This is a genomic window from Ancylobacter sp. Lp-2 (assembly GCF_020523795.1).
Taxonomy (GTDB): Bacteria; Pseudomonadota; Alphaproteobacteria; order Rhizobiales; family Xanthobacteraceae; genus Ancylobacter.
Window position 1 is genome coordinate 789,637 of record NZ_JAJALI010000001.1, and the last position, 115,343, is coordinate 904,979.

Annotated in this window: 98 protein-coding genes and 1 pseudogene (2 of these 99 only partly in view); 44 read left to right on the forward strand and 55 right to left on the reverse strand. The window is 68.6% G+C overall.

Annotation, left to right across the window (positions count from 1 at the left end):
- The 3 genes from LGR54_RS03755 to LGR54_RS03765 all read left to right on the forward strand — a co-directional run.
- Positions 1-240: the 3' end of an arylmalonate decarboxylase gene (locus tag LGR54_RS03755; protein WP_230360599.1), read on the forward strand. Its footprint begins 498 nt before the window's first position; the window shows 240 of its 738 coding nt (coding positions 499-738); its start codon lies off the left edge, out of view; its stop codon occupies positions 238-240.
- Complete coding sequence (locus LGR54_RS03760) at positions 241-927, forward strand: GntR family transcriptional regulator (RefSeq protein WP_230360600.1); 687 nt, start codon at positions 241-243, stop codon at positions 925-927.
- A gap of 104 nt (positions 928-1,031) precedes the next feature.
- Complete coding sequence (locus LGR54_RS03765) at positions 1,032-1,250, forward strand: helix-turn-helix domain-containing protein (protein WP_230360601.1); 219 nt, start codon at positions 1,032-1,034, stop codon at positions 1,248-1,250.
- A 54-nt stretch (positions 1,251-1,304) separates the two neighbouring features.
- Here LGR54_RS03765 and LGR54_RS03770 read toward each other — a convergent pair whose 3' ends face one another.
- The 11 genes and pseudogenes from LGR54_RS03770 to LGR54_RS03820 all read right to left on the reverse strand — a co-directional run bounded on the left by LGR54_RS03770 (position 1,305) and on the right by LGR54_RS03820 (position 13,343).
- Positions 1,305-1,631 (reverse strand): DUF736 domain-containing protein, encoded by a 327-nt coding sequence (locus LGR54_RS03770; protein WP_012172357.1) that lies wholly within the window; start codon positions 1,629-1,631, stop codon positions 1,305-1,307.
- A gap of 632 nt (positions 1,632-2,263) precedes the next feature.
- The gene (locus LGR54_RS03775) at positions 2,264-2,704 is read right to left on the reverse strand and encodes a DUF4407 domain-containing protein (RefSeq protein WP_230360602.1); all 441 of its coding nucleotides are present in this window, start codon (positions 2,702-2,704) and stop codon (positions 2,264-2,266) included.
- Positions 2,705-2,832: 128 nt separating this feature from the next.
- Positions 2,833-3,000: a hypothetical protein gene (locus LGR54_RS03780; protein ID WP_214008354.1), complete on the reverse strand. Its 168-nt coding sequence runs from the start codon at positions 2,998-3,000 to the stop codon at positions 2,833-2,835.
- Between the two features lie 238 nt (positions 3,001-3,238).
- Entirely contained in the window at positions 3,239-3,661 is a 423-nt protein-coding gene (locus LGR54_RS03785) for a type II toxin-antitoxin system VapC family toxin (protein WP_214008355.1), read from the reverse strand.
- On the reverse strand, positions 3,658-3,912 hold the full coding sequence (locus tag LGR54_RS03790) for a plasmid stabilization protein (RefSeq protein ID WP_132036189.1): 255 nt from the start codon (positions 3,910-3,912) through the stop codon (positions 3,658-3,660). Before LGR54_RS03790 ends, LGR54_RS03785 begins: the two co-directional genes overlap by 4 nt.
- Positions 3,913-3,996: 84 nt before the next feature.
- On the reverse strand, positions 3,997-4,923 hold the full coding sequence (locus tag LGR54_RS03795) for a DUF2493 domain-containing protein (protein ID WP_230360603.1): 927 nt from the start codon (positions 4,921-4,923) through the stop codon (positions 3,997-3,999).
- 368 nt (positions 4,924-5,291) lie between these two features.
- Positions 5,292-6,326, reverse strand: coding sequence for a toprim domain-containing protein (locus LGR54_RS03800; protein ID WP_230360604.1), 1,035 nt, complete (start codon positions 6,324-6,326; stop codon positions 5,292-5,294).
- Positions 6,327-6,394: 68 nt separating this feature from the next.
- On the reverse strand, positions 6,395-8,452 hold the full coding sequence (locus LGR54_RS03805; protein ID WP_230360605.1) for a ParB/Srx family N-terminal domain-containing protein: 2,058 nt from the start codon (positions 8,450-8,452) through the stop codon (positions 6,395-6,397).
- Between the two features lie 174 nt (positions 8,453-8,626).
- A pseudogene (locus LGR54_RS03810) lies at positions 8,627-9,304 on the reverse strand (DUF932 domain-containing protein); the annotation flags it as partial.
- Between the two features lie 422 nt (positions 9,305-9,726).
- Complete coding sequence (locus LGR54_RS03815; RefSeq protein WP_214008362.1) at positions 9,727-11,037, reverse strand: site-specific integrase; 1,311 nt, start codon at positions 11,035-11,037, stop codon at positions 9,727-9,729.
- Between the two features lie 605 nt (positions 11,038-11,642).
- Positions 11,643-13,343 (reverse strand): autotransporter outer membrane beta-barrel domain-containing protein, encoded by a 1,701-nt coding sequence (locus LGR54_RS03820; protein ID WP_230360606.1) that lies wholly within the window; start codon positions 13,341-13,343, stop codon positions 11,643-11,645.
- A gap of 845 nt (positions 13,344-14,188) precedes the next feature.
- Between LGR54_RS03820 and LGR54_RS03825 the strand changes: the two genes are divergently transcribed.
- Genes LGR54_RS03825 through pcaF form a run of 3 tightly spaced genes read left to right on the forward strand, consistent with a single transcriptional unit; the run spans position 14,189 to position 16,810 of the window.
- Entirely contained in the window at positions 14,189-14,896 is a 708-nt protein-coding gene (locus LGR54_RS03825; protein ID WP_230360607.1) for a 3-oxoacid CoA-transferase subunit A, read from the forward strand.
- Positions 14,893-15,597 carry a 3-oxoacid CoA-transferase subunit B gene (locus LGR54_RS03830; RefSeq protein ID WP_230360608.1) on the forward strand — a complete coding sequence of 235 codons (705 nt, stop codon included), beginning with the start codon at positions 14,893-14,895 and terminating at the stop codon, positions 15,595-15,597. The genes LGR54_RS03825 and LGR54_RS03830 overlap by 4 nt, the downstream gene beginning before the upstream one ends.
- 10 nt (positions 15,598-15,607) lie before the next feature.
- On the forward strand, positions 15,608-16,810 hold the full coding sequence (pcaF, locus tag LGR54_RS03835) for a 3-oxoadipyl-CoA thiolase (RefSeq protein WP_230360609.1): 1,203 nt from the start codon (positions 15,608-15,610) through the stop codon (positions 16,808-16,810).
- Between the two features lie 115 nt (positions 16,811-16,925).
- Here pcaF and LGR54_RS03840 read toward each other — a convergent pair whose 3' ends face one another.
- Positions 16,926-17,954 carry an NAD(P)/FAD-dependent oxidoreductase gene (locus LGR54_RS03840; RefSeq protein ID WP_230360610.1) on the reverse strand — a complete coding sequence of 343 codons (1,029 nt, stop codon included), beginning with the start codon at positions 17,952-17,954 and terminating at the stop codon, positions 16,926-16,928.
- On the reverse strand, positions 17,924-20,422 hold the full coding sequence (locus tag LGR54_RS03845) for a hypothetical protein (protein ID WP_230360611.1): 2,499 nt from the start codon (positions 20,420-20,422) through the stop codon (positions 17,924-17,926). Before LGR54_RS03845 ends, LGR54_RS03840 begins: the two co-directional genes overlap by 31 nt.
- 825 nt (positions 20,423-21,247) lie before the next feature.
- On the opposite strand from LGR54_RS03845, the gene LGR54_RS03850 reads away from it, so the two are divergent.
- Entirely contained in the window at positions 21,248-21,754 is a 507-nt protein-coding gene (locus tag LGR54_RS03850) for a DUF6790 family protein (RefSeq protein WP_370638119.1), read from the forward strand.
- Positions 21,755-21,775: 21 nt separating this feature from the next.
- Here LGR54_RS03850 and LGR54_RS03855 read toward each other — a convergent pair whose 3' ends face one another.
- The 15 genes from LGR54_RS03855 to LGR54_RS03925 form a co-directional block, all read right to left on the reverse strand.
- The gene (locus LGR54_RS03855) at positions 21,776-22,621 is read right to left on the reverse strand and encodes an urease accessory protein UreD (RefSeq protein ID WP_230360613.1); all 846 of its coding nucleotides are present in this window, start codon (positions 22,619-22,621) and stop codon (positions 21,776-21,778) included.
- On the reverse strand, positions 22,618-23,253 hold the full coding sequence (gene ureG / locus LGR54_RS03860; RefSeq protein WP_230360614.1) for an urease accessory protein UreG: 636 nt from the start codon (positions 23,251-23,253) through the stop codon (positions 22,618-22,620). Before ureG ends, LGR54_RS03855 begins: the two co-directional genes overlap by 4 nt.
- Before the next feature lie 13 nt (positions 23,254-23,266).
- On the reverse strand, positions 23,267-24,976 hold the full coding sequence (ureC, locus tag LGR54_RS03865; protein WP_230360615.1) for an urease subunit alpha: 1,710 nt from the start codon (positions 24,974-24,976) through the stop codon (positions 23,267-23,269).
- A 19-nt stretch (positions 24,977-24,995) separates the two neighbouring features.
- Positions 24,996-25,688: an urease subunit beta gene (locus tag LGR54_RS03870; protein ID WP_230360616.1), complete on the reverse strand. Its 693-nt coding sequence runs from the start codon at positions 25,686-25,688 to the stop codon at positions 24,996-24,998.
- A gap of 9 nt (positions 25,689-25,697) precedes the next feature.
- Complete coding sequence (locus tag LGR54_RS03875) at positions 25,698-26,378, reverse strand: urease accessory UreF family protein (protein ID WP_230360617.1); 681 nt, start codon at positions 26,376-26,378, stop codon at positions 25,698-25,700.
- A 3-nt stretch (positions 26,379-26,381) separates the two neighbouring features.
- On the reverse strand, positions 26,382-26,873 hold the full coding sequence (gene ureE / locus LGR54_RS03880) for an urease accessory protein UreE (RefSeq protein ID WP_230360618.1): 492 nt from the start codon (positions 26,871-26,873) through the stop codon (positions 26,382-26,384).
- Between the two features lie 106 nt (positions 26,874-26,979).
- Positions 26,980-28,020: an aliphatic amidase gene (locus tag LGR54_RS03885; protein ID WP_230360619.1), complete on the reverse strand. Its 1,041-nt coding sequence runs from the start codon at positions 28,018-28,020 to the stop codon at positions 26,980-26,982.
- 49 nt (positions 28,021-28,069) lie between these two features.
- Entirely contained in the window at positions 28,070-28,774 is a 705-nt protein-coding gene (gene urtE, locus LGR54_RS03890) for an urea ABC transporter ATP-binding subunit UrtE (protein ID WP_230360620.1), read from the reverse strand.
- A complete protein-coding gene (urtD, locus tag LGR54_RS03895) occupies positions 28,774-29,550 on the reverse strand; it encodes an urea ABC transporter ATP-binding protein UrtD (protein ID WP_230360621.1) in 777 nt (258 codons plus the stop codon). The genes urtE and urtD overlap by 1 nt, the downstream gene beginning before the upstream one ends.
- Positions 29,551-29,552: 2 nt before the next feature.
- Positions 29,553-30,692, reverse strand: coding sequence for an urea ABC transporter permease subunit UrtC (urtC, locus tag LGR54_RS03900; RefSeq protein ID WP_230360622.1), 1,140 nt, complete (start codon positions 30,690-30,692; stop codon positions 29,553-29,555).
- A gap of 1 nt (position 30,693) precedes the next feature.
- Positions 30,694-31,587 (reverse strand): urea ABC transporter permease subunit UrtB, encoded by an 894-nt coding sequence (gene urtB, locus LGR54_RS03905; RefSeq protein WP_230360623.1) that lies wholly within the window; start codon positions 31,585-31,587, stop codon positions 30,694-30,696.
- A gap of 71 nt (positions 31,588-31,658) precedes the next feature.
- Positions 31,659-32,912 (reverse strand): transporter substrate-binding domain-containing protein, encoded by a 1,254-nt coding sequence (locus LGR54_RS03910; RefSeq protein WP_230360624.1) that lies wholly within the window; start codon positions 32,910-32,912, stop codon positions 31,659-31,661.
- A 281-nt stretch (positions 32,913-33,193) separates the two neighbouring features.
- Positions 33,194-33,802, reverse strand: coding sequence for an ANTAR domain-containing response regulator (locus LGR54_RS03915; RefSeq protein ID WP_230360625.1), 609 nt, complete (start codon positions 33,800-33,802; stop codon positions 33,194-33,196).
- A gap of 4 nt (positions 33,803-33,806) precedes the next feature.
- Positions 33,807-34,979: a transporter substrate-binding domain-containing protein gene (locus LGR54_RS03920; RefSeq protein ID WP_230360626.1), complete on the reverse strand. Its 1,173-nt coding sequence runs from the start codon at positions 34,977-34,979 to the stop codon at positions 33,807-33,809.
- A 221-nt stretch (positions 34,980-35,200) separates the two neighbouring features.
- Positions 35,201-36,169, reverse strand: a complete 969-nt coding sequence (locus tag LGR54_RS03925) for a hydrogen peroxide-inducible genes activator (protein WP_230360627.1) — start codon at positions 36,167-36,169, stop codon at positions 35,201-35,203.
- A gap of 240 nt (positions 36,170-36,409) precedes the next feature.
- Between LGR54_RS03925 and katG the strand changes: the two genes are divergently transcribed.
- Complete coding sequence (gene katG / locus LGR54_RS03930; protein ID WP_230360628.1) at positions 36,410-38,587, forward strand: catalase/peroxidase HPI; 2,178 nt, start codon at positions 36,410-36,412, stop codon at positions 38,585-38,587.
- Positions 38,588-38,958: 371 nt separating this feature from the next.
- On the opposite strand, the gene LGR54_RS03935 is transcribed toward katG, so the two are convergent.
- The 3 genes from LGR54_RS03935 to LGR54_RS03945 are packed head-to-tail and all read right to left on the reverse strand — an operon-like array spanning position 38,959 to position 41,672.
- Positions 38,959-40,077 (reverse strand): NADH:flavin oxidoreductase/NADH oxidase, encoded by a 1,119-nt coding sequence (locus LGR54_RS03935; protein WP_230360629.1) that lies wholly within the window; start codon positions 40,075-40,077, stop codon positions 38,959-38,961.
- A 23-nt stretch (positions 40,078-40,100) separates the two neighbouring features.
- The gene (locus tag LGR54_RS03940) at positions 40,101-41,108 is read right to left on the reverse strand and encodes a zinc-binding dehydrogenase (protein WP_230360630.1); all 1,008 of its coding nucleotides are present in this window, start codon (positions 41,106-41,108) and stop codon (positions 40,101-40,103) included.
- A gap of 57 nt (positions 41,109-41,165) precedes the next feature.
- Positions 41,166-41,672 (reverse strand): SRPBCC domain-containing protein, encoded by a 507-nt coding sequence (locus LGR54_RS03945; RefSeq protein ID WP_230360631.1) that lies wholly within the window; start codon positions 41,670-41,672, stop codon positions 41,166-41,168.
- 115 nt (positions 41,673-41,787) lie between these two features.
- Between LGR54_RS03945 and LGR54_RS03950 the strand changes: the two genes are divergently transcribed.
- The 3 genes from LGR54_RS03950 (at position 41,788) to LGR54_RS03960 (ending at position 44,784) form a co-directional block, all read left to right on the forward strand.
- On the forward strand, positions 41,788-42,732 hold the full coding sequence (locus LGR54_RS03950; protein ID WP_230360632.1) for a LysR family transcriptional regulator: 945 nt from the start codon (positions 41,788-41,790) through the stop codon (positions 42,730-42,732).
- 26 nt (positions 42,733-42,758) lie between these two features.
- The gene (locus LGR54_RS03955) at positions 42,759-44,336 is read left to right on the forward strand and encodes a subtype B tannase (protein ID WP_230360633.1); all 1,578 of its coding nucleotides are present in this window, start codon (positions 42,759-42,761) and stop codon (positions 44,334-44,336) included.
- A 145-nt stretch (positions 44,337-44,481) separates the two neighbouring features.
- A complete protein-coding gene (locus LGR54_RS03960) occupies positions 44,482-44,784 on the forward strand; it encodes an antibiotic biosynthesis monooxygenase (protein WP_230360634.1) in 303 nt (100 codons plus the stop codon).
- Positions 44,785-44,872: 88 nt separating this feature from the next.
- Here the strand turns inward: LGR54_RS03960 and LGR54_RS03965 are convergent, their stop codons facing one another.
- The 6 genes from LGR54_RS03965 to LGR54_RS25955 form a co-directional block, all read right to left on the reverse strand.
- Positions 44,873-47,116 (reverse strand): TonB-dependent siderophore receptor, encoded by a 2,244-nt coding sequence (locus LGR54_RS03965; RefSeq protein WP_230360635.1) that lies wholly within the window; start codon positions 47,114-47,116, stop codon positions 44,873-44,875.
- A gap of 798 nt (positions 47,117-47,914) precedes the next feature.
- Positions 47,915-49,393 (reverse strand): L-serine ammonia-lyase, encoded by a 1,479-nt coding sequence (locus tag LGR54_RS03970; RefSeq protein ID WP_255607182.1) that lies wholly within the window; start codon positions 49,391-49,393, stop codon positions 47,915-47,917.
- Positions 49,394-49,583: 190 nt separating this feature from the next.
- On the reverse strand, positions 49,584-52,022 hold the full coding sequence (gene lon / locus LGR54_RS03975) for an endopeptidase La (protein WP_230360637.1): 2,439 nt from the start codon (positions 52,020-52,022) through the stop codon (positions 49,584-49,586).
- 15 nt (positions 52,023-52,037) lie between these two features.
- Positions 52,038-52,451 carry an Hsp20/alpha crystallin family protein gene (locus LGR54_RS03980; RefSeq protein WP_230360638.1) on the reverse strand — a complete coding sequence of 138 codons (414 nt, stop codon included), beginning with the start codon at positions 52,449-52,451 and terminating at the stop codon, positions 52,038-52,040.
- A 155-nt stretch (positions 52,452-52,606) separates the two neighbouring features.
- Entirely contained in the window at positions 52,607-53,992 is a 1,386-nt protein-coding gene (locus tag LGR54_RS03985) for an NAD(P)/FAD-dependent oxidoreductase (RefSeq protein WP_370638120.1), read from the reverse strand.
- A 154-nt stretch (positions 53,993-54,146) separates the two neighbouring features.
- Positions 54,147-54,374: a phage tail protein gene (locus LGR54_RS25955; RefSeq protein WP_370638136.1), complete on the reverse strand. Its 228-nt coding sequence runs from the start codon at positions 54,372-54,374 to the stop codon at positions 54,147-54,149.
- 983 nt (positions 54,375-55,357) lie between these two features.
- Between LGR54_RS25955 and LGR54_RS03995 the strand changes: the two genes are divergently transcribed.
- From LGR54_RS03995 to LGR54_RS04010, 4 genes are all read left to right on the forward strand, one after another.
- Positions 55,358-56,425, forward strand: coding sequence for an HlyD family secretion protein (locus LGR54_RS03995; RefSeq protein ID WP_230360640.1), 1,068 nt, complete (start codon positions 55,358-55,360; stop codon positions 56,423-56,425).
- On the forward strand, positions 56,422-59,256 hold the full coding sequence (rbbA, locus tag LGR54_RS04000) for a ribosome-associated ATPase/putative transporter RbbA (protein ID WP_230360641.1): 2,835 nt from the start codon (positions 56,422-56,424) through the stop codon (positions 59,254-59,256). Before LGR54_RS03995 ends, rbbA begins: the two co-directional genes overlap by 4 nt.
- Before the next feature lie 2 nt (positions 59,257-59,258).
- Positions 59,259-60,371, forward strand: a complete 1,113-nt coding sequence (locus tag LGR54_RS04005) for an ABC transporter permease (RefSeq protein ID WP_230360642.1) — start codon at positions 59,259-59,261, stop codon at positions 60,369-60,371.
- Between the two features lie 126 nt (positions 60,372-60,497).
- Entirely contained in the window at positions 60,498-61,385 is an 888-nt protein-coding gene (locus tag LGR54_RS04010; protein WP_230360643.1) for an RNA polymerase factor sigma-32, read from the forward strand.
- Positions 61,386-61,424: 39 nt separating this feature from the next.
- Here the strand turns inward: LGR54_RS04010 and LGR54_RS04015 are convergent, their stop codons facing one another.
- The 8 genes from LGR54_RS04015 to LGR54_RS04050 all read right to left on the reverse strand — a co-directional run bounded on the left by LGR54_RS04015 (position 61,425) and on the right by LGR54_RS04050 (position 71,224).
- Positions 61,425-62,936 (reverse strand): M48 family metalloprotease, encoded by a 1,512-nt coding sequence (locus tag LGR54_RS04015; protein ID WP_370638121.1) that lies wholly within the window; start codon positions 62,934-62,936, stop codon positions 61,425-61,427.
- Positions 62,937-62,952: 16 nt separating this feature from the next.
- Positions 62,953-63,708 carry a nuclease gene (locus LGR54_RS04020; RefSeq protein ID WP_230360644.1) on the reverse strand — a complete coding sequence of 252 codons (756 nt, stop codon included), beginning with the start codon at positions 63,706-63,708 and terminating at the stop codon, positions 62,953-62,955.
- 177 nt (positions 63,709-63,885) lie between these two features.
- Entirely contained in the window at positions 63,886-64,770 is an 885-nt protein-coding gene (uraD, locus tag LGR54_RS04025) for a 2-oxo-4-hydroxy-4-carboxy-5-ureidoimidazoline decarboxylase (RefSeq protein ID WP_230360645.1), read from the reverse strand.
- An 8-nt stretch (positions 64,771-64,778) separates the two neighbouring features.
- Entirely contained in the window at positions 64,779-66,128 is a 1,350-nt protein-coding gene (gene guaD / locus LGR54_RS04030) for a guanine deaminase (RefSeq protein WP_230360646.1), read from the reverse strand.
- Positions 66,125-68,833, reverse strand: a complete 2,709-nt coding sequence (locus LGR54_RS04035; RefSeq protein ID WP_230360803.1) for a molybdopterin cofactor-binding domain-containing protein — start codon at positions 68,831-68,833, stop codon at positions 66,125-66,127. Before LGR54_RS04035 ends, guaD begins: the two co-directional genes overlap by 4 nt.
- Before the next feature lie 8 nt (positions 68,834-68,841).
- Positions 68,842-69,666, reverse strand: coding sequence for an FAD binding domain-containing protein (locus LGR54_RS04040; protein WP_230360647.1), 825 nt, complete (start codon positions 69,664-69,666; stop codon positions 68,842-68,844).
- 12 nt (positions 69,667-69,678) lie between these two features.
- Positions 69,679-70,518, reverse strand: a complete 840-nt coding sequence (gene pucL, locus LGR54_RS04045; protein ID WP_230360648.1) for a factor-independent urate hydroxylase — start codon at positions 70,516-70,518, stop codon at positions 69,679-69,681.
- A 217-nt stretch (positions 70,519-70,735) separates the two neighbouring features.
- Positions 70,736-71,224 (reverse strand): HPP family protein, encoded by a 489-nt coding sequence (locus tag LGR54_RS04050; protein WP_230360649.1) that lies wholly within the window; start codon positions 71,222-71,224, stop codon positions 70,736-70,738.
- Between the two features lie 305 nt (positions 71,225-71,529).
- Here LGR54_RS04050 and LGR54_RS04055 point away from each other — a divergent pair, with 305 nt between their 5' ends.
- From LGR54_RS04055 to LGR54_RS04065, 3 genes are all read left to right on the forward strand, one after another.
- Positions 71,530-72,336, forward strand: coding sequence for an SDR family oxidoreductase (locus LGR54_RS04055; protein WP_230360650.1), 807 nt, complete (start codon positions 71,530-71,532; stop codon positions 72,334-72,336).
- A gap of 74 nt (positions 72,337-72,410) precedes the next feature.
- Complete coding sequence (locus LGR54_RS04060; RefSeq protein WP_230360651.1) at positions 72,411-73,067, forward strand: TenA family protein; 657 nt, start codon at positions 72,411-72,413, stop codon at positions 73,065-73,067.
- 344 nt (positions 73,068-73,411) lie between these two features.
- On the forward strand, positions 73,412-73,879 hold the full coding sequence (locus tag LGR54_RS04065) for a MucR family transcriptional regulator (RefSeq protein WP_230360652.1): 468 nt from the start codon (positions 73,412-73,414) through the stop codon (positions 73,877-73,879).
- A gap of 383 nt (positions 73,880-74,262) precedes the next feature.
- Here the strand turns inward: LGR54_RS04065 and LGR54_RS04070 are convergent, their stop codons facing one another.
- Positions 74,263-75,498 (reverse strand): FAD-dependent oxidoreductase, encoded by a 1,236-nt coding sequence (locus LGR54_RS04070; protein ID WP_230360653.1) that lies wholly within the window; start codon positions 75,496-75,498, stop codon positions 74,263-74,265.
- A gap of 186 nt (positions 75,499-75,684) precedes the next feature.
- Here LGR54_RS04070 and hutC point away from each other — a divergent pair, with 186 nt between their 5' ends.
- Complete coding sequence (hutC, locus tag LGR54_RS04075; protein WP_230360654.1) at positions 75,685-76,425, forward strand: histidine utilization repressor; 741 nt, start codon at positions 75,685-75,687, stop codon at positions 76,423-76,425.
- 24 nt (positions 76,426-76,449) lie between these two features.
- Here hutC and LGR54_RS04080 read toward each other — a convergent pair whose 3' ends face one another.
- Genes LGR54_RS04080 through hutI form a run of 5 tightly spaced genes read right to left on the reverse strand, consistent with a single transcriptional unit; the run spans position 76,450 to position 82,300 of the window.
- Complete coding sequence (locus LGR54_RS04080) at positions 76,450-77,046, reverse strand: HutD family protein (RefSeq protein WP_230360804.1); 597 nt, start codon at positions 77,044-77,046, stop codon at positions 76,450-76,452.
- Positions 77,047-77,068: 22 nt separating this feature from the next.
- Entirely contained in the window at positions 77,069-78,736 is a 1,668-nt protein-coding gene (gene hutU, locus LGR54_RS04085) for a urocanate hydratase (protein ID WP_230360655.1), read from the reverse strand.
- Positions 78,733-79,560 carry an N-formylglutamate deformylase gene (gene hutG / locus LGR54_RS04090; RefSeq protein ID WP_230360656.1) on the reverse strand — a complete coding sequence of 276 codons (828 nt, stop codon included), beginning with the start codon at positions 79,558-79,560 and terminating at the stop codon, positions 78,733-78,735. The genes hutU and hutG overlap by 4 nt, the downstream gene beginning before the upstream one ends.
- A 5-nt stretch (positions 79,561-79,565) precedes the next feature.
- Entirely contained in the window at positions 79,566-81,101 is a 1,536-nt protein-coding gene (gene hutH, locus LGR54_RS04095) for a histidine ammonia-lyase (protein WP_230360657.1), read from the reverse strand.
- Positions 81,098-82,300 carry an imidazolonepropionase gene (hutI, locus tag LGR54_RS04100; protein WP_230360658.1) on the reverse strand — a complete coding sequence of 401 codons (1,203 nt, stop codon included), beginning with the start codon at positions 82,298-82,300 and terminating at the stop codon, positions 81,098-81,100. The genes hutH and hutI overlap by 4 nt, the downstream gene beginning before the upstream one ends.
- A 113-nt stretch (positions 82,301-82,413) precedes the next feature.
- Here hutI and LGR54_RS04105 point away from each other — a divergent pair, with 113 nt between their 5' ends.
- The 12 genes from LGR54_RS04105 (at position 82,414) to LGR54_RS04165 (ending at position 98,422) form a co-directional block, all read left to right on the forward strand.
- Positions 82,414-83,763, forward strand: coding sequence for a formimidoylglutamate deiminase (locus tag LGR54_RS04105; protein ID WP_230360659.1), 1,350 nt, complete (start codon positions 82,414-82,416; stop codon positions 83,761-83,763).
- A gap of 69 nt (positions 83,764-83,832) precedes the next feature.
- Positions 83,833-85,146: a PAS domain S-box protein gene (locus tag LGR54_RS25960; protein WP_370638122.1), complete on the forward strand. Its 1,314-nt coding sequence runs from the start codon at positions 83,833-83,835 to the stop codon at positions 85,144-85,146.
- Between the two features lie 114 nt (positions 85,147-85,260).
- Positions 85,261-85,851, forward strand: coding sequence for an ANTAR domain-containing response regulator (locus LGR54_RS04120; RefSeq protein WP_230360660.1), 591 nt, complete (start codon positions 85,261-85,263; stop codon positions 85,849-85,851).
- A 10-nt stretch (positions 85,852-85,861) separates the two neighbouring features.
- Complete coding sequence (locus LGR54_RS04125) at positions 85,862-87,013, forward strand: CmpA/NrtA family ABC transporter substrate-binding protein (RefSeq protein ID WP_230360661.1); 1,152 nt, start codon at positions 85,862-85,864, stop codon at positions 87,011-87,013.
- A 378-nt stretch (positions 87,014-87,391) separates the two neighbouring features.
- Positions 87,392-88,741, forward strand: a complete 1,350-nt coding sequence (locus LGR54_RS04130; RefSeq protein WP_230360662.1) for a CmpA/NrtA family ABC transporter substrate-binding protein — start codon at positions 87,392-87,394, stop codon at positions 88,739-88,741.
- 73 nt (positions 88,742-88,814) lie between these two features.
- Positions 88,815-89,735: a nitrate ABC transporter permease gene (ntrB, locus tag LGR54_RS04135; RefSeq protein WP_230360663.1), complete on the forward strand. Its 921-nt coding sequence runs from the start codon at positions 88,815-88,817 to the stop codon at positions 89,733-89,735.
- 14 nt (positions 89,736-89,749) lie between these two features.
- Positions 89,750-90,544, forward strand: a complete 795-nt coding sequence (locus LGR54_RS04140) for an ABC transporter ATP-binding protein (RefSeq protein WP_230360664.1) — start codon at positions 89,750-89,752, stop codon at positions 90,542-90,544.
- Positions 90,545-90,554: 10 nt separating this feature from the next.
- Entirely contained in the window at positions 90,555-91,013 is a 459-nt protein-coding gene (locus LGR54_RS04145) for a globin family protein (RefSeq protein WP_230360665.1), read from the forward strand.
- Positions 91,010-92,275 carry an NAD(P)/FAD-dependent oxidoreductase gene (locus LGR54_RS04150; protein ID WP_230360666.1) on the forward strand — a complete coding sequence of 422 codons (1,266 nt, stop codon included), beginning with the start codon at positions 91,010-91,012 and terminating at the stop codon, positions 92,273-92,275. The genes LGR54_RS04145 and LGR54_RS04150 overlap by 4 nt, the downstream gene beginning before the upstream one ends.
- On the forward strand, positions 92,275-94,050 hold the full coding sequence (locus tag LGR54_RS04155) for a NirA family protein (RefSeq protein ID WP_230360667.1): 1,776 nt from the start codon (positions 92,275-92,277) through the stop codon (positions 94,048-94,050). The genes LGR54_RS04150 and LGR54_RS04155 overlap by 1 nt, the downstream gene beginning before the upstream one ends.
- Positions 94,050-95,681 (forward strand): sulfite reductase subunit alpha, encoded by a 1,632-nt coding sequence (locus LGR54_RS04160; protein ID WP_370638123.1) that lies wholly within the window; start codon positions 94,050-94,052, stop codon positions 95,679-95,681. The genes LGR54_RS04155 and LGR54_RS04160 overlap by 1 nt, the downstream gene beginning before the upstream one ends.
- Positions 95,681-98,422, forward strand: coding sequence for a nitrate reductase (locus tag LGR54_RS04165; protein ID WP_230360668.1), 2,742 nt, complete (start codon positions 95,681-95,683; stop codon positions 98,420-98,422). The genes LGR54_RS04160 and LGR54_RS04165 overlap by 1 nt, the downstream gene beginning before the upstream one ends.
- Before the next feature lie 116 nt (positions 98,423-98,538).
- Here LGR54_RS04165 and LGR54_RS04170 read toward each other — a convergent pair whose 3' ends face one another.
- Positions 98,539-99,468, reverse strand: a complete 930-nt coding sequence (locus LGR54_RS04170; RefSeq protein WP_230360669.1) for a glutaminase — start codon at positions 99,466-99,468, stop codon at positions 98,539-98,541.
- Between the two features lie 26 nt (positions 99,469-99,494).
- A complete protein-coding gene (locus LGR54_RS04175) occupies positions 99,495-100,121 on the reverse strand; it encodes a 2-dehydro-3-deoxy-6-phosphogalactonate aldolase (protein ID WP_230360670.1) in 627 nt (208 codons plus the stop codon).
- 147 nt (positions 100,122-100,268) lie between these two features.
- Here LGR54_RS04175 and LGR54_RS04180 point away from each other — a divergent pair, with 147 nt between their 5' ends.
- Positions 100,269-100,595 carry a plasmid stabilization protein gene (locus LGR54_RS04180; protein WP_230360671.1) on the forward strand — a complete coding sequence of 109 codons (327 nt, stop codon included), beginning with the start codon at positions 100,269-100,271 and terminating at the stop codon, positions 100,593-100,595.
- Positions 100,596-100,629: 34 nt separating this feature from the next.
- On the forward strand, positions 100,630-101,064 hold the full coding sequence (locus LGR54_RS04185; RefSeq protein ID WP_230360672.1) for a CBS domain-containing protein: 435 nt from the start codon (positions 100,630-100,632) through the stop codon (positions 101,062-101,064).
- Positions 101,065-101,122: 58 nt separating this feature from the next.
- Here LGR54_RS04185 and LGR54_RS04190 read toward each other — a convergent pair whose 3' ends face one another.
- The gene (locus LGR54_RS04190; protein ID WP_230360673.1) at positions 101,123-102,115 is read right to left on the reverse strand and encodes a DUF4105 domain-containing protein; all 993 of its coding nucleotides are present in this window, start codon (positions 102,113-102,115) and stop codon (positions 101,123-101,125) included.
- A 209-nt stretch (positions 102,116-102,324) separates the two neighbouring features.
- Between LGR54_RS04190 and LGR54_RS04195 the strand changes: the two genes are divergently transcribed.
- From LGR54_RS04195 to glpK, 11 genes are all read left to right on the forward strand, one after another.
- Complete coding sequence (locus LGR54_RS04195) at positions 102,325-102,945, forward strand: LemA family protein (RefSeq protein ID WP_230360674.1); 621 nt, start codon at positions 102,325-102,327, stop codon at positions 102,943-102,945.
- Positions 102,946-102,969: 24 nt separating this feature from the next.
- Positions 102,970-103,779: a YgcG family protein gene (locus LGR54_RS04200; RefSeq protein WP_230360675.1), complete on the forward strand. Its 810-nt coding sequence runs from the start codon at positions 102,970-102,972 to the stop codon at positions 103,777-103,779.
- Positions 103,779-104,414: a TPM domain-containing protein gene (locus LGR54_RS04205; protein WP_230360676.1), complete on the forward strand. Its 636-nt coding sequence runs from the start codon at positions 103,779-103,781 to the stop codon at positions 104,412-104,414. The genes LGR54_RS04200 and LGR54_RS04205 overlap by 1 nt, the downstream gene beginning before the upstream one ends.
- Positions 104,415-104,641: 227 nt before the next feature.
- Complete coding sequence (gene glpD, locus LGR54_RS04210; RefSeq protein WP_230360677.1) at positions 104,642-106,177, forward strand: glycerol-3-phosphate dehydrogenase; 1,536 nt, start codon at positions 104,642-104,644, stop codon at positions 106,175-106,177.
- Positions 106,174-107,292: an ABC transporter ATP-binding protein gene (locus tag LGR54_RS04215; RefSeq protein ID WP_230360678.1), complete on the forward strand. Its 1,119-nt coding sequence runs from the start codon at positions 106,174-106,176 to the stop codon at positions 107,290-107,292. Before glpD ends, LGR54_RS04215 begins: the two co-directional genes overlap by 4 nt.
- 11 nt (positions 107,293-107,303) lie before the next feature.
- Positions 107,304-108,395, forward strand: a complete 1,092-nt coding sequence (locus LGR54_RS04220) for an ABC transporter ATP-binding protein (RefSeq protein WP_230360679.1) — start codon at positions 107,304-107,306, stop codon at positions 108,393-108,395.
- A gap of 80 nt (positions 108,396-108,475) precedes the next feature.
- A complete protein-coding gene (locus LGR54_RS04225; RefSeq protein WP_230360680.1) occupies positions 108,476-109,378 on the forward strand; it encodes a carbohydrate ABC transporter permease in 903 nt (300 codons plus the stop codon).
- The gene (locus LGR54_RS04230; RefSeq protein ID WP_230360681.1) at positions 109,375-110,184 is read left to right on the forward strand and encodes a carbohydrate ABC transporter permease; all 810 of its coding nucleotides are present in this window, start codon (positions 109,375-109,377) and stop codon (positions 110,182-110,184) included. Before LGR54_RS04225 ends, LGR54_RS04230 begins: the two co-directional genes overlap by 4 nt.
- A gap of 10 nt (positions 110,185-110,194) precedes the next feature.
- Positions 110,195-110,500 (forward strand): DUF2160 domain-containing protein, encoded by a 306-nt coding sequence (locus LGR54_RS04235; RefSeq protein ID WP_230360682.1) that lies wholly within the window; start codon positions 110,195-110,197, stop codon positions 110,498-110,500.
- Positions 110,501-110,560: 60 nt separating this feature from the next.
- A complete protein-coding gene (locus LGR54_RS04240; protein ID WP_230360683.1) occupies positions 110,561-112,315 on the forward strand; it encodes an ABC transporter substrate-binding protein in 1,755 nt (584 codons plus the stop codon).
- A 344-nt stretch (positions 112,316-112,659) separates the two neighbouring features.
- Entirely contained in the window at positions 112,660-114,159 is a 1,500-nt protein-coding gene (glpK, locus tag LGR54_RS04245; protein ID WP_230360684.1) for a glycerol kinase GlpK, read from the forward strand.
- An 873-nt stretch (positions 114,160-115,032) separates the two neighbouring features.
- On the opposite strand, the gene LGR54_RS04250 is transcribed toward glpK, so the two are convergent.
- On the reverse strand, positions 115,033-115,343 hold the 3' end of the coding sequence (locus LGR54_RS04250) for a bifunctional helix-turn-helix domain-containing protein/methylated-DNA--[protein]-cysteine S-methyltransferase (RefSeq protein WP_230360807.1). The gene runs 571 nt beyond the window's last position; the window shows 311 of its 882 coding nt (coding positions 572-882); the start codon falls outside the window, past its right edge; its stop codon occupies positions 115,033-115,035.

Consider the following 115,343-nt stretch of genomic DNA (forward strand, 5'->3'; position numbering starts at 1 on the left):
ATGGTGAGGGTCACGCCGGAAGCCATTCTGGATTTTGCCCTCAGCGTCGATCGTCCCGAAGCAGAGGCGCTGTTCATCAGCTGTGGCGCACTGCGCTCCCTCGACGTGATTGAGGAACTTGAACGCAGGCTCGGCAAACCGGTCGTGACCAGCAATCAGGCGATGATGTGGGACTGCCTGCGTCTTGCCGGGATCGCGGACCAGCGGGATGATTATGGCATTCTGCTTCGGGAGCATTGAGTGAACGAGAGCGCGACGAACGAGACCTCAAGGACGCGGGCACCGCGCGGTCAGGTCACGGACATCTACCGGGCCTTGCGCGACCGGATCTGTCTGCTGCGCTATCCCCCGGGGATGCTGCTCGGCGAACACGAGCTTGCTGAGGAGTTCACAGTCAGTCGCACGCCGGTGCGCCAGGCGCTGCAGCGGCTGGAATATGACGGGCTCACCGAGACCCGCAACGGCGTCGGAACCATGGTCACCGGTGTCGACCCCAACGCCTTCCGCGATATCTACGCGTTCCGGCTGCGCCTGAGCGAAATGATGGGCGAGTTCCCAGCGGAAGACGAGGCGCCGCACGCCCTCTCAACGATCCTGCTGCTTCAGGACCGACTGGCGGCCCTGAAAGGCCAGCGAGACATGGAGGCGTTCTGGCAGCTCAATCACGAGCTTCATCACGCCACCAACCGGCTGATCGCCAATCTCGCTTTGCGTGAGACTCATGAACGCTATTACTTCCAGGCCTCTCGCATCTGGTACAGCGTGATCGAAGCCTTCTTCGAGGAGCAGCTCGCCGATCTGGCCAGCGAACTCAGCGAGATCGCGGGCGCGCTTCGGGCCGGCGACATCAGGGCAGTCGGCTATATCCAGCGCAACCACATCGCCTTTGGCCTGCATCGTGTTGCGAGCGCGCGCACCACCGGTTGATTCCGTCAGTTCTGACCGGACGCGGGACAAGTCGTATACGGCCCTCTGCGCTTACATATTATAGTTGATAAACTTGGCATGCTGGAATTGCGATCGGTCTGCGCATGGATATGCGCAAGCTGGTCGGACGAAATTTCGCCCGCCTCCGTCAGGCCAAGGACCTGACGCAGGAACAGGTTGCCGAGCGCTCGGGGCTGAGCCAGCAGTATCTCAGTGGTCTCGAACGCGGCCGACGCAATCCGACGATCATCACGCTTTATGAGCTGGCACGTGCTCTCGATGTTAGCCATGTCGAGTTGGTTTTCCCACCGGACGAGAAGTGAGGGGTGCCGGTGTGACCCCGGCCATGAGGCCGGGGCCCTGATCCAGGAGAGGTCTTAGTCGCTGCGGCGCCCGTTGGGGCGGGACCAGATGAGGGAGAAGTTCTCGCCGTCCTCGTCGTCGAAGAGGTTGGCGTAGATGGCGGCGGTGAAGCTGGGATCGTCGAGCTTGAGGCCCAGATAGTCGCGGCCCTCGGTGGAGCGCTTGGACCAGGCGGCCCCTATCTCGGCGCGACCGACCAGGACCCGGTGGCTGGGTGCGTTCTCGCCGGTGGCGCGGGTGTCGGGGATGATGCGTACGCCCCGGGCCTGTACGCCGAGGGTGACGATGTCGCCGGTGAACTCGTTGGTGCCGGTCTTCTTGAAGGTGCCGATGGTGGCCATGTTCCGTCTCCGTCCTGTCTCCTGAGCCCGCACCATTGCGGCCTCGATGGCGATCGGGAGGCCGGAGGCGAGCGACGCCACATCGCCTCGGGGTTCCCGTCGCGCTCGCGCGATGGGGTGAGGATTGCGACCGCAGCGCAGCGGAGGACGGCGCGAGCGCGACTTTGTTGCTTCGCGAGGAATGATGGCGATCCGGGGTCCCCGCGCAGTGCGCGGGGTGGGCGTCGGCAGGGGAAGAAAGTTGGGACGCGCCGTTGTGGCATAGGCGCTCGAGGCGCAGCCGTCCTTCGGCCAGATCAGGCCATTGAAGAGGCCGCTTGGAGCGGGCACGGGCGGATGGATGAGGGAGATGGTTTGGCCTCGCGCCGGATATAGAGACCCGACCGGCCAGCATCGGCGGGCGATACCCTGAGCTTGGCCAAGCTGCGCATTCCCCGTCCCGCCAATGTCGCGCATGCTCTGCCCCGTGGGGCCTTTCGACTGCGCCACGGCCGCCGTTCACCGCGCTCGCCAACCCTGCCGTACAGCATGGCGAAACGGACGCTCTAGACTTCCGCTCCCTTCCGGCCCAGCCGGTTGAAGCGGACGCTAAGTCATTCGCCGTCTGGTGCAGCCGAGCGGACGTCGCGGTGTCAGGGAGCAGAGCTGTGCCCGTCAGAAGGGCCGAACGCCTTCCTTCCGGTGATGCGCACGAAGGCAACAATGCCAACGGCGGCGGCTCCGAGGATCGAAAACACCATCTGCCACGTCTGGGAGGGCATGGTGTGCTTCACGATGCAATGGGTGGCGTGGAAGCCTGCCGCCACGGCCGGGACGACGAACACGGAGGCGATGAGCAGACGCGCCCAGATCGGACGGACGGTGGCGAGCAGGAACCGGCCCAGACCGAAGGTCAGGGCTGCGGCAGCAAAGCCGACAAGGATAGCGCCGAGCCATCCGGCGCCGGTGCCATAGGCCCAAGTGCCCGCCGTGATGCCCGCAAACAGCGACAACGCAAACACCGCCAGCGTGAAAAGCGGCCAGCAGAGGAATGCAATCGTCGCCATGCCGAGGAGAATGCCGATGAAGATCATGGTGGCGGCTCCATAAGGTCAATGGATGCGCCTCCACCGCCTCAGTCACACCGGCACGATGGGCAGAGTTGGCAGCAGTCTCGGTGTGGAGGCGACCGGCCACCATTCACAGCCGCCTGTTCGGCTGCTCATGATGGGAAGAGGTCGATTTCGCGGACGATGGCGGCTTCGTCGCCGTCATATTCGGCAGCCGGGGCGACGGAGAGCGTGCCGTCGCCGGCGCGGAAGATGACGACGGTGGCCATCAGGGTGGTGGCGAGGCTGAAGTCGAAGGCGTGAGCGATCTGGGCGGACATCGACCTGGCTCCTGCGCGAGCGGAGGTCCATCCCCCGCTGACAGGCGCCCGAAAGGGCCGGCCGTTGGCCGCAATCATCGCGTGAGGCGCAGCCGGAGCGGCGGCACGCGCAGCGTAGTCCGACCCTTCATGGGTTGATGGCGTCAGGCCATCGCTGGACCCAAGGATCAGCGTCGTGAAGCGGGGGTGGTCGTCCGGTCAGGAGACCGTGATGGCGGGTTGCCGCGCTGGTAGGTCGTCAGCGGTACACGTTCCACGGATTGATGACCGCCACACCGGCGGCGTCGAACGCGCTGGTATCGCGCGTGGCCACAGTGAAGCCCCGGGAGGCGGCGATCGCAGCGATATAGCCGTCGGGCGTCGGAAAGCCCTTCCCAGCCGCGCGCGCCTTCACGGCGAGGTCGGCATAGCGTTGCGCGGCAGCGACATCGAAAGGCGAGACGCGGTCGGCGAACAGCTCCATCACCCCGTCCATGGCATCCGTGAGCCGGTCCTTGCGCTTGCCCGCGGGTAGCGCACCGATGCCGAACAACAGCTCGGCGATGGTGACGCTGGAGAGATAGAGCGTCTCGGCCGCCTGTTCGTCGAGCCACGCCCGGACGGTGTCATCGGGCGCGGGCTTCATCGCCTCCGAGATGACATTGGTGTCGAGAAGGATCATTCGAAGCTCATGGGCTCGGCGGGCGTCCGGTCGCGCGCCGGGCTGAGGGCGTCGATGTCCTCATTGGTCAGGCCGAGGCGGCGGCTGCGCTCCGCGAGCGCCGTGCCAAGCCGAAGGCGCGTGTCAGGGCGAACGGCGGTCTCTAGGATGTCGCGCATCTCGGCTTCGGTGCTGCGGCCGTGCTGTGCCGCGCGCACCTTGAGGGCGCGGTGCGTCGCCTCTGAGAGGTTACGGATTGTCACGGCGGGCATGGTGGCGCCTCCAGTAAGGCTGATAGCGTTGATAGCAAAATAGAGGAATTGCCATCGCATTCAAGATGACCGGTTTGGCGGCGCTTATGCGCCACCAGTTCCGAACCGATAGACCGGGATGCCCATCTTGCGGGCCTTGTCGGCCAGATTGTCCTGAATGCCTGTGCCGGGGAAGATCACGACCCCGATCGGCACCACGTTCAGCATCTGGTCGTTGCGCTTGAAGGGAGCGGCCTTGGCGTGCTTCGTCCAGTCGGGTTTGAAGGCCACCTGCGGCACCTTGCGGCTGGCGGCCCAGAGGGACGCGATCTTTTCGGCGCCCTTGGGCGAGCCGCCATGCAGCAGCACCATGTCCGGGTGCTTGGCGTGGATCTGATCGAGCTTGGCCCAGATCTGCCTGTGATCGGCGGTGTCGCCACCCGAGAAGGCGATCTTTGGCCCGGCGGGCACGAGCACCTCGTTATCGGCGCGCCGCCGGGCGGCGAGGAAATCCCGGCTATCGATCAGCGATGCGGTGAGGTGGCGATGGTTGGTCCGTGATCCGGCCCGTGGCGTCCAGGGCGAGCCGGTGACGATACGGTAGCGGTTGGCGGCGGCCTCGCGGAAGGTTTCCATGCTGTCGCGCCGGCCGACCAGGTTCATGCCGATGTCGGTCAGGCGCTCGAGCTCCAGTGACTTCACTTCCGAGCCGTCCTGTTCGCGCTGAAGCTGCTTCTGGGCCTGCTCATTATCGTCAAGCTTCTGTTCGATCCGGTTCACGCCGCGGTGGAACATGTTGACGGTCGACCAGAGGAGATCGGGGAGGTCGGCATCGAGGCTGGTGTCGGTGACCGTGGCGACGAGGGCGTCGAAGATGTCGGCGATGGCGCCTTCGATGAGGCGGTCTTCCGGTAGCGGGCGCGGATCGCGTTCGTCTTCGGAAGGACGATGGCCGTGGAGCTGCAATGCCTGGATCAGGTGGTCGGTCGGGGATGAGACGTGGTGCGGCTCGTGGTCGTCATGCGCGCTCATGGGATGCTCCATCGGTTTGGACCGCTTGCCGTGGCGGCCTTCATGGCGACGAAGCCGTCGGGCGGGACGGACCTGTACTCGGAGCGCGGGCAGGGTCCCTGAAAGTGGGAACCGGTTTCGGGACAAGACCATGCCGGAAAAGCGCACAGGGCCGAAGCGCAGCGGAGGATGGCGACAAGCCGGCGATTTTGCTTCGCGATGGAAAGCGGCCTGAAGGCCGCGCCGGAAAATCTTCGGCGGCAGCCATTGCCGATCCGGCCCGGCTGACGGCCGATCGCCCTCTCGAAGGCGCAAGGCGCGGTCCTTTCCGTGGGCTGACGCATCCTTGCGGGTATGGCAGCCACGTCTCGCGGTTCAGCCCGTTCCGGCTATCGGGGCAGGCTCATGAAGCGCAAGACGTCTTCCGGGGCGAGTTGCAACCGAACGCACGCCCGGAGCGCATCCATACCCAGCCGCTGGAGATCCTCGTTAAAGTTCCCGAGGGTGGGCGATAGGCAAATAGCCTCGATGCCCTCGGCGTTCGCCCGTTCCATCGGCATGTCCCGCGCGGCGTCACCGGCAGGATCGTTGTCGCGGACGATATAAAGCCGCCTCAAGGCAGGCGGGAACAGGATGGCGGCCAGATGCGCGGCCGAAAGCGCCGGTGCCATCGCCATGTTGGGCAGTACCTGCCGGAGCGACAGCATGGTCTCGATGCCTTCGCCTGCCGCCATCACGCTGTCGGGCACGCCGATGCGGACGGTAGACCCAAGCAGATCACCCATCGCCTTGCGCGGCGCGTCGACCGGAGCCTTGTCGGAACCGTCGGGCGCGAGCCAGGTGCGGTGTATGCCGGTGATCCGGCCGGTGAGATCGGTGACGGCGGCGATCATGGCGGGCCAGGTCTCTGACGGGCCGTCGCCAGGCTTGTAGTAGCAGCGTGGATGAAAACGCAGGTTTCCGGTTCCGTGCAAAAGCGTAATGCCGCGTCGGCGCAAATACGTCTCTGCAAGGGTCCCGGCGAGGGGTTGCGACATGGCGAACAGTCGGCGTGCCGCTTCCACGTGCCCTGCTGGAGCTGGTACGACGCGGCGACGTAGTGTTGAGGGCTCCGGTTCGGGATGCCGCAAGTTGAGAAAGGTCCGCGCTTCATTGGCAACGTCAGCGAAGTCGGTGAGACCGCGCGATCCGCGGATGACGTCGAGAAGATCTCCATGCTCGCCGGTGGCGGCATCGGTCCATTTGCCCGCCGGCCCCTTCGCGGATGCCTGGAGCCGGACAAAGAGCGAGCGGCCGGGCGTGTTCCTGATATCGCCGACGAGCCAGTAGCGGCCCTCCCGGCGCCCATTGGAGAGATAGTGACGGCAAACGGCTTCGGCCCGATCGGCGAGCCGGTGCGACAGATCGTGAGCAATCCCGGACATAGCGAGCTTTCAAAAACAAAGGCCCGCCGACAGAGCCGGCGGGCCGAGGTTCAGGATCGTGTTGAGGGTTACTCCGCCGCCACGGCAGGGGGGATGTCCGTGGTGTCTTCAGTATCCTCAAGACTCTCGTCTTCGCCCATGGCCGTTGTGCCGTCCTGCGCCGCCGTTTCTTCGCCTGCCGCCGGTTCGGCTCCGCGCAGCGGTTCCGGCAGCCAGCCGGTATCAGCCAGCAACGTTTCGGCCTCGCGGGCCATGTCGCCCTTCTTCAGGTGCGCGATGCGCTCTGCCGCACGCGGCCCCTTGGCCTCGCTCACCGTCTGCAGAATGCGGGCCTTGGTCACGCGCCCGAGGAAATTGTCTACGGTCGGCCTCCACCCGACGGCCGCCATGTCGAGTTCGACGGCGCGGGCGAGTTGATCGGCATGGTGGAGTGAGCGGGGGCGCCGGCTCCAGGCCTCATGAACAGCATTCACCGACAGGCTCACCACATGGGCGAATAGGCCAGAGCGGCTGTCGCTGTCCCAGTCGTGCAGAGCCTCCCAGAGATTGGCCGAGTCCTTGGGCAGGACCTTCGCCCAGCCTTCATGCCGGGCGTGGATCGCCGCGGCCGAGGCGCTGTCATTCAGCCCCGGCCCCTGCGCGCTGAAGGCGATGCACTTCAGGTCGAGTTCGAGGCAGCTATCCGAGCCGTAGCGGTAGAAGCTCTTCAGCGTCAGGGCATGCAGGGCCGCGAGGAAGGCGACCTCCGGCCGCTCGCCCAGCGCCTGGCGCAGGCCGAGTGTGCGATGCGAGGTCAGTTCGGTCATGAGCCGGTCCGAGAGCGCCGACAGCCCTTCGTCCTCCTCGGGCTCGGGCGCGTCTGCCATGACGGCCTCGCCGGTACGCATGGCCGCAACCGCGCAAACGTGCGCCCCGGCGTCTTCCGCCGCGGCTTCGGGCTCCACCGGCAGTTCGTCCTCAGGCCGGACATAACCACGTTCAATGCGAGCCACACCATCATGGGCGATGCTGACGAAGGCGCCCGCGCGCGCCACCTCCGCCGGATCGAAGGTGATCGGACGCGCCTCGAAGGCTTCGATCGCCGTCTCGATCTCGCCGAGCCGCGCGTCGACCTCCTCCGGAAGATCATCCGCCTCGGCGTATTCCGCGGACAGGCGATCATATTCCGCCTGCAGGGCGTCGCGGCTGGCTTCCTCCTCGGTGGTGAGCGGGATGGTCTCGCCGCGCAGCTGTCGCAGGCCGTAGGTGTGGCCATAGGCGAAGTCAGGGGCCATTTCGACCCATTTCCAGCCCTCCATGGTGACAGCGTCCGCTTCGGCCTTGAGCTTCTCGGCCACCAGCCGGTCGACCAGCGCGACATCCTGCAGCCAGCCGCCATCATCACCTTGGAAGAGATCCCGCAGGATGATGCCGCCAGCCTCGACATAGGCCTCGAGGCCTATGAACTGGGCCCGCTTGTCGCAGGCGCGGACAGCACCCTCGGTCAGCATGCGACGGATGGCATAGGGCTGCTTGTCATAGGAGGTCTTCAGCCGCTCGAAGACCTGCTCCTGACGCACATGGTCGCCGGAGACGGTGAAGGCCATGAGCTGGTCGAGCGTCATGCCGTCCTCGGCATAGACCTCCAGCAGCACCGGCGAGATCGAGGCGAGCTTGAGGCGCTGCTTCACCACGCCGACGGAGATGAAGAAGGCAGCCGCGATCTCTTCTTCCGACTGGCCCTTCTCCCGCAGCGCCAGAAAGGCGCGGAACTGGTCGAGCGGGTGCAGCGGCGCGCGCTGGACATTCTCGGCGAGCGAATCCTCCTCGGCGATGCCGCCCTCCCGGATGACGCAGGGCACCGGCGCGGTCTTGGCAAGGCGCTTCTGCTTCACCAGCAGTTCCAGCGCCCGGTAGCGCCGCCCGCCCGCCGGGATCTCGAACATGCCGGTCTCGATACCGGCGTCGTCGACGACAGGCCGGACGCTGAGGCCCTGCAGCAGGCCACGGCGGGCGATGTCCTCGGCCAGTTCCTCGATCGAGACGCCGGCCTTGATGCGCCGGACGTTCGACTGGCTGAGCAGGAGCTTGTTGAAGGGGATGTCACGCGAGGGGGAGAGCGTGATCTTCTGAACATTGGTCGCCATGGAAGGCACCTCCGCGACGGGCGGCCAAGAGCCTCTCTCTCGGCCTCCAACCCGTCACGCAGCGCTGCGCCGCCCTCTCACTCTGGAGGGCGACGCCGCAGAACCGCAGATCCGCAAAAGCGCAAAGCAGGAAAGCCGGAGACAGGGATGTCCGCGTCTCCGGCTTTCCGGAAATCAGGCGGCCCGATCGAGCAGCTTCTTGGCCCGGCCCTCAAGATCGAGCCGGGCATCCTGGTGAGGTTTGTCGCGTGCGACGGCAGTGATGCCCTGCACGAAGTCGAAGATGCTCTCGGGCTTGCGCCCTTCCTCGGCCAGAACCGTATCGATGATTTTGGCGGCCTCCACCTTGGAGAAGCCCCGGTTGCGCAGGAAGTCGCTGCGGTCCTCGTCGGTGCGCGCGACGATCTTCTCCCGAGCTGCCTTGATGCCGTTGACGAAGGGCCTCGGCGAGGAATTGGCGAAGCGGGTCAGGGCCGGCGCTGCCTCATGGGCGAAGCGCGAGGCCGCGTACTTGGAGTGGCGGATGGTGGTTTCCTGGAAATCCTCGACGCCCCAGAGATTGCGGTTCTGGCACACGGCACGCAGATAGAAACTCGCGATGCCGAGCGTCTTCGCACCAACCTCCGAGTTCCAGCAATAGAAGCCCCGGAAATAGAGGTCCGGCGAGCCGTCGGGCAGTCGCCCGGCCTCGATCGGGTTCAGATCGTCGACCAGGAAGAGGAAGACGTCGCGGTCGGAGGCGTAGAGCGTCGTCGTGTCCTTGGTGATGTCGACACGCGGATTATAGACGCCCGTCGACCAGTCGCAGGCGTTGGGACCTCCACGAGCCAACCGTCCAACAGCCAATCTGAGAGCGGAACGATAGTCCATCGTAGATGGCGTGATGCACGCATCGGCGTGATCGCCAATGGCACTTCGATCCCGCTTCAGGTTCAGCGAGAAAAAGATCAAGGAACTCCAATCGACGAGGCGATTCCGTTCGGTCTTGCGGTCACGATCGATATGCCCGGAGCGGCGCAGATCTACGAGCAGGTTCGTGCGAACATTCAAGTCCAGCCGCGCACTTTCGTGCGGGTGCAGGGCTGAGTCCTCATATTTGCATTGCCTTCCATAATACGGCTGCAGACGATCACTGCAATCTGGACGCGGGGACCCATGAAGATCCCCCTGGGGCCGTATGAACGCTGGTCGCTTGCCTTCGTATCGGAGCAGATCACCTGCAGCCCTACGGCTACACATCGTTACCGTCGTGGAACGCCACACTTGGGCATGCCTCATTCCGATGGCGGAGATATCGCCGCCGGCCGATGCCCCGACCGGGCTTCTCGGACAGCCCGGTCGGGATCATCCAAGATCGCGTCAATCTCGTCGGCAACCCTGTCGGCGGCGAGCCTGAGCGCTTCGTCTATATGGATATAGCGCTGCGTCACGCCCCGAGCTGCATGGCCCAGTAGCGCGGCAATGGTCAGTTCGGAAAAGCCCAGGTCGGCCGCGACGCTGGCAAATGTGTGCCTCAATGTATGCGGGGTTACGTCGTCCAGCTTCGCGCTGGCACACAGCCGATCGAGCACCCGAACGACGCCGATAAAGTGGCCCTCGCCCCAATCCGCCGGGAAGAAGTACGGTGATGCTGTGTTGGGCTGCCCCAATAAAAGGTCCATAGCTGCGCGGCCTATGACCCGTGTCTGGGCTCCGCTTTTGGTATCTGGAAAACGGACCGAGCCTTCATCCGTGTTGAGCCAAAGCCGCTTCACCCCAAGGCCCTCCATTCGCCGAAAACCCGTGAGGAGCAGGAAGCGGATGGCAGCCAGCCCCGTCGGATGCTCTCCAGCCTCTGCAGCGAAACGTATGGCCCTCCCAAGACGAGCGATTTCGCTGCGGCTGAGGCGGCGTTCCCGCGCCTTTCCGGCAAGCCTACGAACGCCACGCGCGGGATTGGCGTCGATCTTTCCAAGGCGGACGGCGTGTTCAAAGATGGCATGCAGCGTCGACATGGTGCGCGCGGCCACCCCTTCCCCGCCGGTGGTCGCTCCGCCTCGACTGCCCGCGCGAGGTTTGGATGTTCTGCCGACGGCAATATCTGCCTGCGCCCCTTCGATATCCCCGAGCTTCAGCGTGGCAATCAGTCGTCGGCCGAGCAATGGCTTGATGTGAACCTCGATCCGGCTCTTATCCATGGCCAGGGTCGATGCCTTGATGGGGCGACGGCTGCGGCCGAGTATGCGGCCGGCCTCGGCCTCGGCCAGATACCAGTCGCATACCTCGGCAACCGTGATGCCCTTCAGCTTGCTGTCCGGGCTATCCAGCGGATCGAGACCCTTGGAGACGGCCACCAGCTTTTCATGGGCGATCCGGCGCGCCTCCTCGACCGTCATCAGCCCGTACCGTCCAATCACGGCGCGACGAGGCCGTCCTTCGGGCGAGCGATACTGGATCACAAAGCTCTTCAGCCCCGAGGGCATGACCTGAACGCCGAAGCCTCGAAGCTCCCGATCCCAGGCAAAACTCTCCCGAACCTTGACCCCAACCTTCGAAGGTTTCGGAACTTCCAGCGCGTCGATAAAACGCTTCGTCAGCTTTTCCATAGTGAGTTCAAAGCCCTATCGAAAATCTGCTTAGATTTTGCGAGGCTAGCCGGATTCTAATCAAATTCCAAGCTCTCAGAAGCGCAAAATAGCGTATGAAGCGTGGCCTTTAGCGCGCACCACTCAAAAAATAATCATTTATTTATAGAAGATTATCGCACTTTAGCAAACTAGGGGATATTGCAGCGAACGGCTCTCGGGCACCTTGCCAAGGTTGGGGTCGTGGGTTCGAATCCCATCGCCCGCTCCAATTTTACCTTTATATTTCAAGAAATTAATAGGCTGCCGCAAGGTGGCCTTTTCGTTTTCGAGGGTGCGTACAACACCCGTGCAACACGGCGCTTGAGAATTCAGCGGCCGCGGGCCGTCATCCAGTGCCGGATCTCACCGCGAAGGTCGGCTGGCCTCGGCTTGCGAGGGACAATCGGCGCCGCGCGGCATCCATCCTTCCTTCGTTGAGGTGTGTCGACGAACCCGCAGCGGGCCAGGGAAGCCACGTTTCGAGCGTCGCGTGGATCGTGACCATCTCGACGGAGCTACACGACGCCCGACAGGTCCGCGACACGGCGGCTCGTATCCGGATCAGCACGTTGTGGGGTCTCTGCCTAAAAGCGGCCCTTCACGCCGATAGAGCCCGCATGGCTCTGCGCATTGCCGCTGATTTCACCGTCATAGCGAACGAAGCCCGTCACCGCTCCTTCGAGCGCCAATCCCAGCCCAATGACGGCGGCGTCGCGATCCGGCGACGGGCCGTAGACGACGAAGGACGCGCTGGGAAGCTGCACGAAGCTCGATTCCACCGATCGGCTCGGGTCCGACACGTCGTGCGCCCATGCCACGCGCAGGTTAGCCACCACGGCGTTCCGTTGCCGGGCAGCTCCCTGCGGGACATCTCCTTGCCCGAGATCGAACCTGTGCCGGACATCCATCCCGGCAAGGCTGCGTGCCGCGGTCATGTCGCGGCCGGCAATGGCGAGATCGAGTTGCTCCGCCCCCTGCTCGGTGAAGGCATCCTGGTGCAGGCTGACCACCTGCAGCCCGACATTGGGGATGATCGACGTGGTCGCCGATACATCGAAGCGGTAGCCGGCCTCGATGGCGCCGATGAAGGCGTCCCCCGCGGTGTCACCGACCGTCGTGCCCTGCTGGCCGACGAAGGCGATGCTGCGGTTGATATCCGTGTCCGAACGGGCATAGCCGGCTACGGCGTCAATATAGGCGAGTCCGAACTGCAGGGATCCGGAGACGGTCGCGTAATAATTGTCCGCGTTGCCGCCGGTCGCGAGGTCATCAACCGAAAACGACGCGCGGGAGTAACCCAGGGCGGCGCCGACCGTAAAGGCGGGCGTCAGTTTGTAATCGATACCGCCGGCGAAGGTGGTGAAGTTGCTGTCGAGCCCGTGCGTGTCGCCATTACCATTGATGTCGGCGGTGCTGGCGCCGACATCCAGCCAGAGATTGATGTCGGCGGACGATCTGCCCGGCTGCTCGTCGGACGACCAGGACGGTCCCGTTCCCCGGAACTGGTTCCGCAGCACGCCGAGGAAGTTATAAGCGCCCTGGAGGCTTACCGAGGCGATGTCAGCATTGCCTTCGCCACTGAGTTGGGCGAGCGCTCCGCGGAAGCCGTCGGCATCCGTGAAGTTCAGCAGGTCCAGGCTGTTGTAGACGCTGTCCATCGGCGTGAACGGCTGCGGGTAGTCCGCATTGTCGAGCGCACTGGCGACGGCCGCGGGGTTTCCGGTACCGGCATTGGGCTCATACGCAAGGGCCTTGGTGCCGAGGGTGGTCAGTGCGATGTAGCTCGTCTCCGGCAGGTTCTCCGGATCGGCGCAGTTTCCTGCCGAGGTCTGCCCGACGATGTAATATTGCGGCACGCCGGCAGCACCCCACGGCCCTGCCGTGGGCACCGCGGGCGGATCGGCCGGGAAGTTGCCCAAAGCCGGATTGCCCGGCCCTCCCAGAACGCAGGTGCCGGCGGGCACCTGGACGATGGCAACCGCGTTGGGCAGGTCCGGCAGGGCGAGAACGTTCTTGATTTCCTCCGCCGTGAGCCCGCGTACCGAATTGGTGGTGGCGATCCACGGCCCGTCCGCCGGGCCGAGCGTGTCATAGTCGTACTGATTGTAGAAACGGACGAACTGGGTAGGCACCGAGGTGCGCACGACGGTCGCCGGTTCCGTCGGAATGAAGCCGCCTTCAATGGCGCCTACATAGATATTGGCGTCCGCGCCGGTGGTGATGGAGGGAAGGCTCGGCCCATCGGTATTGCCGATCGGTCCTATGACCACCTCTCCGGGGGGCATGGGTACGCTCTGCGCATGCCCCGCGAGGGGTATGAGGGCCAGCAACAGCCCTGCCGGCCATACCGAAGAACGGCCTGCCCGTAGGCCGGGGCGCACCCGGTCCAGCCCCATTCGTTGCCGCATACCGCAGTGCCCCAGACGATTCCGGCCCGGAAATCCAAGGTATCCTAGCATGGCGCACGAATGGCCATCAAAGGCCTCGACAGAGGCGCATATCCGCATCTCGTGCACCATCAAGAAGGTGGCCGACTCGCCCGCATTCGCAATCGGCCAACCGCAGTCGCGTTCAGCTCTTTGAGGGCCGCCAGGCTGTTCGCAGAGATCGGCATTGGCGACCACTACCCCGGCGAACTCGACGAGCGGGATATCGGTGGTCGCCAGTCTCAGCACCTTCGACGAGATGCACAGGCTCGTTATTGTCGCGGATGCAGCGGCTCGAAGCGGTTGCAGGCCGCATACTATATGCCCTCAGCCGCACTCCCGCTCCTCGCCATTCTCCGCGACGAAGATCGCGCCGGCGGCTGCTTGGCTAGCCGCACGCCTGGCTGCCTGTGGTTCAGAAATTCGGCCCCTGCCGTTTCGAGAGCGCTCATGACGGCGCGGATCTCGGCGAGGCCACTGGCAAGTATCCGCTCTCCCTGCTTTTCCATCGAACCGAGAGTGGCCGATTCCGCCCGGCGCGCGGCGCGACTCGCCGAGGGCTTCCAGCCGACGATATCCTTTTTTGTGCTATATATGAACAAATATCAATTAACGCACAAATCTCTTGCTCGATTTTTCGCCGACTTCTATTTCTCACCGACGACAGATGCCCCGTCCGACAAGGGGCCGGTGGGAGGACGCGGATGGACAAGACGGTCGGATCCCTGGCCGAGGCGGTCGCGCCGATCGGCGACGGCGCCAGCGTGATGATCGGCGGCTTCGGCGGCGCCGGTGCGCCGATCGAGCTGATCCACGCACTGATCGACAAGCGGCCGAAGGGCCTCACCGTGGTCAACAACAATGCCGGCAACGGGCGCATCGGCATCGCGGCGATGATCGATGCCGGCATGGTCGCCAAGATGATCTGCTCGTTCCCGCGCTCCTCCGATCCGCGCGCTTTCACCGAGCGCTATCTGCGAGGCGAGATCGAGCTGGAGCTGGTGCCGCAGGGCACGCTCGCCGAGCGCATCCGCGCCGGGGGAGCCGGGATCCCGGCCTTCTACACCCCGACCAGCTACGGAACCGAGCTCGCCGAGGGCAAGGCCATCGCCGAATTCGAGGGCCGGCACTATGTGCGGGAGCGCTGGCTGAAGGCCGACTTCGCGCTGGTGAAGGCGCAGCTGGGCGACCCGCAGGGCAACCTCACCTACAACCAGGCGGCGCGCAATTTCAGCCCGCTGATGTGCATGGCGGCGGCCACTACCATCGTCCAGGTCTCGCGAATCGTGCCGCCCGGCGGCATCGACCCGGAGAACGTCATCACCCCCGGCATCTTCGTCGACCGCGTCGTCGAGGTCGCCGATCCCCAGCAGGAAGAAGACCTCATCCGGGCCGGAGCGGTGTACGCATGACCCTCGCACTCTCTCACAACGCCAAGCTTTCCAACGCCAAGCTCTCCAACGCCCAGATCGCCTGGCGGGCGGCGCAGGACATCGCCGACGGCGCCTATGTCAATCTCGGTATCGGCTTTCCCGAAATGGTGGCGAGCTATCAGCCGCCCGGCCGCGAGGCGATCTTCCACACCGAGAACGGCATCCTCAATTTCGGCGAGCCACCCGCGCCGGGCGAGGAGGACTGGGATCTGATCAATGCCGGAAAGAAGGCGGTGACGCTGAAGCCCGGCGCGGCGTTCTTCCACCATGCCGACAGCTTCGCCATGGTGCGCGGCGGCCATCTCGACGTCGCCATCCTCGGCGCCTACCAGGTGTCGCAGGCCGGCGATCTCGCCAATTGGCGGGTCGGCGCCAAGGGCGTGCCGGCGGTGGGCGGCGCCATGGACCTGGTGCATGGCGCCAAGCAGGTCTTCGTCATCACCGAGCACCTGACCAGGACCGGCGAGCCCAAGCTGGTGGAGCGTTGCAGCTTCCCGCTCACCGGCGTCGCCTGCGTCACCCGCGTCTACACCAGCCATGCGGTGGTCGACATCGCCGGCGGCCGCTTCGTGCTGCGCGAGAAGCTGCCGGACCTGCCCTTCGACGCGCTGCAGGCGATGACCGGCGCGACGCTGCATGTCGACGGGCCGGTCGGCGATCTCGTCGCGCCCGAGCTGTGAGGACCGCACCATGACCGACGCCTTCATCTGCGACTATGTCCGCACGCCGATCGGCCGTTTCGGCGGGGCGCTGTCCTCGGTGCGCGCCGACGATCTCGGCGCGGTTCCGCTCAAGGCCCTGATGGCCCGGCACGCGGCCCTCGACTGGGAGGCGGTGGACGAGGTGATCTTCGGCTGCGCCAACCAGGCCGGCGAGGACAACCGCAACGTCGCCCGCATGTCGCTGCTGCTGGCCGGCCTGCCGGTCGCGACCCCCGGCACCACCATCAACCGGTTGTGCGGCTCGGGCATGGATGCGGTGATCACCGCCGCCCGCGCGATCAAGGCGGGCGAGGCGGAGCTCGTCATCGCCGGCGGCGTGGAGAGCATGAGCCGCGCGCCCTTCGTGCTGCCCAAGGCGGAGAGCGCCTTCTCGCGCAGCGCGGAGATCCACGACACCACCATTGGCTGGCGCTTCGTCAACCCGCTGATGAAGGCGCAGTACGGCGTCGATTCCATGCCGGAGACCGGCGAGAACGTCGCCGCCGACTACCATGTCTCGCGCGAGGACCAGGACGCCTTCGCCCTGCTCAGCCAGCAGAAGGCGGCGGCGGCGCAGGCCAATGGCCGGTTGGCCAGGGAGATCGTCCCGGTCATCATCCCCCAGCGCAAGGGCGCGCCGGTGGTGGTCGACAAGGACGAGCACCCGCGCGCCACCACGCTGGAGACGCTGGCCAAGCTGCCGACGCCGTTCCGCGCCGGCGGCAGCGTGACCGCCGGCAACGCCTCCGGCGTGAATGACGGCGCGGCGGCGCTGATCGTCGCCTCGGAAGCGGCGGCGAGGAAGCATGGCCTCACGCCGCTCGCCCGCATCCTCGGCGGGGCCACTGCCGGCGTGCCGCCTCGGGTGATGGGCATCGGCCCGGCGCCGGCGAGCCAGAAGCTGCTGGCTCGCCTCGGCCTCACGGCTGACCAGCTCGACGTCGTCGAGCTCAACGAGGCCTTCGCCTCGCAGGGGCTCGCCACGCTGCGCCAGCTCGGCATCGCCGACGACGACCCGCGGGTGAACCGCAATGGCGGCGCCATCGCGCTCGGCCATCCGCTCGGCATGTCCGGCGCCCGCATCACCGGCACCGCCGCGCTGGAACTCGGCGAGACCCGGGGCCGCCTCGCCCTCGCCACCATGTGCATCGGCGTCGGGCAGGGAATCGCCATCGCGATCGAGCGGGTCTAGCGCTCGGCCCAGGGAGAGCTTCCCTGGGATGGCGAGGCGCGCCGGTCGGACATGCAGGCCGGGCGGCGCGCGAACGTCGTTCGCCGACCGCTGCCCGCAAGGCGGTGGGATCCCCCTAGAAACCCGGCGCGCCGGCTTCGCGATAGAACGTCCGCAACTGGATCGCGTCCGTTTCGAACCAGTCGGCAAGCCATTGGTGATAGGCTTGGGGGAGCGCGGCGCGGGGCGCCTTCCCGGTCAGGCCGGCGGCGGTCAGGTGGCCGGCCATCATGCCGGACATCAGGCCCTTCAGCACGCCGTGGGACGAGGTCGGGTCGAGCGTGGCAGCGGCATCGCCGACCATGAACCAGCCGGGGCCTGCGGTCCGGCTGGCTATCCGCCACGTCACATCCGCTCCCCTCACAGGGCCGAGAGCGGCGAGATTGCGCAGCTCCTCCGGTGGCCCATCGCCGGCCGTCGCGGCGGAGCCGAGGCGAACGCGGGTCCATTGATACACCCCCGGCCGTACGCGAGCCGTCCACGTCCAGCCCAGGGCGTTGCTGACCAGCAGCGGTGCGTCATCCCGCGCAGGACAGGAACCTTCGACATAGCCATAGCGCGCGATCAGCTGCGGCGAGCGGGGCGTGCTGTCGATGTCGAGAGCGCGGGCCAGCCACCGTGCCGCGCCGGTCGCGTCTACGACGACATGGGAGGCGACGTCGCCGTCTTTCGTCCGTACGCCGCCGACATCGTTCCCGTTGGCCAGTAGCCCCGTTGGCGCGCAGCCCAGGCGGACATCGACACCCAGGGCCCTGGCGCGTTCAAGCAGCAGGGCATCGAAATCGGCCCGCCAGACCTGGAAACCCCTCCAGGGGGCCGCCGCGTCGCCGCCGAAGGCCTCGAAGCGCCGGACGCCGTCGGTTTCGATCCAGGTGCCGCAGTGCCGGGCGCCGGTGACCTGCGCGAGCCGATCGGCCACGCCGAGCTGGCCCAACAGGGGCTCGACGCCCGGATGAAGCGTTTCACCCGGCCGATGCCGCTCCTGCGGTTCGCGCTCGTACAGCCGGACCCGAAGGCCGCGCGCCGCGCAGGAGATCGCCGCCGCGCTGCCTGCCGGCCCGCCTCCGACGACGATTACGTCGGCATCGACTGGTCGGCCACCCATGAGGCTCCCTCGCGCTGGATGAGGGCCGTATTGCCGGAAACATAGGCCGTCGCCTGCTCGATGACCTCCACGTGGACGGTGTGCTGGTCATTCGGATCGACCGCCTGCTTGCCCCAGCGATAGACGTGGAACCGGTAGCGGCGCTGGCCGTCCAGCGTCGCTCCGGTGGCCTGCACGGCGTCCTTCAGGCCGGCATCGTCCGCGGCGGTCGCGCGGAAGGAAATGACTGCCCACTTCGCCTTGTCCCGCAGCACGTGGTTCACCGCCTCCTCGGCGCCGAAGCGCTCGACATATTCTGGATCGTGAATGCCGAGGGCCCAGTACATGGCCGCCATGGCGAGGACGCGCGCCTTGTACTCCACAGCGTCGACGCGGGCGGTCAGTGCGGCGGTCATGGTGCCGACCAGATCGATGTAGTCGACGCGGAAGGAGTTGGGGTAGGCGACAACGGGCTTGCCGTCGATGGAGATCAGGCGCGGGCCGCGTACGCCGTCCCACGGCAGGTACCGGCCATCGGCAAGCGGCGCGCTTCCGATTTCCTCGTCGGTGAGCGGCACGATGGTGGGATAGGGATAGGTCTCGCCGCCGATCAGCTTGTCCGGCGCGAAGGTCCGGGTCGAGTCCGGCGCCACTCCCGGCCAGTATGAGCCGAGCGCGGCGCACAGCTTGGCGTCCTCGATGAACGGCGAGCCCAGACCATAGCCGGCCATGAACTTCTGCAGCGGCCGGTTCGGGTCGGAATAGAAAATGTTCTGGCTGGTGTCCCAGCCGGGGTCGAACAGTCCCGGCGAGCCATCCGGCAGGCCGGTCTTGCGAATCTCCCACGGACCGTTGGGCCTCTGCGCCGAACCCTGTCCCTCGCGCGGCTGGGTGACGATCGCGGTGATCGTCGTGTCGTCCAGGCTGAAGCCGGCCGGCAAGGTGACGTTCGCGGCGATGCGCGTCTGCGAAAGCGCGAGCGGATGCAGGGCCCAGAGCGCCTCGCGGATCGGCGCCGGAACCTCGGTACGCCACCAGACCATCAGATCGCGCTGGGTGACATTGGGAAAGAAATCGGGGAGCGCCACCATCGCGTAGGCCGGCTTCACCGCATCGATGCTCTCGGCGAGCTGCGGGCAGCTAGCCTCGATCCAGCCGTCGCCTACCCCGTCATAATAGTGCAGGGCCTCGTAGCCGCCGGCGGCGATGATGTCGTCCATGTCCGGGCGCAGATTGAGATTGTCGATCTGCCCGTTCGGCAGCACGCGATGGCGGATGTTGATGTATTCCGGCGCCGGGCGCTGGGTGTCGCGCGCCGCGTCGGCCATGTAGCGCGGCTCGGGCGGGTTTTCGCCCAGCGGTAGGATCTGCATCGCCGAGAGCTGGAGATTCAGCGGGTCGGACGTGTATTTCCCGTCGACGGGAAACGTCAGCACCCGGCCCTCATATTGCGCCTGCGTGACCAGCGGATTCGCGCGCGGCTCCAGCAGCCCGCTGCCGAAGCCGGCCCGCGTCGACAGCGAGCCAATCATCTCGTCCTTGATCACGAACGGGAAGTTCTCAAGGTGCTCGCCGCGCCAGTTGTTCTTGAGTCCCTCAAGGTCGAGGAAGCGATGAAACTGGGCGAGACCGTCATTGCGCAAGTTGCGGTGCAGCTCGACGTCGAGATCGAGCCCGGAAATGCATTCGCTGCCGCTGAAAAGCTTGTGGACGGGTACCCAGAAGGCAAGCTTCTCGTCGCCCGGCTGGGGATCCTGCGGGCCGAACTCCGGCGTCGCCCCCTCCATTTCGACGGCAATATAGGGCGCGAAGCGTCGTGGCGTGACGCGAAAATCGAATGGCCGGGCCTCGTCGAGCGGGACGAAGCCACGCGCCTTGGCATCGTAGGAAGGCGCGAGCGTGCCGAGGCGGGCAATGCCGGAGCGCGAAAAGCAGAGCTCGGCATGGCGACCATGCACGGACATGGGCGCATTCTGGTACTGCGGCGTGAACACGACGATGCCGAGAGGGCGCCCGCCGGCGCGGTCGCGCAATTCCCGCAGCGTCGGGGGCCGCACGCCGTAGATGTAGTTCTCGACGGCTTCGATCTCCGTCAGGGTCGGGAAGCCGGCAAGTTCCCGTCCGGCGCGGTTGGCCACCACCGTCGGTGAAGCCAGCGCGTGATACAGCAGGCTTCTATCCGGGCTGCCGGGCTCGATCGCCCGTCCGCCCGCCAGTGAAAAGTCGCCGAAACCCGGATAGTCGCGATTGATGTGCGTCAGCGGCTTGGCGAGTTCTGCCGCGAGGTCCTTCGCCCGGATGTCCAGCTCGCCACCCGTCGCCTCCAGGAGGAGGTCGCGCCATCCGAGCTCGTCGAGCCTTTCGACGGTCGCTTCGACGGCAGCGATCAGCGATGGGACCTCATGGGCGAATGCCGGCAAGGCGCGTGAAACGGTGAACGCTCCAATACCCAGCGCGGTATAGCTCAGGAACTCTCTTCTTGTTGTCACGCCTGCCTCCCTTGTTCGATGTATTGTTTTATGACTGTCGGATGCGAGATCCGGCGGGCCGTACTGCGCGTCGAGAGTGCGGGCGTCGGCGGCGGAACGGCTCGGGATCAAGCGAAAGCGGTTCGGCGGGCGGAGCGTCGGCTTCCATGAGCCGCTCGGCAGTGTCTGTCGCTCTGGGCGCCGACATCCTCGCACCGGAACAAGGTAAGGGTCGGCCTGCTCCGGATTGCGCCTTGGATATTACCGGATCGGCGTTCCAAAAGCCATATGTCGGTACCTCTCCGAGGCTGACGACGGGCTTGCCATGGCGGTTGACGGGAGCTGGCATCCCGGATCGCCCTGTTCCAGCCGCCACTGCGCTGGCTCCCCGTGCTGAAATAGAATGCCGGCTTACGCCGCCGCCACGATCGGCGCCGCAGGAAATGATGGTAGCCACGCGACAAAATGAAGATGAGGAGGCGCCTGTTCCGCCAAAGCGGCAGGTTGCTGGATAGAAAGCACAACGTTGAGGATCCGCAAAAACCGTCCGCCATCACATGTAGCTTGGACGATTCATGCCATCATTTTCCCCTGCTCCCTGTCACTCCCCCTAAATAGAGGATGGCACTCCGGTATGGGGTGCTTATCATCTCTGGCCGGGGTGGGAGCGGCGGTTTGGCACCTTGGGAAGCCGCGCCTCATTGGGCGCGTGGCCAGCGGCGAGGTTGCAGACGCGTGTGTTGAGGCAGATTTTACAGTTGATGTTTGGATATTGAGCAAATATCTAAAATATAGATCGATTATTTCTACGGAATTTGTCGTCTAGTTTGATACGGTGAATTTAGTGTGTCAAATATAGTTCACGTATTGCTTGCAAATTACCCGCTTACGTGCCTGGTTGTCGGGATGATGTTTTCTATTGTCGCGATTTTTCGTCATGCCGGGCCCGTCGATGCGTCTTTGATCGTGGATCGGCTCATCGCCTGGCATGTGTTCTGGGCGATCGGCGTCTTCTACTTCGTCAACTTCGTGATGCACGGCCTGCTGGGCGAGATGGCCGCCGCCAATATCGGCTGGGCGGACAGCCCTTTCCAGTTCGAGGTGGCCACGGCAAGCCTGGGGTTCTCCGTCGTCGGCTTCATCGCGGCGTTCCGCAGTTTCGATCTGCGCCTGGCCGCGATCGTCGGGCCCAGTTTCTTCATGTTGGGAGCGGCGGTCGTCCATCTCTCCGACATGGTGACAACCCGGAACTTCGCACCGGGCAATACCGGGGTCTTCTTCTACATGGACATCGTTATCCCGCTCGTCGGTCTCGGTCTGCTCTGGCTCCAGCATCGATCCGGAAAGACGTGACGTGCACGGGGGGCTGGGCCGCTATTTCCGCCGCGGTGCGGGGGCGATACCGAAGCGGGTCGCGAAGACATGGGTGAAGGCGCTCTCCATTGCCCGCTGATAAGCGGCGCCGTCGGTTGCCAGCAGCCGCAGTCCCGCCCCGCAGCCTTCCGGTAGTAGGCTGGCGCCGGCAAGGCAGCCGGGGGCACCGCTGGCATCCTCCCACGCCGCGGCGTCCGCTGTTCCGGACCGCCGCAGCCACAGCGCGCTGCCCGCCACGCGCCGGCCGTGCAGCGGTCCGTCGGACCGGGCGAGATCGGTGCCGTCGACGCTTTGCCGGTCGCTGGCCACCAGAAGGCCGTCGCGCCGCATGTCGACCCGGTTGCGGTAGAAGAGCGGCGCCCCACCGGCGCCTTTTGGGTCATGCAGCAGCAGGGCGTCGGCGATGAGTGCTTCGGCATCGTCGATAAGATTGACCGCGACGCGGCTATCGACGGCGGCGCCGGGGAACAGGATCTGCGGATCCGGCGTATAGGCGAGAAAGCCGCCGTTCTCGACCTCGATTTCCAGGCGTATGCGTGCCGGCCGACCGCGATCGCCCTGCACGATGGTCGAGGCCTGCGTCGTGAGATGCAGCGCCGCGCCGGCGCCGACCCGCACCCGCATGGTGAGATCCTCGCCGGCATAGAGGCCGCCGGAGGAGGACTGCACATAGAGCGTGGCCACCTCCGGCCGCTCGGCGTCGAGCGCGAACAGCCGCGTCAGGTGGAAGGGATAGGTGACGAAGCGCCCGACGAGGCGGCTGGCCGGCCCGCGCCGCTCGACGGCGATGTCGAGTTCGGGCCGCTTGCGGCGGGTGGTCGCCGGAGGGGCAAAGGGAGCGTTCATCGCCGGATCAACACCGCCTCGACGATAGCGTCGGCGACCGCCTCGACTTGGAGACCCGACCGGCAGGCGGTGGCGATGAGCGGCCGGCCGCCACGCACTGCGCGCGCTTCCTCCAGCATGAGGTCGAGATCGACCCCGACATGCGGCGCGAGGTCCACCTTGTTGATCACCAGCAGGTCGCATTGCAGCACGCCCGGCCCGCGCTTGCGCGGAATGTCCCCGCCGCCGGCGACGTCGATGACGAAGATCCACCAGTCGACGAGGTCGAGCGAGAAGGTCGAGGCGAGGTTGTCGCCGCCGGATTCGATGATGACGAGTTCGAGCCCGGGAAAGCGGGCGTCGAGTTCGTCGGCGGCCAGCATGTTGAGGGTCGGGTCCTCGCGGATCACCGTGTGCGGGCAGGCGCCCGCCTCCACCGCCAGCACCCGCGCCGGGTCGATGACGCCGGAGCGACGCAGCCGCTCCGCGTCCTCGGCGGTGACGAGGTCGTTGGTGACGACGGCGATCGAGATGCCGCGGCGCTCCAGCACCGGCAGCAGCGCCTCGATGAGCGCGGTCTTGCCGGAGCCGACCGGGCCGCCGATGCCGATGCGGGCGGCATTGGCCGGCACGGCGTTGAGGATGGGAGACATCAGGCCCATTTCGTCACCTCAGCATGTAGCGCTGCGTCAGCGGCAGCTTCGTCGCGGGTTCGCAGGTGGCCAGCACGCCATCGACATAGACGTCGAAGGTCGCGGGGTTCACCTCGATGGCCGGCAGGGCGTCGTTGCGCAGCATGTCGGCCTTGGCGAGCGAGCGGGTGCCGCGCGCGGGCAGCAGCCGCTTGGTGAGGCCGAGCGTGCCGGCGAGGTTGTCCTCGATGGCGAAGGGATGGACGAAACAGGCCGACAGCGCCTTAGCCGCGCCGGCGAAGGCGCCCCATTGCGGGCGCAGCGCCAGCGGCTCGCAGGTCATCAGCGACGCCGCGCTGTCGCCCATCACCCCCCAGGCGATGAAGCCGCCCTTGATCACCAGCTCCGGCTTGATGCCGAAATAGGCCGGCCGCCACACCACGATGTCGGCCATCTTGCCGTCCTCCAGCGAGCCGACATGGGCGTCGATGCCGAAGGTGCGGGCGGCATTGATGGTGTATTTGGCGATGTAGCGGCGGATGCGCTCATTGTCGCCGAACGTCGCCTCCTCCGGCAGGCGGCCGCGCTGGTCCTTCATCTTGGAGGCCAACTGCCAGGTCCTGCAGATCACCTCGTGGATGCGCCCCATGCCCTGGCTGTCCGAGCCCAGCATGGAGATGGCGCCGATGTCGTGCAGGATGTCCTCGGCGGCGATGGTCTGCGGGCGGATGCGGCTCTCGGCGAAGGCCACGTCCTCCGGGATCGCCGGGTTGAGGTGGTGGCACACCATCGTCATGTCGAGATGTTCGTCGAAGGTGTTGACCGTGTAGGGATTGGTCGGGTTGGTCGACGACGGCAGGCAGTGGGAGTAGCCGGCGACACGGATGATGTCCGGCGCATGGCCGCCGCCGGCGCCTTCCGTGTGGTACATGTGGATGGTGCGGCCGGCGATGGCGGCCATGGTGTCTTCCAGGAAGCCGCTTTCGTTCAGCGTGTCGGTGTGGATCTGCACCTGGAAGTCGAGATCGTCAGCCACCTTCAGGCAGGTGTCGATCGCCGCCGGCATCGAGCCCCAGTCCTCGTGCAGCTTCAGGCCGAGGGCTCCCGTGCGCATTTGCTCGACGAGGGACGCCGGGCGATGCGAGTTGCCGCGGCCGAGGAAGCCGAAATTGATCGGCCAGGCTTCGGAGGCCTGCAGCATCTTGCCGACATTGAACGGTCCGCCGCAGTCGATGCCGACGGTGATCGGGCCGAGCGAGCCGCCGATCATGGTGGTGATGCCCGAGGAGATGGCGTGCTCGCAGAGTTGCGCGCTGTCGAAATGCACGTGGACGTCGATGGCGCCGGCGGTGGCGATCATCCCTTCGCAGTCGCGCACCGTGGTGGCGGCGGAGACCAGCAGGCGCGGGTCGACGCCGTCCATGATCGCCGGGTTGCCGGCCTTGCCGAGGCCGACGATCCGGCCGTCCTTGATGCCGAGGTCGCCCTTGACGATGCCGAGCACCGCGTCGATCACCACGACGTTGCACAGGAGCATGTCGAGCGCGCCCTCGGCGCTGGTCAGGCCGGCGACGGTGCCCATGCCGTCTCGGAGTGTTTTGCCGCCGCCATGCAGGCACTCCTCGCCATAGACGGCGTGGTCCTTCTCGACCACGGCGATCAGCGAGGTGTCGCCGAGGCGCACCCCGTCACCGGTGGTGGGGCCATACATGGCGGCGTAGTCGGCGCGGCTCATTCGGGCCATGATGTCGTCCTTCTTGTGTTCAGGCGCCGCGGAAGCCAGCGGCGCGGGCGCGGGCGAGCGCCGCCGGCGCGGCATCCGCTCCGGTCGGGCCCTCGGCGAGGCGGTTGAGGCCGCTCACTTCGCCGCGGCCGCCAAAGGCCACCAGCGCCACTTCCTTCGATTGGCCGGGCTCGAAGCGCACCGCCGTGCCGGCGGGGATGTCGAGCCGCATGCCGAAGGCGCCGGCGCGATCGAAGTCGAGCGCCTTGTTGGCCTCGAAGAAATGGAAATGGCTGCCGATCTGCACCGGCCGGTCGCCGGTGTTGACGACGGCGAGGCGGCCGGTGCGGCGCCCGGCGTTCAGCTCGATCTCGCCAGGCGCGGCGATGATCTCGCCCGGTACTCGTGCCTCCTCGGGGAGGATGTGGCCGGTGCGGATCGGCTCGTGCACGGTGACGAGCTTGGTGCCGTCGGGAAAGGTCGCCTCGACCTGCAGCATCGGCAGCAGGGCGGCGACGCCCTCCATCACGTCGTCGGTGGTGAGCAGGCTGGCGCCGAGCTCCATCATCTCGGCGACGCTGCGCCCGTCGCGGGCGCCTTCGAGGATCTCGTCGGCGATCAGCGCCGTCGCCTCGGGGGCGTTGAGCTTGCAGCCGCGGGCGCGGCGCTTCCGCGCCAGCTCGGCGGCGGAGAAGATGGTGAGGCGTTCATATTCGGTGGGGGTCAGCAGCATGGCGCAGCCTCAATTGGAGAACAGGCGCAGCGGCAGGCGGACCTGGCGCGCGGCGGCGATCTCGGCGAAGGGGGAGAAGCCGGTGGGGTCCTGATCGTCGGCGACCGGCTCGGCGGCGCAGCGGGCGACCGTGTCGAGCAGCCGCGGCATCAGCGCCTGGGCGCCGAGCGCGCCGACGAGCCCCAGCCGCGTCGCAGCGGCGAGCCCGCCGGCGACCAACTGGTAGCCGGCGAGCGCGGTGGCCGCCGCCTCGTCCAGTCCCGAGGCGCGCCAGAGCAGCCCCTGCACGGCGGCCAGCGTGCCCGGTGCCTCGCCGGACAGGATGCGCCCGCGATAGGCGCCGGCGCCGGGGGTGCCGAGCCGGGCATGGGTGGCGAGCAGCGCCGCGCCGTTGCGGCGGGTTCCGGCCCGCAGCGATTCGCTGAAGGTGGAAAGGTCGAGGTCGCGGTCGAGCGCGGCGACGGCGTCGAGATCGTCGCCGGCCCGATGGCAGCGCGCCAGCGTCACCCGCTCGGCAGGGGCCCAGCGATGGCGGATCTGTTCGTCGAGGAAATCCGCGACGGCCTGCGCGTCTGGCCGGGCATCCCGCACGGCCGCAAGACCTTCCAGCCCCTGCGAGAAGGCGAAGCCGCCGCCGGGAAAGGTGGTGTCGCCGAAGCGCAGCGCCGCGAGCAGCGTGCCGAATTCCACGGCTCAGTGCCCCGCTTCCGCAGCCGGCACCATGACGCGACCTTCGGCGATCAGGTCGCGGATGCGGTCGAGATAGGCCTGGCGCGGTCCCTCCAGCGCGATCTCGACCTCCTCGCCGGCGAAGCGCACCTTCCAGTGCAGGTTGCCGGCGGCATAGCCGAGCTGCAGCGCGTCGGGCAGCGAGGCCGGGCGCAGGCGCAGCCAGGCCTGTTCCTGGGCGCGCAGCACGATGGCGCGGTGCGGCTCCAGCAGCAGGATCGCGCCGTCGAACAATTGCTCGCTGCGCGGCAGGGCGATCAGGCAGGTGGTGCCTCGGTCGGTGGTGACGCGCAGGCGGCGGCGGGTCATGTCGCGGGTTTCGAGCCGCACGGTTTCGACCTCGCCGTCCTCCTCCATATGGTGCAGCCGGTGGCCGAGATCGTGGTCGAGCCGCGATCCGACGATGGCGGCGACGAGAACCGCGTCTTCGGTGGGAACGGGGGCGGGAGCGCTCATCGGGGAACCTCGGATCGGGCCGGCGGGATGGGGCCGGCTGTCGGGAGGGAGCCGGCGCGCCTGCGGGCGCGCCGGAGCGGGGAAGGGCGGCCGTCGGGCCGGTCGCTCAGCGGTGGCCGGTGGCGATCTTGGTGGGGATGCCCTCGATCGGGCAGTCCTCGACGCCGGGAGCGGAGCGGGTGATCGCCTCCACCATGTCGCGCGTCGCCTCCGGGTCGTCGGCCCACTGCTTGTAGAACTGGAAGGGCAGGGCGCAGGTGCCGCGCGGGTCGTCGCCGGAATTGATCATGCCGGTATAGCCGCGGTGCAGCAGCTTGTAGAGGTGGTTCTGCGCCTGCCCCTTGCTGCGCGCCTCGCGGATCAGCGGCACGGAGAGCTGGGCGAACTGGATGCCCATCTCCTCGGTGCCGCATTCGCCGAGGGTGCGTCCGTCGAAGCCGACGATCGCCGAATGGCCGAAATAGGTGTAGACGCCGTCAAAGCCGGCGGCATTGGCCACCGCGACATAGACGTTGTTGGCCCAGGCCATCGCCTTGGCCATGACGATCTGCTGCTCCTTGGCCGGGTACATGTAGCCCTGGCAGCGCACGATCAACTCGGCGCCCTTCATGGCGCAGTCGCGCCAGATCTCCGGGTAATTGCCGTCGTCGCAGATGATCAGGCTGATCTTCAGCCCCTTGGGGCCTTCCGAAACATAGGTGCAGTCGCCGGGATACCAGCCCTCGATCGGCACCCAGGGCATGATCTTGCGGTATTTCTGAACGATCTCGCCCTTGTCGTTCATCAGGATCAGCGTGTTGTAGGGCGCCTTGTTGGGGTGCTCCTCGTGCTGCTCGCCGGTGAGCGAGAACACGCCCCATACGCCGGCGGTGCGGCAGGCCTCGGCGAAGATCTCGGTCTCCTCGCCGGGGATCTGCGAGGCGGTCGCGTACATCTCCTTGGAGTCGTACATGATGCCGTGGGTGGAGTACTCCGGGAAGATCACCAGATCCATGCCGGGCAGACCCTGCTTCATGCCGATCAGCATGTCGGCGATCTTGCGGGCGTTGGCCAGCACCTCCGCCTTGGTGTGCAGGCGCGACATCTTGTAGTTGACCACCGCGACGCCGACCGAATCCCGGCTCGAGGTAATGTCTCCGTGGTGCATGGCTAGTCTCCCTGGATGATCGTCCGATGGGGACGCTGTGGCGTGGCGGTCAGACGGCGATGTGCCGGTGGATGAGGTCGTCGGTCAGCTGGCCGATCGGCCCGGCGGCGACGGCGCGGCCCTTCTCCAGCATGGCGAAGTGGTGGCCGGCGGCGCGGGCGAAGGCGACGTTCTGCTCGACGAGGATGATGGTCAGCCCCTCCTCGGTATTGAGGCGGACGACGATGTTCTGGATCTCCTCGACGATGTTGGGCTGGATGCCTTCGGTGGGTTCGTCGAGCAGCAGCACCGAGGGTTCGGCGGAGAGCGCTCGGGCGATGGCGAGCTGCTGCTGCTGGCCGCCGGACAGCACCCCGCCCGGGCGGTCGAGGTTCTGCATGAGGTAGGGAAACAGCTTCGGTACCAGCGGCGGGATGCCGCCGCGCGCGCGGCCGCGTCCGGTCGTCGCGAAGCCGCCCATCAGGATGTTCTCGCGGATCGAGAAGTCCGGGATGATCTGGCGTCCCTGCGGCACATAGGCGATGCCGGCGCGCGCCCGGCGGAAGGTCGGCTCGGCCGAGAGGTCGTGCCCGTCGAGGCGGATGTGGCCGGCCATCCGGTCGGTCAGCCCCATGATGGTCTTGAGCAGCGTGGTCTTGCCGGTGCCGTTGCGCCCGACGATGGCGGTGATCTGCCCGGTGGGAACCTGAAGGTTCAGTCCGTGCAGGATGTGGCTGCGGCCGTAGAAGCTGTCCACCTGGTCGAGGCTGAGCATCACTGGATCCCCTTCGAGCCGAGATAGGCGGCCTTCACCTCCGCATTGGCCTCGATCTCGGCGACGCTGCCCTCGGCGAGGATGCGGCCGAGATGCATCACCGTGATGCGGGTAGCGATCTCCTTGACGAAGGCCATGTCGTGCTCGACCACGATCAGCGTGTGGCGCCCGCGCATGGCCTTGATGATCGCCGCGGTCTTCATCGTCTCCGCCTCGGTCATGCCGGCGGTGGGCTCGTCGAGCAGGATGAGCTTCGGGTCCTGCGCCATCAGCATGCCGAGCTCCAGCCACTGGGTCTCGCCGTGGCTGAGGCTGCCGGCCTCGACCTCCTGCTTGGCATTGAGGCCGACGAGGTCGAGGATCTCCTCCACCCGCCGGGTCTGCTCCGGCGAGAAGCCGAGGCGCAGATTGGCGAAGACGCTCGGATTGCGGCAGGCCGCCACCTCGATGTTGCGACGCACGCCGAGGTCGCGGAACACGCTGGGGATCTGGAACTTGCGGCCGAGGCCGGCCTGGGCGATGCGGTGTTCCTCCAGCCCGGTGATCTCGGTGTCGCCGAGATAGACATGGCCGGCGGTCGGCCGGGTCTTGCCGGAGACGAGGTCCATCAGCGTGGTCTTTCCGGCGCCGTTGGCGCCGAGCAGCACCCGTAGCTCGCCGGCCTCGACGATGGTGGAGACGGTATCCACTGCGCGGAAGCCGGCGAAGTCGACGGTGAGCCCGTCAAGGGTGAGCGCCGCGCTGACGGCGGGGGTGCCGATCGGGGTCCGGGCCATACTCAGCTCCTCTTCTCGGCAGGTTCGGCAAGCGAGGCTGCCGCCCCGCCGCGGCGGGCGACGATCCAGTCGCGCAGGCCGGTCGCGACCCCGGCGAGACCGCGCGGGAGGAACAGCACGGCGAGGACGAAGGCGAGGCCGATGACCACGCGCCAGGCTTCCATCAGCGCTGGCGTCTCGGAGACCGTGGCCTCGATCATGTTGATGAGAATGGCGCCGATGCAGGCGCCGAGGATGGAGTTGCGCCCGCCGACCGCCGCCCACACCACCATGGTGATGGAGAAGGAGAGGTCCATGAAGGTGGGCGAGGCGAATTCCGAGGCCATCACATAGAGGATGCCGGCATAGCCGGAGATGGCGGCGGAGACGCAGAAGAAGAACGCCTGGTAGCGCGGCACGTCGAAGCCGAGGAAGCGCGCCCGCCGGTCGTCGTCGCGAATGGCCTGCAGGATGAGGCCGGAGCGGGTCTCGACCAGCAGGCGCGTGCCGAGGAGCACCAGCGCGAGGCTGATGGCGATCAGGTAGTAGGTCTGCGGCATGTAGGGGTCGAACTCGACCCCGAGAACGGTGAGATAGCCGAGGTCGGTCAGGCCGTTGAAGCCGTTGGTCAGCGGCTGCGCCTGCACCAGCAGCAGCCGCATCAGCAGCACCACCGAGAGGGTGATGATCGAGATGAACACGCCGGAGATGCGCTTGCGGAACATGATCATGCCGAGCGCGAAGGCCACCAGCACCGGCAGCACGATGCCGGCGGCGATGCCGAACCAGACGCTCTGGAACGGGATCCAGAGGAACGAGCCCGGAGTGATGCAGCACAGGTCGGTGGCGGCCCCGGGCTGGGCATTCCACAGCATGAAGTCAGGGATCGGCGTGTCCGAGCCCTGCGCCAGGCTGGTGGTGCTGGCCAGCTTCAGCGACATCGCGATGCCATAGGCGCCGAGGCCGAAGAACAGTCCCTGGCCGAGATTGAGGATGCCGGCATAGCCCCAGGACAGTGCGATGGCGACGCCGAGCATGCCGAAGACGAGATATTTCGACAGGCGATTCAGCCAGAAGGCGTCGAACACCAGGGGCGCGAGCAGGATGAGGGCGATGAAGACGACATAGGCCGCCGTGTTGAGCCCGGATTTGGTGAGCCGCATCTCAGCGTCCCCTGTAGGAAAACAGGCCCTTGGGCTTCCAGATGATCACCGCGATCACCACGGCGAAGATCACGGCGCGAGCGATGATGTCGTTGCTGACCGCGGCGGCGAGGCCGTTGATCTGGCCGAGTATGGCGGCGGACAGGATCGAGCCCATCAGGCTGCCGACGCCGCCCATCACCACGACGAGGAAGCCGTCGACCACCATCGGCGTGCCCATGTCGGGGAACACCGTCTTGAAGCCAGCCATCAGCACGCCCGCCACCCCGGCGAGGCCGGAGCCATAGGCGAAGGCGAGGGCGTTGATCCGCCGGGTGTCGATGCCGCAGGCCGCCGCCATCTGCGGGTTGCGCATGATGGCGCGCAGCTGCATGCCGATGGAGGTGCGGTACATCAGGAACCAGGTGAGGGCGGCGAGCAGCACCGACACCAGGATGATGAAGGAGCGGTAGACGCTGATCTCGGTGCCGGCCACGCTGAACACGCCGCCCAGCCAGGGTGGCAGGCTCACATTCTGCAGCCCCGGCCCGAGGCCGGCGATGGTGATGCCGAGGAAGGCGAAGCCGAAGGACAGCCGCACCGCCTGCTGGATCAGGATTGCCACGCCCCAGGTGGCGAGCAACGTGTCGAGCAGCCGTCCGTACAGCCGCCGCACCACCAGGCGCTCGATGGCGAGCCCGATCGCCGCGGTGACCAGGAAGGCGATCGGCATTGCGGCGATGAGGCCGAGGCCGAGATAGAGGCTGGCCATGACGGCGGTGTAGGCGCCGATCATCACCATCTCGCCATGCGCCATGTTGATGACGCCCATGGCGCCATAGGTGATGGCGAGGCCGAGCGCCACGAGCAGCAGCACCGAGGCGAGGCTGAGGCCGATGAAGATCGTGTCGACCATGAAGCGGATGCTCCGTGTGCGGAGGAGGCCGGCCCGCGCGGGCCGGCCCGGAAGGGCGGCGAGAGGCGCGATCAGCCCTTCAGCTTCGCGGTGTCGAGGCCGGCGGGGGTGCAGAACAGGTTCTGCTGCGTCTCGCCATAGGCGACATAGGGCAGCGGGAAGACCGGCTCGGGATAGGCGTCGACGATCTTGCCCTGGCCGTCGGCCTGCCATTGGGCGATGCGCGGGGTGAGGGCGGTGTGGAGATTCTCCTTCTCCACCGTCACCTTGCCGCCCGGCGCGTCGAAGCTCTGTCCGCCGACCGCGGCCAGCACCGCTGCCGCGGAGGTGTCCTTGGCCTGCTCCACCGCCTTCTTCCAGAGATAGACCTGGAAATAGGAGGATTCGAGCGCGTGATGCGTCACCGCCTTGGGGTCGTTGACGAATTTGCGGTAGCGCTCGACGAAGGCCTTGTTGGCCGGGGTGTCGATCGCCTGGAAATAGGGGAAGGAGGTGTAGCTGCCCACCGCATATTCCGCGCCCATCGCCGCGATCTCGATCTCCGAGGTGACGGTGGCGCAGATCGGCAGCTTGTCGTGCGACAGGCCCTGGTTCTTGAACTCGCGGTAGAAGGCGATCACCGAGTCGCCCACCACGTTGGAGAGCACGACGTCGCAGCCGGAGCTCTTGATCTTGTTGACCATCGAGCCCCATTCGGAGTGGCCGAGCTCGAGATATTCGTCGGCTACCCACTCGCCGCCGTTCTTCTCGATCAGGATCTTGGAGACCTTCGCCATCTCGCGGGGGTAGATGTAGTTCGAGCCGACGATGAAGAACTTCTTCTTGCCCAGCGTCTTGATGATCCACGGGATGAAGTTCGACAGCTGCTGGTTCGGCACGGCGCCGGTGTAGACGACGTTCTTCGAGCACTCGAAGCCTTCGTAGTAGGTCGGGTAGAACAGCGCCGCCTTGCGCTTCTCGAACACCGGCAGCACCGCCTTGCGGCTCGCCGAGGTGTAGCAGGCGAACACGGTCGGCAGCCGGTCCTGGATGACGAGCTTGGAGGCCTTCTCGTTGAAGGTCTTCGGGTCGGAGGCGCCGTCCTCGATCACGGCCTCGACCTGCTTGCCGAGCACGCCGCCGGCGGCGTTGATCTCGGCGATGGCCATGCGGGTGGCGTCGGTGAGCGAGCGCTCGACGATCGACAGGCCGCCGGTCTGGGAGAACAGCACGCCGACCTTGATGGTATCGGCGGCGGCGGCGCGGGTCAGCAGCGCCGGGGTGGCGACCGCTCCGGCCGCGAGGGCGGCGGAGGTGGAGAGAAACTGGCGACGGTTCATCGACATGGGATTCCTCTGGGAGACGGGCTCGGGGACCGGAAGATTTGTGGGGGCGCGCGTCGTCGTTCGCGCAGCCCGGTAGGGGCGCGGCGTCTGGCGTGCGGCTCGGGGAGCCTCGAAATCTGCTCAGGAAGGGGGATGACGGCCCTGTCAGACCCCGAAAACAAAAAACCCGGGACGCTCCCCTCGGGGAGCGGCTCGGGCTACCTAGCCAATGCGAACCGACAGCACTGTCTGGCTCGCGATGCTGAAAAAATCAGCAAGTTCAAAACTGAACACGAAATGAACTAACCACTGTTCTTCGGGAAATGCAAGAGCTCGTTCGCGTTGATGATCGAGGTGGCGATCTCGTCCATCGAGGCGCGCTTCGACATCGCCTGCTGGCGGATCGTCTCATAGGCGGCTTCCTCGCCGATGCCGTGGATCGACATCAGGATCGCCTTGGCCTTCTGGATGCGCTGCATGCTGGAGAGGCGGCGCTCCAGCTTGTTCAGGCGCTTCTGCTGCTCCAGCCGGTCCTGCCAGAGCCCGCGCGCCAGCAGCAGGTTGGTCAGCACGCCGAAGGGACGGATCGGGCGGTCCATCGCCGCCAGCACGCCGATCTCGAACAGGATCTCCAGCGTGCTGGGATTCTCGTAGTCGACGATGGCGATGATGGCCGGTGGAATGCCGTCCATGCCGCGCGCCAGGCGGATGATGTCGGCGCGATGCTCATGGTCGATGGAGAGGAACAGCGTCGCCGTGCGCGCCGGGATCTCCTTCGGGATCGGCCACGCGGCCTCCGTGTGGCAGCCGATGCGGCGCAGATGGTCGATCAGCGTGCGTCCGTCGGCGTCGGGCGGGTGCACGACGAAGACCGGAAGTCCCTTCAGCGACTTGAGAGGGGGGATGGCCATGGCGTCAGTCGATCTTCGCCGGTTGCGGCACCAGCGACCAGTCGTCGAGCGCCGACGACACGAAATAGGGATCCGGCTTCATCCGCCGATGCGGATCCCAGACGATCTCGAAGCGCTTTTGCGCATCGACGCGGGCGACGCGTGGCCACAGGAAGGTGTGGTTGTTGGTCGGGTCCACGGCGACGCGCCCTTGCGGAGCCTCGAACTGTACCCGTCCGAGCGCCTCCACCACGGCGGCCGGTACCAGGCTGCGCGCCTGGTCGATGGCGGCGGCCACCAGGTGAACCTGGAAATAGGCGGCTTCCGCCGCCGCGGTGATCGGGATGTCCGCCCCGAACATGGCGCGGTAGGCGGCGAGGAAGCGCCGGTTGGGCTCGGTGTCCAGCGTGGCGAAATAGGGCGCGGCGGTGAAGTGGCCCTCGGCGGCGGCGGCGGACATTTCCGCCACCTCGGCCTCGCTGGTGGTCAGGCTGGCGATCGGCATGCGCGCCGGATCGAAGCCGGCCTGGCGATAGGCCTCGTAGAGCATGGCCGTGCCGGAGCCGACGACGTTGGAGAAGATGACGTCCGGTGAGAAGCGGCGGATCTGGCGGATGGTGCGCTCGAAATCTTCGGGCTTGGGGTCGAGCGGCACATAGATCTCGTCGAGGATCTTGCCGCGCGATTCGGTCACCAGATCCGAGAAGATCCGGTTGGATTCGTAGGGGAATATGTAGTTGGACCCCACCAGCAGCATCCGCGAGCCATAATGTTCAAGGATGTGGCGCACTAGCGGCTGGGTGTTCTGGTTCGGCGTGGCGCCGGTATAGATGCAGTTCGGCGAGTATTCGAAGCCTTCGTAGAAGGTCGGGTAGGCGAGCAGCGCGTTGCGGGATTCCACGACCGGCAGCACCGCCTTGCGGGTGCTGGACATGTAGCAGCCGAACAGGATCTTCACCCCGGCTTCGTCCAGCAGGCGGGTAGCCTCCTGTCGGAACGTCTTGGGATTGGCCTGGCAGTCCTGTCCGACCGCGACGATCTCGCGCCCACCGATGCCGCCGGCGGCGTTGATCTCGCTGATGGCGAGGCGCGTCGCGAAGAGCTGGGTCCGCTCGGCCGCGGCGGTGATGCCGGTCTGAGAAAACAGCAGGCCGACGGGAAGGGGGCTGTCGCTCCAGCCAGTATCATCATCCGACATTGCAGACATATCCATGCAAAAAAGCTCCCGCTGCGTTCCCGCAGGCGAGAGCTTCCACGCTCCTTGGCGCCGGCATCGGCACTGATGCTGGCCCTTGTTCGCGAAAAGGCTAGCGCGCGCTGCCGGCCATAGCAAGCCGTGAACTGCGCCCCCGGCGTCGGAGCGGCGCGGTCGCTTCCGCCGCTGCCGGTGCCGAGGGCGCTGCCGCGCGACGGCGGATGTCAGCCGGCGGAGGGCATTGTCGGGGGCGTCGTCGCGGGAGCCGTCGCCGACGGGACCGGGCGCGGTTGGCGTAGCGCGTCGGTCGCGTGGCGGACCGCCTCGGAGATCTGCAACAGCTGCTTGGCCAGCGGGCTGGTCCGGCGCCAGACCATGCCGATGGTGCGCGACGGTTCGGGCTCGCGGAAGCGGGCGATGGAAACGCCGGCCGAGCGCGTCTCCACCGGCACGGCCATTTCCGGTATCAGCGTGACGCCGATGCCGGCATCGACCATCTGCACCAGCGTGGACAGGGAGCTGGCATCGAGGAAGTCGCGCGGCGGCGCGGCGCGCATGTCCACATTGCAGAAAGACAGCGCCTGGTCGCGGAAGCAGTGCCCCTCCTCCAGCAGCAGGAGCCGCATCTCGCGTACCGCCTCGGGATCGGGTACCGGCTTGCCTTCGTCCGCGCCCGGCCGCACCAGCACGAAGCTTTCGGTGAACAGGGTGATCTCGGTCAGCGCGGGTTCGGAGACCGGCAGCGCGACGATGGCGGTGTCGAGCCGTCCCTCTTCCAGCTCCTGCAGCAGCCTCGGCGTCTGCGTCTCGCGCACGTGGATGTCGAGGCCCTTGTGCAGAAGGCTCAGTTTGCCGAGCAGCGTCGGCAGAAGATAGGGCGCCACCGTGGGGATGACGCCGATGCGCAGGCGTCCCACCAGCCGGTCGCGCGAGACGCGGGCGAGGTCGCCCAGCTCGTCGACCGAGCGCAGAATGTCGCGGACGCGCGGCGCGAACTCCTCGCCAAAGCCGGTGAGGCGGACCTGGCGGGCGCCGCGCTCGAACAGCTCGATGCCGACCTCCTCCTCCAATTCCTTGATCTGCATCGACAAAGCCGGCTGCGAGATGCCGCAGGCTTCCGCCGCGCGGCGGAAGTGCCCGTGCCGCGCCAGGGCCTCGAAATAGCGGAGCTGCTTGAAGGTGAGGTTTTTCATAAGGAAATCTTATCACAATAATCAGTAAATCGGAATTAATCTAATGAAGAGGATTTGCTAGAGCCTTGATGGGGACGATCGGGAGCCGGCCTTGTCACGACCGCCGCGTCGCGCGAGCGTCGTTTTGGCCGGCTCACGCCTGTTCACAGAACTGTCCATGACAGGGGATATCCACTCCCGTGCATGCGTCGGTTGGCCCACCGAGTAGCGCAACGCACACAGCCTTGATCGGAGAGAAACATGAGCGAAACCACTGAAGGAAGCACGGGGAAATGCCCGGTCGCTCATGGCAGCGGCGGCACCCAGAATCGCGACTGGTGGCCGAACCAGCTGCGCGTCGACCTGTTGAACCAGCACTCGTCCAAGTCCGATCCGCTGGACGCGGCCTTCGACTACCGTGAGGCGTTCCAGAAGCTCGATTACGAGGCGCTGAAGAACGACCTCCGCAAGCTGATGACGGATTCGCAGCCCTGGTGGCCGGCCGATTTCGGCCATTATGGCCCGCAGTTCATCCGCATGGCCTGGCACAGCGCCGGCACCTACCGCCTCGCCGACGGCCGTGGCGGCGGCGGTCGCGGCCAGCAGCGCTTCGCCCCGCTCAACTCCTGGCCGGACAACGTCAACATCGACAAGTCGCGCCGCCTCCTGTGGCCGATCAAGCAGAAGTACGGCCAGAAGATTTCCTGGGCCGACCTGTTCATCCTCACCGGCAATGTCGCGCTGGAGACCATGGGCTTCCGCACCTTCGGCTTCGCCGGCGGTCGCGCCGACACCTGGGAGCCGGATCAGGACGTGTTCTGGGGCACCGAGACCGGCTGGCTCACCCACCGTCCGCTCGACAAGTTCGACGCCCCGCTCGGCGCCACCGAGATGGGCCTGATCTACGTCAACCCGGAAGGCCCCGGCGCCAATGGCGACCCGCTGTCGGCGGCGGCGTTCATCCGCGAGACCTTCGCCCGCATGGCGATGAACGACGAGGAAACCGTCGCGCTGATCGGCGGCGGCCATACCTTCGGCAAGACCCATGGCGCCTCGGCCGAGTCGCATAAGGGGCCGGATCCGGAAGCCGCCGGGCTGGAGGCACAGGGCCTCGGCTGGCACAGCAATTTCGGCTCGGGCTTCGGCGCCGACGCCATCGGCTCCGGCCTCGAGGTCACCTGGACCCAGACGCCGGCGCAGTGGAGCAACCACTTCTTCGAGAACCTGTTCAAGTATGAATGGGTGCAGACGCGCAGCCCCGCCGGCGCCATCCAGTGGGAAGCCAAGGACGCGGAGTCGGTCATCCCCGACGCGCATGATCCGTCGAAGAAGCATAAGCCGACCATGCTGACGACCGACCTGTCGCTGCGCATCGACCCGGCCTATGAGAAGATCTCGCGCCGGTTCCTGGAGAACCCGCAGGCCTTCGCCGAGGCGTTCGCCCGCGCCTGGTTCAAGCTGACCCATCGCGATCTCGGCCCGCGCTCGCGCTATCTCGGCCCGGAAGTGCCGAAGGAAGTGCTGATCTGGCAGGATCCGGTGCCGCTGGCCAGCCATCCGCTGGTCGACGCCGCCGACATCGCCGCGCTCAAGGCCAAGGTGCTGGCCTCGGGTCTCACCGTCTCCGAACTGGTCGGCACTGCCTGGGCCTCGGCCTCCACCTTCCGCGGCGGCGATAAGCGCGGCGGCGCCAATGGCGCGCGCATCCGCCTCGCCCCCCAGAAGGACTGGGTGGTCAACCAGCCCGTGCAGCTCGCCAAGGTGCTGACGGTGCTGGAGGGCATCCAGTCCGAGTTCAACCTCGCGGCGACCGGCGGCAAGAAGGTGTCGCTCGCCGATCTGATCGTGCTGGCCGGCAATGCCGGCGTCGAGCAGGCGGCGAAGGCCGGTGGCCATGACGTCGCGGTGCCGTTCGCGCCGGGCCGTACCGATGCCGCGCAGGACGAGACCGACATCCATGCCTTCGAGGTGATGGAGCCGGCGGCCGACGGCTTCCGCAACTACCAGAAGCCGGGGGTGAAGGTGCCGGCCGAGGTGGCGCTGATCGACAAGGCGCAGCTGCTGACGCTGACCGCGCCGGAGATGACGGTGCTGATCGGCGGCCTGCGCGCGATCAACATCAACACCGGCGGTACCGACCACGGCGTTCTCACCAAGCGGCCGGGCGCGTTGACCAACGACGTCTTCGTCAACCTGCTGGATATGGGCACGCAGTGGAAGGCGACGGACGAAACCAAGAACGTCTATGAAGGCTACGACCGCGCCAGCGGCGAGCTCGCCTGGACCGGCAGCCGCGTCGATCTGGTGTTCGGCTCCAACTCGGTGCTGCGCGCCCTCGCCGAGGTCTATGCCAGCACGGATGCGCAGGCGAAGTTCGTGAGCGACTTCGTGGCGGCCTGGACCAAGGTGACGAACCTCGACCGCTTCGACCTCGCCTGATCCTCTCCAATACCCTGCCCGCCGCCGAATTCCCGGTGGCGGGCAGGATCGGCTCGGATCCGTTCGGCCCTCGCGGGTGGCGGCCGAGCGGTCTGGCTGCAACGATGCGGCCGACGACAAGCGCATCCATGCGGCGCGCCCTTCGAAGAGAATGGCGGTTATGCCGCTTCGAGGAGGCGTTTGCCGGCGCCGGCATGCGTGCGGGGCCAAGCCGCCAGATCGGCGGCCCACCGACTTCATGTGACATTTTGCGAGTTTGCGGCGCCGCGCCGTCACCGACGCACCGAGCGGCGACAGGCCGGCCAGCGCCAGCACGGCCGCCAGCATTGGAAGCCGGCCGGCCGTTCCGCGCATCGCTCTCGCGACCGCCCTTACTGCGCCGCTCCTTTGCCGGGGCCCCGGTAGCGCGACAGCCAATAGGCATAGGGCGCCGGCAGGGTCGCCCAGGCCGGGCGGTCCTCACCGAGCGTCAGGGCGAGCTGATAGGGGTAGTGCGGATTGGCCAGATGGGCGCGGCCGATCATCACCACGTCCATCTGCCCATCGGCGACGGCGCGCTCGGCGTCCTCGGCGCCGTCGATGCACCAGGACGAGGCGACCGGCAGCTCGGCCTCGCGGCGCACGCGGCCGGCGACCGGCACCAGGAAGCCCGGCCCCCATGGCGTCCTGCCCTCGATGGTCGAGAAGCCGATACTGACATTCAGCAGGTCGAGCCCGCCGTCGCGCATCTGCCGGGTCAGGCCGATCGCCTCCGCCAGCGTCTCCTCGTCGCGGCCGTCATATTCGATGACGCCGAAGCGCGCGGTCAGCGGCCGATTCTCCGGCCACACCGCCCGCACCGCGGCCAGCGTCTCCAGCAGGAACCGGCCGCGCCCGGCGGCATCGCCGCCATACTGGTCTGTGCGCTGGTTGGCGCCGCGCGAGAAGAAGCTCTGCGCCAGGTAGCCATGGGCGAAATGCAGCTCCAGCCACTCGAAGCCGGCGGCCAGGGCCCGGCGCGCGGCGGCGACGAAGTCGGCCTGCACCCGCGCGATGTCGTCGAGCGTCATCGCCCGCGGTACCTTGGACAGCCCGCCGCCGAAGGCGAGGGCCGAGGGCGCGAGGGTCGGCCATCCCAACGGATCGCTGTCGGGAATGTGGTCGTCGCCTTCCCAGGGGCGGTTGGCGCTGGCCTTGCGGCCGGCATGGGCGATCTGGATGCCCGGCACCGCCCCGGCGGCCTTGATGGCGCGGGCGATGCGCGCCATCCCTTCGATCTGCTCGTCGCGCCACAGGCCGGTGCAGCCCGGGGTGATCCGGCCTTCCGGCGACACGCCGGTGGCCTCGACGATCACCAGCCCGGCACCGCCGCGCGCCATGCCCGCATAATGTGCCTCGTGCCAGTCGGTCACGAAACCGTCCTCGGCGCTGTACTGGCACATGGGGGGTACCGCGATGCGGTTGCGCAGGGTGACGTCCTTCAGACGCAGCGGAGTAAATAAAGCCGACATTCCTGGTTCTTTCACCTGATCGTTCATGTGAGACGAAGGATGGGTTTGCCGCTGAAGCGGCGCTGCCTGAGCGCCTCCAGCATCTGGGGCAGGGCATCGAAATCCCCAGCCACCAGAGTTTCGGGCTGAAGCCGGCCCGCCGCCACGTCGCCCAGTATCGACACACCGGCGGCGGTCAGCCGCCGCCAGGCGTCGTCGTCGCCGAACAGGTGCAAGGCGCCGAGCGCCACCTCGTGCATCGACAATGCCGGCCCGAAGGGCGGGCAGGGCCAGCTCTCCGGCCGGCCCTGGATGCAGACCAGATGGCCATTGGCCTCGAGGGCGGGAGCCAGCCGCGTCGCATGGTCGGCGGATATGCTGTCGATAACTGCGAAGAAGCGGCCGGCCTCCGCCGTCGGCCACGCCCCGTCGTCCGCCAGCGGGCCGGGCCGGCAATCGCCGGCGCCCAGCCGGCGCAGGCGTTCCCAATGGCGCGGGTGGCACAGGGCGGTGACGGTGAAGCCGCGTGCCACCGCCAATTGCACGAGATAGTTGCCCACCGCGCCGCCGGCACCGCTGACCAGCACCCGCGCGCCCGGTCGCGCCGGCAGTTTCTCCAGCGCCAGCCAGGCGGTCAGCGCCGGGCAAGGGATGCCGGCGGCGGTGGCGAAGTCCAGCGTCTCCGGCAGGCGCAGCAGCGCCCGCGCGGGGAGCGCCGTGTAGTCGGCGAAGCTGCCGGGCTTGTGCAGGTTCTGATGATAGGCGACGCGCTGGCCCAGCCAGCCGGACGGCAGGTCGTCGCCGACGGCGATCACCGTGCCGGCGCCGTCGACCCCCGGCACATGGCCGGCGTGCCAGCTCGGCGGCGGCGCGGCGAGCAGCTTCCAGTCGACCGGGTTGAGCCCGATCGCCGCATTGCGCACCAGCGCCTCGCCGGCGCCGAGTTCCGGCATCTCGACCCTGTCGAGCGTGAGCTCGCCCGGAGCGCCGCCGCCGCGCCAGGTCCAGGCGCGATAACTGCAGTGCCCGCAGTCGTCATCCGGTGCCGTCATCGCGTGCCGCGCATCTCTTCTTCGTTCATCTGCCGCTGCCGGCTGCCACAGGCGGGCTCAGGCGCCATGGCGGGCGGCGGCGATCAGCCCGTCGAGCCAGTCCTGATGGCCGTTGATCATCGGGTTGGGCCGGGTGCGCGCCAGGTCCTGCGCCGGCTTGCCCTTCTGGCTCTCCTGCGTGAGCACGCGCAGGCGGCCCCCGGACAGTTCCTCGATCAGCCAGGCATGATGCACGTCGAGGCGGGTGTCTCCCTCGCCCGCCCAGCCATGCCAGGCGACGCGGCCCGGCTGTCCCGCCACCGGCGGCACATATTCCACCACTTCGGCCTCGACCGGGAAGCCGAAGGTCTCGAAATAGAAGCGCGTGCCGGCGGCGAGCTCCGGTCCTCCGCCATCGTGAAAGCGGATATTCGCCGAGTTGGCGTAGTAGCTCGGCCATTGCGCGGCATGGCTCAGCAACGGCCAGACGTCGCGGGCCGTCAGCCCGGCCACGATCACTTCGTTCGAGGCGAAATTGTCGGTGAAACCGGGAGTGTACGCTTCCGGCCAGAGGATGTCGTTCATGTGCCGATGCCGTTCCGAATGCCGGCGAGGCGGGGCCGGGCGCTGTTGGACAGTCCGACTGATGAGCGGTAATGAAACATAAGACAAATAGATATGCCGGATCACACGCATAAGAATGCGCGATATCAGAACGCTGGATCTCAACCTGCTGAAGGCGCTCGATGCGCTGCTCGACGAGCGGAGCGTGACGCGGGCCGCCGAGCGGCTCGGCCTGACGCAGCCGGCGGTGAGCGGCATGCTGACTCGCCTGCGCGAGAGCTTCGACGATCCGCTGTTCGTACGCACCCAGCGGGGCATCGTGCCGACCCTGCGGGCGACCGAACTGGCCGGGCCGGTCAAGCAGGTGCTCGGCGATGTTGAAACCCTGCTGCAGCCGTCGACCTTCGAGCCGTCGACCGCCGCGTTCACCCTGTCGCTGGCGGCGACGGATTATGCGTTACAGGCGGTGGTGGTGCCGTTTCTCGCCAAGTTGCGCCGGCGGGCACCGGGAGTGCGCGTGGCGGTGCGCCCGGTCGAGGACGAGCGCGTGCAGGCGCAGTTCGAGCGCGGCGATCTCGATCTCGCGCTGATGACGCCGGACACCGTGCTGCCGGATCTGCACGCCCGGCGCCTGTTCGACGAAACCTATGTCTGCGCCCTGCGCGCCGATCATCCCGCTGCCGCCGATCCCATCACCGTCGACCGCCTCTGCCAGCTCGACCACGCGCTGGTTTCGCTGACCGGAGAACGGTTCTGGGGCGTGACCGACGACGCACTGGCGAAGCTCGGGCGCCAGCGGCGGGTGGTGTTCACCGTCACCAGCTTCCTGGTGCTCGCCTCGGTGCTGCGGACCACCGATCTCATCGCCGTGGTGCCGCGGCGTCTGGTCGGCGGCGTGGACGGTATCGTCATGCGCGAGCCGCCGGTCGACATTCCCGGCTTCACCAAGGTGGCGGCGTGGCACGACCGCAGCCACCGCGACCCCGGCCATCGCTGGGCGCGAGCCCTGCTGTTCGAGACCTGCGAGTGCCTGGAGGCTGGGGACGACGAGCTTGCGGGCGACTGGCGGCCGCGCCGATAATTGCGATCGACAAAGCGGGCTTGGACATGCGCAACCGAAGAGACGTGGTGAAGCTTGGCCTCGGTACCGGCGCGGCCCTCGCTCTGGCGGGTCCGGCCGGCTCGGCCGTCGCCGTTTCGCCGGCGAGCGGGACGGCGAGCGGCGATCTGTCGTTCGACCCCGCGGCTTTCACCGTGAAAACCGCGACCATCGCCACGGAAACCGGCGACCGGCATGTCGTCTACCGATTCTGGCGTGCGATTCCCTATGTTCGGCGCCCGGTGGATGTCGCCTATCAGAGCCTCAATGTCAGCCAGCCCATCGAGATCGACGGCAAGGCCGTGGAGACGGGCGCTGCGCTGATCCTGTTCAGCAATTCGATAGGCGGCTACATGCCGTCATCGGTTGCCACTGCCCAAGGCATCGGTGGCGGTGGCATGATGGGCGGCCCGCCACCCGGCATGGCTGGCGCGCCGCCCGGACTCGTGGAGGCGCCGAGCGGCAGCAACGCCATGCTCAGCCGCGGCCGCCGGGTGAGCAATGCCGAGCAGGCGCTGGCGGCGGGTTACGTGGTGGTGGAGCCCGGCGCGCGCGGCCGGACGCTGACCGATGCCGAGGGGGTCTTCTACGGCGTCGCGCCGGCCGCCATCGTCGATCTCAAGGCGGCGGTGCGTTATGTGCGCGCCAATCGCGGTCGCCTGCCCGGCGACACCGAGCGCATCGTCTCCTCCGGCACCAGCGCCGGCGGCGCGTTGTCGGCGCTGCTCGGCGCCTCCGGCGACAGCGGGCTCTATGCGGCCGATCTCGCCGCGCTGGGGGCGGCCGAGGCCAGCGATGCCATCTTCGCCGCCGGCGCCTGGTGCCCGATCGCCGATCTCGACCACGCCGACATGGCCTATGAATGGAACTGGGGCGGCAATCCGCTGGCCTCGGGCGCGCGGGTCGACCGCGAGGCTTCGCAGGCGCTGCGCACCGCCTTCGCCGATTACCAGGCCGGCCTCGGCCTGGAAGGACGCGACGGCTTCGGGCCGCTGACGGCGGAGACCTATGGCGCCTACCTGCTCGAGGCCTATCTGCTTCCTGCCGCCGGGCACTACCTCGCCGCGCTGCCGGAGGCGGAACGGGCCGCTTATCTGGCGGCGCATCCCGGCATCGGCTGGCAGGACGGCGAGGCGCGTTTCGGTTGGGACGCTTTCCTCGCCCATGTCGGTCCGCGCAAGAAAGGGCTGCCGGCTTTCGATGCCTTCGATCTGTCCAGCGGGGAGAACAACCTGTTCGGCCTCGGCACCACCAAGGCCCGGCATTTCACCCCGTTCAGCCTGCGCCATGCCACCGGCGATGCGGCGGCCCAACTCGACGCCGACCTGCCGGCGACGCTGCGCCGGATGAACCCGATGCCGTTCATCCTGGAGGCGCATCCCGGGCGTGCCCGGCACTGGTGGATCCGCGTCGGCGCCAAGGACAGCGACACCTCGCTGAGCGTGGTCGGCAACCTCGCCGCCGCGCTGGCCGCGCGTGGCGCCGAGGTCGATGCGCGCATGTATTGGGATGCCGGCCACGGCGCCAACGAGGGTGCCGGCGACTTCATGCGGTGGATCGCGTCGCTCGCCGACCCGGGCCGCTGAGGTTCCGAAACGCCGGGGCATCGAGGTTTGCGTCTGTCCGCGTGCGTTTTCTCCGCCGGGGCCGTTGACCGCCGGCCGAAGGACGGGGAAATGAGGGTCGGTTTGTCCTGCCCGGCGCTGCCGGGCGCCAAGAGTGGAGTGGAACATGATCGTCGAAGTGGCCGAGCTCACCATTAAGCCCGGCGATGAAGCCGCGTTCGAGGCCGGCGTGGCGAAGGCAGCGCCGCTGTTCCTCCGTTCCAAGGGCTGCCACGGCCTGACGCTGCAGAAGGTGGTGGAGACCCCGGCCGTGTACCGGCTGCGCGTCAACTGGGAGACGCTGGAGAATCACATGGTGGATTTCCGCGGTTCCGAGGAGTTCCAGACGTGGCGTTCGCTGGTCGGTGGCTTCTTCGCCGCGCCGCCGGCGGTGACGCATGAGGACGAGGCCGCGCGCTACGGCGCCTGACGTGTTCGCGCCCGGTCGCCTCACGGCGGCCGGGTGATCTTCGCCCTCCCGGTAACCCGGCCGTCTCGCGAGGGCCGGCGTTTGCCGCCTACCAGTGATAGGCCAGCGTCGCCAGCACGCTGCGGCCGGCGCCGACGAAGCACTGATAGGCCGAGGCGCAGGCCGACACGTAATATTTGTCGGCAAGGTTCTGCGCGGTCAGCGAGAAGCGCCAGCCGTCGTCGGCGCCCGGCGTGCCGCCGAAATCGTAATGCAGCGCGGCGTCGAACAGCACCCGGTCGGGCACCACCATGGCGGCGGTGTTGGTCTGGTCGCCATAGGTCTCGCCGATATAGCGCGCGCCGCCACCCAGCGTCAGTCCGGCCAGCGTGCCGGTGCTCCAGGTGTAGTCGACCCAGGCCGAGGCGGCGTTGCGCGGCACGCCCACCGGCGTCTTGCCCTGCACGCCGGTGACGTTGCTCTGCGTCACCTCGGCGTCGGTATAGGCATAGGCCAGCGTCAGGTTGAGGCCGGGCAGCACCTCCGCCTTGCCGGAGAACTCGAAGCCGCGCGATTCCACCTCGCCGGTCTGGGTCTGGCAGGTGGCGCTGCTGCACAGGGTGAGCGCGGTGTTGGTGCTGGTGTGCTGGGTGTCGGTGGTCAGCACGTTCTGCTGGGTCAACTCGTAATAGGAAGCGGTGAACAGCCCGTTGAAGGTGGTCGGCTGGTACTTCACGCCGGCCTCGAACTGCCGCCCCGTGGTCGGCTCGAACGGCACGCCGCCATATCCCGTGCCCATCACCGGGTCGAAGGAGGTCGCGTAGCTCACATAGGGCGCGATGCCGTTGTCGAACTGGTAGAGCAGGCCGCCGCGATAGGTGAAGGCAGTGTCGTCGCTGGAATAGCTGACCTTGCTGCCGCTCGACAGCGTCGTCGTGGTGGTGTCGCCGGTCAGGTAGTCCTCGCGGATGCCGAGCAGCGCGTGCCAGTTGCCATAGCTGATCTGGTCCTGCGCATAGCCGCCGAGCTGGGTGCGGTCGGCCGACTGGTTAGTGGTCAGCTTGGGCGAGGCGATGTTGCTCCACACCGGCGACAGGTAGTTCACATAGACCGTGCTGCCGGTGCCGTAGGTGGCGTCGGCGTCGTAGCGCTGCAGGTCGACGCCGAACAGCATCGTGTGGTCCAGCGGGCCGGTGGCGAATTTCGCCTGCGCCTGGTTGTCGAGGGTCAGGCCCTCCAGCGATTCGATGTAGCGCGACGGCGAGAGGCCCATGCACAGATAGGCCTGCCCGCCGCAATTGGCCGCCGACGCCCAGACGCTGGACGTCGCCACCGCGGAGAGCGCCTTGAAGTCGGTGTCGAGCCACATGTAGCGGAAGTTCTGCCGCAGGGTCCAAACGTTGTCGACGTCGTGCTCGATGCGGTAGCCGAGGCTGGTCTGGGTGCGGTCGAAGCCGGAATAGGGGCTCTCATTGGGCGAGAAATTGCGCGGGATCTGCCCGTTCGGGTTGGCCTGCAAGGTGCCGAGCGCCGGCAGCCAGGTCGAGTAGTAGCTCTCCGGGTCGCGCTCATAGGTCGCCTGCAACTCGACGCGGGTGTTCTCCGTCGGCTTGAACGACACCATGGGGGCCACGAGGATGCGCTCGCCCTCCGAGCCGTTCACTTCGCTGTCGGTCAGCCGACCCAGCGCGATGAGGCGATAGAGCGCCGAGCCGTCCGGCAGCAGCTTGCCGTTGAGGTCGACGCCGAGTTCGGCCTCGCCATAGCTACCGATGCCGGCGATGATCTCGTTCCTCGCATTGGCGTCCGGCCATTTGCTGACGAGGTCGATGCTGCCGCCCGGATTGGTCTGGCCGTAGACGGTCGACATCGGCCCGCGCACGATATCGATGCTTTGCAGCAGGTAGGGATCGATGCTCGGAACGGCGTAATTGAGCCCCTTGAACAGCCGCAGGCTGTCCCAGAACTGCACGTAGTTGGCGTTGCCGCCGAAGCCGCCGAAGCCACGCATGATGATGCTGTCATAGCGGTTGCCGGGACGGGCGTCGGAAATCACCCCGGCCTCGTAGCGCAGCGCCTCCTGCACGGTCTGCGAGCCCTGCACCTCGATCTGCTTGTCGGTGACGACGGAGATGGAGATCGGCGTCGTCTCAATCGGGGCATCGGTCTTGGTGGCGGCGGTGGTGCGGCGCGCCACGTAGCCTTCCGTCTTCTGCTGGTCGCCGGTGACCTCGATGGTGTCCAGCGTCACCGAGGTGTCGCCGCTCGATTGGGCGAGAACCGGAGAGGCTAGCGGCAGCAGGGTCAGCGTCAGGGCAAGCCCCGACGCCCGACGCAGGAGACGTGCCCGCATTCAGAAATGTCCTTCAATTTACGAAACGTAAGATAAAACTTACGTCTAATAAGATTCAAAAGCGCAACGGTTCATGATTTCGTGAAATGACGAGTAATATTTGTTTTCCGTTAGTGTCAATGAATGCTGAAAAACTTGGAATTTTTACAATTTCATGTGCTGTAAGTCAGAACCTTTCGCTATGTGTCGGGCGATTCAAATTTATTCGGCTGCGAAATAGCTTGGGCGGCCGAGGTCGAGAGCCGATCGGTGTCGGTCGCATCCAATCCAGCAGGGGGCGTTTGCACCCGCTGGATGCCGCCGCGTCGATGGTGGCGAATCGGACGAGCGAGCCGGGACGCCCGGCCGCCCCCCAGATGCTGTTGACGACGGGCACGCCGGGGGCGACCGATCGGCTCCGCGACCTGCCGGGTGGTAGCCTTTCTTCGGCAATGGCGTGATCCGCGCCTCGACGCCGTCGCGCCGGCCAATAGATCCACGCCGCGTCGGACCGATGCACGGCCGGCCAGCGCAGACGCCCTGCTCCCAGGCGATGTGGATGAGGATCGGCATCGAGGGCGGCAATCACCTCGTGGCGACCCGTACCGTGCGCCGCCACGGTGGCGACCTCCGCTTCCGGGAGGCGAGCATGCGAGGGGGCCGCCCGGCCGGTGATGATCGCCTGTCCTGCGCGACAAATTGGACAAGGCGCCTGGTGTTTCTCGACGGAGCGCGGGTGATCGCCACGCGCATGCAGACGCCGCCGGGGTCTCTCGCCGGCGTGGCGCTATCGACAGCCCGGTGGCCGGCCGCGGCCGGTCAGCACTCCACGACGTTGACGGCGAGGCCGCCCAGGCTGGTTTCCTTGTATTTCTCGTTCATGTCGAGGCCGGTCTGCCGCATGGTGGCAATGGCGGCGTCGAGCGGCACGAAATGCGAGCCGTCGCCCTTCAGCGCCAGCGAGGCGGCGGTGACCGCCTTCACCGCGCCGAGCGCGTTGCGCTCGATGCAGGGGATTTGCACCAGCCCACCGATGGGATCGCAGGTCATGCCGAGATGGTGCTCGAGGGCGATCTCGGCGGCGTTCTCCACCTGCTCCGGCGTGCCGCCCATCACCGCGCACAGCCCGGCGGCAGCCATGGCGGCGGCGGAGCCGACCTCGCCCTGACAGCCGACCTCGGCGCCGGAAATCGAGGCGTTGGTCTTGATGATCGAGCCGATGGCGGCGGCAGTGAGCAGGAAGTCGCGGACGTGCCCGCGCGTGCTCTCGACATGGAAATGCAGCCAGTAGCGCAGCACGGCGGGGATCACCCCGGCGGCGCCGTTGGTCGGCGCGGTGACGACCCGCCCGCCGCCGGCATTCTCCTCGTTGACCGCCATGGCGTAGACCGAGAGCCAGTCATTGGCCATCAGCGGATTGGCATGGTTGCGCCGCGCCTCCTCCTCCATCCGCTCGCGCAATCCGGCGGCGCGGCGGCGGACCTTGAGGCCGCCGGGCATGATGCCGCCCTGCGACAGTCCGCGGTCGATACAGTCACTCATCGCCGACCAGATGGCGTCGAGCCGTTCGTCGAGCGTGTGGCGGGCCAGCGTGACTTCCTCGTTGCGGCGCTGCATCGCGGCGATGGACAGCCCGTCCGCCTTGGCCATGGCGAGCAGCTGCGCGGCACTGCGGAACGGGTAGGGCACGGCCGGGCCGTCGGTGGCGGGCGCGCCGGCCTTGGTCTCGGCGAGCTCCGAGTCGGACAGCACGAAGCCGCCGCCGATGGAGTAATAGGTGCGGGTCAGCAGCCTGCGCCCGTCTTCGGCAAAGCCATGGAAGCGCATGCCGTTGGCGTGGCCGGGCAGCGGGGTCTTCTTGTCGAGCACCAGATCGGTGGCGGGATCGAAGCGATAGGCGCGCCCGCCCGGCACGACATGCCTGGTCTGTGCCACCCGCGCGACGATGGCGCCGATGTCGTCCGGGGCGACGGAGGCCGGCGCATGGCCGTCGAGGCCGAGGATGATGGCGCGGTCCGAGCCGTGGCCGATGCCGGTATGGGCGAGCGAACCATGCAGGCTCGCCGCGAGGGCGGCCACCCGTCCGCCGGGCGCGGCGATCTCGCGCGCGGCGATGTCGTCGAGGAAGCGGGCGGCGGCCACCATCGGCCCGACCGTGTGCGAGCTCGACGGGCCGATGCCGATCTTGAAGATGTCGCAGACCGAGATCACCGCCGACGCTCCTGATTGCGCACTCCGGGACGGAGAGATTCGCCGCCGTCCCGCTGCCAGATTAGCGGCAAGCGGCGCCGCGGCCATCGGCAAATGCGGCGTGCGGCTTGAAAGCGCGCGACAGGCCACCGGAGGGGTGCCGGCGTCCGCTATGAACGTCGCTCCCGCCGGCCGCGCCGTGCCCTTTGCGGTCGACACTCCGCCATTGCCAAGTCCGGCTCCGACAAAGCCGAAGCCGGAAACATCCGGCTTCGGCGGAGAGGGTGGCGGCCTGCTCTCAGGCCGCCACCTCGGCGGCGGGGGCGGATGCCACCGGAGCCGGTGCCTCGGCCGGCTCCAGCGCGTTGGCGATGGCGTCGTCGACCCGCTCCAGCCAGACGAACTCCAGCCGGTCGCGCACGTCCTGAGGAATATCCTCATAGTCGCGGCGGTTGCGGGCCGGCAGCATCACGCGGGTGAGCCCGGCACGCGCGGCGGCCACCACCTTCTCCTTGATGCCGCCCACCGGCAGGACGAGGCCGCGCAACGAAATCTCGCCGGTCATCGCGGTGTCCTTGCGCACCGTCCGGCCGGACAGCAGCGAGACCAAAGCGGTGAACATGGCGACGCCGGCGCTCGGTCCGTCCTTCGGGGTCGCCCCCGCCGGCACGTGGACATGCACGTCGTTGGAGGCGAGCACCGCCGGATCGATGCCGAACTCGGCAGCGCGGCTCTTGACGAGGCTCATCGCCGCCTGGGCGCTCTCCTTCATCACGTCGCCGAGCTGGCCGGTGAGGATCAGCCCGCCACGGCCGGGGATCCTGGTCGCCTCGATGAACAGGATGTCGCCGCCCACTGGCGTCCAGGCGAGGCCGGTGGCCACGCCGGGCACCGAGACGCGCAGCGCCACCTCATCCTCGAAGATCGCCGGCCCCAGCAGCTCGGTGAGATCAGTCGCACCGATATGCGCCTTGGTCACGTGGCCCTCGGCGATGCCGACGGCGACGCGGCGGACGGCGCGACCGACCTCGCGCTCGAGATTGCGCACCCCGGCCTCCCGCGTATAGGCGCGGATCATGCCGGCGAGCGCGTCGTCGTCGATCTCGACCTGATCAGGGCTCACCCCGTTCGCTTCCAGCTGGCGGCGGACGAGATAGCGCCGGGCGATCTGCAGCTTCTCCTGGTCGGTGTAGCCGGACAGGGTGATGATCTCCATGCGGTCGCGCAGCGGCCCGGGGATAGTGTCGAGCATGTTGGCGGTGGCGATGAACACCACGCGCGACAGGTCGAACGGCAGCCCGAGATAATTGTCGCGGAACGTGCCGTTCTGCTCGGGGTCGAGCACTTCCAGCATGGCGGCCGAGGGGTCGCCCTGGATGCCCGAGCCCATCTTGTCGATCTCGTCCAGCATCATCACGCAGTCGCGGGTGCCCGCCTTGCGGATGCCCTGGATGATGTTGCCGGGCAGCGCGCCGACATAGGTGCGCCGGTGGCCGCGGATCTCCGCCTCGTCATGCACGCCGCCGAGCGAGACGCGGATGAACTTGCGGCCCATGGCGCGGGCGATCGACTGGCCGAGCGAGGTCTTGCCGACGCCGGGCGGGCCGGCGAAGCACAGGATCGGCGCCTTGCCGTTCGGCGCCAGCTTGCGCACGGCGAGATATTCGACGATGCGGCGCTTGATCTTGTCGAGGCCGAAATGGTCCTCGTCGAGGATCTTGCGCGCCTCGGCGATGTCGATCGTCTTCTCCTCCGGCAGCTTCCATGGCAGCGCGATCAGCCAGTCGAGATAGGTGCGCACCATACCGTATTCGGGGCCGGCGTCGGACATGCGGCGCAGCCGGCCCAGCTCCTTGCGGGCCATCTGGTCGACATCCTCCGGCATGCCGGCCTCGGTGATCGCCTTTTCGAGATCGGCGATCTCCTGCTGGTTGCCGTTGTCCTCGCCCAGCTGCTTCTGGATCGCCGCCATCTGCTCGCGCAGCAGCACCTCGCGCTGGCGCTCGTCCAGCGACGCCTTGGTCTGGCGGCCGATCTCCTGCGACAGGCGCAGCACCTCGATGCGCTGGGCGAGCAGCCGCACCACCCGGTCGACGCGGGTGGCGACGTCGCTGGTCTCCAAGAGCTCCTGCTTCTCGTCGGGGCCGATGTCGAGATAGGCGGCGATCATGTCGGCCAGAGGGCCGGGCTCGCTGGCGCCGCGCACGGCCGCGACCAGCTCGGTCGGGGTCTGCGGCAGCAGCTCCAGCGCTTCGATGGCCTGACCCTGCAGGTGGACGAAACGCGCCTCCATCTGCGCGCTGTGATCGGCCGCGTCCTCGATCCGCTGCACATGCGCGGTGATGAACGGCTTCTCGCGCACGAAGCGGTCGATGCGGAAGCGCTGCTCGCCCTGCACGACGACATGGTGCGTGCCGTCCGGCGCGGTGACGAAGCGCAGGATGTTGGCGATGACGCCGGTGCGGTGCAGGTCGTGCGGGCCGGGCTCCTCCAGCGCGGGATCGCGCTGCATGACGATGCCGACCGGCCGGCCCTCGCGCACCGCCTGCTGGGCGGCGGCGACCGAGGCCGGACGGGTCACGGCGAGCGGCAGCACCACGCCGGGAAACAGCACGAAGCCGCGCACCGGCAAGAGGATCATAGGCTGGTCGCCGGCTTCGGTGCCGGCAGCGCCGTTGGAGCCGCCGGCGTCGGCGGCATGGACGGGTCGTGCATTCAGGAAAGCGGGATGGGTCATGAACAAGGTCCCCCCTCAGGCCAGCTTGCGCAGCGCGACGACGAGGCAGCCATTGACCATGCGGGGTCGGGCAACCTCATAGCGGCCGGGCGGCAGCGAGATTTGCCGCTCGAAGCGGCCTTGCGGCAATTCGAGGCGATGGATGATGGCGGTACGCAGCTCCGGCGGCAGCAGGCGGTCGCCGGAAAGCACCAGCGTGCCGTTGCTGATCGTCACCTGGATGCGGTCGGGATCGACGCCCGGCAACGCCGCGAAGACGATGAGCTCGTGATCGGTTTCGATGAGGTCGACGGGCGGCTCCCAGTGAACCGCCCGGTTGCGCTGTGGCGCCGGGGCGGGCTGGAACATCTGGCCCCGCAGGCGCTCGGCCCGCGACACCATCGCAAGTGCCTCGGACCACATCCACAGTCGCGGATCGGAATTTCGCATGAATGCCTCCACGCGGCTCCCTGGGGAACCGTCCCACGCGCATATGGGAAGGCATGCCACATCTGCCAACCGCCGTTTTCCGGCCGGGCGATGGACGCAGGGCAAACATGCAAGCCGCGCATCCCGGCGGGGAGGCGACCACCGGCGCCGGGGCGTCAGTGGCCGGTCAGGCGGTCGGCGAAGGCGGCGAGGCGGGAGGTGCGCGGCAGCCCCGCGGCCTCGCGCTGATCGGCGAGGCGGTACAGCTGGTACATGGAATGAACGCCGAGCCAGCGCAGCGGCTCGGGCTCCCATTGCCGCACCTGCCGGTTCACCCAGGGCAGGCGGGTCAGCTCGGTGTCGCGGCCGAGCAGCAGGTCGCGCAGGGTGCGGCCGGACAGGTTCGAGCTGGAGACGCCGAGGCCGACATAGCCGCCGGCCCAGCCGATGCCGCTCTGTTGGTCGAAGCCGCAACTGGTGCACCAGTCGCGCGGCACGCCGAGCACGCCGCACCAGGCGTGGTCGAGGCGCAGCCCCCTTGTCTGCGGCAGCAGGGTGACGAGGATCTCGTGCAGCTTGTCGATGGTCGCCTGCTGGGTCTGTCCGCGCGTGTCGGTGCGGGAGCCGAAGCGGTAGGGCACGCCGCGCCCGCCCATGGCGATGCGGCCCTCGCGCGTGCGCTGGGCGTAGCAATAGGCATGCGCGCCGTCGCCGAGCACCTCGTAGCCGTCCCAGCCGATCTCCTTCCACAGCGCGTCCGGCAGCGGCTCGGTCACCACAATGGCGCTGTTCAGCGGCAGCCACAGCCGCTCGTGGCCGGGTAGCCCGGCGGTGAAGCCCTCGGTGGCGCGGACGATCTTTTCCGCCCGCACCGTACCCCGGTCGGTGGTGACCTTGCCCTTCTCGATCGAACGCACCGTGGTCTGCTCGTAGATCGGCACGCCGAGCCGCACCACCGCCGCCGCCAGCCCCTGCACCAGCTTGGCTGGCTGGACGCGGGCGACGTCGCGCAGCACGAAGGCGCCTTGCGCATTGTGGATCGCGATGCGCGCCCGGGCCTCGCTGGCGCTCAAGAGGGCCAGCCGCTCGTCCGGCACGTCCCAGCGCCGGGCTTCCTTGTAGTCCGCCTGCGCGCGCTGCCATTGCGCCGGGTTGGTGGCGACGTTCATGTTATCGACGCGGCGGATGTCGGCGTCGATGCCCTCCTTCGCCGCTACAGTGATGACCTCGTCGACGGTGCCGAGCATCGCCCGCTGCATGTCGATCACCGCGCCGCGCGAGGAGTTTCGCGCGTATCTCTCGCGCGACCAGCCGAAGCCGCCCGACAGCCAGCCGCCATTGCGGCCGGAAGCACCGAAGCCGGCGAATTCCTTCTCGACGAGGACGATGCGCAGCGAGGGCTCGGCCTGTTTCAGGTAATAGGCCGTCCACAGCCCGGTATAGCCGGCGCCGACGATGCAGATATCGGCTTCGACATCGCCGGGCAGCGGCGGGCGATATCCCGGCAGGCCGCCAATATCAGCATACCAGAACGAGACATTGCCGTTGACGCTGACATCCATGCGAAGGCTCCTGCGGGCACTGACCCGGCCGCCTGCCATGGTGAGGCGACGGCCGCCGAGAAGTCGAGCCTGCGGAGCGACGTTCGACAGCAGAGTTTTCGGAAAAAGTGCGCGATGCGGGCCGCCGCCGGCCCGGCGCGGGTATGCCCTAAGGTCAGGCTGTCTGCCGCTCCCACCGCTCGCAGTCCAGCTTCGGCAGATGGATGGCGACGGCGTTGGCGTCGGCGTCGAGGTCGGGCAGCGCCTGAAAGACCGAGGGGCGGCAGCCGACGGCGCGGTAGGCCTCGACGGGCGTGCCGGTGAGATCGCGGATCTCGACGATCAGGCTGCGGCGTTCGCTTGCCGTGCCGGGGATGGTGCCGCCGGCCCATTTGCGCGAAATCGGCGTCGCAGGTCAGTCCCCGCTCGAAGGTCAGGGTCCGGCCCCTGGTGGCAACGGGTGAGCGCAGCAGCCGCGAGGCGAGCCGCCGCCAGCGGGAGGCGAGGCCGACGGGCGGGTTGACAACGGCCATGCGACCGGCGCCGGCCACCGGGCCGGCGCCCTCGACCCGCAGGCGGAACCGGAAGCTCCGATAGGGATCGGTGCGTGGCGGCACCGGGGGAGACCCGGCCGCATACGGTTCCTCCACCGGGCCGCAGGCCTGGCGGATGGCGAGGGTGACGAACTCCGCCGGTTTCAGCGGCGCGAAGCCGACCAGCATGTTCACCACCCCGTCATTCATGTCGGCCCGCGTCGTCGTGGTGGCGTCGCAGGCGACGAAATAGGCCTCGTGCGGGCTGGCGCCCTGGAAGGCGCCTTGCTGGAACAGAGAGTGCAGGAAGGTCCCCACCGTCAGCCGCAGCTGCGCCCATAGCGGTTCGAAGTCGGCAGCGGAGAACACCCTGACGGGCTCGTTCACCGGTCCGCGGGGGAACCGGCCGACGATGGCGGCGATGGAGGTCGGCACGCCGAGGATGGCGCACGCGCCGCTCGCGATTTCGTCCACATAGACACCGGGATAGGCGGGTGGCTCCGGCATCTGCCCCTCGTCGAATGCCCACGGCGAGCATCGACGTTCTGCGCCGCCAGCGGCGTGACTCCCGGCACGTTCCTTGTGCCATGCAACGCGCCGTACCGGAATGGTTTTCGGCACCGCGAACCAGCTGCCGAAGCCGGAGGCCGGTGGAGGTTTCTCCGCGAGGCCCTCTTCGTTTCCACGAGAAGAGGATCGCGCCGCACATGTCCGATAGGCATTCGTCGGTCTCGACAGAACCTCCTCCGGCCGGTCTTATGGTGTGGTGGATCACGGTTCGCCTCAGCGCGACCGATCCACATACCTTCGTCTGCGGCGGCGTTTGGCCGGCGATGTGCTGGATTGGAAGACGATGAAAGCGCGAAAAGGCTGGATTCTGGCCATCATTGCCCTCCTGGCGATCGCGGCCGCCTACTATGGCTGGCGGTTCTATGCCGGGAGCGGTCTGCCCGCCGGCATCGCCAGCGGCAATGGCCGGATCGAGGCAACCGAGATCGACGTGTCGACCAAGGCGGCCGGCCGCATCAAGGAAATCCTCGTCGACGAGGGCGATTTCGTCACCGCCGGCCAGGTCCTGGCCCGCATGGACACCGTTCAGCTGCAGGCGCAGCGCCGGCAGGCGGAGGCGCAGCTCAAGCGCGCCCTGATCGGCGTGGACACCGCCAAGAGCCTGGTGGAGCAGCGGGAGGCGGAGCACACCGCCGCCGCCGCCGTCATCACCCAGCGCGAGGCCGAGCTGGACGCGGCGGAGAAGCGTCTGGCGCGTTCCTCGCAATTGGTGCTGACCAATTCGGTGTCGCAGCAGACGCTCGACGACGACCGCGCCAGCGAGCAGAGCGCCAAGGCCGCCGTCGCTGCGGCCAAGGCCCAGCTTGCCGCGGCGGAGGCGGCGATCAGTTCGGCAAAGGCCGCGGTCGTCGACGCCGAGGCGGCGGTCGATGCGGCCCGCGCGGCGATCGAGAGCATCGAGGCCGATATCGACGACGCCACGCTGACCTCGCCGCGCGACGGACGCGTGCAGTATCGCGTCGCCCAGCCGGGGGAGGTGCTGTCGGCCGGCGGACGGGTGCTGAACCTCGTCGATCTCGAGGACGTCTACATGACCTTCTTCCTGCCGACGGCCCAGGCCGGGCGGGTGGCGATCGGCACGGAGGTGCGGCTGGTGCTGGATGCCGCGCCGCAATATGTGATTCCCGCCAAGGTGACCTTCGTGGCCGACGTCGCCCAGTTCACGCCGAAGACCGTCGAGACCGAGGAGGAGCGTCAGAAGCTGATGTTCCGCGTCAAGGCGAAGATCCCGCAGGAACTGCTGCGCAAATACGTCCAGTACGTGAAGACCGGGTTGCCCGGCATGGCCTATGTCCGGCTCGACGCTAACGCCGCCTGGCCGGCCAGCCTGACCGGGAACCTGGTGCAATGAACCCGCCCGCCGTGCCGCCGGAGCAGCATCCGGCGCCGCCGGTGGTAGGCCTCGCGCATGTCGGTCTCTCCTATGGCGCGACGCGTGCCCTCGACGACGTGACGCTCGATATTCCCGCCGGCATGATGATCGGCCTGATCGGGCCGGACGGGGTCGGCAAGTCGAGCCTGCTGTCGCTGATCGCCGGCGCCCATGTGGTGCAGGAAGGCCGTGTCGAGGTGCTGGGAGGCGACATCGCCGACCAGGAGCACCGTCGCCGGACCTGCCCGCGCATCGCCTATATGCCGCAGGGCCTCGGCAAGAACCTCTACCCGACGCTGTCGGTATTCGAGAACGTCGATTTCTTCGGCCGCCTGTTCGGTCAGGACCAGGAGGAGCGGCAGCGGCGGATCGCCGACCTGCTCGAGGCGACAGGGCTCGCGCCGTTCCCGGACCGTCCCGCCGGCAAGCTCTCCGGCGGCATGAAGCAGAAGGTCGGCTTGTGCTGCGCCCTCATCCACGACCCCGACCTGCTGATCCTCGATGAGCCGACCACCGGCGTCGACCCGCTGTCGCGCCGACAATTCTGGCAGCTGATCGACACCATCCGGCGCGACCGGCCGGGCATGAGCGTGATGGTGGCCACCGCCTATATGGAGGAGGCCCAGGGCTTCGACTGGCTGGTGGCGATGGATGCCGGACGCGTCCTCGCCACCGGCACCCCGGCCGAGCTGATGGAGCGCACCGGCACGCCCAATCTCGACGCCGCCTTCATCGCCTTGCTGCCGGAAGACAAGCGCCGTGGCCACAAAGAGGTGGTCATCCCGCCCCGTGCGGAAGGCGCGGGCGCGGACATCGCCATCGAGGCCGAGCATCTCACCATGCGCTTCGGCGATTTCGTCGCCGTCGACAATGTCTCGTTCCGCATTCCGCGTGGGGAGATCTTCGGCTTCCTCGGCTCGAATGGCTGCGGCAAGACCACGACGATGAAGATGCTGACCGGCCTGCTGCCGGCCAGCGAGGGTATTGCGCGTTTGTTCGGTCGCGAGGTCGACCCCAACGACATCGAGGTGCGCCGGCGGGTCGGCTATATGAGCCAGGCGTTCTCGCTCTATACCGAGCTGACCGTCCGGCAGAATCTCGACCTGCATGCGCGGCTGTTCCGGCTGGCGCCGGAGAGCATTCCGGCACGGATCGCCGAGATGGCGGAACGGTTCGGTCTCGAAGACATCATGGAGACGCTGCCGGACGCGCTGCCGCTCGGCATCCGGCAGCGTCTGTCGCTCGCCGTGGCGATGATCCATGCACCGGACATACTGATTCTCGACGAGCCTACCTCGGGAGTCGATCCGGTGGCGCGCGATGCCTTCTGGCAGATATTGTCCGACCTGTCGCGCAAGGACAGCGTCACCATCTTCGTCTCGACCCACTTCATGAACGAGGCCGAGCTCTGCGACCGGATCTCGCTGATGCATGCGGGGCGCGTGCTGGTCAGCGACACGCCGGCGGCCATCGTCGAGCAGCGCGCGGCCCATTCGCTCGAAGAGGCGTTCATCGCCTATCTCGAGGAGGCGATCAGCGAACGGGCGGGGGCCACGCCGGCCGCCGCCCCTGTCGCCGCCAGCCCTGCCGCCACCAGCCCTGCGGCTGTCGTCCCCGCTGCGGCCGCAGTTCCGCCCGTCGCGATGCCGGCCGCCACCGAGCCGCCGGCGGCGCCCCGCCGTTTCGATGCGCGCCGCATGTTCGCCTATACGCGGCGCGAGGCGCTGGAACTGCGTCGCGACCCCATTCGGGCGACGCTGGCCCTGCTCGGCACCGTGATCCTGATGTTCGTCGTCGGCTACGGCATCAACATGGATGTCGATAATCTGTCCTTCGCGGTGCTCGATCGCGACGACACCACCCTCAGCCAGGACTATGTGCAGCAGATCGCCGGCTCGCGCTATTTCATCGAGAAGGCGCCGATCGTCGACTATGCCGACATGGACCGGCGGATGCGTGACGGCGAACTCGCCCTGGCCATCGAGATCCCGCCGGGTTTCGGCCGCGACGTCGCGCGGGGCAACAAGACGGTGGAGATCGGCGCCTGGATCGACGGCGCGATGCCGTCCCGGGCGGAGACCGTGCGCGGCTATGTCCAAGGCATGCATTCAGCCTGGCTGACCCAGAAGGCCCGCGAGCTCTACGGCAACGCCGCCACCGTCGGCGATTTCCAGATCGCGCTGCGCTACCGCTACAATCCCAGCGTCCAGAGCCTGGTGGCCATCGTGCCGGCCATGCTGCCGCTGCTCCTGATGATGATTCCCGCCATGCTCGCCGTGCTCAGCGTGGTGCGGGAGAAGGAGCTGGGCTCCATCACCAATTTCTACGTGACCCCCGTCACCCGCTTCGAGTTCCTGGTCGGCAAGCAGCTTCCCTATGTCGCCCTCGCCATGCTGAATTTCGCGATGCTGGTGGCGTTCGCGGTCTTCATCTTCCGGGTGCCCTTTACGGGCAGTCTCCTCGCCTTGAGCCTGGCGGCACTGCTCTACGTCTTTGCCGCCACCGCGCTCGGGCTGCTGCTGTCGAGCTTCATGAACAGCCAGATCGCCGCGATCTTCGGCACGGCGCTGCTGACCCTTATTCCCGCCGTGAACTATTCCGGCATGATCGATCCGGTCACCTCGCTGCAGGGCGCCGGGGCGTTTGTCGGCCAGATCTATCCGGCGACCTATTTCATGACCATCGCCCGCGGCACCTTCTCGAAGGGATTGGGTTTCGCGGAGCTGGCGGGTTCGTTCTTCCCTCTGCTGCTTGCGGGGCCGGTTCTGCTCGGCCTCGGCATTGCGCTTCTCAAGAAGCAGGCGAGCTGACGATGCGCTTAGCCAACATCTTCCAGCTGGGCGTCAAGGAGCTGCGCGGGCTGGCGCGTGATCCCATGTTGCTGGTGTTGATCGTCTATTCCTTCACGGTGTCGATCTACACCGCCTCCAGCGCCACGCCCGAGACGCTGAACCGAGCGGCGATCGCCATCGTCGACGAGGACCAGTCTCCCGTCTCCTCGCGCATCATCTCCGCGTTCTATCCGCCTTATTTCTCGGTTCCGAAACTTATCTCGCCCTCGGAGATGGATCGCCGGATGGATGCCGGGCTCGATACCTTCGCGCTCGACATTCCACCGAACTTCCAGCGCGACCTGCTGGCCGGTCGCTCGCCGACCATCCAGCTCAATGTCGATGCGACGCGCATGTCGCAGGCTTTTTCCGGCGGTGGCTACGTGCAGTCGATCGTCTCCGACGAGGTCAGCGAGTTCCTCAATCGTTACCGTGGCGCCAGCACAGTGCCGGTCGACCTCGCCCTGCGCGCCCGCTTCAACCAGCAGCTCAGCAAGGGCTGGTTCGGCTCGATCACCAACGTGATCTCGTCGATCACCATGCTGTCGATCATCCTCACGGGGGCGGCGCTGATCCGCGAGCGCGAGCACGGCACCATTGAGCACCTGCTCGTCATGCCGGTCAGGCCGACCGAGATCATGCTGAGCAAGATCTGGTCGATGGGGCTGGTGGTGCTGGTGGCGTCGGCCCTCTCGCTGACCTTCATCGTCCAGTGGGCGCTGAACGTGCCGATCAACGGGTCGGTGACGCTGTTCCTCGTCGGGACCGCCCTGCAGCTGTTCGCCACCACCTCGATGGGCATCTTCCTCGCCACCATGGCGGGGACTATGCCGCAATTCGGTCTGCTGCTGATGCTGGTGCTGCTGCCGCTGCAGGTACTGTCCGGCGGTTCGACGCCGCGCGAGAGCATGCCGCAGATCATCCAGGACATCATGCTGGCGGCGCCGAATACGCATTTCGTCATGCTGGCGCAGTCGATCCTGTTCCGCGGAGCGGGGATCGATGTGGTCTGGCCGCAATTCCTGGCGCTCATCGCGATCGGCGGCGTGCTGTTCTTCCTGGCGCTGCGGCGGTTCCGGCGGTTCCTCCGGTAGCGAGAGGCCGGTGGAACCGAAATGCCGGCCACGCGTTCTCGCCCATGTCACTTCGTCGGGCCCCGCGCCGGAGGGCGCCTTGTCGTCTCTCTCCGCGCGGGTTCTGCATGATCCGGGGAGGCGCGCATGGGCGATCTGGGCGGGCAATCGACAATTTCCTCGACATTTCTGGCGAAGGCCGCCAGGGCCGAGCCGCTGCTTGCGCGCGAGGAGGAGTTCGATCTCGCCCGCCGCTGGCGTGAACATCACGAAGAGCGGGCGCTGCATCGCCTCGTGCAGGCGCATATGCGCCTCGCCATTGCCGTCGCTCGCCGCTTCCGCCACTACGGACTGCCGATGGCCGATCTCGTCCAGGAAGGGCATGTCGGCCTGATGGAGGCGGCCGCCCGTTTCGAGGCGGCGCGCGATGTGCGCTTTTCCACCTATGCCACCTGGTGGATCCGCGCCGCCATCCAGGACTATGTGCTGCGCAACTGGTCGATCGTGCGCGGCGGCACCTCCTCCGGGCAGAAGGCCCTGTTCTTCAACCTGCGCCGGGTGCGCGCCCGGCTGGAGCGAACCGAGGGGTTCGAGGACGCCACGCGCGACGAGGTGCAGGCCGCGGTGGCGGCGGCGCTCGGCGTGCCCGCCGCCGAGGTGGCGCGCATGGATGCCCGGCTGGCCGCGCCCGACCTCTCCCTCAACGCGCCGCTGGTCGCCGGCGAGGAGGAAGGGACCGCGCGGCTCGACCAGTTGATGGCGGAGGACCCGTTGCCCGACGAGCAGGTGGCGGAGAGCATCGACGGCGAGCGGCGGCGACGCTGGCTATCCATGGCGCTGCACTCGCTGTCGGACCGCGAGATGCGCATCATCCGCGCCCGGCGCCTGGCGGAGGAGGGCGAGACGCTGGAGGTGCTGGGCGCACGGCTGGGCATTTCCAAGGAACGGGTGCGGCAGATCGAGAATCGCGCCATCGAGAAGCTGCGCGCGACATTGGTCCGGGATTCCGGCCTGCCGGTGGGGGCGTTCGCCTAGGACGGCCGCGCACGGCGGATTGCCGCGCCCGGCGCGGCGTTATTCGGCGACGATCTTGACCAGATCGCCATATTTCAGCTTCGCGCCCTTCTCCAGCCCGTTGAGGATGAGGAAGCGCTCCAGCGGGCGGTCCGGCACGTCCATCTTCGCCGCCAGCGTGTCCGGTGTGTCGGTCAGGCCGACCTTGACGGTGCGGATGCGCAGCGGCCTCACCTTTTCCGCCTCCTCGATGGAGACGCGACGGAAGGTTTCCGCCGCCTCGCGGAATTGGCGGTCGAGATCCGGAGTGAGGTCGCGGGCGGCGAAGATCAGCCGGTAGACGTCGCTGCCGAAGCGGATGGCGAACATGCGAAACGACCATTGCTCGCCGCGCGCCACCGCCGTGGCGGCCGGGAAGCCGTTCAGCACCAAGCTTTCCACCGAGGAGATCTCCACCCCCTCGATCCAGCCGGACGACAGGTATTGCGCCAGTGACTGATCGCCGGTGACCCGCACCGCATCGAGGCGCAGCGCCTCGGCCCCCGACGTGTCGGCGCCCAGCACCGCCTGCGAGGTGTTCTCCAGCGTGAAGCCTTCCGGGGCGGTGAAGGTGAAGCCGAGCTTGGGATGGAAGAAACGGCGCCCGCGGATGAAGCCTTCCTTCGGGTCGTCGCCATAGACGAGGCCGTCAATGGCGGTGAGGTACTGCTTGGAATCGCGTTCGCCCGGCTTGTCCGGCGAGGCATATTCGCGGGCATTGGCCATGACGATGGAGATGCGCTCCGGCGTCGCCGGATGGGTGGCGAGGAAATCGGCGGTGTCGGTCGAGCTCTTGGTCATCGGGCTCGACGCGCGCAGCGTCTGCTGGCGGCCCATGGTGGTGAGGAAGCGCTCGGCACCATAGGGATCGAAGCCGGCGCGGGCGCTGATGCCCACGCCGATGGCGTCGGCCTCCAGTTCCTGCTGCCGCGAGAAGCTCGCCAGCGACATGCGGCTCTTGGCCAGTGCCAGCGCGCCGAGATCGGGGTCGTTCACCACGTCGGAGATGACGCGGCTGACCAGCACCGCCTGCTTCACCTGGTCCTCGCGGATGGCGGCATGGTTGGCGATGACATGCGCCATCTCATGCGCCAGCACCGAGGCGAGCTCGGCGTCGTCGTCGGCCAGCGCCAGCAGGCCGCGGGTGACGTAGATCGAGCCGTTCGGCAGGGCGAAGGCGTTGATGGCCGGCGAATTGAGGATGGTGACGCGGTATTTCTGGTCCGGCCGCTCGGAGGCGGCGACGAGGCGGGTCACCGTGTCCTGGATCATGCCCTGAAGCTTGGGGTCGTTATAGGCGCCGCCATAGGAGGCGACGAGCCGCTCGTGCTCCTTGCGCTGCGTCGGGGTCAGCGTGTCTTCGAAGGAAGGCGCGGCCGGCGTCGCCGCGATCGGCGGTGGCTCCTGCATGTTGGAGCAGGCGGAGACCGCGAGGCCGGCGCCGAGCAGGAGGGCGAACGCCAGCGCACGCCGCCACGCAGTGGCGGCACCGGGCCTCCGATCCTGTCGCTGCCGGCGCACTTGCTGGTTCACTGCCCCCTCATTCCCGTCACGGCCCTGAGGCCTCCCCAACCTCGTCCACCTGCTCGGCCCAGCGCAGATCGATCACCGGTCCGTCGACGAGATCGACGGTACCGCGCAACGTGATCTCCCGGCCGGCAAGTCCCGCCGGAGCAAGGCCGCGCGCCGCTAGCGCTGATCGCACCGAACTGTCCACCTTCACCGTCGTGTCCTGCCGCCAGACTGGGCCGAAATTGAGATAATCAACCTTCCGCGTGCTGCCAACCGTCCGTACGCGGCCGGTAACAACGGAAAAGTGACCGGCAGCCTGCGCCAGCGCTGCCGGCGGCTCGGCCTTCAGCGGCAATTGCGCCCAGACACCGAGGCGGGCAGCGCGGGCGGGACGCTCGGCGGCGAGCAGTCCCGGCATGCAGCCGAGATACCCGGCCTCCGGTCGCGCCACGGCGATACCGCTTGCCAGTGCCGCTTCCTGCACCAGCCTACCGTCGGGCAGGCGGGCGAGGGCGGCAAGGCGGCCATAGCGATCCGGCGTCGCATCGGCGGTCGCCAGCGTGAGCGTGCGCCCGGCAACCAGCGTCTCCAGTGCCGCGCGCCGCGCCGGATCGGGCGCGGTGCCGATGTCGGCGAGCGCGGCGAGCCTTAGCGTGCGCCCGTCGGCGAGCGCGATGTCGCCATGCCCGTCGAGGCCGCGGGCCTCGACCGTGGTGTCGAACGCCGTCGGGCATTCGCCGGCACCGGCGGAAAATCCCGTCGAGGCAAGGCAGGCCAGAACAAGACACGTCACCGCAAGACACGCCGAACCGCCGCCGCGACGACGAAAACGCCTATTCCTCGGCCGTTGGCTGACAGAGCCATCGGTCGGCATGTCCGGTTCGTTCGGCGACATAGGGCGTCCCGGCCACCATGGTTACCCGCCATGAGCATAACCGAAACAGCCGACCCAGCCCAGATGAGTCGTGCGTCAGCTGCCCCGGTAGGTCGAATAGCTCCAGGGGGTCATGACGAGCGGCACATGGTAGTGGCCTTCGGGCTCGCCGATGGAAAAGCGGATCGGCACCCGGTCGAGGAAGGGGCGTTCGGGCAGCGCGAGGTCGCGTGCGGCGTAGTAGGGGCCGACATGGAAGACCAGCTCATAGGTGCCGATGCGCAGCGGCGCGCCGGCGAGCAGCGGCACATCGGTCCGTCCGTCGGTATTGGTGACCCGCTCGGCGAGCCGGGCGCGGGCGGAGGCGCCGATCTCGTAGAGTTCGACCTTCACCCCAGCGGCGGGACCTCCCTTATGGGTGTCGAGCACATGGGTGGACAGGCGGCCGGTGGTCGGCGGCGCGCCAGGGCCCTCGACCCGCTCGACGAGCCGCAGGCGGGTGATATGACCGATCTCGGCGAGTGCCGCCGCGACCTCTTCGTCCGGCGTGTTGCCGAGGCGGCTTTCGAAGGCATCGAGCACCGCGTCCCGCGTCTGCCGGCGGGCGCAGATCACGAAGGGAAAGCCGAAGCGGGCGCGATAGGCGGCGTTGAGCGCCTCGAAGCGGTCGAACTCGGCATCGGAGAGCCGGTCGAGCCCGAGCCCGGCCTGTTCGGACACCGACTCGGCGGTGATGGCGCCGGCCCGCGCCGCCTTGCCGGCGAGATCGGGATGGGCGGCGATGAGGGCGAGGCGCTCGGCCGCCGGGCGGGCCTCGACCGCCGCCATCAGCCCCTCATGCAGCGCGGCGAGGGTGGGAAAGGGGCGATGGTCGGCGGCGGTCTCGGCGACCCAAGGCGAATGCTCGAAGATGCCGTCGAGCGCGGCGACGAAGTCCGGCGCGTCCATGGCGTTGAGGGCGGCGAGCGTGATGGCGGCCATGGCGATCCTCAAGCGTGTGTCGGGTAGCGGAAGCGTTCGCCCGTGCGGTCGCGATCATAGACCGGCGCGCCGGCGACATAGGTGGTGCGTATGGCGCGGTCGTCGCCCAGCGTCATCAGCACGAAGACCAGTTCCTCGATGCTGCGGCAATAGTCGCTGCGGAAGGCGAGCAGCGGCGTCGCCTTCGGGTCGAGCACCACGATGTCGGCCTCGTAGCCGGGGGCGAGGCGGCCGAGCCGGTCGTCTAGGCAGAGCGCGCGGGCGCCGCCGAGCGTCGCGAGATAGAGGCCCTGCGCGGCGTCGAGCTTGTGGCCGGTCAAGGCCGCGACCTTGTAGGCCTCGTTGAGCGATTGCAGCTGCGACAGCGAGGTGCCGCCGCCGACATCGGTGCCGAGCCCGACCTTGACCGGGCGGCGGGGATCGACCGCCTCGAATAGCCGGAACAGGCCGGAGCCGAGGAACAGGTTCGAGGTCGGGCAATGGGCGAGGCCGGCGCCGGCCTGGTGGCAGGTGCAGAAGTCGCCCTCATGCAGGTGCACGGCATGGCCGAACATGGAGCGCGGTCCGACCAGACCGGCATGGGCGTAGACGTCGAGATAGGAGGCGCGCTCGGGGAACAGCTCGCGCACCCACTCGACCTCGCCGGGATTTTCGCAGAGATGTGTTTGCAAAAACAAGCCGTTAGCTTCACGTAGCAGGGCGCCGGCGGCGTCGAGCTGGGCGTCGGTGCTGGTCGGGGCGAAGCGGGGGGTGACGCAGTAGAGCTGCCGGCCGCGCCGGTGCCAGCGGGCGATGAGCGCGGCGCTTTCGTCGAAGCCGCGCTGGGCGGTGTCGAGCAGCGGCGCCGGCGCGTTGCGGTCCATCAGCACCTTGCCGGCGATCATCCGGGTGTTGAAGCGCTCGGATTCGGCGAAGAAGGCGTCTACCGAATGGGGGTGTACGGTGCAGTAGACCATAGCGGTAGTGGTGCCGGCGCGCAGCAGCTCGCGCAGGAACAGGCCGGCGACGCGCTCGGCATGGGCGGCGTCGGCGAAGCTCATCTCGGCGGGGAAGGTGTAGGTGTCGAGCCATTCCAGCAACTGCTCGCCGAAGGCGCCGATCATCTGCAGCTGCGGGTAGTGCACGTGGGCGTCGATGAAGCCGGGGACGATGAGGCCGGTGCGGTGATCGATGAGGCTGATGTCCGGCGAAAGGCCGGGTGCCAGCTCGGCATAGGGGCCGATGGCGGCGATGACGCCGTCCTCGATGACGATCAGCGCGTCCTCGATATGGTCGAGGCAGTCGCGCGACGGCGCGGCGAAGGGATCGGCCTTGAGGCTGAGAGCGGGGCCGCGAAGGGCGAGGCGCGTGCCGGTCATATAGTCTCCGCCGGCTCGGCCGGGATCAGGGCGTAGAGCTCGTCCGCCTTGAACGGGGTGGCGCGCAGCCGCACGCCGGTGGCGTCGAAAATGGCGTTGGCGAGCGCCGGCGCCACCGGATTGTACGGGCTCTCGCTCATCGACTTGGCGCCGAGCGGGCCGAGACTGTCATAGGTATCGGCAAAGAACACCTCGGTACGGGGCACATCGGCGAAAGTGGGGATGTGATAGCCGCGAAAGGTCGGGTTGGCGACGGCCCCCGCCGCGTCCACCAGCAGGTGCTCGTACAGCGCCGCGCCGATCGCCTGGGCGACGCCGCCCTCTATTTGGCCGCGGCACTGCATTGGGTTGACCACCGCGCCGGCATCGGCGGCATGCAGCGAGCGCAGCAGCTGGATCTCGCCGGAGCGGCGGTGCACCGCGACCTCGAAGCCCTGGACGTTGAAGGCGACCGAGCGGGGCGAGCCGTCGGCGCGGCCTTCCGCCTCCAGCGGGGCGAGATCGGCGAGCGGGATGCGGTTGGCACCGGCGACGACATGCCCGCCCTCGACGCGGCAGTGATCGGTGACGGTGCCGGCGCGGGCGGCGGCCCGGGCGAGGAGGAGCCCGAGCAGTTCCTGCGCGGCGCGCCTTGTGGCCTCGCCGGCGACCACCGTGCCGGTCGAGCCATAGGCGCCGGTATCATGAGCCACATGGTCGGTGTCGGACTGGCGGATGACGATGTCGGCGCCGGTGACCCCCAGCACGGTGGCGGCGATCTGCCCGTGCACGGTGGTGGTGCCATTGCCGAATTCGGCGGTGCCGACCCTCAGCTCGAAGCGGCCTTCCGGGGTGAGCGCGATCCGGCTCATGCCGACATGGCCGCGCGGCGGCACGGTGTCGATCATCGACGCCGCCATGCCGCGCCCGACCAGCCAGTCCGGGCCCAAATCCGGCTTCGGCGGCTCCTTCAGCGCCGCCTCGACGCGATCGAGGCACTGGTCGAGGCCGTAGGAGCCGAACTCGACATCGTGCGGGTGGTCGTCATAGGCGAGCAGGCCGTCGCCGGGCACGATGACGTTGCGCCGCCGCAGCGCGAACGGATCGATGCCGAGCCGGTGCGCCACCTCGTCCATCGCCGATTCCACCGCGAAGATGCTCTGGCTGAGGCCGTAGCCGCGAAAGGCGCCGCTCGGCGGGGTGTTGGTGTAGACGGCATAGCCGTCCACCCGCTTGTTGGCGCAGCGATACAGGGTCAGGCATTCATTGGCGCCGTGGAACAGCACCCCGGCGGCGTGATTGCCATAGGCGCCGGTGTTCGACACCACGTTGAGGCCGAGCGCGGTGAGAGTGCCGTCTCGCGTCGCCCCGACCGTCACCTCGATGGTCATCGGGTGGCGACAGGTGGAGGCGGCGAACTGCTCGGCGCGGGTATATTCCAGCTTCACCGGCCGGCCGGTCCGGAACACCGCCAGCGCCACGATGTCCTCGACCAACATCTCCTGCTTGCCGCCGAAGCCGCCGCCGACCCGCTCGGTGACCACGCGCACCTGCTCGCGCGGCAGGCCATACAGGTTGGCCAGCGCGTCGCGGGTGAGGAAGGGCGTCTGCGAGGAGGTGCGAATGACCAGCCGGCCCTCGGCATCGCGCCAGCCGATGGCGCCGTGGGTCTCCAGATGCGCGTGCTGGACCCGCTGGGTGGCGTAGCGCGCGGTGAAGACGAGGTCGGCGCCGGCGAGGCCGTCGGCGAGCGAGCCGATCTCGCCATGCAGCTCGGCGACGATGTTGCGGGCGGGGTTGGCGATGCGGGAGGCGGCCGGCTTGTCATGTAGCACCGGCGCGCCGGGGGTCATCGCCTCCACCGGGTCGAACACGGCGGGCAACAGCTTGTATTCGACGCGGATCAGCGCGCAGGCGGCCTCCGCCGCCGCCTCGCTCTCGGCGACCACGGCGGCGACGCGCTGGCCGACATGGCGGATCACCGGATCGAGCACGCGGGTGTCGTCGACATCGTCGGTGACGTGGTGGTGGCGGGCGGTGGAGAACAGCGCCTGTGGCGCGTCCTCATGGGTGAGCACCGCGACCACACCGGGCAAGGCGCGCGCGGCGGCGGCGTCGATGGCGACGATCCGCGCATGGGCGTGCGGCGCGCGCAGGATCTTCATATGCGCGAGCCCGGCGAGCTCGCCCTCCGGCGCGACATCCATGGTGTAGCGGGCGCGGCCGGTGACGACGGCCGGGCCGGCGGGGGCCGGCAGGCTGCGGCCGAAGCCGGCCCCGGCGACGTCGGCCTCGACATGGGCGATGCCGTCCACCGCATCGGCGATGGCGCGGTAGCCGGTGCAGCGGCACAGATTGCCCTTCAGCGCCTGCGGCAGGTCGCGACGCTGCGCCTGGTCGAGCGCGGCGGCGGTCATCACCATGCCGGCGGTGCAGAAGCCGCACTGATAGCCCTGGGCGTCGAGGAAGGCCTGCTGCATCGGGTGGAACGCGCCGCCCTCCGCCAGCCCCTCGATGGTGGTGACGCGGGCGCCCTCGGCGCGGAAGGCGGGATAGAGGCAGGAATGCACCGGCCGCCCGTCGACATGCACGGTGCAGGCGCCGCAATCGCCGGCGTCGCAGCCCTTCTTGACGCCGAACCAGCCGAGCTCGCGCAGCAGGGTACGCAGGCACTGGCCGGGACGCGGCGCGACGGCGAACTCCCGGCCGTTGACGACGAGGTTCATGGGGAGATTCACGGCGTGCCCTCCAGAAGCTCGGTGCGGATCTCCTCGGCGAACAGGCGGGTCATGTGGCGCCGCCAGTCGGGCCGTCCGTGGACGTCGTCATAATACAGCGCCTGCGGGATCGCGTCGGCGAGCCGGGCGTCGAGCGCGGCGCGGTCCGGCAGCACCGCGAAATCCAGCCGCATCGGCCGCCTTGTCGCCGCCGTCACCGTCAGCTGGAAGCTGCCGTCGCGGCCGAGTGTGCCGATCAGCAGCACGCCGGAGCGTCCGAGCGGGGTCAGCGAGGCCCGGCGGAAGGCGACGCGGCGGGCGAGCGCCGCCGCCGGCACTTCGAGGCCGCGCAGGCACTCGCCGGGCGCGAGCGCGGTGTCGCGCGGGCCGCGCACCAGCTCCGGCACCGACAGAAGCCGCTCGCCGCCCTCGGCGGTCCAGACGAGGCAGCGCGCATCGAGCGCGGTGGCGAGCGAGATCATCGGCCCGGCGGGCAGGCCGAGGCAGATATTGCCGCCCACCGTCGCCATGTTCCACACCTTGAACGAGGCGAGGAAGGCGCGGCAGCACTCACCGATCAGCGGTGCCGCCGTCCAGCCGGCCGGCGCCTCGAAGGCGTAGAGCTCGGCGATGGTGCAGGTGGCGGCGATGTCGAGCCCGCCGGGGCCGGCCGCCAGCGGCGTCCAGGCGAGGGCCGGCAGGTCGATCAGCCGGGTGAGCCCCGGCTGCGGCTCGGAAAACAGGAAGGTGCCGCCGCCGAGGAAGGCGTCGCCGGGCCGGGGCTGGCCGATCTCGCCGCGCCGGCGCGGGCGCAGCACATCGGTGACGGTGTTGATGTCCATGGCGCCGCTGCCTCAGCCGCGGGCGATGGTGCACTCGATCTGGCCGTGCGGCTCATCGGTGGGGATGAACACCTGCCCGTCGAAAGCGCGGTCGAACGGCGACAGATCGATGGGCAGATAGTGCTTGTTCGGGCAGGCGATGCTGATCTCGGCGATCTCCGGCACCGCCGCCAGCACCGCCTCGCCCATGAGGTAGAGCGTGTTCTGCACGCCCGGGCTGTAGGTGGTGGCGAACACCTTCAGCGCCTCGGCGAGCACGGTGGCATTCGCCTGCGCATAGGAGGCCGGTGCCGCCGACCAGCGCCAGCTGGCGTCCATGGCGGTGGCGAACAGGCGGTCGGCGGTCGGCTTCAGCGTGGTCGCCTCGTCGAACCAGTAGTCCTCCCAGCCGGAGGCGGTGGTCTTGAGGAAGGTGAAGCCGGCAATGCCGGAGGCGATCGTCGCGCCGTCGCGGGAGGCGCTGAGCGTCACGAAGGGGCGGCCATTGCCGTCGAGCACGAAGGCGTGGTCGTGTGGGGCGCCGTCGACGGCGATGCGCGCCCATTTTGTCTCGCTGGCGGTGATCTCCACCGTGTCGACATGCTCGTAGCGGTCGAGGAAATACTGGGCGAGCACCCGGCAATAGTCCTCGTTGTCGAGGCCGACATGGTCGCGGGCGACGATGTTGACGATGTTCTTGATCGAATCGGTGGCGATGACGCTGCGGTTGTCGCCTTCGGTATAGGCAGCGTCGAACGCGCCGGTGAGCATGCACTGGACCGTCAGCTCGCGCACCTCGTGGCGGGGCGTGTCGCGCTGGACGCGCATGATGCGCACGCGGCCCTTGCCGTAGCTGTTGCGGATCAGCGGCATGTCGGTCTCCCTTGCTTCGGCCCCGGCACGGACGAAGCAATGCGCATGCCGGTACCGTGCGGTCTCCTGCGTCGCGACGCACTGGGAGGCAGCTTTGGCGATTGCGGGCCTGCCCGCAATGCGCAAACGCAAAATGCCGCGGGAGGCGCGCTTATTTCTTCGGGAGCGGCGGTTGCCTCCGCCGGACGGCTGTCGGCTCGTCCGGCGGATGGCGGGATCAGGGCGCCCTGAGCGGATAGGCGGTGCCGGTGAGCCGGTGGAACACGGCGGCGATCACTACCAGGCTGACCGAGCCGACCAGCACCGGCATCACCAGGAAGCTCCAGTTCGGGTCGGCGGCGAATACCAGCAGCGGGTCGGCGCCGGCGGGCGGGTGGGTGACGCGCAACAGCGCCATCAGCGTGATGGCGAGGCCGACGGCGAGCGCCGCCGCCCACCACGTGCCGGGCAGCAGCATGTGCAGGGCGATGGCGACCGCGCTCGACAGCACATGGCCGCCGACCACGTTCATCGGCTGCGACAGCGGGCTGCCCGGCACCGAGAACAGCAGCACGCAGCTGGCGCCGAATGGCGCCATGAGCAGCGGCACGCCGGCATGCAGGCTGAAGGCGCCGGTGACGCCGATGGCGGCGAGGCCGCCCAGGCCGGCGAGCATGGCGATGCGCGGCCGGTGGGGCGGCTGATGACGGACGAAGAAATGACGCATGATGTTTGCCCCGGTCGGGGCTCCTGACGTACGGGGCGCCCGGCCGCTCGGAGCCGGCGGGCCGCCCGGAATGCTCGGTGCGTGCGATCTCGTGGGGATCGACGATGACGCTGCCCCCCTTCTGCGGAGGAGGCACCGTCTCGTTTGCTTTCCTGGATCGGTACCGTTGCGGGCCGGTTACCGTCAAGTCCGGGGCAAATCACAGGCGCAACCAAGATCGGGTGGCGCGTGCCGGCGGAAAGGCGCAGAGGGGAGGGTGCCCCACATTCCGGGGCCGCCCGGTCCCTTGCTGGAGAGACGCCGCCATGAACGCAGAACACCCGGCTTCCGCCCCCGTCGCGGCCCTCCGCGCGCCGTTCCGGCTCGATGGCCGGGTGGCGCTCGTCACCGGCTCGGCACGCGGGCTCGGCTTCGAGATGGCGAAGGCGCTGGCGCGGGCCGGCGCGCGGGTGGCGATCAACGGGCGCGACGCCGGGCGGCTCGCCGTGGCGGCGCAGGCGCTGGCCGCCACGACCGGCTGCGAGGTGGAGACGCTGGCCTTCGACGTCGCCGACCGCGCGGCGGCATCGGCGGCGGTGGAGGCCCTTCATGCGCGCCACGGCCGGCTGGACATCCTCGTCAACAATGTCGGCGCCCGCGACCGGCGCGCGCTGCAGGACTTCACGGCCGAGGACGCCGAGCGGCTGCTCGCCACCGACCTCCTGGCGCCGATGCTGCTGGCGCGGCAGGCGGCCGGCTACATGGCGGCACAGGGGCACGGGCGGCTGATCACCGTCACCTCCATCGCCGGGCAGGTCGCCAACCGCAACGACCCGGTCTACACCGCCGCCAAGGCCGGGCTGACCGGGCTGATGCGGGCGCTGGCGGTGGACTATGCCCGCGACGGCGTGACCAGCAACGCCATCGCCCCCGGCATGTTCGCCACCGAGACCAATCAGGGGCTGGTCGACGACGCCGCCTTCTCCGCCTTCGTCGACGTCCGGGTACCGGCCGGGCGCTGGGGGCGGCCGCACGAGATCGGCGCGGCGGCGGTGTTCCTCGCCGCCGACGAGGCCTCCTTCGTCAACGGCCACGTGCTGGTGGTCGATGGCGGGCAGACCGTGCGCATGTAGGATTGGCGCGCTCCCTCGACGTCGCGTCGCCGTCGCTCCATACAGCGGCGACGTGGATGACAGGAGGAGCCGACATGCTCGGATTCAGCGACCAGCTTCGCGACGACAACATCGAGAACTGGACGGCGTCGAAACATCACCGTTTCGTGGATGAGATCTTTCGCGGCGCAGTGACCGACGATGTCATGCGCCACTATCTCGTGCAGGACTACCAGTTCATCGACCGTTTCGTCGCGCTGATCGGCGCCGCCATCGCCACCGCCGACCGCTTCACCTCGCGGGTGCGCTTCTCGCAATTCGCCGCGATGATCACCAGCGACGAGAACACCTATTTCCTGCGCGCCTTCGACCGGCTCGGCGTGCCGCAGGAGCAGCGGGACGCGCCGGTGCTGACGGCGCCGACCCGCGCCTTCCGGGAACTGATGGCGGAAGCGGCGCGCGAGCGCAGCTATGCCGGCTGCCTCGCCGTGCTCTGTGTCGCCGAGTGGCTGTATCTCGACTGGGCCGACCGGCCCGCAGCCCCGTTGCCGGACGACTTCCTGTATGCCGAGTGGATCACCTTGCACAACAATGATGGTTTCCGCGGCTTCGTGGCGTGGCTGCGCGGCGAGCTCGACCGCGCCGGTGCTGCCGCGGACGAAGAAAGCCGGCTGCGCGCCGCCGATCTATTCCGTCGCGCCGTTGCTTGCGAACGAGACTTCTTCGATCACGTCTACGATAGCGATAGGTGAGCGGCGACCGGCAATAAAATCATCTGCCGGGCGGCCTCGTTCCACGAAAAGAACGATTTTGTTCCAGAAACGTCGAAACAGTTTCGGAATTCCAGAAAGCGAGGCGGTGCAATAGTTCCGCGCCCTCAATGCATCGCGTGGAACCAGAATTTACCATCGGGTGCTACAATGACCGACAGGCGTGCAGAGGCTGGGGATCAACTGCTGCGGGTGACGTTAGGCGAGTTCCAGGGTGAGTGCTGCGGGCGATATATTCGATCGTCGGGAAGGTTTTTCACGGCTTTGCTTGTTGACCTTTCATCCAGAGGTGTTACATCGAATCAAAGCTTTCGAGGAGAAATACGATGTCTGGCACTGAAGATTCGTCGGTGGATTATCTCGGTCTCACGGCGGATGTGGTTGCCGCTTTCGTCGGCAACAATTCCGTCCCGGCGTCGGAGTTGCCTGACCTGATCGCGAAGGTGCACACCGCACTGCTTCGCCTCAACACCCCGGCCCCCGTCGTCGTGGAAGAAGTGCTGAAGCCGGCCATTCCGGTGAAGAAGTCGGTGACCCCGGAGTTCATCGTTTGCTTGGAGGACGGCTTGAAGTTCAAGTCGCTCAAGCGCCACCTGCGCACCAAGTACAACATGACCCCGGAAGAGTACCGGGCGAAGTGGGGCCTGCCGAACGACTACCCGATGGTCGCCCCGAGCTATGCCGAGGCGCGTTCCAACCTCGCCAAGAAGATGGGCCTCGGCCAGCAGCGCAAGAAGCCGGCTCCGGCGGCGCCCGCCAAGCCGCGCGGCCGCGCCAAGAAGGTGGCGGCCTGAACACGGCGACGGCCTGAGCGCGCCCTCCGGGCGTGCTCTCCGGCGCGGCGCTCGAACGGGCCCACGCTGTGTGGCTGGATGCCGCCCTGGCGGCGTACCGGCCCGGGCGTGAAGGGCCGAGCGAGACGATCCGAATGCAACGGCCGGGCGAGAGCCCGGCCGTTGCTTTTTGGGACGCCTTGGGACCCCCGCTTTCGGTTTCTGTCTTTGATGGTCGCGGTGGGGCTCGATGTCGGGCCACTCGATGCCGGTCGCCGATGCCGGTTCCTCGGGTGCCTGCCCCGCGTTGGTTATGGTGGAGGCGGTTGCCCCAACCGGCTCGACCGGAAATGCGTGCCCCGACTTCTGATCCCGTACTACTGATCCGGACTTCTGGTCCCGAACTACTGGCCCTGGCTGGGGCTGACCGGCCGCACATGCTCCGGCCGGAAGCCGAGCCCGATCAGGCGGCCGGCGAGATGCGCGAGCAGCGGCCAGCGGGCGATCGCCTTGAGGAAGCCGGGCGGCCCGCTGCGGTTGGCGCTCTTCGGCTTGTTCGGGTCGCGCCGCATCATCAGCTGGATCTTCTGCGTCGCCCAGGTGGGAAAGCGCCGGCGCGCCTCCACCGCCGCGAGATCGGCATCGGTTAGCCGCCCGGCCTTCAGCGGCGCTGCGAGGCGGTTGGCCGCCGCGACCGCGTCCTGGATGGCGAGGTTCACCCCGACGCCGCCGATCGGCGACATGGCATGCGCGGCGTCGCCGATGCAGATCAGTCCCGGACGCCACCAGCGCGTGAGCCGGTCGATGCGCACGCTGAGCAGGTGGATGTCGTCCCAGGAGGCGATCTCGCCGACCCGTTCCGCCGGCAGCGGCGAGATGGCGGCGACGGCGGCGCGGAACGCGTCGAGCCCCTGCGCCTTCACATCAGTGAAGCTGCCCTTGCGCACCACATAGCCGCATTGCCAGTAATCGCCGCGGTCGATGAGCACGAAACCTTGCCGCGGGCCGGCATGTGCCATCGCGGGCACCGGATCGTCGGGCCGGCGCGATAGCCGGAACCACAGGACGTCGCTGGGGTTGCCGAACTGCGTCACGTCGAGCCCGGCGAGGCCGCGCACCCGCGAGCCGCGCCCGTCGGCGCCGACGGTGAGCGTGGCACGGATCACCGTCTCGCCCTCGGGCGTGCGGATGACGAGGCCGTCGATCCGGCCGGCCTCCTCGACGAGGCCGGTCACCTCGGCGTTCATGATGAGACGGAATCCGGGATAGCGGCTCGCCTCGCGGGCGAGGAAGGCCAGGAAATCCCATTGCGGCATGAAGGCGATGAAGCGCGAGCGCACCGGCAGCCGCGAGAAATCGGCGAGGGTGAGGTCGGCGCCGGCGATCTCGGCATGCAGGGTCGGCGCCCGCGTGTGCGGCAGCTCCAGCAGCGCCTCGGCGAGGCCGAGCTCGTGCATCACCTCCAGCGTCGAGGGATGGATGGTGTCGCCGCGAAAATCGCGCAGGAAATCGCCGTGCTTCTCCACCAGCGTGACCGCGAGCCCGGCGCGCGCCAGCAGCAGCGCCAGCATCAGGCCGGCGGGGCCGGCCCCGGCGATGACGCAGTCGGTGTCCGGGTCGTTGCGGTGGGGCGCGAGCATGGCGATGGCACTCTGGCGGGCAGCGGGACGACATGAGCGGGGATGCCGCCGCGCCGTATGGCGCGAAGGCCGCTTATGCATTGGCAGGGGCGGCGCTCATGTCTACACATATGCATCAGGCCCGCGCGCGGGCAAGGTGCGGGGACGCGGAGCGTCTGGAGGAGTGGTTCGGGAGTGGCTGCCGGAGTGAGCGTTTCCGCCAAGGCCGTGGCGCCGGCCGAGCCGACCACGCTGCACCAGCGCATCCGCGCCGATCTCGAGGGCAAGATCCTCTCCGGCGAATGGAAGCCGGGGCATCGCATTCCCTTCGAGCACGAATTGATGGCGCATTATGGCTGCGCCCGCATGACGGTGAACAAGGTGATCGCCGGGCTGGTGGCGGCCGGGCTGATCGAGCGGCGCCGGCGGGCCGGCTCCTTCGTCATGGAGCCGCGCATCCAGTCGGCGGTGCTGGAGATTCCCGACCTCGCCAACGAGATCGCCGCGCGCGGCGAGACCTATGGCTACCGCCTGCTGTCGCGGCGGGTGCGTGGCGCCGGCGGCACCGATCCCGCCGAGAGCGGCATGGCCGCCGGCGAGGGCGTGGTGGAACTGCGCTGCCTGCACCTCGCCAATGGCCGGCCGCTGGCGGTGGAGGACCGGCTGATCGCGCTTGCCGTGGTGCCGGAGGCGGCGGAGGTGGATTTCGCGCAGACCGCGCCGGGTTCCTGGCTGCTCGGCCATGTGCCGTGGACGGCGGCCGAGCACCGCATCTCGGCGCTGGGCGCCGGCACGCGCGAGGCCCGCGAGCTCGACGTCGCCAAGGGCACCCCCTGCCTGTGCCTGGAGCGGCGCACCTTCCGCGCCGAGCAGACCATCACCTATGCGCGCCAGCTGTTTCGCGGCGACGCCTACAACCTCGTCGCCAATTTCTCGCCCAAGGGGTGAAGCGCGCGGCAGGTCGGGCGCCGCTCAGGCGCTCGCCGGTTGGAACCGGACCAGGAAGAATTCGGCGGGACCGTCGGGGAGGACAGTCGCTTCCCCGTCGAGAAAGGCGGCGTCGTCGCGGCCGAGCACCGTGTGCGTGTCGCCGGCGGCGAGGACGAGGCCGTCGCTGCGGCTGATCACCAGCGTCGTCGTCGCGCCCTCCGGCGCTATTCGCACCGGCTCGGCGGTGGCGAAGCGGGTGAGAAGATGGGCGAAGACGCCGCGCCGGCTCATCACATTGAGGTCGCGCACCGGGCCGCCGAGCAGCCGCGCGGACACACCGACATCGGCGGCAAAGGCCAAGGGCGGGCCGGCGCGGGTGACGAGGGCCTCGCCGGTTCCCGCGCTCTCACCCGTGCCCTCGATGGCGAGGGCGACCCCTTCGCCGTCGAGGATCGCCAGCGTGCGGTCGATGCCGGGGAAACGGGAGAACGGCCCGTCCTCCGCGACATCGGCCATGCTGACGCGCCAGTCGAACGCGCCGAGCCCGGCGTCCGGCGGGAACACCGCGATCTCGGTGGTCGAGCCGGCGCCGTTCTTCCAGCGCATCACGCGGTGATCGGTGGCGCGCAGCACCCGGATCATCGGGGAACCCATGGCGGCCTCAGCCGAGGATGCCGGGCAGGTCGAGCTGGTGCTCGCGCGCGCAGTCGATGGCGATCTGGTAGCCGGCATCGGCGTGGCGCATCACGCCGGTCGCCGGGTCGTTCCACAGCACGCGGGCGAGGCGGGCATCGGCATCCGCCGTGCCGTCGCAGCAGATCACCATGCCGGCATGCTGCGAGAAGCCCATGCCGACGCCGCCGCCATGGTGCAGCGACACCCAGGTGGCGCCGGAGGCGGTGTTGAGCAGGGCGTTGAGCAGCGGCCAGTCGGAGACGGCATCGGTGCCGTCCTGCATCGCCTCGGTCTCGCGGTTGGGCGAGGCGACCGAGCCACTGTCGAGATGGTCGCGGCCGATGACGATGGGGGCCTTCAATTCGCCGGTGCGCACCATCTCGTTGAAGGCGAGGCCGAGCCGGTGGCGGTCGCCGAGGCCGACCCAGCAGATGCGCGCCGGCAGGCCCTGGAAGTGGATGCGCTCGCGCGCCATGTCCAGCCAGTTGTGCAGGTGGGCATTGTCGGGGATCAGCTCCTTCACCTTGGCGTCGGTCTTGTAGATGTCCTCCGGGTCGCCCGAGAGCGCCGCCCAGCGGAACGGGCCGATGCCGCGGCAGAACAGCGGACGGATATAGGCCGGCACGAAGCCGGGGAAGTCGAAGGCGTTGGCCACGCCCTCCTCCAGCGCCATCTGCCGGATGTTGTTGCCGTAGTCGACGGTCGGGATGCCGGCATGGCAGAAGTCGAGCATCGCCTTCACATGCACCGCCATCGAGGCCTTGGCGGCCTTGGCGACGCCCTTGGGGTCGGCCTGCTTGCCGTTCTCCCACTGCTCCAGCGTCCAGCCGATCGGCAAATAACCGTTGACCGGGTCATGGGCGGAGGTCTGGTCGGTGACGATGTCCGGCCTGATGCCGCGCTTCACCAGCTCGGGGAGGATCTCGGCGGCATTGCCGAGCAGGCCGACCGAGAGCGGCTTGCCCTCGGCGCAGGAGCGCTCGATCATCACCAGCGCCTCGTCGAGGCTGGTGGTCGAGGTGTCGAGATAGCCGGTGCGCAGGCGGAAATCGATGGAGGAGGGGCGGCACTCGATGGCGAGGCAGCTGGCTCCGGCCATGGTGGCGGCGAGCGGCTGGGCGCCGCCCATGCCGCCGAGGCCGCCGGTGAGGATCCACTTGCCCTTCAGCGAGCCGCCGAAATGCTGGCGGCCCATCTCGACGAAGGTCTCGTAGGTGCCCTGCACGATGCCCTGGGCGCCGATATAGATCCAGGAGCCGGCCGTCATCTGGCCGTACATCATGAGCCCCTTCTTATCGAGCTCGTTGAAGTGCTCCCAGGTGGCCCAGCGCGGCACCAAGTTGGAATTGGCGATCAGCACCCGCGGCGCGTCCTTGTGGGTGCGGAACACCCCGACCGGCTTGCCGGACTGCACCAAAAGCGTCTGGTCGGCGTCGAGCTTGCGCAGCGCGGTGACGATGCGGTCGAAGCTCTCCCAGTCGCGCGCCGCCCGGCCGATGCCGCCATAGACCACCAGCTCGCCGGGCTTCTCGGCGACGTCGGGGTCGAGATTGTTCATCAGCATGCGCAGCGGCGCCTCGGTGAGCCAGCTTTTCGCCGTGAGCTCGGTGCCGCGGGCGGCGCGGATGGTGCGGGAATTGTCGATGCGGGTCATGAACGGGCTCCCTGCGAGCGGGCAAAGGCGAGGCACGCCTCGAAGATGGCGACGAGGGCGGAACGGACGGGGGCGGCGTAGGCGGGATCATAAGGCGCCGGCCAATTGTCCGGGCCGACGGGTCCGGCCGGATCCGGCATGTAGGTGCGGCAGGCCAGCTCCATTTGCACCGCATGCACGCCGCGTTCCGGCGCGCCGTAGTGGCGGGTGATGTAGCCGCCCTTGAAGCGGCCATTGCTGACGCGCGAGAAGGCGGTGGCGTCGCAGATCGCCTCGACGGCGGCCTGCAGCGCCGGCGCGCAGCTGGCGCCCGAATTGGTGCCGATGTTGAAATTCGGCAGCGTGCCCTCGAACAGGCGCGGGATCACCGAGCGGATCGAGTGGCAATCATACAGCACCACCGCGCCGTGGATCGCGCGGGCATGCTCGATCTCCGCCGACAGGGCGGCGTGATAGGGATCGAAATAGGCCGCGCGGCGGGCGGCGACGTCCGGGCCCTTGCCGGGCTGGTAGAGCGGCTCGCCGTCGAAGCTGGTGGTCGGGCACAGTTCGGTGGTCGCCTGCCCGGGATAGAGCGAGACGCCGGAGGGGTCGCGATTGACGTCGATGGCGGTGCGGGAGACCGAGGTACGCACCACGCTGGCGCCCATGCCGGCGGCGAAGTCGTAGAGAAGCTCGATCCACCAGTCGCAATCCTTGCGGGCGAGCCAGGGCGAGACGAGCTCGCCGGCGATATCGTCCGGGAGGTCGGTGCCGGTATGCGGCAACGAGACCACCAGCGGCGCCGTACCGCGAATGACAGAGAGGAAGTCGGGGTGGGTCATGCCGCTTACTCCCCGCTGATGGCCGGCAGCAGGCCGGCGGCCAGCGCGGCGACGGCGCCGGAGCGGATGAGCGCGTTCGCCGCCTCCATGTCGGGGGCGAAATAGCGGTCGTCGTCGAGATGCGGCACCTCGGCGCGCAGGGTGGCGCGCACCGTCTCCAGCACCGGCGAGGAGGCGAGTGGCTGATGGAAATCGCAGCCCTGCGCGCCGGCCAGCAATTCGATGCCGATCACCGCCACCGCGTTCTCCACCATGCCCAATAGCCGGCGGGCGCCGTGCGCGGCCATGGAGACGTGGTCTTCCTGGTTCGCCGAGGTGGGGATGGAATCGACGCTGGCCGGATAGGCCTTCTGCTTGTTCTCGGAGACGAGGGCGGCCGCCGTCACCTGCGGGATCATGAAGCCGGAGTTGAGGCCGGGCTTGGGGGTGAGGAAGGCCGGCATGCCCGACAGTGCCGGGTCGACCAGCATGGCGATGCGCCGCTCGGCGAGCGAGCCGATTTCGCACACCGCCAGCGCGATCATGTCGGCGGCGAAAGCCACCGGCTCGGCGTGGAAATTGCCGCCGGACAGCGCGACGCCGTCCTCGGCGAAGATCAGCGGGTTGTCGGAGACGCCGTTGGCCTCGGTCTCCAGCGTGGTGGCCGCCTGTCTGAGCACGTCGAGCGCCGCGCCCATCACCTGCGGCTGGCAGCGCAGGCAATAGGGATCCTGCACCCGCTCGTCGCCGACGAGATGCGAGGCGCGGATCGCCGAGTCCTGCATCAGCCGGCGCAGCGCCTCGGCGGTCTCGATCTGGCCCTTATGTCGGCGCAGCGCGTGGATGCGCGGGTCGAAGGGCGCGTCGGAGCCGCGCGCGGCATCGGTGGACAGCGCGCCGGTGACCAGCGCCGAGCGGTAGAGGTTCTCCGCCTCGAACAGGCCGGCCAGCGCGTTGGCGGTGGAGAACTGCGTGCCGTTGAGCAGAGCGAGGCCTTCCTTCGGCCCGAGCTCGACCGGCGTGAGGCCGGCATCGGCCAGCGCAACGGCGGCCGGCAGGCGGGTGCCGTCGACGAAGATCTCGCCGACGCCGATCAGTGTGGTGGTCATGTGCGACAGCGGGGCGAGGTCGCCGGAGGCGCCGACCGAGCCCTGGCAGGGCACCACCGGGGTGAGACCCTTGGCCAGCATGGCTTCCAGCAGCGCCAGCGTCTTCGGCTGGATGCCGGAGGCGCCCTGTGCGAGGCTGGCGAGCTTCAGCGCCATCATCAGCCGCGCGACGGGGACCGGCATCGGCTCGCCGACACCGGCGGCGTGCGACAGCACGATGTTGCGCTGGAGCGTGGCGAGATCGGCGTCGCCGATGCGCACCGTGGCGAGCTTTCCGAAGCCGGTATTGATGCCGTAGACGGGTTCGCCTTTCGCCAGGATGTCGGCGACCGCCTTGGCGGAACGTTCCACCGCCGGCAGGCAGGCGGCATCGAGCCGGGCGCTGGCGCCGCGATAGATGGCGCGCCACTCCGCGAGGGAGACGGCGCCGGGTTTCAGGATGATCTCGCTCATTTCCCCCTCCACACCCGCGCATGCAGCGGGTTGAAACCCATGCGGTAGACCAGCTCGGCCGGGCGCTCGATGTCCCAGATCGCGAGGTCGCAAGATTTGCCGGCTTCCAGCGTGCCGATGCTGTCGAGCCGCCCGAGCGCGCGGGCGGCCTCGCGGGTGACACCGGCGAGGCACTCGTCCACCGTCAGGCGGAACAAAGTCGCGCCCATGTTCATGGTGAGCAAGAGCGAGGTCAGCGGCGAGGTGCCGGGATTGCAGTCGGTGGCCAGTGCGATCTTGGTGCCGTGCGCGCGGAAGAGATCGACCGGCGGCACCTTGGTCTCGCGGATGAAGTAGAAGGCGCCTGGCAGCAGCACCGCCACCGTGCCAGCCTTCGCCATGGCGGCCGCGCCGTCGGCGTCGGTATGTTCGAGATGGTCGGCGGAGAGCGCGCCGAACTCGGCCGCTAGCTTCGCGCCGTGCAGGTTGGACAGCTGGTCGGCATGCAGCTTCACCGGCAGGCCGAGGTCGCGGGCGGCGGTGAACAGCTTCGCCACCTCGTCGGGCGAGAAGGCGATGCCCTCGCAGAAGGCGTCGACCGCGTCGGCGAGCTTTTCCGCGGCGATGCACGGCAGCAGCGCGATGACCTGATCGATATAGGCGGCCTTGTCGCCCTTGGCCTCCGGCGGCAGCGCGTGGGCGCCGAGATAGGTGGCGGCGACCGAGACCGGGCGGGCCTGCCCGAGCGCTCGGGCGGCCCGAAGGCTCTTCAGTTCGGCCTCGTCCGACAGGCCGTAGCCGGACTTCACCTCGACGGTGGTGACGCCCTCGGCGATCAGCGCGTCGAGCCGGCGCAGCGCGGCGGCGACGAGATCGGCCTCGCTGGCGGCCCGCGTGGCCTTCATGGTGGAGACGATGCCGCCGCCGGCGCGGGCGATCTCCTCATAGGAGGCACCGGCGAGCCGCAGCTCGAATTCATGCGCGCGGTCGCCGCCGAAGACGAGATGAGTGTGGCAGTCGATCAGCCCGGGCGTGATCCAGCGGCCTTCGACGTCGATGGTCTCCGCCGCCTCGAAGGCGGGCGCCTCGGCGGCCGGGCCGGCATAGAGGATGCGACCGTCCGTCGCCGCGATCAGGCCATCCTCGACGATGCCGAGGCCGGGACGGGTCTCGTCGAGGGTGGCGAGGCGGGCACCGCGCCAGATACGCTCGCATCTCATGTCCGGAGGCCTCGCGAAGTCGCTGGTAAAGTCGTTGGCAAGGGCGTCAATATGTATATACATAAATTGGACAGGGGCGGCTTGTCCATATCGAATCTGCGAAAGGCGACGCGATGACGGTGTTGTGGTCCGGCAGTGTGCTGCTTCCCGAGGGCTGGGCAAGCGATGTGCGTCTCACTCTGGCTGGCGGTCGCATTGCCGGGATCGCCGTCGGGGTGGTGCCGGAGCCCGGCGACGAACGGCACGCGGTGGTGGTTCCCGGCCTGCCGAACCTGCACAGCCATGCTTTCCAGCGGGCGATGGCCGGGCTCACCGAGGTGCGCGGCCCGGAGGGCGACAGCTTCTGGACCTGGCGCGACCAGATGTACCGCGCTGTCGACCGGCTCGACCCGGAGGATGTCGAGGCGATCGCCGCGCTCGCCTATGTCGAGATGCTGGAGGCCGGCTTCACCCGCGTCGGCGAGTTCCACTACCTGCACCACGACCGCGATGGCACGCCCTATGCCGATGTCGGCGAACTCTCGCACCGTATCGCCGCCGCGGCGGGCGCGGCCGGCATCGCGCTCACCTTGCTGCCGGTGTTTTACGCTCATGGCGGCTTCGGCGGGCAGGCGCCGGGCCACGGGCAGCGGCGCTTCCTCAACGATGTCGAGCGCTTCGGCCGGCTGATGGAGAGCGCCGCGCGGGCGCTGGCGCCGCTGCCCGGCGCGGTGCTCGGCCTCGCGCCGCACAGCCTGCGCGCCGCGACGGCGCAGGAGATCGCCGCCATCCTGCCGCTGACCGGCGGGCCGATCCACATCCATGTCGCCGAGCAGGTGAAGGAGGTGGAGGACTGCCTGGCCTTCTCCGGCACGCGGCCGGTCGACTATCTCTACGACCACGCGCCGGTCGACGAGCGCTGGTGCCTGATCCACGCCACCCACATGACCGAGGCGGAGACCCTGCGGCTGGCGGCGAGCGGCGCGGTGGCCGGCCTGTGCCCGATCACCGAGGCTAATCTCGGCGACGGCATCTTCCCTGGCCGGCGTTTCGCGGAAGCGGGCGGCCGCTATGGCGTCGGCTCGGATTCCAATGTGCGGATCGACGCAGCGGAAGAGCTGCGGCTGCTGGAATATTCCCAGCGGCTCGGCGAGCGGGCGCGCAATGTGATGGCGCTCGCGGCCGGCGCCTCCACCGGGCGGCGGCTGTTCGATGCGGCGCTTTCCGGCGGCGCGCAGGCGCTGGGGGCCGAGGCGGGCATCGCGCTCGGCCGGCCGGCCGACCTCGTCAGCTTTGATGCCGGCACGCCGTCGCTGCATGGCAAGCGGGGCGACGCGCTCCTCGACGGCTTCATCTTCGCCGGCGGCGCACCGGTCGATGCGGTGTGGCGCAACGGCGCCAAGCTGGTCGAGGGCGGGCGCCATCAGGCGCGGGCGACGGTGGAGGCCGGCTACCGGCGGGTGCTCGACAAGCTGGCGGGCTGAGCCCGCCACTTCCGGGGTCGCCCAAATCTTGTATTTAGTATACATCAAATCGGAGTGGAGGACGCTCCGATGCGTAACGACGACCAGGCGGCAATGTCCGCCACCCCGAATCAGGCTGGCGCCGCGAATTCTGCCGCCGCCGCGCGCGACTACCGGATCAGCGCCCGCCGCAAGGAGAGTGAGATCATCACCTCCTTCGAGCTGACGCCGCTCGATGGCGCCGCCCCGCCGCCGCATGTCGCCGGGCAGTATCTGACGCTGTTCGCCGACATTCCCGGCCTCGGCGAGGCGAAGCGCAACTACACCATCTCCACCGCGCCGAATGGCGACCATCTGCGCATCTCGGTGAAGCGCGAGCCGCAGGGCCAGGTGTCGCGCTGGCTGCACGACACCGCGCAGATCGGCACGCGGCTGACCATCGCCCCGCCGGCCGGCGCCTTTGTGCTGCCGGCGACCCGCGAGCGGCCCATCGTGATGGTGAGCGGCGGCGTCGGCCTGACGCCGATGATCGCCATGCTGGAGGCGCTGGCGGCCGAGAAGGCTAGCGTGCCCGTGCATTTCGTCCACTGCGCCCGCGACGGCGCGGTGCATGCCTTCGGCGCGCATGTGAAGGAGCTGGTGGCGGCGCTGCCCAATGCCCGCGCCACGATCTTCTACAGCCAGCCCCGGCCGCAGGATCGGCAGGGCAAAGATTTCGACGTTGCCGGCCGGGTGACGCTCGACTGGCTGAAGGCCGAGATTCCGCTCGGCACGGCGGACCTTTATGTCTGCGGCCCGCTCGACTTCCTGCGCGCGCTGGTGCCGGCGCTGGCCAAGGCCGGTGTCGAGGCCGGGCGGCTGCATTACGAATTCTTCGGGCCGGTCGAGGACCTGTTCGACGAAGCGGGTGGCGCGACAGCGGCGGTGCCGGCGACCGGAGGGACGGCGATGGATTATCAGGCGACCGCCGAGGGCGGCTTCACCCGCGAGGAGATCGGCGACGGCCTCATCGACAGCGCCGCCGACGCGGTGGTGGCGAGCGACCGCGACGGGCGGATCGTGATGTGGAACGCTGGTGCCGCGCGCATCTTCGGCTTTTCGGAGGCCGAGGCGCTCGGCCAGTCGCTCGATATCATCATCCCCGAGCCGTTCCGCGCCCGCCACTGGGAGGGCTATGTCGAGACCGTCGCCAGCGGCAAGAGCCGCTACGGCGCCGGCGACCTGCTCGCCGTGCCCGGCCTGACCAGGGACGGACGGCGCATCTCGCTCGAATTCACCATCGTGCTGCTCAAGGATGCGGCAGGAGAGGTGCGCGGCATGGCCTCGGTGCTGCGCGACGTCACCCGCCGCTTCGAGGAGACGCGGGCGCTGAAGAAGGAGCTGGCGGCGCTGAAGGGCGGCTGAGCGCCGCACCTGCCGGTTGCGGCCTGAGGCTTGCTTCGCAGGGCGAGATGTCCCAGTGCGTGGTCCCGATGTTCCGTTGCCGTCCGCCGTCGAGTTCGATGATGACACCTTGCCATGCCGGCTGATCCGGGCCTGAAGATCGTCATCGTCGACGAGAGTCCGCTGCGCGCCGCCGTGCTCGACGAGGGGCTGCGCGAGGCGGGCTACGTCAACGTGATCTGCCTGCCCGAGCGGCACAACCTGCTGGCGCGCCTGCACGCCATCGACCCCGACGTGATCATCATCGACCTGGAGACCCCCTCGCGCGACGTGGTGGAGCAGATGTTCCAGGTCAGCCGCGAGGTGAAGCGGCCGGTGGCCATGTTCGTCGACCAGTCGGATTCCTCGACCATCGAGGCGGCGATCGACGCCGGCGTCTCCGCCTATATCGTCGACGGGCTGAAGAAGGAGCGGGTGAAGTCGATCCTCGACATGACCATCAGCCGCTTCCGCGCCTTCGCCAGGCTGCGCGAGGAGCTGGAGCAGACCAAGACCCAGCTCGAGGAACGCAAGACCATCGACCGCGCCAAGGGCATCCTGATGCGGCTCAAGGATCTCGACGAGGCCACCGCCTACGCGCTGATGCGGCGCACCGCGATGAACGAGAAGAAGCGGCTCGTCGACATCGCCCAGTCCATCATCACCGCGGCGGACCTGCTGAAATGAGGCGGCAACCATGAGACGCCTTGCGATAGGCTTCATCCCGCTCACCGACGCCGCGACGCTGATCGCCTGCGCCGAGCGCGGCTTCGCCACCGCCGAGGGGTTGGAGATCGACCTGCACCGCGAGGTGTCCTGGGCCAATATCCGCGACCGGCTGAATGTCGGCCTGCTCGACGGCGCCCACATGCTGGCGCCGCTCGCCATCGCTTCCTCGCTCGGCCTCGGCCATGTGCGGGTGCCCCTGGTCGCCGCCTTCGCGCTGAACCTAAACGGCGGCGCCATCACCGTGGCGCCGGAGCTGCACGCCGCCCTGGCGGCGACCGGCGAGGACCTGTCGACCGGCGCCGGCACCGCGCGCGCGCTCGGCGCGGTGGTGCGCACGCGGGCGGCGGCGGGGCGCGAGCAGCTCACCTTCTCCTCGGTCTACAGCTTCTCCACCCACACCTATGCGCTGCGCCACCTGATGGAGGCCGGCGGCCTCGATCCCGACCGCGACGTGCGCCTCGTGGTGGTGCCGCCCTCCTACACGGTGGAGAATCTGCGCTCGGGGCTGATCCACGGCTTCTGCGTCGGCTCGCCGTGGAACAGCGTGGCGGTGGAGGCCGGGGTCGGGCGCATCGCGCTGCTCGGCACCGAATTGTTCGCCCGCGCGCCGGAAAAGGTGCTCGGCGTGCATGCCCGCTTCGCCAATGCCGAGCCGGACGTGCTGCGCCGGCTGATCCGCGCGCTGGAGGCGGCGGCGCGCTGGTGCGAGGCGAGCGAGAACCGCGCCGACCTCGTACGCCTGCTGGCCGAGCCGCGCTTCCTCGGCGTGCGGGCCGACATCATCGAGCGCACGCTGACCGGCCGGCCGGATGTCGGCCCCGGCGGCGCGGCGCGCAGCGATCCGGATTTCCTGGTGCTGCATCGCGGCGGCGCGACGCGGCCGGATCCGCGCCATGCTTTGTGGATCTATGCGCAGATGGTGCGGGCCGGCCAGGCCGGCTACGCGGTGGACGCCGCGCGCGAGGCACAGGCGGTCTATCGGCCCGATCTCTACGACGCCGCGCTGGGGATCACCGTCCGGCCGCCGGCCGAGGATGGCGACCCGGTCGGCACGCGGTTCGGCGAGCCGTTCGATCCCGAGGATGTCGAGGCCTATCTGGCGCGGCTCGGCAGGCGCTGAGCCGCTGCGGCGCATTCTTAGCCGGATGCGCGAAATATCCGCATGGAATGACGGGTTTTGCTCACAATTTGAGCGTGTGCAATAAGGTATAAAAATACCTTTCTGTAAATATTCTTGTCTGCCAACTCATTGATTTTGTTCGCTATTATTTGCCTTTAGTCGTGCCTTTGCGGAATTGGCACGATTTATGTATGTTTAGTCTCACCGTTCGATCAACGCCGATCACGGTTTTCCGATTTCCGCCCAGCGATGGGTTGCAGCAAAGCCGCTGCCTGCAAGACGGATCTTCTCCGTCGCTGCCGTGGCTTGCCTGTGTTTCATCGCCGCGCTCGGAAATGGGCGCGGCTCTCAAAAAATCGACTTCCGAGAGGCACGTTCATGACCGACCGCATTGTGGCCGACCGTCCGAAATCCGTCCTCGCATCCGCCGGCACCGACGTTTCCCGCCGCTCCTTCCTCAAATCCGGCGCCGCCGTCCTCGGCACCGCCGCGCTCATGGAGAGCGTGCGGCTGGCCTTCCCCGGCGGCGTGCCCTTCGCCCATGCCGCCGCGCCCGAGACCACCAAGGCGGTGCTCGGCTATATCGCGCTCACCGATGCCGCGCCGCTGATCATCGCCAAGGAAAAGGGGCTGTTCGCCAAATACGGCATGCCCGATGTCGAGGTGGCGAAGCAGGCCTCCTGGGGCGCCACCCGCGACAATCTCGTGCTCGGCAGCGAGGCCAACGGCATTGACGGCGCGCACATCCTCACCCCGATGCCGTATCTCATCTCCACCGGCAAGGTGACGCAGAACAACGTGCCGACGCCGATGTACCTGCTGGCGCGGCTCAATCTCGACAGCCAGGGCATCTCGGTCGCGCAGGAATATGCCGGGCTGAAGGTGACCGCCGACGCCGCGCCGCTGAAGGAGGCCTTCGCCGCCAAGAAGGCGGCCGGCAAGGACGTGAAGGTCGCCATGACCTTCCCGGGCGGTACGCACGATCTGTGGATCCGCTACTGGCTGGCCTCCGCCGGCATCGACCCCGACAAGGACGTCTCCACCATCGTGGTGCCGCCGCCGCAAATGGTGGCGAACATGAAGGTCGGCAACATGGACGCCTTCTGCGTCGGCGAGCCGTGGAACGAGCAACTGGTCAACCAGGGCATCGGCTTTACCGCCTGCACCACCGGCGAGATCTGGAAGCACCACCCGGAAAAGGCGCTCGGCATGCGCGCCGCCTGGGTCGACAAGAACCCCAACGCCGCGCAGGCGATCCTGATGGCGGTGATGGAAGCCCAGCAATGGTGCGACGCCATGGCCAACAAGGACGAGATGGCGCAGGTCCTCGGCCGCCGGCAGTGGTTCAACGTGCCGCCCAAGGACGTGCTCGGCCGGCTGAAGGGCGACATCAATTACGGCAACGGCCGCGTCGTCAACGGCACCGACCTCTACATGAAGTTCTGGCAGGACCACGCCTCCTACCCGTTCAAGAGCCATGACGCCTGGTTCGTCACCGAGGACATTCGCTGGGGCAAGTTCGAGCCGTCGACCGACGTCAAGGCGCTGGTCGACAAGGTGAACCGCGAGGACATCTGGCGCGCGGCGGCCAAGCAGCTCGGTGTCGCGGCGGCGGATATCCCGGCCTCGTCTTCGCGCGGCAAGGAGACGTTCTTCGACGGCAAGGTGTTCGATCCCGACAACCCGTCGGCCTATCTCGCCAGCCTCGGCATCAAGCGCATCGCCTGAGCCCTCGTCGGTTCCGGCGGCGCCGTCGCCTGACCCATCCGATGCCTCGACCTTCTCGATCCGGGAGCCTCGCATGTCCATTACCGCATTGAAGAGCGAGGCCGTGGTCTCGCCGTCCACCGCCAAGGGCGCGAGCGCCCCGGCCAAAGGCGCGGAGATCGTGCGGCTGGCACCGTCCCGCCCGACGCCGCGCGGCAATCGTTTCGCCGGCTATGCGCATCGTGTGTCTGTGGCGGTCGTGCCGCCTTTGGTGGTGCTGCTCGCCCTGCTCGGCATCTGGGAGCTGCTGTGCTCCGGCTCCGGCGCCACGCTGCCGCCGCCCTCCACCATCTGGCAGGAATCCTACGACCTGATCGTCAACCCGTTCTTCGTCAACGGCTCGCAGGATATCGGCCTCGGCTGGCGGGTGCTGGTGTCGCTGCAGCGGGTCGCGGTCGGCTTCGGCCTCGCGGCGGTGGCGGGCATCCTGCTCGGGGTGATCGTCGGCCAGTCGGTCTGGGCGATGCGCGGGCTCGATCCGATCTTCCAGGTGCTGCGCACCGTGCCGCCGCTGGCCTGGCTGCCGATCGCGCTGGCGGCGTTCCGCGACAGTAACCCCTCGGCGATCTTCGTGATCTTCATCACCGCCATCTGGCCGGTGATCATCAACACCGCGGTCGGCGTGCGCAACATTCCGCAGGACTACCGCAACGTCGCGAAAGTCTTGCGGCTCAACCCGCTGGAATTCTTCGTGAAGATCATGCTGCCCTCGGCGGCGCCCTACATCTTCACCGGCCTTCGGATCGGCGTCGGCCTGTCCTGGCTCGCCATCGTGGCGGCGGAGATGCTCACCGGCGGCGTCGGCATCGGCTTCTTCATCTGGGACGCGTGGAACTCCTCGCGCCTGTCCGACATCATCGTGGCGCTGGTCTATATCGGCGTGGTCGGGTTCATCCTCGACCGCCTCGTCGCCGGCATCGGCGCCTTCGTCACCCGCGGCACCGCCGCAGCCTGAAGGAGGGGAAGCCGATGACCGCCTATCTCAAGCTCGACCACATCGACAAGTCCTTCGCCCGCGGCGGCGCCGTCACCGAGGTGCTGAAGGAAGTCTGCCTCGACATCGCCAAGGGCGAGTACATCTCGATCATCGGCCATTCCGGCTGCGGCAAGTCGACCTTGCTCAACATCGTCGCCGGCCTCACCCAGGCCAGCGCCGGCGGGGTGATCCTTGAGGGCCGGCAGGTGGATTCACCCGGCCCCGACCGCGCGGTGGTGTTCCAGAACCATTCGCTGCTGCCCTGGCTGTCGGTCTACGACAATGTGCGGCTCGCGGTCGACAAGGTGTTCTCCGGCACCAAGAGCCGCGCCGAGCGCCATGACTGGACGCTGCACAATCTCGACCTCGTGCAGATGGCGCATGCCAGGGACCGCCGCCCCTCGGAAATCTCCGGCGGCATGAAGCAGCGCGTCGGCATCGCCCGCGCGCTGGCCATGGAGCCCAAGGTGCTGCTGCTCGACGAGCCGTTCGGCGCGCTCGACGCGCTGACCCGCGCGCATCTGCAGGATTCGGTGATGCAGATCCACGCCGCGCTCGGCAACACGGTGATCATGATCACCCACGACGTCGACGAGGCGGTGCTGCTCTCCGACCGCATCGTGATGATGACCAACGGCCCCTCCGCCCGCATCGGCGAGGTGCTCGACGTGCGGCTGCCGCGCCCGCGCCGGCGGCTGGAGCTGGTCACCGACCCGGCCTACCTCGTCTGCCGCGAGGCGGTGCTGAAGTTCCTCTACGAACGCCACCGCTTCGTCGAAGCCGCGTGAGGAGGCGAGCATGACCCCCGATCGCATCGCGCTGCTGCGCGACAGCTTCGCCAAGGTGCGCCCGATCTCGGAAGCGGCCGCCGGGCTGTTCTATGGCCGGCTGTTCGAGATCGCCCCCGAGGTGCGCCCTCTGTTCAACGGCGACATGACCGAGCAGGGCCGCAAGCTGATGGCCACCCTCGGCGTGGTGGTGAACGGCATGCACGACCTGCCGGCGCTGCTGCCGGCGGTGCAGCGGCTCGGCGCCCGCCATGCCGGCATGGGCGTGACCGCCGCCCACTTCGCGCCGGTCGGCGCGGCGCTGATCTGGACGCTGGAGCAGGGGCTCGGCGAGGCCTTCACCCCGCCGGTGCGCGAGGCCTGGACCGAGGCCTATGGGCTGCTGTCCGGGGTGATGATCGAGGCGCTGGAAGCGGCGCCGGCCGAGGAAGGCCCGTTCGGCCGCATCGTCGGGGTGGCCGCGTCATGAGCACGAGCCTGCTTCGCGAAAAGGTGGTGATTGTTGGCAACGGCATGGCGGCGGCGAAGTTCTGCGAGGAACTCACCGCGCTGGCACCCGACCGCTTCGGGCTGACGGTGATCGGCGCCGAGCCGCACCTCGCCTATAACCGGGTGCTGCTCTCCTCGCTGCTGGCCGGCGAGGTGGGCGCCGACGATCTGGTGCTGAAGGACGCCGGCTGGTGGGCCGCGCGCGGCATCGAATTGAAGCTCGGCACCCCGGTTGCGGCGGTCGACACCGACGCGCGACAAGTGCGCCTCGCCGACGGGTCGGCGCTCGGCTACGGCAAGCTGGTGCTGGCGACCGGCTCCAGCGCCATCCGGCTGCCGCTGCCGGGCATGGACCTGCCGGGCGTGCTGACCTTTCGCGACATGGCCGATGTCGGCGCGCTGCTCGCCGCCGCCCGGCCGGGGCTGCGCGCCATCGTCATCGGCGGCGGGCTGCTCGGGCTGGAGGCCGCCACCGGCCTCGCCGGCGCGGGGGCGGAGACCGCCATCATCCATCTCGCCGACCGGCTGATGGAGCGCCAGCTCGATGCCCGCGCCGGCGCGCTGCTGCGCCAGGCGGTGGAGGCGCGCGGCATCGCCGTGCATCTCGACGCCTCGACGCAGGCGATCGAGGGCGACGGGCGGGTCGAGGGGCTGCGCCTCGCCGATGGCCGGCTGCTGCCCGCCGACCTCGTGGTGGTCGCCTGCGGCGTGCGGGCCAATGCCGATCTCGCCCGCGCCGCCGGCATCGGCTGCCATCGCGGCATCCTGGTCGATGACGGGCTCGCCACCGACGCGGCGGATGTGTTCGCCCTCGGCGAATGCGCCGAGCATCGCGGCCAGGTCTACGGCCTCGTCGAGCCGGCCTATGAGCAGGCGAGGGTGCTGGCCCGTCGCCTCGCCGGCGCGGGCGGCGCCTATGCCGGCAGCGTGCTCGCCACCAATCTCAAGGTCTCCGGCGTGCATGTGTTCTCCGCCGGCGACTTCCTCGGCGCTGAGGGCACGCAGGAAATGGTGCTCGCCGATCCCGGCCTCGGCCTCTATCGCCGGCTGGTGCTGCGCAGCGACGGGCGCGCGACCCGCCTCGTCGGCGCGGTGCTGTTCGGCGATACCGCCGACGGGCTGTTCTATCTCGACCTGATGCGGTCCGGCCGCGACATCGGCCCCGAGCGCGCCGCGCTCGCCTTCGGGCGCGCCTATGTGGCGCCGGATCTTTCCACGCAATCCCTGCCGGAGGCCGCGTGATGGGCACCGATTTCGTTCCCGAACAGAAGCGCTATCTCGAAGGTTTCGTCGCCGGCCTCGCCGCGACCCGCGCCGCCGGCAGCATCGCCGCCGCGCCGGCCGCCGCCAAGTCCGCACCGGCCGAGCCGACCGGGCCGGATGCCAGCGCGCATCGCGCCATGGCCCGCGTCGAGGCCGAGGGCCGCAAGCTGGTCAATGAGGAGAAGGCCAAGCGCGAGGAGCTCGGCCTCGACAGCTATGGCCGCATGAAGCAGCACGCGCGCGACGCCGCCTTTCCCAAGGGCGTCGACGTGTTCCGCTGGAAGTTCCACGGCCTGTTCTACGTCGCGCCGACGCAGGACAGCTATATGTGCCGGCTGCGCATCCCGAACGGCATATTGAAGTACTGGCAGTTCGCCGGCGTGGCCGATCTCGCCGATCGGCATGGCGGCGGCTATTCGCACATCACCACCCGCGCCAATCTGCAGATCCGCGAGATTCCCGCCACCGACGGGCCGGCGGTGCTGGAGGGGCTGATCGGCCTCGGGCTGACCGCGCGCGGCTCCGGCGCCGACAACATCCGCAACGTCACCGGCGGCCCGACCGCCGGCATCGACCCGCAGGAGCTGATCGACACCAGCCCCTACGCGCTCGACTGGCACTACCACATCCTCGCCGACCGCTCGCTCTACGGCCTGCCGCGCAAGTTCAACGTCGCGTTCGACGGCGGCGGGCGCATCGGCGCGCTGGAGGACACCAACGACATCGGCTTCCAGGCGGTGGAGGTGGCTGATGGCCACGGCATCGAGCCGGGCGTGTGGTTCCGCGTCGTGCTCGGCGGCATCACCGGCCATATGGACTTCGCCCGCGACACCGGCGTGGTGGTGAAACCCGATCAGGCGAGCGACGTCGCCGACGCCATGGTGCGGGTGTTCATCGACCATGGCGACCGCACCGACCGCAAGAAGGCGCGGCTGAAATACGTGCTCGACGCCTTCGGCTTCGAGAAGTTCCTGGCGCTGACGGAGGAGAAGCTCGGCTGGAAGCTGCCGCGCGTGCCGGCCTCCGCCGTGGCACCGCGTCCCGAGCCGGACCGGCTCGCCCATATCGGCGTCCACCCGCAGAAGCAGCCGGGCCTCAACTGGGTCGGCGTGGTGCTGCCGACGGGCAAGATGACCGCCCCGCAGATGCACGGCCTCGCCCGGCTCGCCCGCGACCTCGGCGATGGCGAGATCCGCCTCACCGTCTGGCAGAACCTGATCCTCTCCGGCGTGCCGGACGACAAGGTGGCGCTGGTCGAGGCCGCCGTCGAGGCGCTCGGCCTGTCCACGACAGCCACCGCCATCCGCGCCGGGCTGGTCGCCTGCACCGGCTCGATGGGCTGCCGCTTCGCCAATGCCGACACCAAGGGCGCCGCCGAGGCGATCGCCCGCCATTGCGAGGAGCGGGTCACTCTCGATCTGCCGGTCAACATCCACGTCACCGGCTGCCCGCATAGCTGCGCCCAGCACTATATCGGCGACATCGGCCTCGTCGGCGCCCGCGTGCCGGTGAACGAGGACGGCGACACCGTCGACGGCTTCCATCTGGTGGTCGGCGGCGGCTTCGGCTCGGATGCCGCCATCGCCCGCGAGCTCTATCGCGACGTGAAGGCGACCGAGGCGCCGGTGGTGGTGGAGAACCTGTTGCGCGCCTGGCTCACCCACCGCGCCGACGCCGCCGAGACGCTCGCCCGCTTCACCCGCCGCCATGAGCCGGACGCCCTCAGGGCGCTGGTCGAGGAGGAGACGCGCTGATGAACGCCGCCACCCCGCTCTCCGCCGTTCCGATGGCCGTGCCCGCCATGCCGGTGCCGCCGGCGATCGCCTTCTTCCCCGAGACCGCGCCGTTCAGCGAGGAGCAGCGCGCCTGGCTCAACGGCTTCTTCGCGGCGGTTCTCTCGCCGCAGGGGCTGGCCAGCGGGGCGCCGGCGTCGCCGGCCGAGGGCGCCGCGCCGGCGCCCGCCACTGAAGCGGATGACGGCGCCCCCTGGCACGACGCCTCCATGCCGCTCGACGAGCGCATGAAGCTCGCCGACGGCCGTCCGCTGCCCCGCCGCATGATGGCGGCGATGGCGCAGCAGGATTGCGGCCAGTGCGGCTATCTCTGCGAGAGCTACGGCGCCGCGCTCGCTGCGGGCAAGGAGACCAAGCTCAATCTCTGCGCCCCCGGCGGCAAGGAGACCATGCGCATGCTGAAGAGCCTCACCGCCGAGATGGGCGAGGCGCCGGCCGCCGCCCCGGCCGAGGCGGCGCCAACGGTTCCGGTGGGCGCGCCGGGCTCCTCGCGCGACAACCCGGCGCGGGTGAGCTTCCTGTCCCGCAAGCGGCTGAACAAGGGCTCTTCGGAGAAGGAGACCTGGCATGTCGAGTTCGATCTCGCGGCGGCCGGGCTCGACTACACGGTTGGCGACAGCTTCGGCATCTTCCCGGTCAATGACGGCGATCTGGTCGACGCTATCCTCGACGCCATCGGTGCCAGCCGCGAGGAGATGATCGGCGACAAGCTCGCTCGCGACGTGCTCAGCGAGGACGTGTCGCTCGGCGCCGCGCCGGACGGGCTGTTCCAGCTGCTCACCTATCATTCCGGCGGCGAGATGCGCCGCAAGGCGCGCGCGCTCGCCGCCGGCGAGGACCCGGACGGCGACGCCGCCTCGCTCGACGTACTGGCGGCGCTGGAGAAGTTCGGCCGCCCGCGCCTCGCCCCCGAGGTGCTGGCGGAGGCGCTGGAGCCGCTGCAGCCGCGCCTTTATTCAATCTCCTCCAGCCCCGCGGCGACGCCGGGCAAGCTGTCGCTCACCGTCGACGCGGTGCGCTACCGCGTCAGTGCGCGCACAAGGCTCGGCGTCGGTTCGACCTTCCTCGCCGCGCGGGTGCCCGAGGGCGGCGAGCTGCGCGCCTATGTGCAGAAGGCGCACGGCTTCGCCCTGCCGGCGGACCCGGCGGTTCCGGTGATCATGGTCGGGCCGGGTACCGGCATCGCGCCGTTCCGCGCCTTCCTGTGGGAGCGCATGGCGGTGAAGGCGCCGGGCCGCAACTGGCTGTTCTTCGGCCATCAGCGCAGCGACTATGACTTCTTCTACGAGGACGAACTCGCCGGCATGAAGGCCAACGGCCACCTGTCCCGCCTGACCCTCGCCTGGTCGCGCGACGGGTCGGAGAAGGTCTATGTGCAGGACCGCATGCGGCAGGTCGGCGAGGAACTCTATCGCTGGCTGGAGGAGGGCGCGCATTTCTACATCTGCGGCGATGCCAAGCGCATGGCGCGGGATGTCGAGCATGCGCTGGTCGACGTGGTCGCCGCGCATGGCGGCAAATCCACCGATGCGGCGCTCGCCTATGTCGCGGCGCTGAAGAAGGCCGGCCGCTACCAGGCGGACGTCTACTGATGAACGCGCCGGTGCCCCTCGCTCTCACCGAAGCGGCCGTGATGCCGGCGGTGCGGACCACCTGCCCGTATTGCGGCGTGGGTTGCGGCGTGCTGGCGAGCCCGGACGGGGCGGGCGGCGCGGCGGTGGCCGGCGATCCCGAACATCCGGCCAATCGCGGCCGGCTGTGCTCCAAGGGCTCGGCGCTCGGCGAGACGCTGGGCCTGTCGACCCGGCTGCTCACCCCGATGCTGCGCGTCGACGGCGCGCTGGAGGTCGCCTCCTGGGATGCCGCGCTCGGCGCCATCGCCGATGCCTTCCGCCGCACCATCGAGGCGCACGGGCCGGACGCGGTGGCGATCTACCTGTCGGGGCAGCTGCTCACCGAGGATTATTACGCGGCTAACAAACTCGCCAAGGGCTTCCTCGGCACCGCCAATGTCGACACCAATTCGCGGCTCTGCATGGCGTCCTCGGTGGCCGGCCACAAGCGCGCCTTCGGTTCCGATACCGTGCCCGGCGTCTATGCCGATCTCGACGAGGCCGACCTCGTGGTGCTCACCGGCTCCAATGCCGCCTGGTGCCATCCGGTGCTGTTCCGCCGGCTGGAGGCGGCGCGGGCACGGCGGGGCACCAAGCTCGTCGTCATCGACCCCCGCCGCACCGCCACCGCCGAGGAGGCCGATCTGTTCCTGCCGGTGGCGCCCGGCATGGACAGCGTGCTGTTCGCCGGGCTGCTGGTGCATCTCGCGGATATAGGGGCGCTCGACGACGCCTATGTCGCCGCCCACACCTCCGGCCTCAACGCGGCGCTCGCCGGCGCGCGGGCGCTGGCGCCCGATCTCGCCACGGTGGCGGCCAGGACCGGCGTGCCGGCGGCCGACGTGGCGCGCTTCTACGCGCTGTTCACTGCCACCGAGCGGACGGTGACCTGCTATTCGCAGGGGGTGAACCAGTCGGCGCAGGGCACCGACAAGGTCGGCGCCATCATCAACTGCCACCTCGCCACCGGGCGCATCGGCCGGCCGGGCATGGGGCCGTTCTCGCTCACCGGCCAGCCCAACGCCATGGGCGGGCGCGAGGTCGGCGGCCTCGCCAACCAACTGGCCGCGCATATGGGCTTCTCGCCCGCCGAGGTCGACCGCGTCCGCCGCTTCTGGGGCGCGCCGAACATGGCGACGCGGGAGGGCCTGAAGGCCGTCGACATGATGGCGGCGGTGGCGGACGGGCGCATCAAGGCGCTGTGGGTGCTCGGCACCAATCCGGCGGTGAGCCTGCCGCGCGCCGACGGGGTGCGCGCCGCGCTGTCCCGGCTCGATTTCCTCGCCATCTCCGACAATGTGCGGGCCAACGACACGCTGGCCTGCCGCCCGCATGTGCTGCTGCCGGCGCTGGCCTGGGGCGAGAAGGACGGCACGGTGACCAATTCCGAGCGCCGCATCTCGCGCCAGCGCGCCTTCCTCGATCCGCCCGGCGAGGCCCAGCCGGACTGGTGGGCGATGGCGCAGCTGGGGCGGCGGCTGGGCCATGACGCCGCCTTCGGCTGGTGCTCCGCCGCCGAGGTGTTCCGCGAGCATGCCGCGCTGTCCGCCTTCGAGAACGCGGGCAGCCGCGATTTCGACATTGGCGGCCTGGCCGGGCTTGACGACGAAGCCTTCGACCGGATGGCGCCGCAGCAATGGCCGGTAGTTGGGCCGGCACTTGGGCCGGCACTTGGGCCGGTACGCGCGCCGGGCGAGGGCGGCGAGAAGCGCTTCTTCGCCGAGGGCGGATTCTTCACCCCGGACCGCCGCGCCCGCTTCATCGTCCCGGCCGATCCGGCGCCGGCGGCGGGCACCGACGCCGCCTACCCGCTGCGGCTCAACACCGGCCGCATCCGCGACCAGTGGCACACCATGACCCGCACCGGCCTGTCGCCGCGCCTCGGCGGGCATCTGCCGGCGCCGTTCGTCGAGATGCACCCCGAGGATGCCCGCGCGCTCGGCATCGCCGCCGGCGATCTGGTGCGGCTCACCTCGCCGCACGGCACGGCGGTGCTGGAGGCGCGGCCCGGCGAGGGGCCGCGGCGCGGCGAAGTCTTCGCGCCGATCCACTGGTCCGGCAGCACCGCCGCCGAGGCGCGGGTCAATGCGCTTATCGCCGGGGCGACCGATCCGTTTTCCGGCCAGCCGGAATCCAAGGCGACGCCGGTGCGGGCGGAAAAGCTGGCGCTGGCCTATCGCGGCTTCCTGCTGGCGCGGGAGGCGCTGGCCCCGCCCCACGCCGCCTGGTGGGCACGGGTGGCGCTGGAGGGCGGCGAGGGCTGGCTGATCGCCGACGAGGCCGGGCCGCTCGCCTGGCGGACGCGGATGGCGGCGCGGTTCGGCGCCCTCGAGCTCTCGGAATTCCTCGATGCCGAGGGCGGCATCTACCGCGCCGCCGCCTATGACGGCGAGGGCCGGCTGGCGGCGCTGTTGTCGATAGGCCCGGCGGATCGCGCCCCGGACTGGGCGGCGGTGAAGGAGCTTTTGACCGTCGGCGGGCTCGATGCCGCCGGGCGCCGGGCGGCGCTGGCCGGTCGTCGGGCGGGAGCCGCCTCCAGCTGCGGGGCGCTGGTGTGCTCCTGCTTCGGGGTGCCGGCGGATCCGATCCGTGCGCTGATCGCGTCCGAGCCGGCGGCCGACGTCGCCCGCATCGGCGCGGTGCTGAAGGCCGGCACCAATTGCGGCTCCTGCGTGCCGGAGTTGAAGCGTCTCATCGCCAGCGCGCCGCTGCCGGTCTGAGCGGCTGGAGCCTGTTCTCTCCGATCAGGTGATCCCGCCCGATCGGAAGGGCTCCAGGGTCTTGTTTGGATGCGTTTTCTTCACGCGAACCGGATTCCACTTCGCTAGAAAACGCTCTAGTCGCCGAAGATCGACCAGCCCATGCGCTTGGTCAGGGTCTCCAGCGCGATGCGGCCGAGATGCGAGTTGCCGACCGAATCCAGCCCCGGCGACCACACGGCGATCGAGGCGATCCCCGGCGCGATGGCGAGGATGCCGCCGCCCACCCCGCTCTTGCCGGGCAGGCCGACGCGATAGGCGAACTCGCCCGAGCCGTCATAATGGCCGCAGGTCAGCATGATGGCGTTGATGCGCCGCGCCCGCTCCGGGCTCACCACCGAATGGCCGGTGGTCGGGTTCTTGCCGCGCCAGGCAAGGAACCGCCCGGCCATGGCGAGCTGGCGGCAGCTCATGGCGATCGAGCAATGGTGGAAATAGACGCCGAGCGTGTAGTCCACCGGGTTCTGCAGCACGCCGAACGACTTCATGTAGTTGGCGAGCGCGGCGTTGCGGAAGCCGGTGCGTCGCTCGGAGGCGGCGACCTTCTCGTCGATGGTGATCGAGGTATCGTCGGCGATGAAATGCATGAAGCGCAGGATCTCGCCCAGCGCCTCGCGCGGCTCGTGGCCGGCGAGGATCTGGTCGGTCACCGCGATGGCGCCGGCATTGATGAACGGGTTGCGCGGGACGCCGCCCTCATATTCCAGCTGCACGATGGAATTGAAGGCGCTGCCGGACGGCTCGCGCCCGACATGGCGCCACAGCCGGTCGCCGATCTTGCCGAGCGCCAGGGTGAGGGTGAACACCTTCGACACGCTCTGGATGGAGAACGGCACGTCGGCGTCGCCGCCCACCGCCACCTCGCCCTCGGCATCGATCACCGCCATGCCGAACTGGTTGGGATCGACGCCGGCGAGTTCGGGAATATAGGTGGCCACCTCGCCGCGGTCGGGACGCGTGCGCATCTCCTCGGCGATATCAGCGACGACGGTCTTCAGGTCGGGCAAAGCAAGCTTCCTCGGCGGGAGAACGGTCAGGCGGCCTTCAGTTCGGCCACGGGCGCCAGGAAGGCTTGCGCGTTTCGTGCCACGTCGTCCGCCGCCATCCCCGGCGCGTAGAGCGCCGAGCCGAGGCCGAAGCCGCGCGCCCCGGCCTGCCAATAGGGCTTCAGTCGTTCCGGCGTCACCCCGCCCACCGGCATCAGCACGGTGGAGGCCGGGATGACGGCGCGCCAGGCCTTCACCACCGGCGGCGGCAGCATCTCGGCCGGGAACATCTTCAGCGCGTCGGCGCCGGCCTTGAGCGCGGCGAAGGCCTCGGTCGGCGTGGTCACGCCGGGCACGCAGCTCATGCCGAGCGCCTTGGCGCGGGCGATCACCGCCGGGTCGCTGTGCGGCATCAGCACCAGCTCGCCGCCGGCCGCCTTCACCCGGTCTGCATCGGCGGGATCGAGCACGGTGCCGGCGCCGATCAGCACGTCGGGGAAGCGGCGGGCGAGGATCTCGATGCTCTTCATCGGCTCGGGCGAATTGAGCGGCACCTCGATGATGCGGAAGCCGGCCTCGACCAGCGCCGTGCCGATGGTGGCGGCTTCCTGCGGCTGCACGCCGCGCAGGATGGCGATGAGCGGGAATTCGGCGAGCCGGGCGAGCACGGTCATGGGAGCGGTACCTCTGGAACGTTCCCCGGCAAGGCATGCCGGCGGCGGCATTCTGTCAAGCCCGAAACGCCGCAAGCGGGAACGCTTCGCCGCCCGCATCGTTGGCTTGGGGACGGGCGGGGGCGAACGGACGCGAAGGAGAGGGCCATGCCCCGTGGCGACAAGTCGGCCTACACCGACAAGCAGAAGCGCAAGGCCGAGCATATCGAGGAAGGCTACGAGGAACGCGGCGTGTCCCCCGAGGAAGCCGAGCGCCGCGCCTGGGCGACGGTGAACAAGGACGATGGCGGCGGCAAGAAGTCCGGTTCCGGCCGCGGCAAGGACACCGGCCATCCGGCCGCGCATCGCGGCGGCGACATCGGCGGCCATGCCTCGGCCGCGCGGCCGAAGGCCGAGCGGTCCGCCGCGGCGCGCAAGGCCGCCGCCACCCGCAAGCGCAACGCGGAACACAACACCCCGCACCACGCCGGCTGAGCCGGCTCCATCTCCGACAGGACAGGAGGATCCGATGAAGGTAAGCGACCTGATGACCCGCGAGGTGCAGGTGATCGCCCCGGACGAGACGCTGGAACAGGCGGCGCGCGCCATGGCGCTGCTCGATGCCGGCATCCTGCCGGTGGGCGATGCCGGCCGCCTCGTCGGCATGATCAGCGACCGCGACATCGCCGTGCGCGGCGTCGCCCTCGGCAAGGGGCCGGCGACGCGGGTGCGCGAGATCATGAGCGGCGAGGTGAAATACTGCTTCGAGGACCAGGAGATCGACGAGATCGGCCGCAACATGGCCGAGCAGCAGGTGCGCCGCCTGCCGGTGGTGAACCGCGACAAGCAGCTGGTCGGCATCCTGTCGCTGGGCGACATCGCAGTGGCCGGCCGCGAGGCCATCGCCGGCGACGCGCTGGGCGGCATTTCCCGTCCCGGCGGCGCGCATACCCAGGCGATGTAGGCGCCGTGCCGGTCCTGAACCGCGCAACCCGCCGGGGCCCGCCGCTCCGGCGGGGGGCTCAGCGGGCGCGGATGCGCTCGGAATAATCCGGCGCGTCGCCGGCCGCCTGCCCGAGCGGGGTGATGACCGCCCGGCGCTCGACCTCGGCGAGCGGCAGGTCGGTCTCGATCAGCTCCTGCTCGTAGAGATAGCCCGGCAGATAGCCGGACAACAGGATGCGCCAGTCGAAGCCGACGCCGGGCTCGATCAGCCGGGCGAGGCGGAAGATCACCGTGGTGCAGTTGGTGGTGATGGTCTGGTAGAAGCGCGGCTGGCGCGCCAGCTCGTTGCCGAGCGTGGTGAAGGACAGGAACAGCGCCCGCCGCAGCTCCGGCGTCAGGTCGATCGGAAACAGCGATACCGTCTCGCGCCGCTCATTGGTGCGCAGGCGGACGATGTCGCGCTCGTCGGCGGCGATCAGCACCAGCTCGAACTGCTTGAAGAAGCCGCCGATCTCGGAGAACGCCTCGCCCTGCTCGCGGCGGATCTCGGCGGAGAACACCACGCGCTGCCCGTCGGCGAAGGAGAAGCCGACCAGCGTGTGGGCGATGGCCGGGTTGCTCCACACCGAGGAGAACAGGTCGACGCCGGTGATCTGGTCGAGCCGGTAGCGCCGGTCCTCCCAATGCTCGATCGCGTCGTTTTCCGTGGTCCAGCGGAAATCGCGCACATTGTGCAGCGTGACCTCGTCGCCCGCGATGGTGGCGGTGACGCCATGCGCGACATCGGGTGCCCAGACGCGGTCGTTCGAGGGCAGGATGCTCGTCCACCACCAGATGAACGCCCCGGCCGCCGTCAGCGCCACCAGCCAGCCGCTCCCCACCTTACCGGTGACGGCGAGGGCGAGCGCCGCCAGCACCGCCGCCGCCAGCGCGGCATAGGCGATGAGGCGCACCGGGCCTTGCGTCTGGTACCACAGGCCGAGCGCGCCGACCGGCGTCGCCAGCAGCAGCGCCAGCACCAGGAGGGCGCGGAAGATCGACGGAAGCAGGGACCAGCTGATGTCGGGCACGGGCAATTCCAATGGAGACGGCGAAGCGTGCATGGCGTCGCGCCGCTTGTCGCGCGACGTCGGCCGCCGTCCACATCTATCGCAGACCGCCGCCATGAGGGCGAGACCGCGACGCGCGCCCCGGACCGCCCTATAGTGGGGGCGAGCTTCGCGCCGTGTATCGCCCAAGCGCGCGTCCAAGCGTGCAATGTTCAAAGGGGGATGTGCCTATGTCGTTCCTGACTGACCTCACCGTCGTCCGACGCCGGTTGCTGATGCCGTTCCTCCTGCTCGTGCTGGCCGTCGGCCTCGCCGGCTGCGGGGTGAACAACATCCCGACCAATGAGGAGAAGGCCAAGGCGGCCTGGAGCGAGGTGCTCAGCCAGTACCAGCGCCGCGCCGAACTGATCCCCAATCTCGTCGAGACGGTGAAGGGCTATGCCCAGCAGGAAAAGGACGTGCTGACGCAGGTGACCGAGGCCCGCGCCAACGCCACCTCGATCAAGGTGGACGCCTCCACCATCACCGATCCCGAGACGTTCAAGAAGTTCCAGGACGCGCAGGCCCAGCTCTCCGGCGCGCTCGGCCGGCTGATCGCGGTGTCGGAGGCCTATCCCGACCTCAAGTCGAACCAGAACTTCCTCGCCTTGCAGGCGCAGATCGAGGGCACCGAGAACCGCATCGCCGTGGCCCGGCGCGACTATATCGAGGCGGTGCGGGTCTACAATACCGAGCTCAGAACCTTCCCCGGCGTGCTCTGGGCCTCCACACTCTATCGTTCGAGCAAGCCGATGGAGACCTTCACCATCCCCGAGGAGCAGATGAAGGTGCCGCAGGTGAAGTTCAACTGACCCTCGTCTCCGGGACCGGTCGCCATGCTGCGCCGCGCCGCCTTCCTCATCGTCCTCGCGCTCACGCTGGCCACCGCCGTGGCGGCGCGGGCGGAGCTCACCTTTCCGCCGCTCTCCGGGCGGGTGGTCGACGCCGCCGGCATCCTGTCGCCGCAGGTGCGCGCGGCGCTGGAGGCCAAGCTCGCCGCGCAGGAGGCGAAGACCACCGACCAGTTCGTGGTGGCGACGGTGCCCTCGCTACAGGGCACCTCGGTGGAGGACTACGCCAACCGGCTGTTCCGCGCCTGGAAGCTCGGCCAGACGGACAAGGACAACGGCGCCCTGCTCATGGTGGCGCCCGCCGAGCGGCGGGTGCGCATCGAGGTCGGCTACGGCCTTGAAGGGGTGCTACCGGACGCGGTGGCCTCCACCATCATCCAGACCGCCATCCTGCCGGAGTTCCGCGCCGGTAATTTCCCGGCCGGCATCGAGAAGGGCACCGACGCGGTGATCGAGATCCTCAATCTCGATCCCGCCGAGGCCGAGGCGCGGGCGCGCAAGGCGGCGGAGCCGGCGATGACGCCGGATGACTGGGTGCCGCTGATCATCTTCGCGGTGATGATCGGCTTCTGGATCTTCGTGGTCTACCGGCAGGTGCGCGGCGGCTATCTCGGCCGGCGCGGGGCCGGCGGCGCGGCGCTGCCGGGCGGGATTTCCGGCTGGGAATGGTCGCGCGGCCGCTCGCGCGGCGGCTGGTCCGGCGGCGGGGGCGGCTGGTCGAGCGGGCGTGGCGGCGGCGGTTTTTCCGGCGGCGGCGGTTCGTCGGGCGGCGGCGGTGCCTCGGGGAGCTGGTGATGGACAAAGGCGCGCCCGACCATGTCCTCACCGCCGACCAGCATGTGGCGCTCGCCGAGGCGGTGCGCCGCGCCGAGGCCGATACCAGTGGCGAGGTACGGCTGATGGTGGTGACGCATCCGCTGGTGCGCCATCCCTTCTACGCCCTGATGTGGGCGGCGCTGCTGGCGCTGGTGCTGCCCTGGCCGCTCGCCTTCCTCACCCGTCTCGACGTGCCGGCGCTGCTCGGCGCGCAGGCCGCCGCCTTCGCGATCGCCGGCGCGCTGTTGCTCGCCACCCCGCTCGGCCGGGCGCTGGTGCCGCGCGCCGCAGTGGAGGAGGCGGCCCGCGCCGCCGCGCTCGACCATTTCCTCGCGCTCGGCATGCACGGCACCCGCGGGCGTACCGGCGTGCTGATCCTGGTGGCGCCGGACGACCGCATCGTCGAGGTGGTGGCCGACGAGGCCATCCATGCCCGCGTCGGCGCGGGAGCGTGGCAGGAAGTGTGCGCCGCCGTGCTGGAAGGTGCGCGCGGCGGGCATCTCGCCGAGGGTCTGGAGGCCGGCGTCGACGTCGTCGGCCGGATTCTCAAGGCGCATCTGCCCGCCTCCGACGGCGGTCCCAACGAATTGCCGGACCGCGTGCTGGTGATTTGAGCCTGCTTCCATTCCGGGCACCTCGCGCCGCAGCATGGCGGAAGCGCGCGTAACGTAAGGCGGAGCCCCCGCCGAACGGTGCCTCCTTATTGCATTGCACCGGTTCGAAACTCGAAATCTTTCGTTTTCGACCGAGTTGCGCGCAATTTCAGTTTCATATAGCGTCCATGTGAACATAAGAACGAAATCGCTCCTCAATGTCAGGGCGGTTCACCGGGAGGCTGTGAGTGACCACGCGCGCACTCGATTCGATCTATGACCTCGCCGTCATCGGCGGCGGCGTGAACGGTTGCGGCATCGCCCGCGACGCGGCCGGGCGCGGGGCCTCGGTCGTGCTGTTCGAGCAGGGCGACTTCGCCGGCGCCACCTCCTCCGCCTCCACCAAGCTGATCCATGGCGGGCTGCGCTATCTCGAGCATTACGAGTTTCGTCTGGTGCGCGAGGCGCTGATGGAGCGCGAGGTGCTGTGGGCGATGGCGCCGCACATCATCCGCCCGCTGCGCTTCGTGCTGCCGCATCATGACGGGCTGCGCCCGGCCTGGCTCCTGCGCCTCGGCCTGTTCCTCTACGACCATCTTGGTGGCCGTAAGAAGCTGCCGGCGACCCGCACGCTCGACCTCACCCGCGATGAGGCCGGCAAGCCGCTGCGTGACGGCTATACGCGCGGCTTCGAATATTCCGACTGCTGGGTCGAGGATTCCCGCCTGGTGGTGCTGAACGCCCTCGACGCCGCCGAGCGCGGCGCCGACATCCGCCCGGGCTGCCGGGTGGTCTCGGCCGAGCGCGGCGCCGATCACTGGCGCATCGAGGTGGAGGAGGGCGGCGTGCGCGAGACGATCCGCGCCCGCGTGCTGGTGAACGCCGCCGGTCCCTGGGTGCACGAGGTGCTGGCCAAGGTGGTGCGGGTCAATTCGCCGGCCAATGTCCGCCTCGTGCAGGGCAGCCACATCGTGGTGCCCAAGCTCTACGAGCACGACCGCGCCTACATCTTCCAGAACGCCGACGGCCGCATCATCTTCGCCATCCCTTATGAGCAGGATTTCACGCTGATCGGCACCACCGACCGCGACTACAAGGGCGCGCCGCATCAGGTGAAGGCGAGCCCGGAGGAGATCGCCTATCTCTGCGCGGCGGCGAGCGAGTACTTCAAGGCGCCGGTGACGCCGGAGCAGGTGGTGTGGACCTATTCCGGCGTGCGCCCGCTCTATGACGACGGCGCCTCCAAGGCGCAGGAAGCCACCCGCGACTATGTGCTGGAGCTGGAGAACGGCGAAGGCAAGCCGCCTCTGCTCTCGGTGTTCGGCGGCAAGATCACCACCTATCGTCGGCTCGCCGAGCACGCCATCGAGAAGCTCGGCCCGCATCTGGCCGCGCTCGCCAAGCCGGCCTGGACCCGCGGCGCGACGCTGCCGGGCGGCGATTTCGCGGTGGGCGACCAGCCGCGCCTCGTCGCCCAGATCCAGCGGGCGCATCCGTGGATCGAGGAGGCGCTGGCCCGCCGGCTGGTGCGGGCCTACGGCACGCGGGCACTGCGCCTGCTCGACGGGCTGCGCAGCCCTGCCGATCTCGGCCGGGTGTTCGGCGCCGATCTCACCGAAGCGGAGGTACGCTATCTGATGCGGGAGGAATGGGCGCGCACGGCCGCCGACGTTCTGTGGCGCCGCTCCAAGCTCGGCCTGCGGCTGAGCCCGGCCGAGGCCGAGGCGCTCGACGCCTTCATGGCCGAGGAGTTGCGGCCGGCGGCCCGGAGGGCGGCGCAATGACCCTCGAATTGCAGAATGTCCGCCGCGAGGTGCAGGGCGCCGTCCATATCGACGACGTCTCGCTCAAGCTGGAGCGCGGCAGCCTCAACGTGCTGCTCGGCGCGACGCTGGCCGGCAAGACCACGCTGATGCGGCTGATGGCCGGGCTGGACGCGCCGACCTCCGGCCGGGTGATCGCCAATGGGCAGGACGTCACCGGCCTGTCGGTGAAGAAGCGCTCGGTGGCGATGGTCTACCAGCAGTTCATCAACTACCCCGCGCTGACCGTCTACGAGAACATCGCCTCGCCGCTGCGGGTGCAGGGCCTGCCCAAGGCGGAGATCGACAGCCGCGTCGCCTCCGCCGCCAGGCTCCTGAAGCTGGAGCCCTATCTCCAGCGCACCCCGCTCGCTTTGTCGGGCGGCCAGCAGCAGCGCACCGCCATCGCCCGCGCGCTGGTCAAGCGCGCCGATCTGGTGCTGCTCGACGAGCCGCTGGCCAATCTCGACTACAAGCTGCGCGAGGAACTGCGCGAGGAACTGCCGCGCATCTTCGCCTCCACCGGCGCGGTGTTCGTCTACGCCACCACCGAGCCGACCGAGGCGCTGCTGCTCGGCGGCAGCACCGCGACGCTGATGCAGGGCGCGGTGACCCAGTTCGGCCCGACCGCCGAGGTCTATCGCCGTCCCGCCGACCTCGCCACCGCGCGGGTGTTCTCCGATCCGCCGCTCAACACGCTGCGCGTCACCAAGGCGGGCGGCACGGTGCGGCTGGCGAACGGCGCCACCGTCGCCGCCATCGGCGCCTTCGCCGGGGTGCCGGACGGCAGCTACACCGTCGGCGTCCGGGCGCACCACCTCGCGGTCGAGGACCGTACTTACGGGGAGCCGCGCGACGGCGGCCTCATCCGCCTTGCCGCCAGCATCGCCGTCACCGAGGTCACCGGCTCGGAGAGCTTCCTGCACATGGATGTCGTCGGCGCCGCCGGCGGCCGCGAGCGCCTCACCGCGCTGGTGCCCGGCGTGCGGCGGCTGGAGCCGGAAGCCGCGGTCGAGGTGGTGATCGATCCCCGCCACATTCTCCTGTTCGACGCGAGCGGCCGCAGCACCGGCACCGCGCTCGACGCGGCCGCCTGAGGGAGGGCGCGATGGCCAGCATCACACTCGATCATCTCGCCCATGCCTACCGGCCCGATCCGCAGGGTCCGCAGGACTATGCGCTGAAGGAGATCAACCACGTCTGGCGGCAGGGCGGCGCCTATGCGCTGCTCGGGCCCTCGGGCTGCGGCAAGACCACGCTGCTCAACATCATCTCCGGCCTCGTCACCCCCACCCAGGGGCGCATCCTGTTCGATGGCCGCGACGTGACGAAGCTGCCCACCGAGGCGCGCAACATCGCCCAGGTGTTCCAGTTCCCGGTGGTCTACGACACCATGACGGTGCGCGAGAACCTCGCCTTCCCGCTGAAGAACCGGCATTTGCCGCGCGAGACCATCGCCAAGCGCGTGGAGGAGATCGCCGCCCGCCTCGACATGAGCGCGGCGCTCGACCGCAAGGCCTCCAACCTCACCGCCGACGCCAAGCAGAAGATCTCGCTCGGCCGCGGCCTGGTGCGCGCCGACGTCGCCGCCATCCTGTTCGACGAGCCGCTCACCGTCATCGACCCGCATCTGAAGTGGCAGCTGCGCTCGACGCTGAAGGAACTGCACCGCGCGCTCGACCTCACCATGATCTACGTCACCCACGACCAGACCGAGGCGCTGACCTTCGCCGACACGGTGGTGGTGATGCATGACGGCGCGGTGGTGCAGACCGGCACGCCGGAAGAGCTGTTCGAACGCCCGGCGCACACCTTCGTCGGCCATTTCATCGGCTCGCCGGGCATGAACGTGCTCCCCGCGCGGGTGGAAGGCGCCACCGCCCATATCGGCGACGTCGCCGTGCCGCTGGCCCGCGCCTATCCGGCGCTGCCGGCCGGGGCGAAGATCGAGCTCGGCGTGCGGCCGGAATTCGCCACGCTAGCCCGCGCCGGCACCGGCCTGCCGGTGAGCGTGAAGCGCATCGACGACATCGGCCGCGCCCGCATCGCCCGCGTCGAGATCGCCGGCCATCCCGCCGCCGCCATGGTGCCGGAGGGGCTCGTCCTCGACGGCGACCGGGCCGGGCTGAGCCTGGAGACGCGGCAGATCCACATCTATGCCGGCGGCGTGCTGGTTCCCGGCGAGGGAGGCGTGGGATGAGCGCGTCGCCATTCGCACCGTTCCCGACCTTCACCCCTCTCCCCATCGGGGAGAGGGAGCCAGCCGCGAGGGCCTGAGCCATGGACAAGCCCGTCAATAACCGCGCCTGGTGGCTGGTCGCCCCCGTCTTCGCCATCGTCGCCTTCTCGGCGATCATCCCGATCATGACGGTGGTCAACTATTCGGTTCAGGACACCTTCGGCAACAACCAGTTCTTCTGGAACGGGCTCGGCTGGTTCCAGGAACTGCTCGATCCGTCGACCGAGCTCGGCGGCCGCTTCTTCGCCGCGCTGTGGCGCAACCTGTTGTTCTCCGCCATCATCCTCGCCATCGAGGTGCCGCTCGGCATCCTCGTGGCGCTGTCCATGCCGCGCGAGGGCTGGCGGGTGGCGGCGACGCTGGTGACGATGGCGCTGCCGCTGCTGATCCCGTGGAACGTGGTCGGCACCATCTGGCAGGTGTTCGCCCGCGCCGATATCGGCCTGCTCGGCTACGGCCTGAACGCGCTCGGCATCGACTACAACTACACCGGCGACGTGTTCTCGGCCTGGGTCACCATCGTGGTGATGGATGTCTGGCACTGGACCAGCCTCGTGGCGCTGCTCTGCTATGCCGGCCTCAAGTCGATCCCCGACGCCTACTACCAGGCGGCGCGCATCGACGGCGCCTCGCGCTGGGCGGTGTTCACCACCATCCAGCTGCCGAAGATGAAGCGGGTGCTGCTGATCGCGGTGCTGCTGCGCTTCATGGACAGTTTCATGATCTACACCGAGCCGTTCGTGCTCACCGGCGGCGGGCCCGGCAACGCCACCACCTTCCTGTCCATCGATCTCGTGAAGCTCGCGCTGGGCCAGTTCGACCTCGGCAAGGCGGCGGCGATGTCGCTGGTCTACAACCTCATCGTGCTCGCGCTGTGCTGGGTCTTCTACACGGTGATGACCCATGCCGGCAGCGAGCGGCCCGACCAGGGGAGCGCGGCATGAACCAGAACACGCGCGGCGGCGCCTTCATCATGGCGCTGTACCTGATCTTCCTGCTGCTGCCGATCTACTGGCTCGTGAACATGAGCCTGAAGACCAATTTCGAGATCAACACCACGGTCTCGCTGTGGCCGCAGGCGATCACCTTCGAGCACTACATCAAGATCTTCACCGATTCGAGCTGGTACTCGGGCTACATCAACTCGCTGACCTATGTGGTGCTCAACACCATCATCTCGATCAGCCTCGCTTTGCCGGCGGCCTACGCCTTCTCGCGCTATTCCTTCGTCGGCGACAAGCATCTGTTCTTCTGGCTGTTGTCGAACCGCATGGCGCCGCCGGCGGTGTTCGCGCTGCCCTTCTTCAATCTCTATTCCGCCATCGGCCTGTTCGACACGCCGTGGGCGGTGGCTTTGGCGCACTGCCTGTTCAACGTGCCCTTGGCGGTGTGGATACTCGAAGGCTTCATGTCCGGCGTGCCGCGCGAGATCGACGAGACGGCGGCGATCGACGGCTATTCCTTCCCGCGTTTCTTCGTGAGGATCTTCATGCCGCTGATCGCCTCGGGCATCGGCGTCGCCGCCTTCTTCTGCTTCATGTTCTCGTGGGTTGAGCTACTGCTCGCCCGCACGCTGACCGCCACCTTCGCCAAGCCGATCGCGGTGACCATGACCCGTACCGTCTCGGCGGCGGGCATGGACTGGGGCCTGCTCGCCGCCGCCGGCGTGCTGACCATCATCCCCGGTGCCTTGGTGATCTGGTTCGTGCGCAACTACATCGCCAAGGGCTTCGCCCTCGGGCGGGTGTGAGGAGGGAGCGATGGAGAATTTCACCGCCAGCCTTGCCGAGAACACCGCCTGGATGGCGTGGACCTGGCAGACCGGGCTGTTCTTCGCCTGCATCGCCAGCCTGCTGACCGTGTTCACCCTGCTCGCTTTGTGGCGGCCGGAGCGGGCGCGGGTCGGCATCTTGCGCATCCCCACCACGCGCGGCGACCGGCTGTTCATCACGCTGCTGGGCAGCGCCTTCATCAATCTCGCCTGGCTCGGCCTGGTGGGACCCGAACTCGGCTGGGCGCTCGCGCTCTGCCTTGTCTACGCACTGGCGGTGTTCCGCCTCGTGTGAATTCGCCCGAAGCGGCGGCAGGCCGCGCGGGCTCTGGGAGTGAAACGGGAGGAGAGACCCATGTCGACGTCTAAGAGCCGCACCCGGCTCCTGCTTGCCGCCAGCGCTGTCGCGCTGGTCGCCTTCGCGGCGCCTGTCCGTGCCGACGAGGCGGCTGCGAAGAAGTGGATCGACGCTGAGTTCCAGCCCTCGACGCTGTCGAAGGAGGACCAGCTGAAGGAATTGCAGTGGTTCATCAAGGCGGCCGAGCCCTTCAAGGGCATGGAGATCAACGTCGTCTCCGAGACCATCACCACGCATGAATACGAGGCGAAGACCCTCGCCAAGGCGTTCTCGGAGATCACCGGCATCAAGCTCACCCACGACCTCATCCAGGAGGGCGACGTGGTGGAGAAGATCCAGACGCAGATGCAGTCGGGCAAGAACATCTACGATGCGTGGGTGAACGATTCCGACCTGATCGGCACGCATTTCCGCTACAAGCAGGCGGTGCCGCTGACCGACTGGATGGCCGGCGAGGGCAAGGACGTCACCTCGCCGACGCTGGACCTGCCGGATTTCATCGGCACCTCCTTCACCACCGCGCCGGACGGCAAGCTCTACCAGCTGCCCGACCAGCAATTCGCCAACCTCTACTGGTTCCGCTACGACTGGTTCACCAACCCGGACCTCAAGGCCAAGTTCAAGGCCAAGTATGGCTACGAGCTCGGCGTGCCGGTGAACTGGTCGGCCTATGAGGACATCGCCGAGTTCTTCACCAACGACGTGAAGGAGATCAACGGCGTCAAGGTCTATGGCAACATGGACTACGGCAAGAAGGATCCCTCGCTGGGCTGGCGCTTCACCGATGCCTGGCTCTCCATGGCCGGCAATGGCGATCGCGGCCTGCCCAACGGCAAGCCGGTCGACGAATGGGGCATCCGCATGGAGGGCTGCCGCCCGACCGGCTCCACCGTGGAGCGCGGCGGTGACACCAACGGCCCGGCGGCGGTCTACTCGATCGTCAAGTATATCGAGTGGCTGAAGAAATACACGCCGCCGCAGGCGCTGGGCATGACCTTCTCCGAGGCCGGACCGGTGCCGGCGCAGGGCAACATCGCCCAGCAGATGTTCTGGTACACCGCCTTCACCGCCGACATGGTGAAGCCCGGCCTGCCGGTGATGAACGCCGACGGCACGCCGAAATGGCGCATGGCCCCCTCGCCGAAGGGCGCCTACTGGAAGGACGGCATGAAGCTCGGCTACCAGGACGTGGGTTCCTGGACGCTGCTGAAGTCGACCCCGGTGGAGCGTCGCAAGGCGGCGTGGCTCTACGCGCAGTTCGTCACCTCCAAGACGGTGTCGCTGAAGAAGAGCCATGTCGGCCTGACCTTCATCCGCGAGAGCGACATCTGGTCGCCGTCGATGACCGAGCGGGCGCCGAAGCTGGGCGGCCTGGTCGAGTTCTACCGCTCGCCGGCGCGGGTGCAGTGGTCGCCGACCGGCAACAACGTGCCGGATTATCCGAAGCTGGCGCAGCTGTGGTGGCAGAACATCGGTGACGCCTCCTCGGGGGCCAAGACGCCGCAGGCGGCGATGGACTCGCTGGCCGAGGCGCAGGAATCGGTGATGGCGCGTCTGGAGAAGTCGGGCGTGCAGGGCGACTGCGGTCCGAAGCTGAACGAGAAGCATCCGATGGAGTACTGGGTGGAGCTCGCCAAGAAGGAAGGCAACCTGGCGCCGCAGCCCAAGCTCGCCAATGAGAAGCCCAAGGGCGAGACCGTCGACTACGACGCGCTGATCAAGTCCTGGCCCGCCACCCCGCCGAAGAAGTGACCGACCGGGCCGCACGAGCCGGGTCAACCGGCCGGCGGCCAGCGGACAAGGACCGCGGATAGGAACCATCGCGACAACCGGGCGGACGCCGATGCCGGCGCCCGCCCGGACTTCCCCTCCGGTGGCCCTCGGGCCTCCGCCTGCGGGGCGCCGATTTCACGCCTCCCTCTTCATGCTTCCGTCTTCAGGCCGTCGACCCCGACGCCGTCGTGGAGATCGGCGCCCGATGCCGGCGCCGGGCCTCGCGGGTTCGGACGTGGCGGGATAGATCCCGGCCCGGACCATTGGAGGTCCGGACGCGACGTCGCGGCGCGGCGGGCGAGACCTTGCAACGTGGATTGCGCATGACCAGCTACCTTCTCGCCATCGACCAGGGCACCACCTCCTCGCGTGCCATCCTGTTCCGGCCGGACACCTCGATCGCGGCGCAGGCGCAGCAGGAATTCCCGCAGCATTTCCCGTCCTCCGGCTGGGTCGAGCACGAGGCGCGCGACCTGTGGGAGACCACCCTCGCCACCTGCCGGGCGGCGATGGAGCAGACCGGGGCCAAGGCGGCGGACATCGCCGCCATCGGCATCACCAACCAGCGCGAGACCACGGTGGTCTGGGACCGCAAGACCGGCGCTGCCATCTACCGCGCCATCGTCTGGCAGGACCGCCGCACCGCCGAGCTCTGCGCCCGCCTGAAGGCGGAAGGCCACGAGCCGCTGGTGAGCGCCCGCACCGGGCTGATCCTCGATCCCTATTTTTCCGGCACCAAGATCGGCTGGATCCTCGATCACGTGCCGGGCGCGCGGGCGCGCGCCGAGCGCGGCGAGCTCGCCTTCGGCACGGTGGATTCATGGCTGCTCTGGCACCTGACCGGCGGCGCGGTGCACGCCACCGACGCCACCAACGCCGCGCGCACCCTGCTGTTCAACATCCACACCGGCGAATGGGACGACGAGCTGCTGGCGCTGCTGCGGGTGCCCCGCTCCATGCTGCCGGTGGTGCGGGATTCCTCCGCCGATTTCGGCACCACCCTGCCGGAGCTGCTCGGCGGCGGCATCCGCATCTGCGGTATCGCCGGCGACCAGCAGGCGGCCACCGTCGGCCAGGCCTGCTTCCAGCCGGGGATGATCAAGTCGACCTACGGCACCGGCTGCTTCGCGCTGCTCAATACCGGCACCACGGCGGTGACCTCGAAGAACAAGCTGCTCACCACCATCGCCTATCAGCTGGACGGCAAGCGCACCTATGCGCTGGAGGGTTCGATCTTCGTCGCCGGCGCGGCGGTGCAGTGGCTGCGCGACGGGCTCGGCATCATCAAGGCCTCGGCCGAGAGCGAGGCGCTGGCCGAGGCGGCCGATCCCGCCCAGCAGGTCTATCTTGTGCCGGCCTTCGTCGGGCTCGGCGCGCCGCACTGGAATCCGGATGTGCGCGGGGCGCTGTTCGGGCTGACGCGCGGCACCGGGCGGGCGGAGATCGCCCTCGCGGCGCTGGAAAGCGTCTGCTACCAGACCGCCGACCTGCTCGACGCCATGCATGCCGATTGGGCGGAGGCCGGCGGCAATGGCGCGCCGACGGTGCTGCGCGTCGATGGCGGCATGGTCGCCTCGAACTTCGCCATGCAGCGTCTGTCGGATCTCTTGGCGGCGCCGGTCGACCGTCCGGTGGTGCGGGAGACCACGGCGCTCGGCGCCGCCTATCTCGCCGGGCTACATGCCGGCGTGCTGCCGAAGCCGCAGCGCTTCGCCGACCGCTGGCGGCTCGACCGCCGCTTCACGCCGATCCTCGAGCCGGTGCTACGCGAGACCAAGCTCGCCGGCTGGCGCGACGCCGTGCGGCGGCTGACCATGCCGTGAGGGGACGGGAGACAGAGCTTTTCGAGGCCCTTTTCCATTCCTCTCCCCGTTGGGGAGAGGTGGCCCGCGCAGCGGGTCGGTGAGGGGCTCTAGCGACTGGGAAGCCAAGAAGACCCCTCACCCCAGCCTTCTCGGTCAAAACCGAATGCTTTCGGTTTTGACCATCCAGATCCTGAATTTGGCAACAGCCGAGTTCGGGGCGGGGAGAGGGAGCGGGTCGTCCTTGCGCGGCCCGCCTCTCGATGGGAAAAACGGCCCCCAAGGGCAGCCGCCCGCCTACTTCCCGCGGACCTGCCCGGCTTCCCAGCCGAGTATGGCGCGCTTGTGGGTCAAGCCCCAGTGATAGCCGGCGAAGTCGCCGCTCTTGCCGGGCGGCTCGGTCTCATGCGCGGGCCCTCGCGCTCCGGCCTAATCTCCGCCGAGATGGAGAGCCCCCGCCGACCATCCTCGCGTCCCGGACCCGTGACACCGCAGGCGGAACGCCGATCCGGGACGGGATCCGCCAGCAGCTCTTTTTCCTTTCCTCTCCCCACCTGCAATCGGCTGCTGCCGAGTGGAGTTCAGGCAAGGCCGAAGTCGGAACATTCAGCTGCCCGAACTCGGCTGCTGCCTTCGGTTCTGGCAAGGGCGAAGCCGGAAACATCTGGCTTCGGCGGAGAGGTGGCCCGCGCAGCGGGGCGGTGAGGGGCGACACCGTTGGGAAGCGTCGAAGACCCCCACTCAAGCCCCCCGTTAAACTCGGCTGTTGCCGGATCTGACTTCCAGAAGATCGAACTCGACGACGGCCGAGTTCGATGTGGAGAGGGAGCGGACCGCTCCTGTGCGGCCCGCGTCCTGATGGGAAAATGGGCGCCCGAAGCGAGCTGCCGTCCCCTATTTCCCGCCGACCTGCCCGGCTTCCCAGCCGAGTATGGCGCGTTTGCGGGTCAGGCCCCAGTGATAGCCGGTGAGGTCGCCGCTCTTGCCGAGCACGCGATGGCAGGGCACCACGAAGGACATCGGGTTCTTGCCCACCGCCGCGCCGATGGCGCGCGCCGCCTTCGGCCGGTCGATATGGCCGGCGATGGCGGAATAGGTGGTGGCGCGGCCCATCGGGATGCGCATCAGCGTCTCCCACACCCGCACCTCGAAATCGGTGCCGATGAATACGATGCGCAGCGGGTCGTCCGGCCGCCAGCATTCCT

Bases quoted from the DNA above. Each gene is read 5' to 3' on its own strand.
- LGR54_RS03765 (WP_230360601.1), top strand. From the start codon at position 1,032: ATGGATATGCGCAAGCTGGTCGGACGAAATTTCGCCCGCCTCCGTCAG.
- LGR54_RS03770 (WP_012172357.1), bottom strand. From the start codon at position 1,631: ATGGCCACCATCGGCACCTTCAAGAAGACCGGCACCAACGAGTTCACC.
- LGR54_RS03775 (WP_230360602.1), bottom strand. From the start codon at position 2,704: ATGATCTTCATCGGCATTCTCCTCGGCATGGCGACGATTGCATTCCTC.
- LGR54_RS03780 (WP_214008354.1), bottom strand. From the start codon at position 3,000: ATGTCCGCCCAGATCGCTCACGCCTTCGACTTCAGCCTCGCCACCACC.
- LGR54_RS03785 (WP_214008355.1), bottom strand. From the start codon at position 3,661: ATGATCCTTCTCGACACCAATGTCATCTCGGAGGCGATGAAGCCCGCG.
- LGR54_RS03790 (WP_132036189.1), bottom strand. From the start codon at position 3,912: ATGCCCGCCGTGACAATCCGTAACCTCTCAGAGGCGACGCACCGCGCC.
- LGR54_RS03795 (WP_230360603.1), bottom strand. From the start codon at position 4,923: ATGAGCGCGCATGACGACCACGAGCCGCACCACGTCTCATCCCCGACC.
- LGR54_RS03800 (WP_230360604.1), bottom strand. From the start codon at position 6,326: ATGTCCGGGATTGCTCACGATCTGTCGCACCGGCTCGCCGATCGGGCC.
- LGR54_RS03805 (WP_230360605.1), bottom strand. From the start codon at position 8,452: ATGGCGACCAATGTTCAGAAGATCACGCTCTCCCCCTCGCGTGACATC.
- LGR54_RS03815 (WP_214008362.1), bottom strand. From the start codon at position 11,037: ATGGAAAAGCTGACGAAGCGTTTTATCGACGCGCTGGAAGTTCCGAAA.
- LGR54_RS03820 (WP_230360606.1), bottom strand. From the start codon at position 13,343: ATGCCCCCCGGAGAGGTGGTCATAGGACCGATCGGCAATACCGATGGG.
- LGR54_RS03825 (WP_230360607.1), top strand. From the start codon at position 14,189: ATGGACAAGACGGTCGGATCCCTGGCCGAGGCGGTCGCGCCGATCGGC.
- LGR54_RS03830 (WP_230360608.1), top strand. From the start codon at position 14,893: ATGACCCTCGCACTCTCTCACAACGCCAAGCTTTCCAACGCCAAGCTC.
- pcaF (WP_230360609.1), top strand. From the start codon at position 15,608: ATGACCGACGCCTTCATCTGCGACTATGTCCGCACGCCGATCGGCCGT.
- LGR54_RS03840 (WP_230360610.1), bottom strand. From the start codon at position 17,954: ATGGGTGGCCGACCAGTCGATGCCGACGTAATCGTCGTCGGAGGCGGG.
- LGR54_RS03855 (WP_230360613.1), bottom strand. From the start codon at position 22,621: ATGAACGCTCCCTTTGCCCCTCCGGCGACCACCCGCCGCAAGCGGCCC.
- ureG (WP_230360614.1), bottom strand. From the start codon at position 23,253: ATGTCTCCCATCCTCAACGCCGTGCCGGCCAATGCCGCCCGCATCGGC.
- ureC (WP_230360615.1), bottom strand. From the start codon at position 24,976: ATGGCCCGAATGAGCCGCGCCGACTACGCCGCCATGTATGGCCCCACC.
- LGR54_RS03870 (WP_230360616.1), bottom strand. From the start codon at position 25,688: ATGCTGCTGACCCCCACCGAATATGAACGCCTCACCATCTTCTCCGCC.
- ureE (WP_230360618.1), bottom strand. From the start codon at position 26,873: ATGAGCGCTCCCGCCCCCGTTCCCACCGAAGACGCGGTTCTCGTCGCC.
- LGR54_RS03885 (WP_230360619.1), bottom strand. From the start codon at position 28,020: ATGCACCACGGAGACATTACCTCGAGCCGGGATTCGGTCGGCGTCGCG.
- urtE (WP_230360620.1), bottom strand. From the start codon at position 28,774: ATGCTCAGCCTCGACCAGGTGGACAGCTTCTACGGCCGCAGCCACATC.
- urtD (WP_230360621.1), bottom strand. From the start codon at position 29,550: ATGGCCCGGACCCCGATCGGCACCCCCGCCGTCAGCGCGGCGCTCACC.
- urtC (WP_230360622.1), bottom strand. From the start codon at position 30,692: ATGCGGCTCACCAAATCCGGGCTCAACACGGCGGCCTATGTCGTCTTC.
- urtB (WP_230360623.1), bottom strand. From the start codon at position 31,587: ATGGTCGACACGATCTTCATCGGCCTCAGCCTCGCCTCGGTGCTGCTG.
- LGR54_RS03910 (WP_230360624.1), bottom strand. From the start codon at position 32,912: ATGTCGATGAACCGTCGCCAGTTTCTCTCCACCTCCGCCGCCCTCGCG.
- LGR54_RS03915 (WP_230360625.1), bottom strand. From the start codon at position 33,802: ATGGCCATCCCCCCTCTCAAGTCGCTGAAGGGACTTCCGGTCTTCGTC.
- LGR54_RS03920 (WP_230360626.1), bottom strand. From the start codon at position 34,979: ATGTCGGATGATGATACTGGCTGGAGCGACAGCCCCCTTCCCGTCGGC.
- LGR54_RS03925 (WP_230360627.1), bottom strand. From the start codon at position 36,169: ATGAAAAACCTCACCTTCAAGCAGCTCCGCTATTTCGAGGCCCTGGCG.
- katG (WP_230360628.1), top strand. From the start codon at position 36,410: ATGAGCGAAACCACTGAAGGAAGCACGGGGAAATGCCCGGTCGCTCAT.
- LGR54_RS03935 (WP_230360629.1), bottom strand. From the start codon at position 40,077: ATGTCGGCTTTATTTACTCCGCTGCGTCTGAAGGACGTCACCCTGCGC.
- LGR54_RS03940 (WP_230360630.1), bottom strand. From the start codon at position 41,108: ATGACGGCACCGGATGACGACTGCGGGCACTGCAGTTATCGCGCCTGG.
- LGR54_RS03945 (WP_230360631.1), bottom strand. From the start codon at position 41,672: ATGAACGACATCCTCTGGCCGGAAGCGTACACTCCCGGTTTCACCGAC.
- LGR54_RS03950 (WP_230360632.1), top strand. From the start codon at position 41,788: ATGCGCGATATCAGAACGCTGGATCTCAACCTGCTGAAGGCGCTCGAT.
- LGR54_RS03955 (WP_230360633.1), top strand. From the start codon at position 42,759: ATGCGCAACCGAAGAGACGTGGTGAAGCTTGGCCTCGGTACCGGCGCG.
- LGR54_RS03960 (WP_230360634.1), top strand. From the start codon at position 44,482: ATGATCGTCGAAGTGGCCGAGCTCACCATTAAGCCCGGCGATGAAGCC.
- LGR54_RS03965 (WP_230360635.1), bottom strand. From the start codon at position 47,116: ATGCGGGCACGTCTCCTGCGTCGGGCGTCGGGGCTTGCCCTGACGCTG.
- LGR54_RS03970 (WP_255607182.1), bottom strand. From the start codon at position 49,393: ATGGCCGCGGCGCCGCTTGCCGCTAATCTGGCAGCGGGACGGCGGCGA.
- lon (WP_230360637.1), bottom strand. From the start codon at position 52,022: ATGACCCATCCCGCTTTCCTGAATGCACGACCCGTCCATGCCGCCGAC.
- LGR54_RS03980 (WP_230360638.1), bottom strand. From the start codon at position 52,451: ATGCGAAATTCCGATCCGCGACTGTGGATGTGGTCCGAGGCACTTGCG.
- LGR54_RS03985 (WP_370638120.1), bottom strand. From the start codon at position 53,992: ATGGATGTCAGCGTCAACGGCAATGTCTCGTTCTGGTATGCTGATATT.
- LGR54_RS03995 (WP_230360640.1), top strand. From the start codon at position 55,358: ATGAAAGCGCGAAAAGGCTGGATTCTGGCCATCATTGCCCTCCTGGCG.
- rbbA (WP_230360641.1), top strand. From the start codon at position 56,422: ATGAACCCGCCCGCCGTGCCGCCGGAGCAGCATCCGGCGCCGCCGGTG.
- LGR54_RS04005 (WP_230360642.1), top strand. From the start codon at position 59,259: ATGCGCTTAGCCAACATCTTCCAGCTGGGCGTCAAGGAGCTGCGCGGG.
- LGR54_RS04010 (WP_230360643.1), top strand. From the start codon at position 60,498: ATGGGCGATCTGGGCGGGCAATCGACAATTTCCTCGACATTTCTGGCG.
- uraD (WP_230360645.1), bottom strand. From the start codon at position 64,770: ATGGCCGCCATCACGCTCGCCGCCCTCAACGCCATGGACGCGCCGGAC.
- guaD (WP_230360646.1), bottom strand. From the start codon at position 66,128: ATGACCGGCACGCGCCTCGCCCTTCGCGGCCCCGCTCTCAGCCTCAAG.
- LGR54_RS04035 (WP_230360803.1), bottom strand. From the start codon at position 68,833: ATGAACCTCGTCGTCAACGGCCGGGAGTTCGCCGTCGCGCCGCGTCCC.
- LGR54_RS04040 (WP_230360647.1), bottom strand. From the start codon at position 69,666: ATGGACATCAACACCGTCACCGATGTGCTGCGCCCGCGCCGGCGCGGC.
- pucL (WP_230360648.1), bottom strand. From the start codon at position 70,518: ATGCCGCTGATCCGCAACAGCTACGGCAAGGGCCGCGTGCGCATCATG.
- LGR54_RS04050 (WP_230360649.1), bottom strand. From the start codon at position 71,224: ATGCGTCATTTCTTCGTCCGTCATCAGCCGCCCCACCGGCCGCGCATC.
- LGR54_RS04055 (WP_230360650.1), top strand. From the start codon at position 71,530: ATGAACGCAGAACACCCGGCTTCCGCCCCCGTCGCGGCCCTCCGCGCG.
- LGR54_RS04060 (WP_230360651.1), top strand. From the start codon at position 72,411: ATGCTCGGATTCAGCGACCAGCTTCGCGACGACAACATCGAGAACTGG.
- LGR54_RS04065 (WP_230360652.1), top strand. From the start codon at position 73,412: ATGTCTGGCACTGAAGATTCGTCGGTGGATTATCTCGGTCTCACGGCG.
- LGR54_RS04070 (WP_230360653.1), bottom strand. From the start codon at position 75,498: ATGCTCGCGCCCCACCGCAACGACCCGGACACCGACTGCGTCATCGCC.
- hutU (WP_230360655.1), bottom strand. From the start codon at position 78,736: ATGACCCGCATCGACAATTCCCGCACCATCCGCGCCGCCCGCGGCACC.
- hutG (WP_230360656.1), bottom strand. From the start codon at position 79,560: ATGACCCACCCCGACTTCCTCTCTGTCATTCGCGGTACGGCGCCGCTG.
- hutH (WP_230360657.1), bottom strand. From the start codon at position 81,101: ATGAGCGAGATCATCCTGAAACCCGGCGCCGTCTCCCTCGCGGAGTGG.
- hutI (WP_230360658.1), bottom strand. From the start codon at position 82,300: ATGAGATGCGAGCGTATCTGGCGCGGTGCCCGCCTCGCCACCCTCGAC.
- LGR54_RS04105 (WP_230360659.1), top strand. From the start codon at position 82,414: ATGACGGTGTTGTGGTCCGGCAGTGTGCTGCTTCCCGAGGGCTGGGCA.
- LGR54_RS25960 (WP_370638122.1), top strand. From the start codon at position 83,833: ATGCGTAACGACGACCAGGCGGCAATGTCCGCCACCCCGAATCAGGCT.
- LGR54_RS04120 (WP_230360660.1), top strand. From the start codon at position 85,261: ATGCCGGCTGATCCGGGCCTGAAGATCGTCATCGTCGACGAGAGTCCG.
- LGR54_RS04125 (WP_230360661.1), top strand. From the start codon at position 85,862: ATGAGACGCCTTGCGATAGGCTTCATCCCGCTCACCGACGCCGCGACG.
- LGR54_RS04130 (WP_230360662.1), top strand. From the start codon at position 87,392: ATGACCGACCGCATTGTGGCCGACCGTCCGAAATCCGTCCTCGCATCC.
- ntrB (WP_230360663.1), top strand. From the start codon at position 88,815: ATGTCCATTACCGCATTGAAGAGCGAGGCCGTGGTCTCGCCGTCCACC.
- LGR54_RS04140 (WP_230360664.1), top strand. From the start codon at position 89,750: ATGACCGCCTATCTCAAGCTCGACCACATCGACAAGTCCTTCGCCCGC.
- LGR54_RS04145 (WP_230360665.1), top strand. From the start codon at position 90,555: ATGACCCCCGATCGCATCGCGCTGCTGCGCGACAGCTTCGCCAAGGTG.
- LGR54_RS04150 (WP_230360666.1), top strand. From the start codon at position 91,010: ATGAGCACGAGCCTGCTTCGCGAAAAGGTGGTGATTGTTGGCAACGGC.
- LGR54_RS04155 (WP_230360667.1), top strand. From the start codon at position 92,275: ATGGGCACCGATTTCGTTCCCGAACAGAAGCGCTATCTCGAAGGTTTC.
- LGR54_RS04160 (WP_370638123.1), top strand. From the start codon at position 94,050: ATGAACGCCGCCACCCCGCTCTCCGCCGTTCCGATGGCCGTGCCCGCC.
- LGR54_RS04165 (WP_230360668.1), top strand. From the start codon at position 95,681: ATGAACGCGCCGGTGCCCCTCGCTCTCACCGAAGCGGCCGTGATGCCG.
- LGR54_RS04175 (WP_230360670.1), bottom strand. From the start codon at position 100,121: ATGACCGTGCTCGCCCGGCTCGCCGAATTCCCGCTCATCGCCATCCTG.
- LGR54_RS04180 (WP_230360671.1), top strand. From the start codon at position 100,269: ATGCCCCGTGGCGACAAGTCGGCCTACACCGACAAGCAGAAGCGCAAG.
- LGR54_RS04185 (WP_230360672.1), top strand. From the start codon at position 100,630: ATGAAGGTAAGCGACCTGATGACCCGCGAGGTGCAGGTGATCGCCCCG.
- LGR54_RS04195 (WP_230360674.1), top strand. From the start codon at position 102,325: ATGTCGTTCCTGACTGACCTCACCGTCGTCCGACGCCGGTTGCTGATG.
- LGR54_RS04200 (WP_230360675.1), top strand. From the start codon at position 102,970: ATGCTGCGCCGCGCCGCCTTCCTCATCGTCCTCGCGCTCACGCTGGCC.
- LGR54_RS04205 (WP_230360676.1), top strand. From the start codon at position 103,779: ATGGACAAAGGCGCGCCCGACCATGTCCTCACCGCCGACCAGCATGTG.
- LGR54_RS04215 (WP_230360678.1), top strand. From the start codon at position 106,174: ATGACCCTCGAATTGCAGAATGTCCGCCGCGAGGTGCAGGGCGCCGTC.
- LGR54_RS04220 (WP_230360679.1), top strand. From the start codon at position 107,304: ATGGCCAGCATCACACTCGATCATCTCGCCCATGCCTACCGGCCCGAT.
- LGR54_RS04225 (WP_230360680.1), top strand. From the start codon at position 108,476: ATGGACAAGCCCGTCAATAACCGCGCCTGGTGGCTGGTCGCCCCCGTC.
- LGR54_RS04230 (WP_230360681.1), top strand. From the start codon at position 109,375: ATGAACCAGAACACGCGCGGCGGCGCCTTCATCATGGCGCTGTACCTG.
- LGR54_RS04235 (WP_230360682.1), top strand. From the start codon at position 110,195: ATGGAGAATTTCACCGCCAGCCTTGCCGAGAACACCGCCTGGATGGCG.
- LGR54_RS04240 (WP_230360683.1), top strand. From the start codon at position 110,561: ATGTCGACGTCTAAGAGCCGCACCCGGCTCCTGCTTGCCGCCAGCGCT.
- glpK (WP_230360684.1), top strand. From the start codon at position 112,660: ATGACCAGCTACCTTCTCGCCATCGACCAGGGCACCACCTCCTCGCGT.